The 100,462-nt window shown below is 64.4% G+C and carries 90 protein-coding genes and 8 pseudogenes; 39 read left to right on the forward strand and 59 right to left on the reverse strand.

The genetic code is table 11. The features are described 5' to 3' along the window. Positions 1-35: 35 nt before the first annotated feature. Positions 36-170 (reverse strand): entericidin A/B family lipoprotein, encoded by a 135-nt coding sequence (locus O1Q03_RS20610; protein WP_269505784.1) that lies wholly within the window; start codon positions 168-170, stop codon positions 36-38. A gap of 233 nt (positions 171-403) precedes the next feature. Between O1Q03_RS20610 and O1Q03_RS20615 the strand changes: the two genes are divergently transcribed. After that, entirely contained in the window at positions 404-1,699 is a 1,296-nt protein-coding gene (locus O1Q03_RS20615; RefSeq protein WP_269505785.1) for an aspartate carbamoyltransferase, read from the forward strand. Positions 1,700-1,839: 140 nt separating this feature from the next. Here the strand turns inward: O1Q03_RS20615 and O1Q03_RS20620 are convergent, their stop codons facing one another. Both O1Q03_RS20620 and O1Q03_RS20625 read right to left on the reverse strand, forming a co-directional pair. Then, positions 1,840-2,259, reverse strand: a complete 420-nt coding sequence (locus O1Q03_RS20620; protein WP_269505786.1) for a type II toxin-antitoxin system VapC family toxin — start codon at positions 2,257-2,259, stop codon at positions 1,840-1,842. Continuing rightward, the gene (locus O1Q03_RS20625) at positions 2,256-2,495 is read right to left on the reverse strand and encodes a FitA-like ribbon-helix-helix domain-containing protein (protein ID WP_269505865.1); all 240 of its coding nucleotides are present in this window, start codon (positions 2,493-2,495) and stop codon (positions 2,256-2,258) included. Before O1Q03_RS20625 ends, O1Q03_RS20620 begins: the two co-directional genes overlap by 4 nt. 320 nt (positions 2,496-2,815) lie before the next feature. Here O1Q03_RS20625 and O1Q03_RS20630 point away from each other — a divergent pair, with 320 nt between their 5' ends. From O1Q03_RS20630 to O1Q03_RS20655, 6 genes are all read left to right on the forward strand, one after another. After that, a complete protein-coding gene (locus O1Q03_RS20630) occupies positions 2,816-5,059 on the forward strand; it encodes a TonB-dependent receptor (RefSeq protein ID WP_269505787.1) in 2,244 nt (747 codons plus the stop codon). Positions 5,060-5,062: 3 nt separating this feature from the next. Then, positions 5,063-5,818: a tetratricopeptide repeat protein gene (locus tag O1Q03_RS20635; RefSeq protein WP_269505788.1), complete on the forward strand. Its 756-nt coding sequence runs from the start codon at positions 5,063-5,065 to the stop codon at positions 5,816-5,818. Then, a complete protein-coding gene (locus tag O1Q03_RS20640; RefSeq protein WP_269505789.1) occupies positions 5,815-6,498 on the forward strand; it encodes a Fe2+-dependent dioxygenase in 684 nt (227 codons plus the stop codon). Before O1Q03_RS20635 ends, O1Q03_RS20640 begins: the two co-directional genes overlap by 4 nt. 84 nt (positions 6,499-6,582) lie before the next feature. After that, positions 6,583-6,822, forward strand: a complete 240-nt coding sequence (locus O1Q03_RS20645) for a type II toxin-antitoxin system Phd/YefM family antitoxin (RefSeq protein ID WP_269505790.1) — start codon at positions 6,583-6,585, stop codon at positions 6,820-6,822. Further along, on the forward strand, positions 6,819-7,214 hold the full coding sequence (locus tag O1Q03_RS20650) for a type II toxin-antitoxin system VapC family toxin (protein ID WP_269505866.1): 396 nt from the start codon (positions 6,819-6,821) through the stop codon (positions 7,212-7,214). Before O1Q03_RS20645 ends, O1Q03_RS20650 begins: the two co-directional genes overlap by 4 nt. A gap of 206 nt (positions 7,215-7,420) precedes the next feature. Then, positions 7,421-8,005 carry a nucleotidyltransferase family protein gene (locus O1Q03_RS20655; protein WP_269505791.1) on the forward strand — a complete coding sequence of 195 codons (585 nt, stop codon included), beginning with the start codon at positions 7,421-7,423 and terminating at the stop codon, positions 8,003-8,005. Positions 8,006-8,633: 628 nt separating this feature from the next. On the opposite strand, the gene panE is transcribed toward O1Q03_RS20655, so the two are convergent. Then, positions 8,634-9,572, reverse strand: a complete 939-nt coding sequence (panE, locus tag O1Q03_RS20660) for a 2-dehydropantoate 2-reductase (protein WP_269505792.1) — start codon at positions 9,570-9,572, stop codon at positions 8,634-8,636. 259 nt (positions 9,573-9,831) lie between these two features. Here panE and O1Q03_RS20665 point away from each other — a divergent pair, with 259 nt between their 5' ends. Next, positions 9,832-11,385, forward strand: coding sequence for a methyl-accepting chemotaxis protein (locus tag O1Q03_RS20665; RefSeq protein WP_269505793.1), 1,554 nt, complete (start codon positions 9,832-9,834; stop codon positions 11,383-11,385). Between the two features lie 84 nt (positions 11,386-11,469). Here O1Q03_RS20665 and O1Q03_RS20670 read toward each other — a convergent pair whose 3' ends face one another. The 8 genes and pseudogenes from O1Q03_RS20670 to O1Q03_RS20705 all read right to left on the reverse strand — a co-directional run bounded on the left by O1Q03_RS20670 (position 11,470) and on the right by O1Q03_RS20705 (position 21,941). Beyond that, positions 11,470-11,727, reverse strand: a complete 258-nt coding sequence (locus O1Q03_RS20670) for a PAAR domain-containing protein (protein WP_269505794.1) — start codon at positions 11,725-11,727, stop codon at positions 11,470-11,472. A 73-nt stretch (positions 11,728-11,800) separates the two neighbouring features. After that, positions 11,801-13,143, reverse strand: a pseudogene (locus O1Q03_RS20675) (virulence factor). Between the two features lie 66 nt (positions 13,144-13,209). Then, a pseudogene (locus O1Q03_RS20680) lies at positions 13,210-13,419 on the reverse strand (virulence factor); the annotation flags it as partial. A gap of 53 nt (positions 13,420-13,472) precedes the next feature. Continuing rightward, positions 13,473-14,477, reverse strand: a complete 1,005-nt coding sequence (locus tag O1Q03_RS20685; protein WP_269505795.1) for a hypothetical protein — start codon at positions 14,475-14,477, stop codon at positions 13,473-13,475. A 172-nt stretch (positions 14,478-14,649) separates the two neighbouring features. Continuing rightward, complete coding sequence (locus tag O1Q03_RS20690) at positions 14,650-15,993, reverse strand: virulence factor (RefSeq protein ID WP_269505796.1); 1,344 nt, start codon at positions 15,991-15,993, stop codon at positions 14,650-14,652. A gap of 134 nt (positions 15,994-16,127) precedes the next feature. Then, the gene (locus O1Q03_RS20695; RefSeq protein WP_442865817.1) at positions 16,128-18,305 is read right to left on the reverse strand and encodes a T6SS effector phospholipase Tle3 domain-containing protein; all 2,178 of its coding nucleotides are present in this window, start codon (positions 18,303-18,305) and stop codon (positions 16,128-16,130) included. A gap of 154 nt (positions 18,306-18,459) precedes the next feature. Next, positions 18,460-21,228, reverse strand: coding sequence for a type VI secretion system Vgr family protein (locus O1Q03_RS20700; RefSeq protein WP_269505798.1), 2,769 nt, complete (start codon positions 21,226-21,228; stop codon positions 18,460-18,462). A gap of 35 nt (positions 21,229-21,263) precedes the next feature. Next, on the reverse strand, positions 21,264-21,941 hold the full coding sequence (locus O1Q03_RS20705) for a response regulator transcription factor (protein WP_269505799.1): 678 nt from the start codon (positions 21,939-21,941) through the stop codon (positions 21,264-21,266). Between the two features lie 373 nt (positions 21,942-22,314). Between O1Q03_RS20705 and O1Q03_RS20710 the strand changes: the two genes are divergently transcribed. Next, positions 22,315-22,806 carry a hypothetical protein gene (locus tag O1Q03_RS20710; RefSeq protein WP_269505800.1) on the forward strand — a complete coding sequence of 164 codons (492 nt, stop codon included), beginning with the start codon at positions 22,315-22,317 and terminating at the stop codon, positions 22,804-22,806. A gap of 81 nt (positions 22,807-22,887) precedes the next feature. On the opposite strand, the gene O1Q03_RS20715 is transcribed toward O1Q03_RS20710, so the two are convergent. The 7 genes from O1Q03_RS20715 to O1Q03_RS20745 all read right to left on the reverse strand — a co-directional run bounded on the left by O1Q03_RS20715 (position 22,888) and on the right by O1Q03_RS20745 (position 30,244). Continuing rightward, a complete protein-coding gene (locus O1Q03_RS20715; RefSeq protein ID WP_269505801.1) occupies positions 22,888-24,249 on the reverse strand; it encodes a sigma-54 dependent transcriptional regulator in 1,362 nt (453 codons plus the stop codon). 172 nt (positions 24,250-24,421) lie between these two features. Next, on the reverse strand, positions 24,422-25,006 hold the full coding sequence (locus tag O1Q03_RS20720; protein WP_269505802.1) for a hypothetical protein: 585 nt from the start codon (positions 25,004-25,006) through the stop codon (positions 24,422-24,424). 155 nt (positions 25,007-25,161) lie between these two features. Then, on the reverse strand, positions 25,162-27,009 hold the full coding sequence (locus O1Q03_RS20725) for a chemotaxis protein CheA (RefSeq protein WP_269505803.1): 1,848 nt from the start codon (positions 27,007-27,009) through the stop codon (positions 25,162-25,164). 44 nt (positions 27,010-27,053) lie between these two features. Continuing rightward, entirely contained in the window at positions 27,054-27,326 is a 273-nt protein-coding gene (locus O1Q03_RS20730; protein ID WP_269505804.1) for a hypothetical protein, read from the reverse strand. Positions 27,327-27,399: 73 nt separating this feature from the next. After that, positions 27,400-27,990 (reverse strand): hypothetical protein, encoded by a 591-nt coding sequence (locus O1Q03_RS20735; RefSeq protein ID WP_269505805.1) that lies wholly within the window; start codon positions 27,988-27,990, stop codon positions 27,400-27,402. 110 nt (positions 27,991-28,100) lie between these two features. Next, positions 28,101-28,427 (reverse strand): hypothetical protein, encoded by a 327-nt coding sequence (locus O1Q03_RS20740; protein WP_269505806.1) that lies wholly within the window; start codon positions 28,425-28,427, stop codon positions 28,101-28,103. Positions 28,428-29,878: 1,451 nt separating this feature from the next. Beyond that, positions 29,879-30,244, reverse strand: coding sequence for a hypothetical protein (locus O1Q03_RS20745; protein ID WP_269505807.1), 366 nt, complete (start codon positions 30,242-30,244; stop codon positions 29,879-29,881). A 12-nt stretch (positions 30,245-30,256) separates the two neighbouring features. Between O1Q03_RS20745 and O1Q03_RS20750 the strand changes: the two genes are divergently transcribed. Then, positions 30,257-30,379 carry a hypothetical protein gene (locus tag O1Q03_RS20750; protein WP_269505808.1) on the forward strand — a complete coding sequence of 41 codons (123 nt, stop codon included), beginning with the start codon at positions 30,257-30,259 and terminating at the stop codon, positions 30,377-30,379. A 12-nt stretch (positions 30,380-30,391) separates the two neighbouring features. Here O1Q03_RS20750 and O1Q03_RS20755 read toward each other — a convergent pair whose 3' ends face one another. Then, the gene (locus O1Q03_RS20755) at positions 30,392-31,318 is read right to left on the reverse strand and encodes an AraC family transcriptional regulator (protein WP_269505809.1); all 927 of its coding nucleotides are present in this window, start codon (positions 31,316-31,318) and stop codon (positions 30,392-30,394) included. 181 nt (positions 31,319-31,499) lie between these two features. Between O1Q03_RS20755 and O1Q03_RS20760 the strand changes: the two genes are divergently transcribed. Together O1Q03_RS20760 and O1Q03_RS20765 are read left to right on the forward strand one after the other, a co-directional pair. Beyond that, the gene (locus O1Q03_RS20760; RefSeq protein WP_098551549.1) at positions 31,500-31,961 is read left to right on the forward strand and encodes a (2Fe-2S)-binding protein; all 462 of its coding nucleotides are present in this window, start codon (positions 31,500-31,502) and stop codon (positions 31,959-31,961) included. Between the two features lie 2 nt (positions 31,962-31,963). Continuing rightward, positions 31,964-34,174 (forward strand): xanthine dehydrogenase family protein molybdopterin-binding subunit, encoded by a 2,211-nt coding sequence (locus O1Q03_RS20765; protein ID WP_269505810.1) that lies wholly within the window; start codon positions 31,964-31,966, stop codon positions 34,172-34,174. A gap of 101 nt (positions 34,175-34,275) precedes the next feature. Here O1Q03_RS20765 and O1Q03_RS20770 read toward each other — a convergent pair whose 3' ends face one another. Beyond that, entirely contained in the window at positions 34,276-35,478 is a 1,203-nt protein-coding gene (locus O1Q03_RS20770; protein ID WP_269505811.1) for a Fic family protein, read from the reverse strand. 447 nt (positions 35,479-35,925) lie between these two features. Between O1Q03_RS20770 and O1Q03_RS20775 the strand changes: the two genes are divergently transcribed. Continuing rightward, a complete protein-coding gene (locus O1Q03_RS20775) occupies positions 35,926-36,324 on the forward strand; it encodes a winged helix-turn-helix domain-containing protein (RefSeq protein ID WP_269505812.1) in 399 nt (132 codons plus the stop codon). A 180-nt stretch (positions 36,325-36,504) separates the two neighbouring features. On the opposite strand, the gene asnB is transcribed toward O1Q03_RS20775, so the two are convergent. Further along, positions 36,505-38,472 carry an asparagine synthase (glutamine-hydrolyzing) gene (gene asnB / locus O1Q03_RS20780; RefSeq protein WP_269505813.1) on the reverse strand — a complete coding sequence of 656 codons (1,968 nt, stop codon included), beginning with the start codon at positions 38,470-38,472 and terminating at the stop codon, positions 36,505-36,507. Positions 38,473-38,586: 114 nt separating this feature from the next. Between asnB and O1Q03_RS20785 the strand changes: the two genes are divergently transcribed. Continuing rightward, complete coding sequence (locus O1Q03_RS20785) at positions 38,587-38,838, forward strand: hypothetical protein (RefSeq protein WP_269505814.1); 252 nt, start codon at positions 38,587-38,589, stop codon at positions 38,836-38,838. Between the two features lie 108 nt (positions 38,839-38,946). Here the strand turns inward: O1Q03_RS20785 and O1Q03_RS20790 are convergent, their stop codons facing one another. Then, complete coding sequence (locus O1Q03_RS20790) at positions 38,947-39,780, reverse strand: helix-turn-helix transcriptional regulator (RefSeq protein ID WP_269505815.1); 834 nt, start codon at positions 39,778-39,780, stop codon at positions 38,947-38,949. Between the two features lie 280 nt (positions 39,781-40,060). Between O1Q03_RS20790 and O1Q03_RS20795 the strand changes: the two genes are divergently transcribed. Further along, entirely contained in the window at positions 40,061-40,972 is a 912-nt protein-coding gene (locus O1Q03_RS20795; RefSeq protein ID WP_269505816.1) for a helix-turn-helix transcriptional regulator, read from the forward strand. A 107-nt stretch (positions 40,973-41,079) separates the two neighbouring features. Here the strand turns inward: O1Q03_RS20795 and O1Q03_RS20800 are convergent, their stop codons facing one another. Both O1Q03_RS20800 and O1Q03_RS20805 read right to left on the reverse strand, forming a co-directional pair. Further along, the gene (locus O1Q03_RS20800) at positions 41,080-42,726 is read right to left on the reverse strand and encodes an NRAMP family divalent metal transporter (protein ID WP_269505817.1); all 1,647 of its coding nucleotides are present in this window, start codon (positions 42,724-42,726) and stop codon (positions 41,080-41,082) included. Between the two features lie 114 nt (positions 42,727-42,840). Next, positions 42,841-42,978: a hypothetical protein gene (locus O1Q03_RS20805; protein WP_269505818.1), complete on the reverse strand. Its 138-nt coding sequence runs from the start codon at positions 42,976-42,978 to the stop codon at positions 42,841-42,843. 1,067 nt (positions 42,979-44,045) lie between these two features. Here O1Q03_RS20805 and O1Q03_RS20810 point away from each other — a divergent pair. Both O1Q03_RS20810 and O1Q03_RS20815 read left to right on the forward strand, forming a co-directional pair. Continuing rightward, the gene (locus tag O1Q03_RS20810) at positions 44,046-44,315 is read left to right on the forward strand and encodes a hypothetical protein (protein WP_269505819.1); all 270 of its coding nucleotides are present in this window, start codon (positions 44,046-44,048) and stop codon (positions 44,313-44,315) included. Positions 44,316-44,421: 106 nt separating this feature from the next. After that, positions 44,422-45,921 (forward strand): carbohydrate porin, encoded by a 1,500-nt coding sequence (locus O1Q03_RS20815; RefSeq protein WP_269505820.1) that lies wholly within the window; start codon positions 44,422-44,424, stop codon positions 45,919-45,921. A gap of 110 nt (positions 45,922-46,031) precedes the next feature. Here O1Q03_RS20815 and treA read toward each other — a convergent pair whose 3' ends face one another. Continuing rightward, positions 46,032-47,777, reverse strand: a complete 1,746-nt coding sequence (treA, locus tag O1Q03_RS20820; protein WP_269505821.1) for an alpha,alpha-trehalase TreA — start codon at positions 47,775-47,777, stop codon at positions 46,032-46,034. Between the two features lie 193 nt (positions 47,778-47,970). Next, a complete protein-coding gene (locus tag O1Q03_RS20825; protein ID WP_269505869.1) occupies positions 47,971-48,165 on the reverse strand; it encodes a hypothetical protein in 195 nt (64 codons plus the stop codon). Between O1Q03_RS20825 and O1Q03_RS20830 the strand changes: the two genes are divergently transcribed. From O1Q03_RS20830 to O1Q03_RS20835, 3 genes and pseudogenes are all read left to right on the forward strand, one after another. Next, positions 48,116-49,504 carry an MFS transporter gene (locus tag O1Q03_RS20830; protein WP_269505822.1) on the forward strand — a complete coding sequence of 463 codons (1,389 nt, stop codon included), beginning with the start codon at positions 48,116-48,118 and terminating at the stop codon, positions 49,502-49,504. The genes O1Q03_RS20825 and O1Q03_RS20830 overlap by 50 nt on opposite strands. 78 nt (positions 49,505-49,582) lie before the next feature. Further along, positions 49,583-49,763, forward strand: a pseudogene (locus O1Q03_RS40230) (hypothetical protein); the annotation flags it as partial. A gap of 129 nt (positions 49,764-49,892) precedes the next feature. Further along, positions 49,893-51,104: a winged helix-turn-helix domain-containing protein gene (locus O1Q03_RS20835; protein WP_269505823.1), complete on the forward strand. Its 1,212-nt coding sequence runs from the start codon at positions 49,893-49,895 to the stop codon at positions 51,102-51,104. 72 nt (positions 51,105-51,176) lie between these two features. On the opposite strand, the gene O1Q03_RS20840 is transcribed toward O1Q03_RS20835, so the two are convergent. Together O1Q03_RS20840 and O1Q03_RS20845 are read right to left on the reverse strand one after the other, a co-directional pair. Further along, positions 51,177-51,395, reverse strand: coding sequence for a DUF1653 domain-containing protein (locus O1Q03_RS20840; RefSeq protein ID WP_006751720.1), 219 nt, complete (start codon positions 51,393-51,395; stop codon positions 51,177-51,179). A gap of 65 nt (positions 51,396-51,460) precedes the next feature. Beyond that, positions 51,461-51,904: a GNAT family N-acetyltransferase gene (locus O1Q03_RS20845; RefSeq protein ID WP_269505824.1), complete on the reverse strand. Its 444-nt coding sequence runs from the start codon at positions 51,902-51,904 to the stop codon at positions 51,461-51,463. 152 nt (positions 51,905-52,056) lie between these two features. Here O1Q03_RS20845 and O1Q03_RS20850 point away from each other — a divergent pair. The 4 genes and pseudogenes from O1Q03_RS20850 to O1Q03_RS20870 all read left to right on the forward strand — a co-directional run bounded on the left by O1Q03_RS20850 (position 52,057) and on the right by O1Q03_RS20870 (position 54,437). Continuing rightward, positions 52,057-52,325, forward strand: a pseudogene (locus tag O1Q03_RS20850) (type II toxin-antitoxin system Phd/YefM family antitoxin). After that, positions 52,322-52,588: a Txe/YoeB family addiction module toxin gene (locus O1Q03_RS20855; protein WP_269505825.1), complete on the forward strand. Its 267-nt coding sequence runs from the start codon at positions 52,322-52,324 to the stop codon at positions 52,586-52,588. The pseudogene O1Q03_RS20850 and the gene O1Q03_RS20855 overlap by 4 nt, the downstream one beginning before the upstream one ends. 234 nt (positions 52,589-52,822) lie before the next feature. Next, positions 52,823-53,446, forward strand: coding sequence for an HAD hydrolase-like protein (locus O1Q03_RS20865; RefSeq protein ID WP_269505826.1), 624 nt, complete (start codon positions 52,823-52,825; stop codon positions 53,444-53,446). A 421-nt stretch (positions 53,447-53,867) separates the two neighbouring features. Beyond that, positions 53,868-54,437, forward strand: coding sequence for a DUF4142 domain-containing protein (locus O1Q03_RS20870; protein ID WP_269505827.1), 570 nt, complete (start codon positions 53,868-53,870; stop codon positions 54,435-54,437). Positions 54,438-54,552: 115 nt separating this feature from the next. Here the strand turns inward: O1Q03_RS20870 and O1Q03_RS20875 are convergent, their stop codons facing one another. After that, the gene (locus tag O1Q03_RS20875; protein WP_269505828.1) at positions 54,553-55,152 is read right to left on the reverse strand and encodes a GNAT family N-acetyltransferase; all 600 of its coding nucleotides are present in this window, start codon (positions 55,150-55,152) and stop codon (positions 54,553-54,555) included. 75 nt (positions 55,153-55,227) lie between these two features. Then, on the reverse strand, positions 55,228-56,142 hold the full coding sequence (locus tag O1Q03_RS20880; protein WP_269505829.1) for a LysR family transcriptional regulator: 915 nt from the start codon (positions 56,140-56,142) through the stop codon (positions 55,228-55,230). A gap of 108 nt (positions 56,143-56,250) precedes the next feature. Between O1Q03_RS20880 and lysA the strand changes: the two genes are divergently transcribed. The 7 genes from lysA to O1Q03_RS20915 all read left to right on the forward strand — a co-directional run bounded on the left by lysA (position 56,251) and on the right by O1Q03_RS20915 (position 62,354). After that, positions 56,251-57,489 (forward strand): diaminopimelate decarboxylase, encoded by a 1,239-nt coding sequence (gene lysA / locus O1Q03_RS20885; protein WP_269505830.1) that lies wholly within the window; start codon positions 56,251-56,253, stop codon positions 57,487-57,489. 601 nt (positions 57,490-58,090) lie between these two features. Further along, complete coding sequence (locus O1Q03_RS20890) at positions 58,091-58,891, forward strand: transporter substrate-binding domain-containing protein (protein ID WP_269505831.1); 801 nt, start codon at positions 58,091-58,093, stop codon at positions 58,889-58,891. Positions 58,892-58,959: 68 nt separating this feature from the next. Then, positions 58,960-59,619, forward strand: a complete 660-nt coding sequence (locus O1Q03_RS20895; protein ID WP_269505832.1) for an amino acid ABC transporter permease — start codon at positions 58,960-58,962, stop codon at positions 59,617-59,619. A gap of 46 nt (positions 59,620-59,665) precedes the next feature. Continuing rightward, positions 59,666-60,391, forward strand: a complete 726-nt coding sequence (locus O1Q03_RS20900) for an amino acid ABC transporter ATP-binding protein (RefSeq protein WP_269505867.1) — start codon at positions 59,666-59,668, stop codon at positions 60,389-60,391. 51 nt (positions 60,392-60,442) lie between these two features. After that, positions 60,443-61,630 carry a cystathionine beta-lyase gene (gene metC, locus O1Q03_RS20905; protein WP_269505833.1) on the forward strand — a complete coding sequence of 396 codons (1,188 nt, stop codon included), beginning with the start codon at positions 60,443-60,445 and terminating at the stop codon, positions 61,628-61,630. 83 nt (positions 61,631-61,713) lie between these two features. Then, the gene (locus tag O1Q03_RS20910) at positions 61,714-62,058 is read left to right on the forward strand and encodes a DUF3088 domain-containing protein (RefSeq protein WP_269505834.1); all 345 of its coding nucleotides are present in this window, start codon (positions 61,714-61,716) and stop codon (positions 62,056-62,058) included. 116 nt (positions 62,059-62,174) lie between these two features. Further along, entirely contained in the window at positions 62,175-62,354 is a 180-nt protein-coding gene (locus tag O1Q03_RS20915) for a hypothetical protein (protein WP_269505835.1), read from the forward strand. Between the two features lie 152 nt (positions 62,355-62,506). On the opposite strand, the gene O1Q03_RS20925 is transcribed toward O1Q03_RS20915, so the two are convergent. Further along, positions 62,507-63,394, reverse strand: coding sequence for a DMT family transporter (locus tag O1Q03_RS20925; RefSeq protein ID WP_269505836.1), 888 nt, complete (start codon positions 63,392-63,394; stop codon positions 62,507-62,509). Positions 63,395-63,521: 127 nt separating this feature from the next. On the opposite strand from O1Q03_RS20925, the gene O1Q03_RS20930 reads away from it, so the two are divergent. Next, on the forward strand, positions 63,522-65,003 hold the full coding sequence (locus tag O1Q03_RS20930) for an aminotransferase-like domain-containing protein (protein ID WP_269505837.1): 1,482 nt from the start codon (positions 63,522-63,524) through the stop codon (positions 65,001-65,003). Positions 65,004-65,070: 67 nt separating this feature from the next. Here the strand turns inward: O1Q03_RS20930 and O1Q03_RS20935 are convergent, their stop codons facing one another. The 5 genes from O1Q03_RS20935 to O1Q03_RS20955 form a co-directional block, all read right to left on the reverse strand. Beyond that, complete coding sequence (locus tag O1Q03_RS20935; RefSeq protein WP_269505838.1) at positions 65,071-66,501, reverse strand: purine-cytosine permease family protein; 1,431 nt, start codon at positions 66,499-66,501, stop codon at positions 65,071-65,073. Between the two features lie 144 nt (positions 66,502-66,645). Beyond that, positions 66,646-67,590 carry an electron transfer flavoprotein subunit alpha/FixB family protein gene (locus tag O1Q03_RS20940; RefSeq protein ID WP_269505839.1) on the reverse strand — a complete coding sequence of 315 codons (945 nt, stop codon included), beginning with the start codon at positions 67,588-67,590 and terminating at the stop codon, positions 66,646-66,648. Between the two features lie 16 nt (positions 67,591-67,606). Continuing rightward, complete coding sequence (locus O1Q03_RS20945) at positions 67,607-68,356, reverse strand: electron transfer flavoprotein subunit beta/FixA family protein (protein WP_269505840.1); 750 nt, start codon at positions 68,354-68,356, stop codon at positions 67,607-67,609. A gap of 31 nt (positions 68,357-68,387) precedes the next feature. Further along, positions 68,388-69,527 carry an acyl-CoA dehydrogenase family protein gene (locus tag O1Q03_RS20950; protein ID WP_269505841.1) on the reverse strand — a complete coding sequence of 380 codons (1,140 nt, stop codon included), beginning with the start codon at positions 69,525-69,527 and terminating at the stop codon, positions 68,388-68,390. Further along, positions 69,520-70,794, reverse strand: coding sequence for a CaiB/BaiF CoA transferase family protein (locus O1Q03_RS20955; protein ID WP_269505842.1), 1,275 nt, complete (start codon positions 70,792-70,794; stop codon positions 69,520-69,522). The genes O1Q03_RS20950 and O1Q03_RS20955 overlap by 8 nt, the downstream gene beginning before the upstream one ends. Positions 70,795-70,913: 119 nt before the next feature. Between O1Q03_RS20955 and O1Q03_RS20960 the strand changes: the two genes are divergently transcribed. Beyond that, a complete protein-coding gene (locus O1Q03_RS20960) occupies positions 70,914-71,825 on the forward strand; it encodes a LysR family transcriptional regulator (protein WP_269505868.1) in 912 nt (303 codons plus the stop codon). 97 nt (positions 71,826-71,922) lie between these two features. On the opposite strand, the gene O1Q03_RS20965 is transcribed toward O1Q03_RS20960, so the two are convergent. Together O1Q03_RS20965 and O1Q03_RS20970 are read right to left on the reverse strand one after the other, a co-directional pair. After that, the gene (locus tag O1Q03_RS20965) at positions 71,923-73,356 is read right to left on the reverse strand and encodes a nicotinate phosphoribosyltransferase (RefSeq protein ID WP_269505843.1); all 1,434 of its coding nucleotides are present in this window, start codon (positions 73,354-73,356) and stop codon (positions 71,923-71,925) included. Positions 73,357-73,429: 73 nt separating this feature from the next. Next, positions 73,430-74,470 (reverse strand): bifunctional nicotinamide-nucleotide adenylyltransferase/Nudix hydroxylase, encoded by a 1,041-nt coding sequence (locus O1Q03_RS20970; RefSeq protein WP_269505844.1) that lies wholly within the window; start codon positions 74,468-74,470, stop codon positions 73,430-73,432. Positions 74,471-74,651: 181 nt separating this feature from the next. Between O1Q03_RS20970 and O1Q03_RS20975 the strand changes: the two genes are divergently transcribed. The 3 genes from O1Q03_RS20975 (at position 74,652) to O1Q03_RS20985 (ending at position 76,513) form a co-directional block, all read left to right on the forward strand. Next, entirely contained in the window at positions 74,652-75,104 is a 453-nt protein-coding gene (locus tag O1Q03_RS20975; RefSeq protein ID WP_269505845.1) for a type II toxin-antitoxin system RatA family toxin, read from the forward strand. A 207-nt stretch (positions 75,105-75,311) separates the two neighbouring features. Beyond that, positions 75,312-76,073, forward strand: a complete 762-nt coding sequence (locus tag O1Q03_RS20980) for an N-acetylmuramoyl-L-alanine amidase family protein (protein WP_269505846.1) — start codon at positions 75,312-75,314, stop codon at positions 76,071-76,073. 50 nt (positions 76,074-76,123) lie between these two features. Further along, the gene (locus tag O1Q03_RS20985; protein WP_269505847.1) at positions 76,124-76,513 is read left to right on the forward strand and encodes a lysozyme inhibitor LprI family protein; all 390 of its coding nucleotides are present in this window, start codon (positions 76,124-76,126) and stop codon (positions 76,511-76,513) included. 155 nt (positions 76,514-76,668) lie between these two features. On the opposite strand, the gene O1Q03_RS20990 is transcribed toward O1Q03_RS20985, so the two are convergent. The 3 genes from O1Q03_RS20990 to O1Q03_RS21000 all read right to left on the reverse strand — a co-directional run bounded on the left by O1Q03_RS20990 (position 76,669) and on the right by O1Q03_RS21000 (position 80,036). Then, positions 76,669-78,015: a glutamine synthetase family protein gene (locus O1Q03_RS20990; protein ID WP_269505848.1), complete on the reverse strand. Its 1,347-nt coding sequence runs from the start codon at positions 78,013-78,015 to the stop codon at positions 76,669-76,671. 157 nt (positions 78,016-78,172) lie between these two features. Next, on the reverse strand, positions 78,173-78,730 hold the full coding sequence (locus O1Q03_RS20995; protein ID WP_175716119.1) for a helix-turn-helix domain-containing protein: 558 nt from the start codon (positions 78,728-78,730) through the stop codon (positions 78,173-78,175). Between the two features lie 16 nt (positions 78,731-78,746). Then, positions 78,747-80,036, reverse strand: coding sequence for an NAD(P)/FAD-dependent oxidoreductase (locus O1Q03_RS21000; RefSeq protein WP_269505849.1), 1,290 nt, complete (start codon positions 80,034-80,036; stop codon positions 78,747-78,749). A gap of 102 nt (positions 80,037-80,138) precedes the next feature. On the opposite strand from O1Q03_RS21000, the pseudogene O1Q03_RS21005 reads away from it, so the two are divergent. After that, a pseudogene (locus tag O1Q03_RS21005) lies at positions 80,139-80,854 on the forward strand (tyrosine-type recombinase/integrase); the annotation flags it as partial. Between the two features lie 105 nt (positions 80,855-80,959). Here the strand turns inward: O1Q03_RS21005 and O1Q03_RS21010 are convergent. The 6 genes and pseudogenes from O1Q03_RS21010 to leuC all read right to left on the reverse strand — a co-directional run. Beyond that, positions 80,960-81,227: pseudogene (locus O1Q03_RS21010) on the reverse strand (transposase domain-containing protein); the annotation flags it as partial. Positions 81,228-81,256: 29 nt separating this feature from the next. Beyond that, positions 81,257-81,490 (reverse strand): annotated as a pseudogene (gene tnpB / locus O1Q03_RS21015) (IS66 family insertion sequence element accessory protein TnpB); the annotation flags it as partial. Between the two features lie 109 nt (positions 81,491-81,599). Further along, positions 81,600-81,698: pseudogene (locus O1Q03_RS39995) on the reverse strand (IS66-like element accessory protein TnpA); the annotation flags it as partial. Between the two features lie 109 nt (positions 81,699-81,807). Next, positions 81,808-83,130, reverse strand: a complete 1,323-nt coding sequence (locus O1Q03_RS21020) for a 2-hydroxycarboxylate transporter family protein (protein ID WP_269505850.1) — start codon at positions 83,128-83,130, stop codon at positions 81,808-81,810. Between the two features lie 104 nt (positions 83,131-83,234). Next, positions 83,235-83,870, reverse strand: coding sequence for a 3-isopropylmalate dehydratase small subunit (leuD, locus tag O1Q03_RS21025; protein ID WP_269505851.1), 636 nt, complete (start codon positions 83,868-83,870; stop codon positions 83,235-83,237). Next, positions 83,863-85,275, reverse strand: coding sequence for a 3-isopropylmalate dehydratase large subunit (leuC, locus tag O1Q03_RS21030; protein WP_269505852.1), 1,413 nt, complete (start codon positions 85,273-85,275; stop codon positions 83,863-83,865). The genes leuD and leuC overlap by 8 nt, the downstream gene beginning before the upstream one ends. A 115-nt stretch (positions 85,276-85,390) precedes the next feature. Here leuC and O1Q03_RS21035 point away from each other — a divergent pair, with 115 nt between their 5' ends. Further along, positions 85,391-86,296, forward strand: coding sequence for a LysR family transcriptional regulator (locus tag O1Q03_RS21035; RefSeq protein ID WP_269505853.1), 906 nt, complete (start codon positions 85,391-85,393; stop codon positions 86,294-86,296). Between the two features lie 192 nt (positions 86,297-86,488). Here the strand turns inward: O1Q03_RS21035 and O1Q03_RS21040 are convergent, their stop codons facing one another. From O1Q03_RS21040 to O1Q03_RS21090, 11 genes are all read right to left on the reverse strand, one after another. Beyond that, the gene (locus tag O1Q03_RS21040) at positions 86,489-88,078 is read right to left on the reverse strand and encodes an alpha/beta hydrolase domain-containing protein (RefSeq protein WP_269505854.1); all 1,590 of its coding nucleotides are present in this window, start codon (positions 88,076-88,078) and stop codon (positions 86,489-86,491) included. 540 nt (positions 88,079-88,618) lie between these two features. Continuing rightward, the gene (locus O1Q03_RS21045; protein ID WP_332112546.1) at positions 88,619-89,578 is read right to left on the reverse strand and encodes an SDR family NAD(P)-dependent oxidoreductase; all 960 of its coding nucleotides are present in this window, start codon (positions 89,576-89,578) and stop codon (positions 88,619-88,621) included. Positions 89,579-89,604: 26 nt separating this feature from the next. Further along, positions 89,605-90,555 (reverse strand): choline ABC transporter substrate-binding protein, encoded by a 951-nt coding sequence (locus O1Q03_RS21050; RefSeq protein WP_269505856.1) that lies wholly within the window; start codon positions 90,553-90,555, stop codon positions 89,605-89,607. A 4-nt stretch (positions 90,556-90,559) separates the two neighbouring features. Beyond that, positions 90,560-91,570, reverse strand: coding sequence for a GlxA family transcriptional regulator (locus O1Q03_RS21055; RefSeq protein WP_269505857.1), 1,011 nt, complete (start codon positions 91,568-91,570; stop codon positions 90,560-90,562). A gap of 64 nt (positions 91,571-91,634) precedes the next feature. Continuing rightward, entirely contained in the window at positions 91,635-92,555 is a 921-nt protein-coding gene (locus O1Q03_RS21060; protein WP_269505858.1) for a LysR substrate-binding domain-containing protein, read from the reverse strand. 78 nt (positions 92,556-92,633) lie between these two features. Next, positions 92,634-93,113 carry a thioesterase family protein gene (locus O1Q03_RS21065; RefSeq protein ID WP_269505859.1) on the reverse strand — a complete coding sequence of 160 codons (480 nt, stop codon included), beginning with the start codon at positions 93,111-93,113 and terminating at the stop codon, positions 92,634-92,636. Between the two features lie 67 nt (positions 93,114-93,180). Further along, positions 93,181-94,182 carry a 3-hydroxyacyl-CoA dehydrogenase NAD-binding domain-containing protein gene (locus tag O1Q03_RS21070; protein ID WP_269505860.1) on the reverse strand — a complete coding sequence of 334 codons (1,002 nt, stop codon included), beginning with the start codon at positions 94,180-94,182 and terminating at the stop codon, positions 93,181-93,183. A 67-nt stretch (positions 94,183-94,249) separates the two neighbouring features. Then, complete coding sequence (locus O1Q03_RS21075) at positions 94,250-95,227, reverse strand: PDR/VanB family oxidoreductase (protein ID WP_269505861.1); 978 nt, start codon at positions 95,225-95,227, stop codon at positions 94,250-94,252. A gap of 49 nt (positions 95,228-95,276) precedes the next feature. Continuing rightward, complete coding sequence (locus tag O1Q03_RS21080; RefSeq protein WP_269505862.1) at positions 95,277-96,704, reverse strand: gamma-aminobutyraldehyde dehydrogenase; 1,428 nt, start codon at positions 96,702-96,704, stop codon at positions 95,277-95,279. Between the two features lie 43 nt (positions 96,705-96,747). After that, on the reverse strand, positions 96,748-97,677 hold the full coding sequence (locus O1Q03_RS21085; RefSeq protein WP_175839038.1) for a 3-keto-5-aminohexanoate cleavage protein: 930 nt from the start codon (positions 97,675-97,677) through the stop codon (positions 96,748-96,750). A 45-nt stretch (positions 97,678-97,722) separates the two neighbouring features. Then, positions 97,723-98,865 (reverse strand): aromatic ring-hydroxylating oxygenase subunit alpha, encoded by a 1,143-nt coding sequence (locus O1Q03_RS21090; protein ID WP_269505863.1) that lies wholly within the window; start codon positions 98,863-98,865, stop codon positions 97,723-97,725. Between the two features lie 294 nt (positions 98,866-99,159). Between O1Q03_RS21090 and choX the strand changes: the two genes are divergently transcribed. After that, positions 99,160-100,107 (forward strand): choline ABC transporter substrate-binding protein, encoded by a 948-nt coding sequence (gene choX, locus O1Q03_RS21095; RefSeq protein ID WP_269505864.1) that lies wholly within the window; start codon positions 99,160-99,162, stop codon positions 100,105-100,107. Positions 100,108-100,462 lie beyond the last annotated feature (355 nt).

Here is a 100,462-nt window from a genome sequence, read left to right on the forward strand (position 1 = left end):
GGCCCGGCGCCTTCTGCATTCCGGAACCGGTCGGCTTACTTGGCCTTTTCAGCCGAATCGCTTATCGCGTGGCCACCCTTCGAAATATCCTCACCCATGCCTGCAACGGTATTGCAACCGGCGAGCGCGGCGGTCATCACCAGCAGCATTGCAGCAATCGTACGCGTCATTCTCGTTCTCCTTCGAATCAACAAGCCCGACCGGGCGAAGCGTCTGCGGCGCGGCGCCCTGCGACATGCAGGACACGGGGCCCGACCTGATTATACGGAGACAGCCGCCGCGCGCCAGTCCGCGCCGGCAGGCGTGACACCGCCCCGACAAGCGGTTCGCACAGATTTTCCTTGACTTCGCCGCTCCTCGAACTAATATACGCACCGCGTATATTTTCCACGAGGTGCCGCCGATGACCGTTCCCCAGCAAGCCTTCCTGCGCGACGCGATGCGCCGCCTCAACATGACCCGCGAAGCGTTCGCGAACCGCATCGGCGTGAGCCGCCGTGCGCTGGATACATGGCTGTTGCCCGACGATTCGCAGGAATCGCGCGGCATGCCCGAGATCGTCGAGCGCTTCGTGTCGGAAATCGTCGAGCGCTCGGAACCGGAAGGCGCAAACCATACGCAAAGCGTAGATAAGCAGGGGCTCTCGAAGCATTTCCTGTTCGAAGGCAAGCCGCAGCTGATCTCGGTGGACCAGTTCTCGCGGGATTCGGTCGAGGCACTGTTCCGCGTCGCCGACGTGATGCAGCCGATCGCGCGCCGCCACAAGATTTCGCGCGTGCTCGAAGGCGCCGTGCTCGGCAACCTGTTCTTCGAAGCCAGCACGCGCACGCGCGTGTCGTTCGGCGCCGCGTTCTGCCGGCTCGGCGGCTCGGTGTGCGACACGACCGGCTTCACGTTCTCGTCGATGGCCAAGGGCGAATCGATCTACGACACGAGCCGCGTGATGGCCGGCTACGTCGATGCGCTCGTGATCCGCCATCCGGAGAAGGGCTCGGTGGCCGAGTTCGCCCGCGCGACCAACCTGCCGGTGATCAATGGCGGCGACGGCCCGGGCGAACATCCGAGCCAGGCGCTGCTCGATCTCTATACGATCCAGCGCGAGTTCTCGCGACTCGGCAAGATCGTCGACGGCGCGCATATCGCCCTCGTGGGCGACCTGAAGTACGGCCGCACCGTGCATTCGCTCGTCAAGCTGCTCGCGCTGTACCGCGGGCTGAAGTTCACGCTCGTGTCGCCGCCGACGCTCGAAATGCCGGCCTACATCATCGACCAGATCGCGACGAACGGCCACGTGATCGAGCAGACGAACGACCTCGCGGCCGGGCTGCGCGGCGCGGACGTCGTCTATGCGACGCGGATCCAGAAGGAGCGCTTCACCGACGAGTCGTTCGAAGGCTACACGCCGGATTTCCAGATCAACCAGGCACTCGTCGATTCGGTCTGCAAACCTGACACGCTGATCATGCATCCGCTGCCGCGCGACAGCCGGCCCGGCGCGAACGACCTGTCGGTCGACCTGAACCGCGATCCGCGCCTCGCGATCTTCCGCCAGACCGACAACGGCATCCCGGTGCGCATGGCGATCTTCGCGGTGCTGCTCGGCGTCGAGAACCTCGTCCAGCATTCGATGCGCGACGCAACGTGGCGCCCGCCGGCATACCTCGGGCCCGAGGATGCGGTGTTTCACGGGATCGATTGATCCGCATCCGGTGCTGCGCGGCCGGCCTTGGACTGCTTCAGTTCAAGGGCCGCGCGCCGACGGAACGCCCAACACGCGCCGCCTTGCACGGCGCGTTTTTCATCTTCGCTGGAGGTAACGTGGCGCCGACCCGCTCGGCATCAGCCGGCCCACGGGTCGATCACGCGCAGGCCCGCCGCTTCGAACGGCGCGACGTCGCGCGTGGCCACGATCAGGCCGTTCGCTGCGGCGGTCGCGGCGACGAAGCCATCGGCAGACGCCATCGCATTGCCCGTGGCACGCGCCTTCGCACGGAGGCTTGCATACGCCTGACTGGCCGCATCGTCGAACGGCAGGATCCGGCCGCGAAACAACGGCACGACGCGTTGCTCGATGCTTTGGTGCAGCCAGTCTCGCCTGCGCCCTTCGGGCAACACGGCCACGCCGAATCGCATCTCCGCCAGCGTGATCGCCGCAAGAAACAGTGTCTCGACGTTCTGCGCGTCGAGCCATTCGATCACGGCCGCACTCGGCTCGCGTCGCAGCGGCTCGGAAATGACGTTGGTATCGACCAGGATCATTCGAAGCTCATCGGATCGGTTGGCGCCGTGTCGCGCCGAACCTCGAAATCGATACCGCCAGCCTCCCGCCCGATTTCAGCCAGCAGCGTTCCCAGCCTGGGGCGCCCGCTGGTGCGAACGGCTTGCTCGAGGATATCGCGCACCTCGGCCTCGGTACTGCGGCCATGTTGCGCGGCACGGATTCGAAGCGCGCGGTGCACCTCGTCGGGCAGATTTCGAACGGTGATCACGGGCATGATGCGCCTCACTACATTTGCTTTCAATGCAGTCATATTATCACCTTGCAGTCACTTTGAACGAGTGAAGATGTAGCCACTTTAAGCCGCCCGCCGCGGCTTTCATACTCGGCCATTCGGCCATCTCCCCCGCTCCGCAAGCCTTCGCGCCCTCCGCCACATTCGTCAACAATTTCCTTACAAATGCGAACAAGAACGCTTCTCATTTAACAAGAAATTACATAGAATGCCGCCTGAAACGAAATCGTAATAATTCCGGGCGGCATGCACCTTTTCGTACCGCGCCGTTTCCGGGCCACACAGCGAGGTCGAACCGAACCATGAAGTCACGCCCTGAAGAGCTGAAGCTCGGCAAATTCACCACCCTGTGCAGCGTGCTCGCCGCGAGCCCTGCATTCGCCGACGGCACGCCGTCGCCCGCTCCGGTCAGCACCGAAGGCCATCTCGCGCCGATCGAAGTCCAGGGCAAGGCCGAGCACAGCTACAAGGCCGACTTTTCCGCGTCCGTGAAATTCACCGCGCCGCTCGTCGATACGCCGAAATCGGTCACCGTGATTCCGCAGGCGCTGATCCAGAGCAGCGGCGCGGCCACCCTGACCGAAGCGCTGCGCACCGTGCCCGGCATCACGTTCGGCGCCGGCGAAGGCGGCAACCCGCTCGGCGACCGTCCGTTCATTCGCGGCTACGACACGCAAGGCAGCATGTTCGTCGACGGCATGCGCGACACGGGTGCCACCACGCGCGAGATCTTCAACACCGAACGCGTCGAGATCACCAAGGGTTCCGACGGCGCGTACGGCGGCCGCGGCGGCGCCGGCGGCAGCATCAACCTGATCACGAAGGCGCCGCATCTCGGCACGACCGCCGCCGCCAGCGCGGGCCTCGGCACCGACCGCTATCGGCGCTTCACCGCCGACGGCAACTGGCAGTTCGCCGATCACGCCGCGTTCCGCCTGAACCTGATGAGCCACAACAACGACGTCGCCGGCCGCGACGCCGTCAACAACGAGCGCTGGGGCGTCGCACCGTCGATCGCGTTCGGTCTCGGCACGCCGACGCGCGTGACCGCGAGCTACTACCACCTGTCGACCGACGACATGCCCGACGGCGGCATCCCGTACTTCTACACGACGTCGAACAAGCCGGCGAACGTCGGCACGATCTATCCGGCGCCCGTCGATCGCCACAACTTCTACGGGCTGATCGACCGCGACTTCCGCAAGACCACATCGGACATCAGCACGATCAAGATCGAGCACGACATCACGCCGAACCTCACGGTGCGCAACACCACGCGCTACACGGAATCGACGCAGGACTACATCTGGACGCAGCCGGACGACAGCCAGGGCAACGTGGTGAACGGCAAGGTCTGGCGCCGCAACAACAACCGCGACAGCTCGATCAACAGCCTCGCGAACCTGACCGAGCTGTTCGGCGAATTCCGCACCGGCCCGTTCAAGCACAGCTTCACGACCGGCATCGAGCTGACACGCGAATGGGGCAAGCGCGATTCGTACACGGTCGCGACCGACAAGGGCACGATCTGCCAGAAAGGCATCGGTGCGCCGTCGGGCTACAACTGCACGAGCCTGTGGTCGCCGAATCCGAACGATCCGTGGGCCGGCTCCGTCACGCGCAACAACGACTACGCGCATGCGCGCACCACAACGAAGTCGATCTACGGCTTCGACACGATCGAGATCACGCCGCGCTGGCAGGTGAATGCCGGCGTGCGCGTCGACGACTACTCGACCCGCTTCACCGACACCAAGGCGAACGGCGGCAAGACCTATACGCGCGACGACACGCTCTTCAACTGGCAGGCCGGCCTCGTGTTCAAGCCCGCGCAGAACGGCAGCATCTACGCGTCGTATGCGACGTCGTCGACGCCGGCCGGCATGCTGCTCGGCGAAGGCAGCGAAACGCAGTCGCTCACGCCGGGCCGCGGCGGCGTCGGCCCGAACGCGGATCAGATGTCCCCCGAGAAGAACCGCAGCATCGAGCTCGGCACGAAGTGGAACGTGCTGAACGACAAGCTGTCGCTGACGGCCGCGCTGTTCCAGATCGACACGACGAATGCGCGCGTGACGCTGCCCAACAACCAATACGCAATGGTCGGCAACAAGCGCGTGCAGGGTCTCGAGCTCGGCGTCGCCGGCCAGATCACCAAGCAGTGGCAGGTGTTCGGCGGCTACACGTACATGAAGAGCCAACTGCGCGACAACGGCAAGGACGCCGCGAACGACGGCAACCGCTTCCCGAACACGCCGAAGCACAGCCTGACGATGTGGTCGAACTACGACATCACGCCGAAGTTCACTGTCGGCGGCGGCGCGTTCTACATGTCGGAAGTGTTCGGCGATCCTGCGAACCTGCGCGCCGTGCCGTCGTACTGGCGCTTCGATGCGATGGCGCAGTACCGGATCAACAAGAAGCTCGACCTGCAGCTGAACGTGAACAACCTGTTCAACCGCACGTATTTCGATCAGGCGTATCCGGCGCACTACGCGTCGATCGCACCGGGCCGCTCGGCGTTCGTCACGCTGAACGCGCGCTACTGATCGATGGAAGCCGTCTCGCTGAAGGCACTCGCGTCGGTGTCGCCGCGCGCGTTCGCCGAGATTCTCGCCGGGCCGCCCGAGCGCGCCGCCGCGTGGGTCGCGGCGGCCGCGGACAACGGCATCGTCGACGCTCAGGCCGTCTACGGGCAGTACCTGCTCGACGGGCACGGCGTCGCGCGCGATCCGGCCGCCGCGTTCGGCTGGTTCCGCCATGCGGCGCGGGCCGGCCATCCGATGGCGATGAACATGCTCGGCCGCTGCTACGAGTTCGGCTGGGGCACGGCCGCATCCGCGCCGGTGGCCGTGTACTGGTATCGGCTCGCCGCGCAGGCCGGGCTCGACTGGGGGATGTACAACTATGCGACGGCGCTCGCGCTCGGCAATGGCGTCGACGAGAACCGCGCCGACGCGCTCGCCTGGTTTCGCCGGGCGGCCGCGCTCGGTCATGCGAAATCGATCAACCTGATCGGCGGTTTCTACGAGGACGGCTGGGTCGTACCCGTCGACGCCGATGCCGCGTTCGATCACTATCGTCGCGCGGCCGAGGCCGGCGACTTCCGCGGTCAGTTCAACTATGCGCGGCTGCTCGCCGAGCGCGGGCGCGTCGACGAAGCGCTCGCCTGGCTCGCGCGTGTACCGGCCACCGCGACACCCGCGTTCATCGCAAAGATGCGCGCGTATCTGTTGTCGTCGCCGCTCGACGCTTTTCGTTTGGCGGCCATGCAGCTCGCGCCGCACGCAATGGAATCCGCATCGTGATGCTTCATATCCCCAGCGTACTGACCAAAGCGCAAGTCGCGCAATGCCGCGAATTGCTCGATGCCGCCGACTGGGTCGACGGCAACGCGACGTCCGGCGCGCAGTCGGCGCTCGCGAAACGCAACCGGCAATTGCCGGAAGGTTCGCCGATCGCACGCACCGTCGGCGACGCGATCCAGGATGCGCTTGCCTGCCATCCGCTGTTCTTTTCGGCGGCGCTGCCGCTCAAGGTGTTTCCGCCGTTGTTCAATCGCTATGCAGGCGGCGAGACGTTCGGCACGCATGTGGACAATGCGATCCGGCTGCTGCGCGGCACGGATTTTCGCGTGCGCAGCGACCTGTCGGCGACGCTGTTCCTCGAAGAACCCGATGCGTACGACGGCGGCGAGCTGTGCGTCGAGGATCCGTACGGCGTGCATCGCGCGAAGCTGCCGGCGGGCGATCTCGTGCTGTATCCGGCGTCGAGCCTGCATCACGTGACGCCTGTGACGCGCGGCGAGCGCGTCGCGTCGTTCTTCTGGATTCAAAGCATGGTGCGCGACGATGGAGATCGCACGCTGCTATTTCAGCTCGATACGCAGATTCAGGCGTTGTCCGCGGAGAAAGGCGCGAAAGATCCGATGGTCATCGCGTTGACGGGGATTTATCACAACCTGTTGAGGAAGTGGGCGGATGCGTGAGCGGCGTCCCAGCCCCGACCGATTGCTTGCACCGATCCAGCACCCGGCCTAAAATGACCATCGTCAAATGACCATGCTCATATCATGATGCCGCACGCTCCCGTATCGAAATCCGAATTCAAGGCTCGCGCCCTCGAATACTTCCGTCTCGTCGAAGCGTCGGGCGAAAGCCTGATCGTCACCGACCATGGCAAGCCGACGCTGGAAATCCGGCCATACCGCTCGCGCGAAGCCCAGCCGTTGGACATATTGCGCGGCTCGGTCATGCGCTATGACAATCCTCTCGATCCGATTGCGGAAGATGATTGGGAGGCGTCGCAGTGATCGTGCTGGATACACATGCATTGGTGTGGTGGGTGGCAGGCGACCCTTCGCTCAGCAAGAAAGCGCGAAGCGCGATCGAGCGTGCGCTCGGGGAAGGCACGCTCGCCGCATCCGCGATCTCCGCATGGGAGATTGCCATGCTGGTGCGCAATGACCGCCTCGCGCTGACGATGGACGTCGACGCATGGCTCGCCACCGTCGCGCAAATCGACGGCATTCGCTTCGTGCCCGTCGATGCCGATATCGCCGCGAAGTCGACCGACCTCCCTGGCACCTTCCACAAGGATCCGGCCGACCGGATGATCGTCGCCACCGCGCGGCGGCTCGGTGCGCCGCTCGTCACCCGGGACGAGAAGATCCGCGCCTACGCGCACGTCAAGACGCTCTGGTAATCCACTGATCATCAGGAGCGGCAGCGCAACAGCGCCTGCCCCGGGATTCCGGCCGCGCGGCGATTAGTCTGACCAGGCGAGGCCCGCCTCACCGCCATCCCTGACATTCTTTCCGCCCTGCCGGCCCGCATCGGTAACATCCGGACTTGCCGAGCCCCGCCCGCTCCCGCACAATCGGGCCACCTGCGTCCCTCCCCCCTGCGCCGATGCCCTATGCGTCACTCGCCACCGGCGTCCTGCTCGCCGGCGGCCTCGGTCAACGCTTCGACCCGAGCGGTCTGCAAAGCAAGCTGCTCGCACTGCTCCCCGACGGCACGCCAGTCGCGGTCGCGGCTGCCCGTCATCTCGCGGCCGCCACGGCCGACGTGATCGCCGTCGTGCGCCCTGGCGCCGACAAACTCGCGACTCTGCTGAACGAAGCGGGCTGCCAGGTCGTCTATGCACCCGACACGACGCGCGGGATGGGCGCGAGCCTTGCGGCGGGCGTGCGCACGACGCCGGAAGCCACCGGCTGGCTGGTCGCGCTCGCCGACATGCCGTGGATTGCGGCATCCACGTACGAAGTGCTCACGCGCGCGCTCGATGCCGACGACGCGTCGATCGTCGCCCCCGTGCACCAGGGCGTGCGCGGTCATCCGGTCGGCTTCGCCGCCTGCCACTACGACGCGCTGGCCGCACTCGATGGCGATACGGGCGCCCGCACGCTGTTTGCCAGCGCCCCGGTGAACCTGCTCGACGTCGACGACCCCGGCATCCTGCGCGACGTCGATACGCCGGCGGATCTGCGCTGACGCACAGCCGATTGCACCGTCTCACTGGTCGCCCTGGCCGCAATGTGCATCGCGCGTGCCCGTTCGTCATGCGCGCCGACGCGATACCCGCGAATGCTTGAATTTGCCGGCAATTCGCATGCTGCCGCGAGATTCCCGCTGCAAACGCGCGCCCGATTGCCTATAACGAAGACGAGGCGCGCGCGCCGCGCCACCGCCATCACGCATTGCGCGAGCTCTCCATGGACCACACGACACCGATGCCGGAGCCCCCGGCCGACCCGAATCGCGATCCGGAAGACGACCCATTGTCGCCACCGGCGCCCGGGCATCCCCACGACAATCCGCAGCAACCCGACGGGCCGCCGAGCAAGGATCCGGTTTAACCGGGCGCCCGCGCGCGGCTGCGCCGCCGACATGCTTGCCCCTCTGCGCTGGACGATGATCCGTCGCCGCGGCGACACCGCACGCGCGCCGGCCGCTGCACCGTAGAACCGCGCTCGATCGATCGCCGCGGATGGCCGGCTGACAAGCCACGCACATCGCTCGGCTTGCAGGTAGCGCCCGCAGAATCGCCACGCGCGCATGACGCCATGCGCTGCACAGCCGCATGCCCGGCAATACATCGCGACGAAAGCCGCTTGCACGACTACCCCGCCGCGCGTTCCCGGGCGACGCGCACCTCGTATGTCTTCAGGTGGTTGTACGCGATCCGCAGCAGCGACAGCGCATCCGTCGCCTGCGGATCGCGGCGTGCGAGCAGGTCGCCGATCACGTGATCGGCCTCGACCCGCGCATGGTTCTCGACGTCGCGCAGCATCGACGCGGTCAGCGGCGACGGCGTCAGCACCATCCGCTGCATCCGTTCGATCGCCGCCGGGTCGGACCGGTGCCCGTTGTGCGCGGCGATCGCGCTGCATTCGGCGAGCATCGTCTCGAGCAAACGACGGCCGTCCGGCGCCGCGAGAATGTCGCCGATCGCGCCGCGAAACAGCGACGTACTCGCCGCGAGCGTCGCGAGGAATATCCACTTCTCCCACATGCGCGCGGCGATGTCGTCGCTGAGCGTCGCGTCGAAGCCTGCGCCGCCGAGCACGTCTGCCAGCGCGCGCACGCGTGCCGATTCGCCACCGGCGAGTTCCCCGAACGACAATCCATGCGTGTCGTTCAGATGCACGATCCGCTGCTCGCGATCGAGCGTGGCCGCGATCACGCACAGGCCGCCCAGCACCTGCGCGGCACCGAACCGGTCGCGCAGCACGTCGAGATGGCGCATCCCGTTGAGCATCGGCAGGATCAGCGTCGACGGCCCGACGAACGGCGCGAACGATGCAATCGCATCGTCGAGGCTGTACGCCTTGCAGCTCAGCAGCACGAGGTCGAACGGCGCGGCCGTGTCGGTCGCGCGCACGGTCTGCACGTTCGCAAGCGTCAGGTCGCCGCGCGGGCTGCGAATCAGCAGCCCGTCGCGCGCGAGCGCGGCCGCACGACCGTCGCGCACCAGGAACGTCACGTCGCGCCCCGCCGCCGCGAGCCGGCCGCCGAAATATCCGCCGACCGCGCCGGCCCCTACCACCAGAATTCGCATCGCTGCCTCCTTTCGGTTTCGTTCGGCGTCGCCATCCGCGCTCGGGCCTCCCGGGCGGACGGCGCAGCCGCCATCGTCCGACAGTATAGCGACGCTCATTATGTATATGCATAGATACCCGTACCGCGCTCGGTGGCATGGGCGGCGGCACGGCGTCTAAGGGATTTCCCGTCTACGGCAACGTTCGCTGCGCGCCGTCAAAGACTTATCTCGTCACGCCGTTCCGGCGCGCGCGTTCGACCGACCGACCTCATCCACCATGCGCACACTCTCCCTGAACCAGAAACTTGCTTCGATGATCGTCATCCTGTGGCTTGGCCTGCTCGTGATCGCCGGAATCGGCGCATGGCAGACCCGCGCATCGATGATCACCGACCGCCGCGACCAGCTTGCGACACTGGTGGCGCAGGCCGCGAGCGTCGCCGACCACTACTACAAGCTGTCGCAGCAGAACGCGCTGCCGGAAGCCGATGCGAAGCAGAAGGCGCTCGAGGCGATCGCCGCGATGCGCTACGGCGCCGACGGCTACATCTCGATCAACGACTCGAAGCCGGTGATCGTGATGCATCCGATCAAGACCGACCTCAACGGCAAGGACGTGTCGAATTTCGCGGATCCGAACGGCAAGCACCTGTTCATCGAAATCGTGAAGGCCGGCAACGTGAAAGGCGGCAAGGGTTTCGTCGAATATCTGTGGCCGAAGCCGGGCGCCGACAAGCCGCAGGACAAGACCAGCGCGGTGCAACGCTTCGCGCCGTGGGACTGGTATCTCGTGACGGGCATGTACATGGACGACGTGCGCTCCGCCGTGCTCGCGAGCATCGGCCGCTGGCTCGCGATGACGGCCGTGCTCGGCGCGATCGCGACCGCCGTGATGGTGCTCGTGCTGAAAAGCGTGCGCGCGAGCCTCGGCGGCGAGCTCGAAGTCGCGCTCGACACCGCGCAGCGCATCGCGCAAGGCGACCTGACCGCGCGCGTGAACGTGAAGCACGACGATCACGGCAGCCTGCTGCATGCATTGCACATGATGCAGGGCGGACTGATCGACATGGTGTCGCGCGTACGGATGGGCACCGAGAACATCAACGTCGGCGCGAGCGAGATCGCGTCGGGCAACACGGACCTGTCGCAGCGCACCGAGGAACAGGCGGCCGCGCTCGTGCAGACCGCGTCGAGCATGGATCAGATGACCGCGAACGTGAAGCAGAACGCGGAAAGCGCCGCGCAGGCCGCGACCCTCGCGGACCAGGCCGCGCAAGTCGCGACGCGCGGCAGCGCGGTGGTCGACGATGTCGTGCGCACGATGAACGAAATCACCGATCGCTCGCACAAGATCGGCGACATCATCGGCGTGATCGACGGTATCGCGTTCCAGACCAACATCCTTGCGCTGAACGCGGCCGTCGAGGCAGCGCGTGCGGGCGAACAGGGCCGCGGCTTCGCGGTGGTCGCGGCCGAAGTGCGCTCGCTCGCGCAACGCTCGGCGACGGCTGCGAAAGAAATCAAGACGCTGATCGTGTCGTCGAACGAGACGGTCGAGCACGGCGCGACGCTCGTCACGCATGCTGGCGAGACGATGGCCGAGATCGTGCAGTCGGTGCGGCGGGTCAACGAGATCCTCGACGAGATCAGCCATGCGTCGCGCGAGCAGAGCTCGGGAATCGAACAGGTCAATCGCGCGGTGGGCGAGATGGATCAGGTCACGCAGCAGAACGCGGCGCTCGTCGAGGAAGCCGCCGCCGCCGCGCATTCGCTGCGCGATCAGGCCGAAGCACTGCGGGAAGCCGTCACGCGGTTCGCGTTGCCGGCGTGACGGTGTCGGGCCGGCTACGTTCGGCCCGCATCACACCGCGTGTCGGATCTTGACGATGCAGGGCTCGCGGCTCGATGGGTATGTTCAAACACGTCCGGAATTCAAAAGCGAAGAAGTCAATGCCGCGCCGCAAGACGTCTTGTGCCCATCGAACGCGGCGGCGCGCCCTTCGACGGTGAAATTCGGATCGCCTTCGACGATGGTGCACGTGCCGTGGACCGGACACGAACAGGTGTCGCCGACGCAAGCAACGGCGAGGCCCATCACCTTGCTTGTTGCTGCGCCGGACTCGACTCGGCCGCCGTGGGTGTGGGGATCGCCTACCCGGATGATTCCACGCATGTTTCCTCCTGTGAATGATTGGTGCGGGGTCGCGTTCGCGTTCGCGTGCGGCAGGCCACTGTGCTGGTTTGCGTCACCATGAATAACCCTGCATGCCGTAATCGGTATCGTGTCGGCGTCCCCACCATGGCAGGTAGGCGTTGTTTCCTCCGCGTGCGCGGAACCAGTCCTTGGTTGGATCGATCGGTGTGAGTTTCGATGGCGGCCTGACGACTACCGCGAAGGGGTGCTCGGGGTCGGTCGTGCCGGCGACGAGCGCGTTGCCGCCGAAGTGATTGATCCGGCCGATCGCGAGCGCCACGTTCGTCAATGCGCTGCCGGTGCCCATGTCGCCAAGCAGGCCGGCCGTGTTGAAGGTCTGCTTCATGTAGTCGAATTCCGGAAGGGTTTCGGTCAGCGTTTGCGCGAGGGAGGCAACGCGTGACGACGACGCATCACTGCCCTTGCCTGCGTCGTGAACGATGTACTCGATGTCTGGAACCGAGATGCCGGCGTTGCGGGCTGCTTGGTCGATGGTCGCCTTCCACGCTTGCACGGCGCGGGTGGTGCCGACTTGCCGCGCAATCGCCTGCGTGTCGCCGGTTGCGGCCTTGCCGATCCATGCGAGCGGTTCACGCTCGGTGTTGAAGTCGGACCGGCGAGGAACAGCGCGACAAGGTTCTCGTTGATCTGCGCATCCGTGGGCGGGAAGTTCGGTGCGTCCCAGTTGACTACCCACACGGTCTTGTCGGGGTTCGCCTGCAGGTAGTCCAATGCCCGGTTCAGCGATGTAAAGCCGGCGTTCGCTCCGCCTTGGGCGATTTGCACATCGGGGAGTGTGTCGCGACTCCACATCGTCGAAAAATGCGGGTTCCCGATCGAAAACGCCTTTCGAATCGAGTCACGCAAATAGCTTTGCGATTCGTCCGGTTCAAGTCGATCCGGAATCGCAAGCTCGACGCGAATGCCCGCCAGTTCGCGCCAGCCCTTTTTGTTGACCGGACTCACTGTGTAGAAATACTTTGGATTGGAGGCATAGCGCGACCGAAGAAGCAGCGGTAACTCGGAGATGTACTTACGATAGAAGCCTCTAAACGTTTCCTTGCCTTGGTTGCCATATGCGATACCCGCAACTGATTGCAGGGTAGTGAAAGACTTCGGATCGGTACGAATCATATCGTCATTCTTGTTCGGCGCGGCAAGCCCTTGTGTCCACAATAATTGCCATTCGGTCGGATAGTCCCGGCGTTGCAATGGGTTCAACCAGATCAGGCCAACTACCTGCGCGACGAACGGCTTCGCCTGTTCCTCCCGTGTCCGCGCGGCGTTCGCTGCAGGTTCCTGGGCAGATGCAGCTTGTGCAGACCGCGTCATGGCCGTGACGAACATAAACACCGCAAGCGCGGCCAAGGCACGTAAGACAACAAATCGTTTCATCCAATCTCCTGTTGCTCGACGCGGCGGTCGCGTTTGCTCGCACGCATGCCACCGCGTCTGCTTGCATCACCACGAATAACCCTGCATGCCGTAATCGGTATCGTGTCGGCGTCCCCACCACGGCAGGTAGGCGTTGTTTCCGCCGCGTGCGCGGAGCCAGTCCTTGGTCGGATCGATCGGCGTGAGTTTCGACGGCGGCCTGACGATGACCGCGAAGGGGTGTTCGGGGTCGGTCGTGCCGGCGACGAGTGCGTTGCCGCCGAAGTGATTGATCCGGCGATGGCGAAACGCAGACGATCCGACCCAATAATTATTGGGCAGCATCCCGACTATTGAATTGGCTCGCAATTCTTCCGGTCTTCCTCCGATGGTCCGCGGTGTTGGGCCGCATCCATCCAACCCAGATTGAATTGGGTATAACTGTAATGACATAACAGCGTGGGCTTTCCGGCGACGCTTTTGTCATCGACGGTTAAGGCATCAAGTGTGAGGGGAACAGAAGGAAATATAACATCGGCTAACGCGATTTGATGGGCTCTATACTTGATGTTGTAATTTCCAACCCAATATTCCGCCGCCTTGCCTGATACAACGCGATAGCCGATCGGCGCTGTTTTTGGTGAAACATAATACAAGGCCATCGATTGATGTAGCCGCACATCATCGCCCTCCGAAAACCGAAATAGGTCACTAGGAACAAATAGATCGGTCGGATAATCCTTTCTTTCATAATTCGGCTTCGGTTGTCTGGTAAAAATCCATTGATGTTCGTCATCGTAAACGACCAACTGAATATCTATAGCCACAGGGCTGGCGAGAGAGTTGTAATCTTCAATCTGCCTGTAACGCCGCGCCCCGCCCGGATCGCGATTCCTTTTATCGGCAACAAGGTCATCGGGAATTGCAAACACGATTTCTGGGTAGTTATTGAATGCACCCATGAAACGATATTTGGTGCCAGGTACATAGGCGGAGATTGGGCGGCGCATGGGTAGATTCGTACCGTAGACTCTCCAACTAATCGGAGGTGCATCCAGAAGGGCTTTCCAATCGGGTTTTGTTCCACTCTTCAAGGCGGCCAGAGTTTGCCATTTACAGTCGCTGCTCCGATCGTGGCAATTATTATACAAATAAAGCCTGATGCCCTCGCTTTCCAGCGTCAACCACGGACGTGGTTCAGCCGGAAAGCTATAAATTTTCTCGTAAGATTTCGTTGAAAAATGCGGCACAATCATCGGCGGGCAACCGGCTAGCAACACACTTATCGGCAGCGCGACGATCAATTTTATCTTTTTCAAATATTTGGATTTTAATGTCAGGGGCATGCTATTCATACCATTCCGCTATTTTCATATCGTCATTGTTAATCTGGAATCGTGGTGGTGACGAAAGGACACACCATGAGCGCCACCAAACCGGGCGCGATAGTAAATGGCTGCACTCGATCTCCTGTTACTAGACGCGGCGGTTACGTTCACATGCAGCGCGCCGCCAAGCCGATGTGCATCACCACGAATAACCTTGCGTGCCGTAATCGGTATCGTGCCGACGCCCCCACCACGGCAGGTAGGCGTTGTTGCCGCCGCGCGCGCGGAACCAGTCCTTGTCGGGATCGATCGGCGTGAGCTTCGACGGTGGCCGGACAACGACCGCGACGGGGTGCTCCGGATCGGTCGTGCCGGCGACGAGTGCGTTGCCGCCGAAGTGATTGATCCGGCCGATCGCGAGTGCGACGTTGGTCAATGCGCTGCCGGTTCCCATATCGCCGAGTAGACCCGCCGTGTTGAAGGTCTGCTTCATGTAGTCGAAGTCCGGAAGGGTTTCGGTCAGCGTTTGTGCGAGCGCGGCAACGCGCGACGACGACGCATCACTGCCCTTGCCTGCGTCGTGAACGATGTACTCGATGTTCGGAACCGCGATGCCGGCGTTGCGGGCCGCTTGGTCGATGGTTGCCTTCCACGCTTGCACGGCGCGGGTCGTGCCGACCTGCCGCGCAAACGCCTGCGTGTCGCCGGTCGCGGCCTTGCCGATCCACGCGAGCGGTTCGCGCTCGGTGTTGAAGTTCGGGCCGGCGAGGAACAGCACGACAAGGTTCTCGTTGATCTGCGCATCCGTGGGCGGGAAGTTTGGTGCGTCCCAGTTGATTGCCCACACGGTCTTGTCGGGGTTCGCCTGCAAGTAGTCCAGCGCGTTGTTCAGTGACGTGAAACCGGTGTTCGCACCGCCTTGGGTGAGTCGTACATCGGGGGGCGTGGGGTCGCTCCACATCGTCGGAAAATACGTATTTCCGATTGAAAACGTCTTTCGAATCGAGTCGCTCAAGTAGCTTCGCGAGTCGTCGGGTTCGAGTCGATCCGGAATGGCAAGCTCGACACGAATGCCTGCCAGTTCCCGCCAGTCTTTCTTATTGTCCGGGGCCACCGTGTAGAAGTATTTTGGATTGCCGGAATAGCGCGAGCTCAGCAGCAGAGGAAACTTGAACATGTACTTTTGGTAGAAGCCCTTGAACGTTTCTTCGCCTTCGTTGCCGTATGCGACACCCGCTACAGATTGCAGAGTTGTAAAAGACTTTGGATCGGTGCGCACCATATCGTCATTTTTGTTTGGCGCTGCAAGTCCCTGCGTCCACAGCAATTGCCACTCGGTCGGGTAGTCCATACGTTGTAATGGATTCAACCACATCAGGCCGATCACCTGCGCGACGAACGGCTTCGCCGGTACTTCAGCTGCTCGCGCGATGTTCCCTGCAGGTTCTTGGCCCGGGGCCGCCTGTGCGGGCCGCATCATGGCCGTGGTGAACATGAACACCGCCAGGGCGGACAGGGCAGGCAAGACAACGAATCGTTTCATCCAATCTCCTATTTCCAAGTGTGCCGGATCGGGTTGTTCAACATGTGCCATCAGCGTGGCCATGAGCACGGTGACAAGCATCCATGTCGACACGGCGACAGCTGCACGTCGCGGCCACGTAGCGATCAGCGCCTTCAAATCACACCCCCGACCTTCAAGTAAAAGTCACCTTCACGTTCATTCGTGATCGCGTCGGGAATCGTGCCTTCACCACCCTTGACGTGTACCCATTCGTGCATCGGTAGATCGTTCAATTTCCCGCGCGCGAAATATTCGTAGTACTTCTTGTTCGGATGGCCATTGGGAATTCCTTCCCCCATTCGCCAGTCCGCCTCAATGCGAAGTGATTTGAATTGCTTCTCGGTCAGGTAGCACAGACCCAAAGCAACGTCATACGCAAGCGCCTTTTCGGCGTGTTCTGGATTGGTCATCGTCGTCGAGTGGTTCGTTGGGCTATTGGTCGCACCGCGATCGAGCCAATCCACAATCTGCTTGTCGCGCCATTCCTTGTAGCCTTCGGGCACAGCGCTCTTTCCATCCTCACCAATGACGTGACCTTCGCGATCGAGCCATTCGGTATTCAGAGTGCGACGTGCCTCCATCCGCATCAACGCGCGATCCTCGTAGCGCTGCCCGGCTTCGGTTGCTGCCGTGCCCTGGGCAACGCTGTCCTCGTTCTTCTCCTTGTATTGGTCGTAGGGGTCGTCCGCGCGCTTGTCTACATCGGCCTTGCTCGCGTCACGCCAAGCGGCCGGTGGATCGTTACCTTCGTTGAAGTCGCTTACTGCGTCGCCATCCTTCGTTTCGACGGGTTTACCGAACCGCAATGCTTTCGGCGGGAATGGATCGTCCAGCGCGGGAGCATCCGCTACCACCGTCCAGCCTTTTGGTGGATCAGCGTTCACGCGCAGCATGTTCAATGCCGAACTGATTCCAGTCACGACGAACATGAGCGGTGCAGTTGCCAGCGTCGCCGCTATTCCAAAAACGCTTTCATTCCCTTTGATTGCGCCGATCAGATTGAACTTGGCTGGCGGCGAGGGCGGATACCAGAAGCCTGACTTCGTCCCTTGCTTGCCATGCCGCCAATCGTCTTCCCAATAGCGGTACGGTTTTTGCACACCAACAGGGAGGCCCGATGCGAACACGCGTTGTGTCAGGATGCCAGCGGCGCCGATATCGTCGAGTTCGTGTTTGCTGATGCCTCGCCAACCGATGCCCTGAACCGTCACCGCCGAAATGACCTGATCGTGCGGGCAGCAATACGCTGTGACGCGGCCATACGTCGATCCATTCAAGCCGTGTCGATCGCGATCCTCTTGCGCGGCATAAGACCGGTTGCTCGTCGGCGATACCCGTTTGTTTTTCATGTCTTCATCGACGTTGTCGACCGGCTGCTCGAAGTCTTTTCGAGCACCGATGATCGACAGGAACTTGCCGAAGGTCTTCGTGCGTGCGGCATAGGTCTGCCGCCCCCGATGCCCACTTCCATCTTTCGTCGCGCGTTGCGACCACGTATCCATGAACGTGTCGGATTTGTGCGGGCCGTCTGCATTCGCAAGGCTGTACGGCGCATTCGCCAGCACGTATGCGTCTGCCACGCAGTGCCCCGTCTGTCCCCATGGATCTTCGACGTCGGGGAATGCGTCTCCGAAGAAGGCTGCCGTGAGGCCCACGATGTTCCCTTGGCTATGACATACGACAGTGATCGGTACGTCAGCCTGCATCTGGCGAATCGACTCGATCAGTTTGGCCAAGCGCAACGCCGCGAGCACGCCATACGCACGCGGCGGCGCGCGATACAGCGGCCGGTTGGTCGGGTTGATGCCTTGCACCGTCATCCATCCCATCGTCCGGTCATCAAGACCGCCGTGCCAAAGGTCAGGCAGACTCGAACAACCGTTCGTGAACGGACCACCGCCCCAGTAGTCCTTTTCGTTCAGAAAGATCTTGTCGCCGTATTCCTTCAATTCCGCTGCGGTCGCCCGATAACCCCATCGGAAGTGAATGACAGGCGAAAACGACGGCTCGGGCTTGATGTAGTTGCCGGACCAAAGCTTCGGATTCAAAAACCCATCCGGCGTCACGCTTTCGGTGTACTTCGCCGGCGTCAATTGCCCGGCCTCGATGCCGCGATACATCAATTGATCGTCGAGCCGCCCGATCCGGCGATTAAGGCCTTTGCACAGTCCCTCCTCCGTCGCCTCGAACCATTCGCCCTCCGAATTCACGCCATGCACGAAGATGACGATCCCAGGCAATGGCATTTGCCTGATGCAGATAAGCGGCGTGTTCTTTGCGAACATCGTCATCCCTTCGACACCACCGACGATGATCGGCGGCGGTTCGGGGCGCGGCGCGGGTGCGTCGGACAAATCCGCTTTAGAGCCAGGCTCGTCAGTACGAGCATCTGCTATCGGTTGCGAATCGCGAAATGAATCAGTCATTCAGAACTCCTGCACGTACCTATGATTTTTTCTTGGTGAACTGCACTGCCAGCCTCTCGACCTGATCGCCATCAATCGCCGGCAGCGTACCGGCCGCGTCGGTCGTCGAATTCGGGAGCACCGTGGACGAGTTTTTTACCCGACCGTCGAATCCGGCAGCCGCGTCGCCGTCAGCGGGATGGATCAATTTCGGCACTCGGCCGAGTGTGTCCTCAGAGAATTTCGGCATATCCACCTTCATACTCGCCGGCCCACCCCACGAATGCCCCGCCGACTTCACGGTAAAAGCCCCCGGGCACCCCAACTCGATATCGCCGCCACTCAGCTTCAGATACGCCCCGCCGGACGTCACGAACACGACTTCCTCACTCGCCGCGCCAGTCAGCTTCCCGCCCGCCGCCGTCAATTGAATGTCCTTCGCCGAATCGACTCGCGTATCGTCGTTCTGCGACTGAATCGTCACCTTCCCGTGATTCGCGATCGCCGATACGCCTTCGCTGTGCGCGAACATCGCGACACCGTGACCGGCATGCAGATTGATGCGCTCGCCGCTCGCGACCTGCACGTGCCGCTGCGCGATCTGATCGATGTTCTCGCCCGCATACACGACGTGCGTCTTCGGCGTGACGTTGAGCGACCCCGACTGCGCGCCGAACGCCATCAACGCAGGCGCGTCGTCACCCGCTCCGGCCTGCGCGCCACCAGGCGTCCAGTTTCGAAACGCGTCGGCGAGGCTGTCCTGGCCCGCGGCATCGGCAGGCCGCCCGCCATGCTGGCCGGCATAGTCGCCGAGCGACTTGAAGAGCTCGGTGCATTGATCGAGCAGCCGAATCAATTCGTCGCGATCAAGCTGACCGCCAGCAGCCCGTGCACGCGCATAGGTCGACAGCAAAATGCCGCGAGCCGCGCGCAACGCCGCAGCGGCATCGGTGCGCAGCTCGGCCCCCTCGCCGCGATCGCTTCCGTGCCCACCATCGCGCGGCTGCGTCAGATAGCCGAGATTCAACTGGGTATGCGCGTGTTCGCTCGCCAACTGCGCGGAGATTTGCGACGGGGTATCGTCCAGACGCAGCTGGTTATGACGCCAGCCCTTGATTTCCTTGGTCTTGATACCCGACAGGTAGCGATTGCCGGGCAGCGCGCCGGTATCGCTGAAATTCGCGGGCGGGTTCGCACCGTTGCTCAGCACGCCGATGATGACCAGCCGATCGGGGTCGCCCGATAGACATCCGAGCAGAACTTCCATACCGACCCGCGGCAGGAACAGCGCACCGAACCCGCTGCCCGACAGGCTCGCGCCGACACGAACGGGCGCACTGTCGCCGGCGGAATCGTTCGTCCCGGCGCCTTGCGCGTGCGCATGGTCGGCCGGGTCGAATCCGTGTATGCGCACGCGCACGCGCCCGGCCTCGTCGCAAAACACTTCCTCGCCCTCGGTGCCGACGATCGTGCCGGTCAGCAGGTGGACCGGCGGCACATCGACGTTCGGATCGTACGCGGGCTTGAGCGGCACGCCGCGCCGCACGCACGTGAAGCGGTTCTCGTAGCGCGTGTCGGTGTGCGCCGATCCGTCGGCAGGGGCCGCGGAAGCGGTTTGCGCGAGGTTCAGGCTCGCCGCGAAGAGCCCGCTCACGCGCCCCGTCAACTGCTTCGGCAGGTTGTTCAGGATCTCGTGCCGAACCGACGTGACCACGAACTGACGACGATCGACCGGCTTCATGTCGAGCTCGGGGTCGCCCGTCAGCGTGAACCAGTGACCGACCGGCAGGTCGCGCACGCCGCTGATCCCGTCGTAACGTTCGGCTTCGAACTGGTGTGCGAGCATCCGGTCGCGCGTGATGCGGTCGTGATCGCGCCACGAATCGCCGACGTGCGGAATGTCGATCGCGACGTCGGTCAGCAGGTGCGCGAGGTCGTTCCCGGCTTCGCCCTGGTTGATGCCGGTGACGGCCGTGGAATCGTCTGCACGAGCCGTCTTGTAATCCCACGACGAGCGGCGCACCTTGCCGGACGACAGGCTCTGGCCGTGCGCGAACAGCGTCACGGTGTCGCGTTGCCCGACCGCGGCGTCGCGCGGATGAAGACGCAGCACACCGGTCGGCGCCTCCGTCACGCGATACGGGTCGTCGCAGAATATCAGCGTGTGAATCGGCCGCTCGCCGGCCGGCCCGCGCGCAGCGTCGACCATCCCGGCCTTCGCGAAGACCGTGATGCCTTCCCGGCGCAGCAGACGCCGGATGAAATGCGCGTCGGACTCGTTGACCTGCCGCGTGAGTTCGCGCACCGGATAGCGCTCGACATCCAGTCCCGACAGGTCGAAGTCGAATGCCCGCGCGAGCGCGGAACTGCGCTGCCTCCACTCGTTCATCAGCGTCGCGAGGATTTCCGGCACGCTGCGCGACCGGAACACGCGGGCGTTGGTGCGGCGATCCATCAGCGACAACGCGTCGCACACGTGTAGTTGATAGACGGTCAGCTCGCCGTCGGATTGGCCGGTGCGCACTTCGCGCACGATCGCATTGATCGCGCGCACGCGGCCCCGATCGGTCGTCAGCCGGACCGAAACGGGCAGGCCGAGAAACAGCGTCGGCGACAAATGATCGTGGGTCGACACGCAGGTCAGCGTGCCTTCGATGCCGGACATCAGCCCCTCGCGGATATCAGCGTGGTGAAGCGCCAGCAGATAGCCGACCGCGCGTTGCGCCTGTCCGAAATGAAGGGCGACCGGACGCTGGTTCAAGTCACCGAGACCGGACGCCAGATGCCGGAACGTGGTTGCGATCGACATCGCCATGCCAGGGTCGTGCTTGTTTCCGGCCATGCCTATCGCACCCCGCCCGGCCGGCTCGCCGTCCTGCTGCCGGCGAAGCCAAGCCCCGCGGCCCGCTGGACGAGCTCGATGTCGTTGGTCGCGCCGAGCTTCTTCATCGCGCTGATCTTCTGCGCACTGACCGTCTGCTTGCCCTTGTTCAGCCGCTGCGCGATCATCTTGATCGGAACGCCGGCCAGATACAGGCGAATCACCTCGATCTCGCGCATCGACAACTTCACGGGCTGCCGGTCCTGTTCGGCGAGTGCGTCGACCGCGCGCCGCACGAGCGGCGACAGATAGTATCCGCCGCTGTAGCTGGAATGGATCGCCGTCACGATGTGGCCGACTTCGTCGAACTTGCTGACGAGGCTCGCGCCGCCTTGCGCGAGGATCGAACGGAAGATCACCGGGTTCTCGTTGCCGACCAGCGCGACGATGCCGACGTTCGGGCGCGTGCGCCGCAGCCAGTCGAACAGCGCGAGGCCGTCCATTTGCGCGTCGGCGCCGATCGAATAATCGATCAGCACGATGTCGCATTCGATCGTGCCGAGCGCCACGACGAGTTCGCCCGGAGACCGATAGACGCCCACGAGCTCGATCGCGCACGCGTCGACGGCAATGTGTTCCATGCCCGCCAGCGTCAACGGCCAGTCGTACGCGAAAACGGTGCGAATCCTGAATTTCCCCATGCGCAGTTCCAGAAGGTTCGCCGGGCCGCGCGTCGCGGAATGCAGGCACGCGGCCGGATCGGCGTTGAATCGACGGTCAGGATATTTTTATCCTGAACGTTATTCTATGAAGCGGCGCGCGGTCGGGATATCGGACGGTGTATAAACCGGCCTTCAGAGACGTAATACAAGTTTGATATTTGCGCTGATTCGTTCGTTCTGCGGCAACCGGAGTCGGCCGGATGGCCGACGTTGCGGGCCGCGCGGGCCGCATGGCCGGCCCGCGGGGTAAAATTGCCGCCTTTGCACGCATTCCGGGCGACCGGCCGGCGGCAGCGCGCCGATGGCAGCCGCGCCGCCCCGAGCGCCCGCAGCCCGAACATCCGCTTCTCCCATGACCGAATCCGACCTGCAATCCGACGACACCTCCATCCACGAAGACGGCCTCTGGCGCGACAACGGCTGGACGGCACGCATCATCAAGAACGAAGACGACGACGGCTGGGCCGTCGAGATGATCAAGGACGGCGAGTCCGAGCCCGCGCTGGTCGGCCCGTGGACGATGGGCCGCGACAAGAAGAATCCGAAACCGATGGACGCGAACGCGTTCCGCACGCTCGTGAAGACCGCGACCGAGGTGCTGATGCGCCACGCGCAGCAGCGCCGCGCGATGCTGCACAAGGAAGTGACGGTTCAGGGCGAAGATGGCCAGGAAGTGTCGGTCACGCTCGACATCGTGCCGGACGAGTTCGAGCCGTACGCGGAGCTGAAGGCGTTCGACCCGTACGGCGAGCTGCTGGCCGACGCGAAGGTATCCGCGGGGTTCAAGCTCAACAAGGCCAGTGCCCAGCGCTGGGTCGAATCGGGCTTCGAACGTCCGGCCTGACGCGGGCGCCGGCGGCACGACGCCGCCGGGCCCGCATTGCGCCGCGCCGCCCCGGGGCGCCCCGGGGCGGCGCGGTCGGCATCAGCCGTGCAGGCCGTGCGCGATCATCAGCCGATACAGCGTCGCGCGCGACACGCCCAGCTCCGCGGCAACGTCCGCATGCTGGTGCCGATGGCGCAGCAGCGTTTCCTCGATCTTGCGCCGCTCCGCGTGCCGGCGCGCTTCCGCGAGGGTCGGCGGCTGGCGCGACGTGTACGGGTTCAATTCGAGATCGGCGGCCGAGATCAGCGGCCCGTTCGTCATCACGACCGCGAACCGGATCCGGTTGATCAGCTCGCGCACGTTGCCGGGCCATGCATAGTTGTGGATCGCCTCGATCGCACACGGCATGAAGCCGCGGATCCGGTGCGAGCTGTCGCCGCGATAGCGCCGCAGCACGTGCTCGGCGAGCAGCATGATGTCGCGGCCGCGCGCGCGCAGCGGCGGTTCGTCGATGCGCAGCACGCACAGGCGGTAAAACAGGTCTGCACGAAAACGCCCGTCCTCCATCGCGGCCTCGAGATCGACGTGGGTCGCGGACACGATCCGCACGTCCACCGGAATCGACGCGTGGCCGCCCAGCCGCTCGATCTTGCCTTCCTGCAGGAAGCGCAACAGGCTTGCCTGGCTCTCGAACGGCATGTCGCCGATCTCGTCGAGAAACAACGTGCCGCCGTGCGCGGCCTCGATGCGGCCGATCTTGCGCTGGTGCGCGCCGGTAAATGCGCCGCGCTCGTAACCGAACAGCTCGGCCTGCAGCAGCGTCGGCGGAATCGCCGCGCAATTCACGGCGACGAACGGCGCAGCGGCGCGCGACGACTGCTGATGGATCGCGGCGGCGGTCAGCTCCTTGCCGGTACCGGATTCGCCGGCGATGAAGACGGTCGCCTCGGTGTTGGCGACCTTGCGGATCGTCGCGAACAGGCGGCGCATCGCGTCGCACGCGCCGATCATCGTGCCGCCGGGCGGTGCGGCATCAACGGCCGGGCCGCCTTCGGACAGCTTCATCATCCCGTATGCGTGGCCGACGAGATAACCGATGGTCGCGTCCGCGCTCCCGTGGCGCACGTAGTCGAAACAGCACTGTCGGATCAGGCGCGCAACCGCCGTATCGCGCAGCCCGTCGTCGTCGGTGAGCGCAACCCAGCCGACGCGCGGATCGCGCAGCAGCGTCTCGAGCGCCGCGACGTCGGGCGACGCGAAATCGCCGAAGTCGACGATGCCCGCATGCAGCCGGTTCGCCTTGACGAGATTGAGTGCGTCCGCAACGGTTTTCGCGCGCCATACGTCCCAGCCGCGCGACGCGAGATAGTCGACCAGCGCGGCGGCGGGATGCTGCGACAGATAGATGAGCGGCCGCGACGGCGCCGCGTGGTGGCGCCGGGCCGTCACGAACGGCGGCATGCAGACATCCCGTGCGCCCGCCTCCGGGCCTGACAAGCTGATGGGAGAGCAATAGTTCACGATGGCCTCGCCGCTTGAGGTGGTCCGGCGGACAGCCCGGTGCGCAACGATGCGCGACGGGTCTTCCCGCGCGCTCGCGGCGCTGTCGGCGTGTCCGCCCGATGATGTTTCATCAGCGGCAGAACACGACCCGCTGCGTATAGATTTGCGGTTCCGCGACCGGACCCGCTGGCTGGTTGAGTTCATGGTTGTAGGGCCGGTAGACCTTGCCGTTCACTGTGACGTCCGTCGCACGCGCCGTCTCGATCGTGTTCAGGCCGTTGCGTTGCCAGTCGCTGACACGGGCCGACGCCGAGACGCTCGACTCGCCGGCGATCTTCTGCGTGATCGCGCTGCTGTCGGTCCACGGTTGCGTGCGCATGTCCTCCGCGTGCTGCATCGCGCCGACCGTCTTGCCCGTCGATGCCGGCCCGGCCTGCGCTTCGAACGGCGTGCCGCGACCGTATGGCGGCGATTGCCACGAAGGCGCATGGCCTTCCTCCGGCAGCATGTAGATCACCTGCGGATCGCCGACCATCATCATCGGCATGCATGCCGTGTTGTCCGGGCGGCCGAGCGTCGTCAGCGCCTGCTGCACGCTCGCTGCATTCGCAACCGTCTGCTCGCTCAGGATCACGAAGACCGCAGGGTTCTGGAAAACCAACTGTGCGGCAGCTTGTGTGCCGTACAGCAATAGAGCGACCAAAAAGATCCTCATGATTGAGGCCTCCTTGTACCCTCGACAGGCAAAAAGAGGTGTTGACCTCGGGGATGGGACCAACACCCGTCAAACCTGCAACGCTCGTCGCGCCGCGGGTTTCCGCGGCTCCCGCACGACCGGCGTGCGGTCGCGCGGAAGTCGCACCCGCGTGCTTACGACGACGTGCTCGTCGAGATGACGGTCGGAGCCGGCAAGACAGGAGCGGCCGGGGCAGCCTGCTGGTCGACGGTCGGCGCGAGATCCTTCGCCTGGTCGGTCACGGCCGGCGATTCGACGGCCGGTGCCGGTGCGGCAGCGGATTCGACCGCGGCCGGCGCCTTCGCATCGACAGCCGGCGTGTCGGCAACAGCGGCCGCTGCGGCGGGCTGCGCAGCTTCGGGGGCCGGTGCTTCGGCTGCTGCTTGCGGTGCGGCATCGGCAGCCTTCGCATCGAGCGCGGGTGCGGGCGTTGCAGCAGCGTCGGCCTGCGGTGCGGCGTCGGTCGCGGCCGGGGCGGCTTGCGCGGCATCCTGCGTCTTCCTGTCGACGGCCGGCTGCGCCGCGGCTTGCGCGACGTTGTCGGTCGCGGCCGGTGCCGGTTCCGGAGCCTTGTCGGCCACTGCCGGTGCGGGCTCCGGTGCCTTCTCGGCCACTGCCGGTGCGGGTTCCGGTGCCTCGTCGGCCACTGCCGGTGCGGGTTCCGGTGCCTTGTCGGCGACTGCCGGCGCGGGTTCCGGTGCCTTGTCGGCCACTGCTGGTGCGGGCTCCGGTGCCTTGTCGGCCACTGCCGGTGCGGGTTCCGGTGCCTTGTCGGCCACTGCCGGTGCGGGTTCCGGTGCCTTCTCGGCCACTGCCGGTGCGGGCTCCGGTGCCTTGTCGGCTACCGCCGGTGCGGGCTCCGGTGCCTTGTCGGCCACTGCCGGTGCGGGTTCCGGTGCCTTGGCGGCAACCGCAGGCGCAGGTTCCGCTGCCTTCTCGGCGACGGCCGGCGCGGCGACGATGGCGGCTGCAGGGACCGCGGCCATCGCGGCCGGTGCGACGGCAGGCACTGCCGCCACCGCAGGCGCGACCGCAGGTGCTGCCGCCGCAACCGGCGCGGCGACTGCCGCCGGCACGGCCGCAGCAGCCTGGGACGCCTTCACCGCAGCCGCTTGTACGGCGGCCGGCACTGCGCTGACAGCAGGCGCGGGCATCGGTGCCGGGATCGGCGCGGACTGGACGGCCGTCGTCGCGACCGGGCGCGTCTGCACGGGTGCCGGTGCGGCTGCGTCGAGCGGCGGCAGGCCCATGCGGTTGCGTACCAGCGGGTCGCGATACTTCACGTCGTCGGCGACGGTCGCGTCGGCGGACGGCGCCACGTTCGAGCGCGCCAGCGGCGCGGTCGTGCCCGGGCACAGGTGGCCGGTCGCTTCCACCGCACGCCGGTTCGCATCGCTCTGGCAGAGCAGCGCGAGCGCAACGTCGGTCAACCCCATCGCACGGAATTCACGCGCATCGAGACGGCGCACGCAAGCCTGATCGACGAGCGTCGTGCCGCCGGTCGCGCCGAACCCCGGGAACGACACGCCGACGCTCACCGAGCCCATGCAGGTATCGGACAGCGTGGTCGTGAGGCCGGGTGCCTGGATCGCCGGGTTCGTCTTGATCGTCTGGGTACCCGAATAGTTGACGTTTTCCGACGCCTGGGTGTTGTACGGGCTGGTGCCGGGTGCGCCGGCCGACGCGAGGGTGCTCCCGCCCTGTGGTGTCACGTTCGAACCGCCGCTCGTGCTGGACGGCAACGTCACGTTCACGTTCACGCTCGAATTGCCGCTCCCGCGCACGCCACTGCTGCTGGTCGCATTGCCGCCGGTCGACGTGTTCGTGTTCCTGTTCATGCTCGAGCCGCCGCCCTGGCTGATCGCCGTCGACGAGGTCGACGACTGCGCGCTCGAACTCGAGTCGGCGGTTTGCGCTTGGGCACCGATCGTGGTCATCGCGAACATTGCCGCACATGCCACCTTGATCTTGTTGCTGTTCATTTCATTCTCCGGACGAGGTTTGACCTCCCACCCAGGCAACCGTACTAATTCCCCTGAATTCCTTCAGCTTTGCCTGCTTCCCCGAACTGCTTCCAGCCACTCCCCAGCTGGGACCAAGAGCCGCCCGACATTCCCGCCCATGGCTGAGAGTTCGGTGCCCCGATGGCACTGCCCGACGAAAGCGATTGTTGTTGTGACGGGTTGGTTGTAGGGTTTGACGTCTGCAAAGTCGATTGCACGTCCTCGGCAGCACGGTCAGCGCCATATGCCGTCAGAGACGCGAGCATCAGAGCGGCGGCAATCAGTTTCTGCTTCATGCCAACTCCTTACGGTGACAACAGGTGAGGCAAGAGACCAGCGTCGCTGGGAAACTGGTCCCCCAACACACTGTTACGGACTGCTTGCGGTTGCGCCAGAACTGCCTAGGCTGCCGCCCGATGCGGACGGTGATCCTGCCGGACCGGTACTCCACACGGTGGACGAGTTGAAGTGATTCGAACCCGCAACCGTCCCCGACCCGCCACTGCCGGTCCAGCCTGCAGCGCCGGCGTTGGCATTGCCGTTGTCGTTCGCACCCGTTGCCGTGTAGTGATTTGCGCCGAGTACGATCGTGGCGGTGACACCGCCCGACAGCGCATTTGCGTTCTCGCTGCTCGTGCTGTTCCCGCCGAACGAGCCTGCGGCACCGATACCGCCGCCTGCCGCGAACGCGCCCCCGTTCGTGCCGGAACCGCTGGCCGTCGAAGTCGAGTTGTGGAAGGCGGACGCCGTTCCGGCGGAACCATTGGGTGTGACGGTACTTCCTGAAGTCGCGCCCGCGACCGAATTCGAATTGCTCGTATAGCTGCCGGACCCGATCAATACCGAACCGGACACACCCGTCGCGACGGATTGAGTCTGGTTCACTGTCGAGAGCCCGGCGGCCAGTACGGCCGACGATAGGGCTGTGAGCGCTACAGCTACAAAGACGTTGGCTTTCATAGCAATCCCTTGCTGTGATGAAGTTCAGCAGTCCGGTGCCGGGCCCACCTCAAACCGGCGACGCCCGGCATCCGTACCGCCAGCCAATGACGAACGCTACGCGCCGCGGCTCAATAGTGGTACAACGTCCAGCCGAGCGAGCCGGCAGTCGCGCCGCTGGTGCCGCCAGCTTGCGAGCCGCCGAACCCGTTGCCGCCGACGGTCGACCCTTGATTGTGGGTCGTGTATGAGAGCGAACTGCTGGCACCGTTGCCGGCAGTTGCGGCGGCTGCGCCAAGTGCCGCGCCCGAATCGATCGCCGTGAAGTTGCCGAATCCGGCAACCACGGCCATCGTCGAGCCACCGCTCGTCGAGGTGCTGCTGGATACCGTGCCGCTACCTGCGAACGCTGCACCCGAAACCGCCAGAACTGCTGCTGCAATCAGAAGCTTCTTCATGGTCGACTCCATAACGGCGTGGACGGAATAAGCCGGAAAGGTTGCACGCCTTCAACCCTCCGTCTTGAGCAATCCTCACAAGTAAGGATCACTATCCAATTACGAAGCATCGTTTTTAATTCTCCGCTTCATAATTTTGGTCAAGCCAAGTGTAGTTCTTATTTATTAGTTTTCCGAAGTTTTTTATAGGCGCCTTCGATAATTCCCGCAATACACAGAGATCACCAAAAGACAAAGCATTCGCCGTACCCGGATTAAAGAATTCTCAATACCGGATTATTTTTTCGATATCTCCCCCGCGGCATGCCGACACGTGGCATTCCGTTCAAGCGATCGGAAATACGCGAATATAATTGCCTGCCGCAAATACAGGCCCGCCGACACTATTCGCCTTATTACGGCGACAACGGGGCTGCTTCACAGTCAGATGGCATCGCATCTCCCTGAGCTACCGATAAAGGTGTTCCTGGCAATCCGACCGACGGGCGTTCGAGCTAATGCAGCCCACGCCGGTATTGGCCCGGCGCAATCGAAACGGCCCTGCATGGTCGAAGACGAATCGGCGTCACGCTGTCCGGCATGAACAGCGTGGCCCAACCGGGTGAACTGAATGAAGGCGACTGTCGCGGTCGACCGGCCGTCGCCCAAAGCGACAGGCGCTCCTGCGCGTCCATCGCGCGGAGGCCACGAAACCGGCAAGAAGCGACCCGCGAAGCCGGCACTGCGTCGCGAGCGATACTCCTATCTGTTCGACTACCCCACTGGTGCGCCAAGAACATGCGGATCAAGCTGATGCTGGTGGTCTTCATCGCTGTTTCCCCGACTGCTTATTGACGAGGTGGCCGCCCCACATCTTTTACGTGATGTCGACCGCTCGCCGATGCACCAACTGTCGCAAGCACCATGCCATGCGTTATTCCACCGAACCGTTGCACGCGGCGCACTCCAGCCCTCCCGGAATGCAGCGTCGCAAGTGACTTTTTTTGTTTCAGGAATGTATCGCGACAACCGTCGGGACCCACCCGCGATCATTGAACGCCGCGAAGCAATCCGCCAATAGGCGGACGAATGCGGCGTCCAGCCCCGCCTGGCGCGGGTCTGGGGGCAACTGTTGCAAACTTGAGAAGCGCATCGCCATGCACGTGAGACAGCGCCGGCGCGGCTCGGTCGTGACATGCCCGCGGCGGCCCGTCCGGCGGGCCTGCGCCGTGCGGACGGCGGTAAATCGCAGTGCGCAGCCCGCAGTTCCGGATGCCCGGCGCGACGGGAATCGATACGTTTACATGACGCGTGCTTCGTCAAAACCCGAATGCAATTGATTCATCCGTGAAAATGCCGCCAGATTCATCCGCGTGCGGCAGGTCGAACGCAAGACGAATCCGGCGAAAAGCCAACAGCCGCCATCCCGATCAGGTTTCCGCGATAAACCACCGACGCGTCCGCATAACCATTCATTGCAGTTGCCTTATCAATCTTTCTATTTCCGTTCGGTTCACCACCTTATCTGAAAATTGCCTTTTCGATGATTTTTTATGCCCGACCAATCGGTTCGCATTTTTCATGAACGAAACATTTTTCGAAGCAAGGACCCGCGTAAATCTTCTTGCCGCAAAATCCGCATTCCAACGTTCGATCGACCGCTGAACATCCGTCGCGGCCGTATTTTCCGTGCATTTCGTGTAATCGATCGCTGTCGCAGCGATCAGGTGCGGACGCATCGAACTGCCTCGGCGATTCACGCCTGCAACAAAAATGCGCATGCCGCGACCGTGCGGACGCGACGCCGGGACGACGCGTTCGCCCAGCGTCCCTGGCATGCCGATTGCCTGATGTCCGGCCCACGCGAGCGGCACGTCAACGCGATCGATACGCGCGGCGCGTGGCCGGCGCACGATGTGCGCGACTGGCGGATCGCGCCGTCGTTGCTGCAGACGAGCGTCGTCGCGCAATGAGCTGCCGCGCCGCTACGTGCCGAGCAGCTCCTTGCGGCGCAGGTGCACGACGTCGCGCATCGGCGGCGCGCCGAACAGCCGGCTGTATTCGCGGCTGAACTGCGACGCGCTTTCGTAGCCGACGGTCGCCGCCACCGACCCGACGTCGCCACCCTGGCGCAGCAACAGCCGCCGCGCCTCGTGCAGCCGCAACTGCTTCTGGTACTGCAGCGGGCTCAGCGTGGTCACGTGCTTGAAGTGATGATGGAGCGACGACACGCTCATGTTGACCGCCTGCGCGAGGGTCTCGACGCGCATCGGTTCCGCGTAGTGATCGCGGATCCACTCGATCGCGCGCGCGATCCGGTGCGTCTGGCTGCCCGCGACCGCCATGTGCCGCAGCCGCGTGCCCTGCCCGCTCGTCATCAGCCGATACAGCAACTCCTTTTCGATCAGCGGCGCGATGACCGGAATATCGGCCGGCGTATCGAGCAGACGCACCAGCCGCAACGCGGCATCGAGCAGCGGCGGCGTGAGCTCGCCGACCGCGATGCCCTCGCCTTCGGGGCCGGCATCGGGCTCGGGCAGCCGCATCTCGGCCGCGAGCTCGACGATGCGTTCCAGGTCGAGCGTCAACGTCAGGCACAGGTACGGGGCCGCCGGCGACGCCTGGGTGACGCGCGAGAGAATCGGCAAGTCGATCGACGTGATCAGGCAATGCTGCGCGTCGTATTCGTAGGCCTGGCCGGCGACGATCACGCGCTTCGCGCCCTGCGCGGCGATCACCAGCGCGGCGCGCGACACGCCGCAGCCGAGGTCGACCGGATGCGTATGCCGGTGCAGCATCAGCGCCGGCACGGCGGTCGAGTGCGAGCCGTCCGCAGGCGCGAAACGGCCGATGAGCGACGCCAGTTCGCGCCGCCCGGATTCGCGCGACGCCGCGATATCGGTCATGTCCATGGCGGGTTCCTCGCTTCATTTCCCTGAATCGCGGGAGCATAGCGAAACGCCCGGCGCCGTGCCGGGGATTTGCAGGATTGTTCAATAAATTTGCAGGATTGGGTAGACGCAAAACCGGACGTGTCGCGCACACTCGCGACTAGCCTGGCGCATGCCGGGTTTTCCCCATGGAGACAATACAATGCCCACCACGTTTGTCCTGAACGGCAAGAGCGTGACGCTCGACGCCGATCCGTCGATGCCTGTCCTCTGGGCAATCCGCGAACACGCGGGGCTGACCGGCACGAAGTTCGGCTGCGGCATGGCGCAGTGCGGCGCGTGCACAGTCCATCTCGAAGGCCAGGCCGTGCGCTCGTGCGTGCTGCCGCTCGCCGGCATCGCGGGCAAGCACATCACGACGATCGAAGGGCTGCAGAGCAAGCCCGCGCATGCCGTGCAGGCCGCGTGGGTCAAGCTGCAGGTGCCGCAGTGCGGCTACTGCCAGTCCGGCCAGATCATGTCGGCCACCGCGCTGCTCGAGCAAAACCCGAAACCGACCGACGCGGACATCGATGCCGCGATGAACGGCAACCTCTGCCGCTGTGCGACCTACGCCCGCATCCGGGCCGCGATCCACGACGCGGCCGCGACGCTGGGAGCGTGACCATGACGATCGAACTCGACAATCCCGGTTCGGTGCGGCCGTCGCGTCGCACGTTCCTGAAAGCCGCGGGCGCCGCGGCCGCGGTCAGCCTGACGATCGGCTTCGAATGGGCCGGCCTCGGCCGCCGCGCGCTCGCCGCGACGCCGCCCGCAGCCGACTTCGCGCCGAACGCGTTCCTGCGCATCACGCCCGACGGCGCCGTCACGGTCATCGCGAAGCACGTCGAAATGGGCCAGGGCGCGTACACGGGTATCGCGACGATCGTCGCCGAGGACCTCGACGCCGACTGGTCGAGCGTGCGCGTCGAAAGCGCGCCGGCCGATGCGAAGCGCTATGCGAACCTCGCGTTCGGCACGATGCAGGGCACGGGCGGCAGCTCGGCCATGTCGAACTCGTGGCAGCAACTGCGCGAAGCGGGCGGCAAGGCCCGCGCGATGCTGGTATCGGCTGCCGCCGCGCGCTGGAAGGTGCCGGCGAGCGAGCTCACCACGGCCGGCGGCGTCGTCACGCACGCGAAAAGCGGCAAGACGGCCGCGTACGGCACGCTCGTCGCCGACGCGTCGAAGCTGCCGGTGCCCGACAAGGTCAAGCTGAAACAGCCGGCCGATTTCAAGCTGATCGGCCATCGGATTCCGCGTGTCGACGCAGCGGCGAAATCGAACGGCACCGCGCATTTCACGCTCGATACGACGTTGCCCGGCATGCGCGTCGCGCTGCTGCAGCGTCCACCGCGCTTCGGCGCGACGGTGAAATCGTTCGACGCGACGGCCGCTAAGGCCGTGCCGGGCGTCGTCTCGGTCGTGCAGGTGCCGGGCGGCGTCGCGGTCGTCGCGACGGGCTTCTGGGCCGCGAAACAGGGCCGCGATGCGCTGAAGATCGACTGGGACGAAACGCACGCCGAAAAGCGCAGCTCGGACGAACTCATGCGCGAATATCGGCAACTCGCCGACAAGCCCGGCACGTCGGCGCGCAAGGACGGCGATGCCGATGCGGCGATCGCCGGCGCCGCGCGCAAGGTCAGCGCGACGTACGAATTCCCGTATCTCGCGCACGCGCCGATGGAGCCGCTCGACGCGGTCGTCAAGCTGAGCGCCGACAGTTGCGAAATCTGGGCCGGCGACCAGTTCCAGACCGTCGACCAGGGCAACGCGGCCAAGGCTGCGGGGCTGAAGCCCGTGCAGGTGCGCATCCACACGCTGTACGCGGGCGGCAGCTTCGGCCGGCGCGCGAACGCGTGGTCGGACTACGTGGTCGAGGCCGTGTCGATCGCGAAGGCGCTCGGCGCCGACGGCAAGCCGGTCAAGCTGCAGTGGACGCGCGAGGACGACATCCAGGGCGGCTTCTATCGCCCGATGTACTTCCACAAGCTCGACGCGGGCCTGACCGCGGACGGCCGGCTGGTCGGCTGGCGCCACCGGATCGTCGGCCAGTCGATCCTCGCGGGCACGCCGTTCGAGCCATTCATGGTCAAGAACGGGATCGACGCGACGTCGGTCGAGGGCGCGGCCAACCTGCCGTACGCGGTGCCGAACGTGTCGGTCGAACTCACCACCACCAAGGTCGGCCTGCCGGTGCTGTGGTGGCGCGTGGTCGGCAGTTCGCACACGGCCTACGCGGTCGAGGCGTTCGTCGACGAAGCCGCGCACGCTGCGGGCAAGGATCCGTATGCGTTCCGCCGCGACCTGCTCGCGAACGAGCCGCGCATGCGCGCGGTGCTGGACCTCGCCGCGCAGAAGGCCGGCTGGGATCCGGCCAAGCCGCTGCCGAAGGGCCGCGGGCGCGGCATCGCGGTCGCCGAGGCGTTCAAGAGCTACGTCGCGCAGGTGGCCGAGGTGTCGGTCGACGCCGACGGCAACGTGAAGGTCGAGCGCGTGGTGTGCGCGGTCGACTGCGGGATCGCGATCAACCCTGACATCGTGGCCGCGCAGATGGAAGGCGGGATCGGTTTCGGCCTCGGCGCGGCGCTGCACAGCGCGATCACGCTGAAGGACGGCCAGGTCGAGCAGCGCAACTTCGATGGCTACCACGTGCTGCGGATGGCGGAGATGCCGAAGGTCGAGGTGCACATCGTGCCGTCGGCCGAGGCGCCGACCGGTGTCGGCGAGCCGGGCGTCGCGCCGGTCGGGCCGGCGGTGGCCAACGCGATCTTCGCGGCGACGGGCAAGCGGCATTACGTGCTGCCGTTCGATTCGGCGGGTACCGCGAAGGCTTGATGGCGCGGGAAAAGCGGGCCGCGCGGCGGGGGCGTCGCGCGGCCGGTTTTTGGGTAGCGGACGGGATCAGGCCGCTGTGGGCAACTATGCGCCGCGGGCGCTCACCCTTGTTCAACCTCCGGCCAGAGCCTTGGGAAAAGAAATCGAAGGGCCGCAAGCGGCAATCCAAAGGAGAGATCGCCGCGATGCGAGGGGGACGTCAACAATCCGAAGTCGAGCAGTGATCGAACGATGCGCCGCGCAAGGACGTCGCTTACCCCCAGCATCTGGGCAAATTCCGCGCGGGTTACAGTTCGACGCAATGCGACGAACTCCATGGCCAAGGCCGCCGACTCCGCCTTGACGACCGATTTCTCCGTACCGATCGTCCATGGGTTGAATTCCAGGTACCGCAGCAGATCCAGCATACGCCCTGCCACACCGTCGAACTCGGTCATATGGACCATGAACCCCACCTGATCCTCACAGCAAGCCAGAAAGAATTGAGCGAACTTGACGAGCCCTTCCTGGGATAGATTGCCCCGGCCGTCCAGATCGTTGCGCCGTGTCTGATCGGCTTCGCTCAGCGTGGAGTAATACCTGCCATCCTCGCGCGCCAAGCCGCGAAGCGGCGACCATAGACCGTGGGTGAGATCGGCTGCGCGTAGTCCAAGATGCGAATGCAGACGCGCTACGCGACCGTTGCCATCCATAAACGGGTGCACCCAGGCCAAACGATGATGCGAGCAGGCAATGCCGATCAGCTGGTACTCCTTTGCGCGAATGCGGCCATACCGTGCCGCCCAGGCCTGAAGCAAGGGCTCGATCATTTCCGGCTCCGGCGCCAGATGGCGCCCGACCGTTACCGCCAACTGCCGAAGTTCGCCCGGGACAATAGCCTGTCCGTCACCGGTGACGCGCTCATCGGCAGTGAGACACGAAAAGAAACGCGCGTGAATGGCCCGGATTCGCGCGGGCTCAAACAGCGCGGCGACGGGAAGCGAGCCCCATTCTTCTTCGAGTGCCGTTTCCGTTGCGATATGCGCGACCGCGAATCGCTGCTTCCTGCGCTCGACAATATCGGTCGAATAGTCCCGGTGAAGCGCAGCTTCGATCTTGGCAGGCGTCGTATGCTGCCCTTCGATCTTGTTCGTGTAGTACGAATTCATTGCGCGCAGTTGGGGAACGAGCGCTCTCGCCAATGGGGTGTCCCGCACGGCGAGCAACCGCTGCGAAGAGTCGACAAGTTGCGTCGCCTGTTCAAGGAGCGGATCAAGGACCCGATCCTCGGGAAACAATGGCTCAAAAGTAGCGACTGTCGTCATGCTTCGATGTCGGGTTCAATGTAGGGTTTCAAGTCGGCAATTATAACCACTTAAGCCCATGATTTATATATATTTTCCCCATATCCAAGTCGGGTTCAATGTAGGGTTCCGTGGAGGGTTCCATGGAGGGTTTGTCCACACACCCTTCCCGGCCGCCCCACGGCCCCATGCGCGTAACCGCCCGCCTATTCCCACCACCTGTTCCCACGTTACGCCGCCCGTAACGTCCGTAACGTTCCCGCTTGACGCTACGTAACAATCCTTCAATGCGGCTCCGACCCTTCCATCGCCGCCGCGCCCTCCGTGTTGAAAATTCTTTTAAATTCAACGCGGACAGACCGATGGCGCTGTCGCCGGCGACCGTCGTTGCGTAACAGAACACCCCTGGCCCGGAAGTTGCAGAACGTGTTCCCGCAAACACTCCTTTACGGACATGCGAGGGCCAACATGGATTGCAAATACCTGTACATCGACAACATAAAGATCAACTTCGTGCGCCGCACGATCGAAATCGACAATAAAGTCGTCGACGTAACGCCGCGTGAGTTCGACGTCGTCGAATTCCTGCTCGACAACATGAACAAGATCGTGCCGCGGCAAGCGATCCAGGAAGCCGTCTGGGGGCGGGAGCTCGGCGTGTCGTCGCGCACGCTCGACACCCATATCTCGCGCATCCGCTCGAAGCTGCAGCTCGATTACGACAAGAACCTGCGGATCATCCCGATCTATGCGGTCGGCTATCGGCTGGTGCTGTTCGGTGCGGCCATGACGCACGTCGAACGCCATGATGCGGCGCCGATCCTGCGCGCCGCGCCGCAGCCGGCGATGGCCGCCGACTACGCGTAACACGTAACACGTAGCGCGTAGCGGCCGCCCGCGGCGGTGCCGCTGCGCGCGCCGGCGAGGTTCCCCACCCCGACGTGCCGCACGCCCCGCCGTGCAGTGCATCGCGGCGCGACGCCCGTCGCCGCACCGTGACACGACCCGCCGCCTCCGGGCGGCCGCCGCCCGTGCCGGCGCTGCGCGTCACCCGGCGCGCTGCGCGTCGAGCCACGCCTGGAACATCAGCACCGTCCACAGCGGGTGCTGCCAGTTCATCCGGCCGGTCTGGTGCTGCCGCCACAGCCGCTCGACCGCCTGCGGGTCGAAGAACCCTTCGTCGCGCAGCCGCGACGGCTGCAGCAGCGCGTCGGCCCAATCGCGCAACGCGCCGCGCAGCCAGTGATCGACGGGCGCGCAGAATCCCTGCTTCGGCCGGTCGATCAGCGCCGACGGCACGTACCGGTCCAGCAACCGGCGCAGCAGCACCTTCGGCTGCCCTTCCGGCAAGCGCACGGACGCCGGCAGCCGCCACGCGAATTCGACGACGTGATGATCGAGGAACGGCATGCGCGTCTCGAGACTCACCGCCATCGCCGCGCGATCGACCTTCGCAAGGATGTCGGTCGGCAGGTACGTGAGCGTGTCGATCGCCATCGCCTGTTCGGCGAAGCTCAGATGCGCGGGCCACGCGGACACCGTATCGAGCGGCGTCGGCGGCTCCTGGCCCGCGAGCGCGATGCGCTCCGGATGGTGCACCGACGACATCAGCAGCCGGTACAGGCCGATCCGGCTCTCGGCCGTCATCACGTGGCCGAGCTTGTGCAGCCGGTCGCCGATGCGCGGCGTCGATTCGCGTGCCTCCACACCGCCCCACGCGCCCTGCGCGACCGCCGCAAGCTGGTCCGCGTGATCGGGGCGCAGCGCATGCAGCGCGGCGGCGATCCGCGCGCGCACCGCGGCCGGCACGCGATGCAGCTTGCGCCACAGGCGCGGCGTCAGGAAGTAGCGCGTATAACCGCCGAACAGTTCGTCGCCGCCGTCGCCGGACAGGCTCACCTTCACGTGCCGGCGCGTCAGCTCCGACACGAGGAAGGTCGGGATCTGCGACGCATCGGCGAACGGTTCGTCGTAGATCGCCGGCAGCTTCGGCACGACGCCGAGCGCGTGATCGGCCGTCACGTAGAGTTCGGTGTGCCGCGTGCCGAGATGGCGCGCGACCGCCTTCGCGTAACCGGCCTCGTCGTAGCCGGCCTCGTGAAAACCGATCGTGAACGTGTCGACCGGCTTCGCCGACTGCGCCTGCATCAGCGCGACGATCGCCGACGAATCGACGCCGCCAGACAGGAACGCGCCGAGCGGGACGTCGGCTTCCATCTGCCGCGCAACCGCCTGACGCAGGATCACGTCGAGCTGCCCGACGGCGTCGTCGGCGCTGCCGTCGAACGGCGCCTCGCGTCCCGCTTCGATCGCCTGCTTGAGCGTCCAGTACGCGCGCGCACGCGGCGTGTCGTGCGCATGCTCGAACTGGATGTAGGTGCCCGGCGGCAGCTTGCTGATGCCGCGATAGATCGTATGCGGCGCGGGCACGCTCGACTGGCGCAGATACAGGCACAACGCATCGCGATCGATCGCGCCGTCGAAACCCGGATAGCCGCGCAGCGCCTTGAGCTCCGATGCGAACACCAGCGCGTCGCCGATCCGGCCGTAATAGAGCGGCTTCTCGCCGATCCGGTCGCGGGCGAGCGTGAGCACCCGCGACGCACGATTCCATAGCGCAAACGCGAACATGCCGGTTGCGCGCCGCAGCGTTGCGTCGATGCCCCATGCGGCGATCGCCGCGATCAGTACCTCGCTGTCGGAGTGGCCGCGCCACGCCGGTGCGCGACCCGCGCGCTCGAGTTCCGCGCGCAACTCGCGATGGTTGTAGATTTCGCCGTTGAAGACCATGACGTAACGGCCGCACGCGGAAGCCATCGGCTGCCGGCCGTGCACCGACAGGTCGACGATCGCGAGCCGCCGGTGGCCGAGCGCGATGCCGGCTTCCGGGTCGACCCAGATGCCCTGCCCGTCCGGCCCGCGATGCGCGAGGCTCGTCGTCATCCGCGCGAGCGTGCCGCGCGCTGTCTCCTCATCGAAGGCGACGCTATTCAGAAAGCCGTCGATTCCGCACATTGATTTGTTCGCCTCTGTTGACCTGTTCCGTCACGCGGCGCACGACCTTGCGGCCGACCGTCCGCCTGACGGTCAAGCCATATTACGAAGAAATAAATCAGCAATAATTCATGGGTGAATGCCGGCGAGGACCGTAAAAAAACCGGCGTCAAGCACTACGACGCAGCGCGCAGCCGGCGGCGCGAGTGCGACCGGATCGGCGCGACGCATCGCGGGCTCAACTGGAAAAGCGAACGTGCGTGCCAGCGCGTGCTGCGCGAAGCGCGGCATGTCGTTGCCGAGCGCGTCCGATCGCAGCACGAGCGCAACCGCCACGGCGACCGGCCGCACCGCGATGCCGATGCCCTGCCTGACCGTGCTCGATAGCGAGCGACATCGCGAGATTGCCCGGCACCGCCGCGTTCTCGATCTTCTGCTGCACGCGTTGCTCGCACGACACGACGCGCGGTGGCCGCGTCGCATCCGTCGACGCGTTCAGGACTCCAGACGTCGTGCGGCGAGATACGCGAGTTGCGCGCGGTTCTGCACGTTGAAGAGTTTTTCGAGCGAGCGGATATGGTGACCGACCTTGTGCAGCGACGTGCGCAGCGCGCTGGCGATCTCCTGGTCGGACAGCCCGTGCACGAGGCGCTCGAGCACCTGCTGCTGTTCGTCGCCGAGCGCGAAGCCGCGCATGCGCGCGATGCGCGCCGCGAGGAACGGCAGCGCGACGCGATGCACCGCGAGGCTCACCGACAGCGCACCGCCGATCACGCGATCGTCGATCCATTCGGTGCCCTGCGTTTCCGACGTCACGTTCACCGCGACGCGCAGGTCGAGCCGCGGCGCGGACAAACTGAACATCACGCCGCTGTTCATCGCGTGCGCGCGCAGATGGCCGGCCAGCGCGAGCACCTTGCGATCGCCGCTGCCGTGCGCGGCCACCTCGATCTCGTCGAGCCGCCACGCGACCGGAAAGCCGCTCTGGTGCGCCTGCGCGAAGCGCGGATCGCGCTCGTACAGCATCCCGTCGATATACGGCTGCATGAACGTCGCGGGCGCGAGCTCGCGCAGCAGATGCGCGCACAGAATGCGTCGCCCGATCATCTCGTATGCGCCGTAACCGAGCGTACTGAAACCGATTTGCCGCAAGCGCTCGTGGCATTGAGCGAAATCGACTAAAGCAAGGTCGGATTTACCGGACATCGATTGCCCACCGGTAAAAACGTCGCAATCCACCGGATGATTTTCTTTCGAATAAGCGGCAATGGCCGCGATCTCGGCTTGCGAGAACCACTCGACGCGTGGCGCGTCGTTAGCGTACGTCATGAGGAGCCCACCCTTCCCAATATGTGAACCTGCCCCGTTACGTTCTGGTCTTTTCTTTATGAATTACTTCGGGTCGCTCTATGGGCGCGAATATGAATCTTTCGCCGCGATGAATATTACGGCATATTACGTGCACGCCGGCATTTTTGTACAATGCCCCCGCGTTTCGTCAGGGATGACGATCGGCGCATACCACAACGATGCTCGATCGCACCGCCGCGAACGCCGTACACGATACGGCCGCCGTCAGGCGATGCGCGTCGATTCCGAGGGATGGCTCATGTCCGACATGGCAGTGCATGAAGAAGCGGTCTCCCCCACCTTGTCCCGTTCGCCGCGGCGCGCCGCCGCGTGCCCCGACGCATCGCGCGCGCGCCCGGTGCCGGTCGTCTGGTGCGACGACGTGAAGCGCGGCGACGTCGCGCCACCGAATGCGCCGAAGCTCGGCGTCGCCGACACGCTCGCGCGTGCGCAGAGCACCGCCGAGCGCAGCCGCATCATCGCCAGCCTGCTGCATTTGACGGGCTTCTCGACGTTCGCGTACTTCGCGCTCGAATTCGCGCGCGAGCGCATCGAGAATCTGTATCTTCACGAGGCATTCACGCCCGCCACCTATCGCGGCGACTACGTGCGCCACCACCATCACGACATCGATCCGCGCACGCGCGACGCGCGCGCGTGCAACATGCCGATCGTGTGGGACCTGCAGCAACTGCGCCGCGACCATCGCGAGCGCGAACGCGACGACCGCGCATGCATCGCGCCCGCCGCGTTCGACGGCTTCCTGCAGACGATGCAGGACGACGGCATGTGCAGCGGCATCATGTATTCGATGGCCATACCGGGCACGCGGCTGCATGCGTTCATGAGCTTCACCGCGCCGCGCCGCACGCGCGAATGGATCACGCCCGCGACGATCGAGCAGGCGTTGTCGATCGGGCTGTCGGTGCACAAGTTCGCATCGCCGCAATTGATCGCCGCGGCGCGCGAGCGCGCGGTCAACGGGCTCACGCCGTTCGAGCAGGAACTGCTGCTCGGCATCGCGGAAGGCGCGTCCGACAAGGAGATCGGCCGGCGCCTCGACACCAGCGCGCACAACGTCGACTATCACCTGCGCAAGCTGCGCAAACGCTTCGGCGTCGCGAACCGGATCCAGCTCACGTACTTGACGTCGAAGCTCGAGCTGATCTGACGCGCGTGCATCGCCCGCGTAAACGCACATGCCGGCCTCGCGGGCCGGCATGTACGGGTTGCGGCGCGGTGCCGGGTCCGGCGCCGCTTCCACACAGATGATCGCCGTTACTTCAGCAACATCATCTGCACGACCTTGACGATCACCAGACCGACCGCGATCACCAGATAGCCGCGCAGCACGGTCATCCAGACGCGGGTCGACACCGTCATCTTCTGTGGCTCGAGCGTGTCGAGCGGCGGCATGCGCCACGTATCGCGCAATGTGCGATCGACGCCGGGTTCGACGACACGCTTGTGGCGGCGAATCAGCACCGTCGCCAGATAGCCGACGATGGCCAGCACGCTGCCGCCCACCAGCACGTCGAGGATCGCTTCGCTGCTGATGTCCGGATACATCACCGATGCGGTGAGGATGATCGACAGCATCACGAGCACCCAGATCACCGCGCCCGTGAAGACATTGAGCTTCGTCGAGTTGATCCACGGCCCGAGCACCTGCTTGTCGTTGCAGAGCAGCAGCAGGAACACGGTCGCGCTCGGCAGCAGCACGCCCGCGAGGGTCTGCACCGCTTCGGTCAGCAGGCCGAGCGGGCTGCCCGGAATCAGCACCAGCGCAGCGGCCGCCGCGACGATCCCGAAGTACACGAGATAGAAGCCCTTCGCATCCGACACGCCGCGATGCAGCGAATGACGGATCTTGAACACGTCGCCGATCGCGTAGGCGGTCGACAGCGACACCGCCGCCGCGCCGATGATGCACGCGTCGAGCAGCGCGATCGCGAACAGCGTCGCGCTCGTATGGCCCGCATACTTCTCGAGGCCCGCGATGACGCCGCGCGCGTCGGTGAAGTTGCCGAATTCCGGATGGCCCGAGAACAACTGCGCCGAGAACGCGATCATCGCGACCGCGCCGACCAGCACGAACGCGATGCCGATCCACAGGTCGGCCTTTTCATATTTCATGAAGCGCGGCGTGATGCGCTTGTCGATCACGTAGCTCTGCTGGAAGAACAGTTGCCACGGCGCGACCGTCGTGCCGACGATGCCGATCACGAGAAGCATCACGTCGGACAGCTTCGCGTGCGCGGGCCAGTTCGGCACGAAGAAATCGCGCGACATCTGCGCGACCGGCGGGTGGATCGTCACCAGCACCGGCACGAGCAGCAGGCTCATCAGACACAGCCCGATCGCGAACCGCTCGAAACGCCTGAAGTCGCCGGTACTCACCGCGGCCATCGTCAGCGCGGCGGCCACGCACACGCCGGCCACCTTCGGCAATCCGAAGAAATCCAGCACGAACGTGATGCCGATGAACTCGGTGACGATCGTCAACGCGTTGAGCAGGAACAGGTCGATCACGCTGAATGCGCCCCAGAACTTGCCGAAGCGCTCGAAGATCAGGCGCGCATGGCCGACGCCGGTGACCGCGCCCAGCCGCAGCACCATTTCCTGGTTCACGTACAGCACCGGCACGAGCAGCAGCAGCGTCCACAACAGCGTCGTGCCGTAGTTCTGGCCGGCCTGCGTATAGGTGCCGAATGCGCCGGCATCGTTGTCGCCGACCATCACGATCAAGCCGGGGCCGATGATCGCGAGCAGCGTGCGCAGGCGCGCCCACCACGTGCCACGCGCGGCGGTGTCGTGATGCGCGATCGTGCCGAGCGCACCGCGGATGTCGCCCACATGGGCATCATCCAGCACGGCGCTGCGTTCGGCAGCAATGGGTGCAGAGACGTTGGATGGCGTGGACATGATGAATTCCGTACGGCTAATGGTTATCTGGCAAGCATGCGACCTTGGCATGCACGCGGGCGGCTGCTTGATGGCGGCCACGTGTGCGCATGCCGAGGCGCGCTCGGCGCTGCTTCAGCGGATCAACGATTTCAGGCGGTTCAGCAGACGGGAGAACACCCGCGGGCGGGCGTCGAGCGTCAACATCGCGTCGTAGTGGGGGCGCGATTGCGTGACCTGCGGGAGGTTCGACAGCAGAAGGCCGAAGTTCATGGGCTGGCTCCTGGCGGCGACGGCATGCGTGCCGGCCGCGTGGTGGGCGCGGGGCCAGTCCGGGCCTGAACGTCGTGTCAGGCTAGCGAGCCGGAGTGTCCCTGCGACCCGGGTTCAAAAGGGTCTGTTGGTGCAACGGGCATAAGGGACAACTGTCACTGTCGTTCATGGCGGCTCCTGTGCGGTGTTCCTGCGAACACGGTTACCCGCCGCACGGCGTGCGGGCCGGCATTCGCGGGCCCGGAAACGGGATGCGCGAACGCGGCCGCCTGCCAGGCGGCGGTCAAACCGGACGGCGCATGCGAAAACGCATCACGCTAACCGGCGCGAATCAGGGTGCACGTAGGGAGTTGCTGCGGAGTACTGCTGCGCGCACCGTTTGCCTGGGCGACAAACGGCGGCTTCGATGAGGCGCGGACGTCGGTCGCTCAGGCGGAAATTTCGTTCGAAGATCGACTACTGCAGGCGTCCAAGGCGGCGGCCCCAAGAGTGAAGATGGCGGATTCTATGGACGCCCCGAAAGTGAAGTCAACCCCTCGAAACCCCATTTTCCGAAATAAATTTCGCGCATCGCCGCACTGAAAGATTTACCCGCGAAAACACGTGCCGTAACCTTTCAGCGTGGCGCGTGCGCCACCCGGGCGGCGCGTACGAACAACGGCGTCGCGGTGGGTCGTACCAACCGTCGACACCTCCGGTGCCCGGAACGATCGGCTGCGGCGTCCGCGCCACGCGCGCTGCTTTTTATGCGTTTTTTGCTTGCGCCGCAGCAAAACTCGCGACTACAATCCGCCCCAATTCATCAAGGGAGTCCCTCCGTGGACACATGCTCTAGTTGCAGTTCGATGCCGGTCCAGGCCGGCCAAGCCATCGCGAGATAGCAGCCAGACGCATGTCTTACGCCGCTAGCTCGCATTCGTCGGGTTAGCGCGCTTCCTCCCGGGCCAGCATCGCCGGTTCGCCAGTTGCACGCTCCGTTACGTTCCACCCTCCGATCGCAGGTCGCGTCGTGCGCCCGCGCTCGTTCACGTCGTCCGGCATTCGCCGGACCGGACGGAGGCAGCGTCATGTTCTTTCAATCGTTCGCGGCCAGACTCAAGCGACTCGTCCACGCCGGATGCGACCGCCCGTTCGTTTCGGCCCTCTCGCCGCTCGCCCACGCATTCGGCAACTGGCGCGGCACGGCGCTCGTGCAGCTGCCGGCGGCGCCCCGCCCGCTCGATTGCGCGCTGCTCGGCGCGATGGCCGTCGCCGTCGCGCTCGTCGCGCTGCTCTGCACGAGCGCTTCGCGCGTCGGCTTCGCGCACGTGTGGCGTATCGGCGGCTGGCTGCCGTAAGCGCGTCCGCCACCGGGCGGCCGCGTGTCACGCGCCGTCCGCGCACCGGATCGGCCGACGTTACCCCTTCATCAGTTCAACCAATCAATCAACTCATGGAGTCCACATGAAGATTCGCTTCGAACCCGCACTGCGAACACCGCGCGTCGATGCACTGGCCGCGCTGCTGCTGTCGCTCGCCGCCGTGCCTGCGTTCGCGCAATCGGCAGCCCCGACCGCTGCTGCTGCCGCTACCGCCGAACCGGCCAGCGGCACCAGTGACGCCGCCGCTCCCGCACAGGCCGCCGATGCTGCCGCGCCCGCTCCCACCGGCTTCCGGGAGCGTTCGAACCTGCTCGGCAACATGGGCGGCCTGCGCGACGTGCTCGGCGATCGCGGCGTCACGCTGAACCTGCAGGAAACCAGCGAATACCTGTACAACGCCGCGGGCGGCACCGCACGCGGCGGCGCATACCAGGGCCTCACGCAATTCGGCTTCGACGTCGATACCGAGAAGGCGATCGGGCTGCCGGGCGGCACGTTCAACGTGTCCGGCCTGCAGATCCACGGCACCAACCTCACGCAGCGCTACCTGCAGACGCTGCAGACTGCCACCGGCATCGAGGCGAATTCGACCACGCGCCTGTGGGAGCTCTGGTACCAGCAGGCGTTTCTCGACGGCAAGGCCGACGTGAAGGTCGGCCAGCAGAGCGTCGACCAGGAATTCATGGTGAGCCAGTACGCGGCGACCTTCATGAACGCGACGTTCGGCTGGCCCGTGCTGCCGTCGACCGACCTGCCGGCCGGCGGCCCCGCGTATCCGTTGTCGTCGCTCGGCGTGCGTCTGCGCGTGAAGCCGGCCGATGCGTGGACCGCGATGGTCGGCGTGTTCGACGGCAATCCGGCCGGCCGCGACGACGGCGATGCGCAGGCGCTGAACGCGCACGGCACCAACTTCAACCTGCGCAGCGGTGCGTTCGTGATCGGCGAACTCCAGTACGCGCTGAACACGCCGCCCGCGGATCCGAAGGCGCCGCAGCCGGCCGGCCTGCCCGGTACGTACAAGATCGGCTTCTGGTATCAGTCGCAGCACGCGAACGATTCGCGCTTCGGCAGCGACGGGTTGTCGCTCGCGAATCCGGCGAGCAACGGCATCCCCGCCACGCATCGCGGCAACTACGGGTTCTATGCGGTCGCGGATCAGATGGTGTGGCGGCCGGCGGCCGACAGCCCGCGCTCGGTCGGCGTGTTCGCGCGCGTGATGGGTGCGCCGGGCGATCGCAACGTCGTCGACTTCGCGGCCAATGCGGGCGTCACGCTGAAGGCGCCGTTCGCCGGACGCGACAACGACACGGCCGGCATCGCCGTCGGCTACGCAAAGATCGGCTCGCATGCGCGCGGGCTCGACGGCGACACGGGCACCTACACGACGCCCGGCTATCCGGTGCGCCGCGCAGAGACCGTGATCGAAGCGACCTACCAATATCAGGTCACGCCGTGGTGGCAGTTGCAGGCCGACCTGCAGCACTTCTTCCGGCCGGGAGGCGGCATCCCGAACCCGAACGCGGCCGGCGCGCGCATCGGCGACGAAACGGTGGTCGGCGTGCGCACGACGATCACGTTCTGACGCATCGCGGATCCGACACGGGCCGGACGCCGCTTGCGCGGTGATCCGGCCCGTGTGGGTCCGGGCGCTCGTGCGCCCGGTCCTTGTGCGCTACCGCCCGCTACTGCCCGCTACTGCCCATTGTCGCCGTACAGCTCGAGCAGCTTCAGCGTGACGCCATTGGTCCAGCCGAAGCCATCCTGCAGCGGATATTCGCCGCCACCGCCGCCGCCCTCGCCCGCACCTTCGACCACGTACTTCTCGACGAGCTTGCCTTCGGTCGCATACACGTGCCGCACGTCGGTCAGGAAGCGCGTGCCGATGTCGTTCGCGAGCGCCGGTTCGCCATAGCGGCGCAGCCCTTCGATCGCGATCCACTGCAGCGGCGCCCAGCCGTTCGGTGCGTCCCACTGCTGGCCCGTGTTCTCGGTCGTCGTCGCAAGGCCGCCGGGCTGCAACAGCGTCTTGCGCACTTCGCGCGCGGTCGCCTTCGCGCGCTCGGGCCATGCAACGCCCACGAACAGCGGATACAGCGCGGCGGCCGACACGGCGTCGCGCGGCTTGCGCAGTTGCCAGTCGTAGTCGCCGTAATAGCCGTGACGGTTCCACAGATAGCGATTGATCGCGGCCGCGCGGCGGGCGGCCCGCCCGGAGAAGTCCGCGACGCACGCGACGTCGTGCGATACCGTGCAGCCCTTCACGATCGTGCGCTCGAGATTGAACATCAGGCTGTTCAGGTCGACCGGCACGATCGATGTCGTGCGGATCGTCGCGAGCGTCCTGCCGTCGCCGAACCAGCGCGAGCTGTAGTCCCAGCCGCTTTCGGCACCCGCGCGCAGGTCGCGATACACGTCGTTCGCCGGACGGTTCGGCACGGCCTTCGCGGTCGTGACGTCCTCCAGATACGATTCATCGCGCGGCGTGTCGCTCGCATCCCAGTAGCGGTTCAGCACCGCGCCGTCGGGCATCGCGACCACGTGGCGCGCGGCCTGCCCGCGCGGCGTCGTGGTTTCTCCCTGCATCCAGTACGCGTACTCCTTGCGCAGCGCCGGCAGGTATTTCTGGTAGACCTTGTCGCCTTCGGCCTGCGCGGCGAGCGTGACCATGTACGCGAAGAACGGCGGCTGCGAGCGGCTCGCATAGTACGTGCGGTTGCCGTTCGGGATGTGCCCGACCGTGTCGATCAGATGCGCGAAGTTGTCGAGCATGTCGTCGACGAGATCCTCGCGACCCGACACCTGCAGCCCGAGCATCGTGAAATAGGTGTCCCAGTAGTAGCCCTCGCGGAAGCGGCCGCCCGGCACCACGTACGGCTTCGGCATCGGGATCAGCGAACTGTACGGGGGCACCGTCGCGCTCGTGCGCGTGAGCTGCGGCCATAGCCAATCGATGTGCTGGCGCAGCGTCTGGTTCGCCGGCGGCGTGACGCCGCCCTCGGGCGGCGGCGTGAAGTGCTGGTCGACGAACGCCTTCAGCGAAAAGCCCGGTTGCGATTTTTGTTGCTGATACAACTGCATGATCGTCGCGGGATCGGTATCGGGCGTCGCGTCGACGAAGGTCTTCTGGTCCGGATAGAGCTGGGCCGTCTGCACCGCGACGAACAGGCCGCCGTACAACTGGCTCGGCGGCGGCAGCAGCGCGCCGGAAGCAGCGGTCGTGAACGCCGTCGTGGCGGGCGCTGAAGCCTGCGCGGCCGGTTGCGCGGCGGCCCGGTTCGCGCTGTCGGCCTGTGCGGCGCAACCGGCAACGGCCAGGTACGCGACGGCCATGACGGCTGCCCAGCGCGAGCGCGGCGCGGGCATGAGCGGATGTGAGTCGCGAAGCGAGTCCGGATGCGATGCGGTCGATTCGAACGATGCGGCACGACGTGACGTCATGACGTTCCCCTCCTTTCGATGGTGAGTGGCTCGGCAGGGGTCTCGTTCGCGCGTGCGCTCGTCTCGATGGCCGTCGATCGATGCGCGTGGTTGTATTCCGCAGATAGGGTCGACTGTCGCACGAAACGCGCGGCGCATGCAAGCTTCGCTGCCGTGCCCGCGCGTCGCCGTCATCTGCGTCACAGGCGTCGGGTCACATCCGCACCGCAACGGCAGTCGTCTCTTTCGCCGAACGCCGTAGCAGGAACGACTGTTGCAACATGCAGAACAAGCGTTGTCTCGCGTGACGCACCGACCACATTCTGGGCATAATGGCATCTTTACCGCGCGCCCTGCCCATGTCGCCCGTCTTTCTAGCACCGCTCATCGTTGCCTGTGCGTTGTTCATGGAAAGCGTCGACGCGAACATCATCGTCACCGCACTGCCTGCGATGGCGAGGGACTTCGGGCACAACCCCGTCACGCTGAACATTGCGATCACGGCCTACGTGGTCGGCCTCGGCGTGTTCATCCCGATCTGCGGCTGGCTCGCCGACCGCTTCAGCGCCCGCGCCGTGTTCCGCACCGCGATCGGCATCTTCGTCGCCGGTTCGCTGATGTGCGCGGCGTCCAACTCGCTCGGCGTGCTCACGTTCGCGCGCTTCGTGCAAGGCGTCGGCGGCGCGATGATGGTGCCGGTCGGCCGGATCATCATCTTCCGCGCGGTGCCGCGCTCCGATCTCGTGCGCGCGATGAACTACCTCGCGATTCCCGCGTTGTTCGGGCCCACGGTCGGGCCGCTCGTCGGCGGCTTCATCACGACCTATCTGCACTGGCGGATGATCTTCTTCATCAACGTGCCGATCGGTATCTACGGGATCTACCTCGCGAGCAAGCACATCGCGAACACGCACGAGCCCGATCCCGGGCCGCTCGACTGGTTCGGCTTCCTGCTGTCGGCGAGCGGCGCGGCGCTGCTGCTGATGGGGCTCACGCTGATCGACGGTTCGCTCACGTCGCGCAGCAACGCGATCATGATGTGCGCGGCAGGTACCGCGATGCTCGCGCTCTACGTGCCGTACGCGCGCCGCAAGGCGCGCCCGGTGCTCGACCTCAGCTTCCTGAAGATCCCGACGTACCACGCGAGCGTGGTCGGCGGCTCGCTGTTCCGCATCGGCCTCGGCGCGGTGCCGTTCCTGTTGCCGCTCGCGTTGCAGGAAGGGCTCGGGATGAGCGCGTTCCACTCCGGCCTGATCACGTGCGCGTCCGCGCTCGGCGGCGCGGTGAGCCGCTCGACGGCCACCCATACGCTGCGCCGCTTCGGCTTTCGCACGGTGCTGATCTACAACGCGGCGTTCGCCGGGCTCGCGATCGCCGCGTACGGGCTGTTCCATCCGGGCATGCCGACCTGGGCGATCTGGATGATCGTGCTGGTCGGCGGCATCTTCCCCGCGCTGCAGTTCACCAGCCTGAATTCGATGATCTACGCGGACATCTCGCAGAGCGACGCGGGCCGCGCCACCAGCCTCGGCAGCGTCGTGCAGCAGATGTCGCTCGGGCTCGGCGTGACGGTCGCGGGCCTCGTGCTGCACATCTCGCACTGGTTGCAAGGGCACCAGACGATGGTGTGGTCGGATTTCTGGCCGGCGTTCGTCGTGGTCGGGCTGTGCTCGTTCGCATCGATTCCGATCACGCGGCGGCTGCCGCCCGGCGCCGGCGACGAAGTCGCGCGCGGCAAGCGGCAATAAACGAGCGGGCGGGAAAGCGAACCGGCGGGAAAAAGCTCGGCGGGAAGGTCGGCCGCGAAAGGCCGGCAGCGAAAAACCGGAAAAACAAAAAAATCAGCGGACATCCACTCGGGGCCGGTGCACAGCCGCATGGATGTCCGCTCAGGGCTCCGGGTCTCTCGTTTTGGGGGGTGAGAATCCCGGATTCGCTTCCTGCGTGCCATGGACATATCGTGCGTCGGAAGCGGAATCGTTGCGCGCACATTTCGTCGCGCGATGACTGCACTATAGGGAAACTCGCGCCGCGCATCTGTCAAGCATTGTCAGATGCAACCCGTGCCCGCACCGCACGCGCGTGCCGCTTTCGCGCTAAAGTGGTGCCCGACCGTCACCCTCGACCGCCGTTCCGATGCTTACGCTCTCGCCCGCCGCCGCCCGCGCGCTGCATCTCGCCGCGCAGGGCCTGCTGACTCCGCCGCGCCGCAAGGCGACCAAGGCCGACGTGCTCGACACGATCCGCCGGATGGCGCAGCTGCAGATCGATACCATTCACGTCGTCGCGCGCAGCCCGTATCTCGTGCTGTTCAGCCGCCTCGGCGACTTCCCCCCGCAATGGCTCGACGAACATCTCGCCGACGCGCACCTGTTCGAATACTGGTCGCACGAAGCGTGCTTCCTGCCCGTCGAGCAGTTCGGGCTGATGCGCTACAAGATGCTCGATCCATCGGGGATGGGCTGGAAATACGCGGCCGAATGGCATGAGCAGAACCGCGCCGACATCGAACGGCTGCTCGCGAGGATTCGCGACGAAGGCCCGGTGCGCTCGGCGGACTTCATCCGCGAAGACGGCGCGAAGGGCAACGGCTGGTGGGACCGCAAGCCGGAGAAGAAGCATCTTGAAGTGCTGTTCACGACCGGCGACCTGATGGTGTCCGAGCGCCGCAATTTCCAGCGCGTGTACGACGTGCGCGAGCGCGTGCTGCCCGGCTGGGACGATGCGCGCGACCTGCCGCCGCGCGAAGCGGTGCTGCCCGCGCTGCTCGACTACACGTGTCGTGCGCTCGGCGTCGTGCGGGCGGACTGGGTGGCCGACTACTATCGGCTGCCGCGCCGTTCGTACCGCGCGGAGCTCGAGCGGCTCGCCGACGCGGGCGACCTGATTCCGGTGGAAATCGCCGACTGGAAGGAGCCGGCCTACGTGCATCGCTCGCTCGAAGCGCTGCTGCCTGCCGCCGCGGCCGACACGCTGCGCTCGACGGTCACGACGCTGTTGTCGCCGTTCGATCCGGTGGTGTGGGACCGGCGGCGCGCATCGACGCTGTTCGGATTCGACTACACGATCGAGTGCTATACGCCCGCGCACAAGCGGCGCTACGGCTATTTCTGCCTGCCGGTGCTGCATCGCGGCCGGCTGATCGGGCGCGTCGACGCGAAGGCGCATCGCGTGCTCGGCACGTTCGAGCTGAAGGCGTTCCATGTCGAGCCCGGCGTGCGGTTCGGCAGCGGGCTCGCGGCCGACGTCGCGAAGGCCGTGAAAAAGCTCGCGGCATGGCACGGGACGCCCGCCGTGACAGTCGTGCACGCGCCGCCCGAGCTGGAGAAAGCGCTGACACGCGCGTGATGCCTGCGTCGTTGCGCTGGCTGGCGACGATGCACGCTGCGCTTGCACCTGCCGCCGGTCGGCGGCGGCTGCTCAGTCGCGCAGCTTGCGAAAACGCGGCGTGCCGTCCGGCAGGTTCTCGTTGAACATCGCTTCCGGCCGCACCCACAGCCCGCGCGCATGCGGCCACAGATGCTCGTACACGACGACCGATTCCTCGGTCTCGGAATGACGGGCGACGCCGATGTAGCGATACAGCCCGCCCTTGTAGTGGCGATGCGTGGCGAGCTGTTCGGCTTCCTGTTCGGTCATGATCTGCTTTCCTTCGGCAAAAACGAAAGCGCGTATTGTATGCGCTCGTATGCGCTCGCCGTGCGTCAGCGTTTCGCGTAGATGTCCGGGCGGCGGATCTCCATCAGCCGTTCGGGATGCGCGGACGGCCCGAAACCGACCGGCCGGTACAACGCGTGCGCGTCGGTCGTCATCAGCATGATGCGGCGCAGGCCCTGCACCATCGGCTGTGCAAACACGTGATCGATCAGCGCGCGGCCGTAGCCGTTGCCGCGTTCGGCCGGCAACACGAACACGTCGCACAGGTACGCGAACGTCGCGTGATCGGTGACGAGCCGCGCAAACCCGACGAGCCTGTTACCGACATACGCGCCGAAGCACAACGACCCGTCGATCGCGCGCTCGACGACGTCGCGCGGAATGCCCTGCGACCAGTACGCGTCGCGATGCAGGAAATCGAAGATCGCGTCGATGTCGAGCTCGCGCTTGTCGGTGGAAAATCTCAGCGTGGCGGGTGTGGCTGCGGGCACGTCGGCTCTCCGGTCGGATCGGGGCGAAGCAGCAACGATAGCGCGGCGCGAGGTGGTCGACAAGCGGCACACGATTCGACATGTACGACGATCCGTACAACAATTTCACCGGCGCTATACTTGTGCGGTTTTGAGTACAAGTGAGACAGACCATGCGCACGATCCACTTCTCGGCTGCTCGCGGCAATCTGAAGACGGTCATCGATCAGGTCGTCAACGATGCGGACGTGACGCTCATCACGCGTCGCGACGCGCCAAACGCAGTCATCATGTCGCAGGAATACTATGACAGCCTGATGGAGACGGTCCATCTGCTCCGCTCGCCGGCGAACGTCGCCCATCTCGAACGCTCGATCGCGCAATTGCGCGATTGCGCAAGGGCAAGACGAAAGCGCACAAGCTCGCGGAGGACGATGAATGAGCGTCCGCCGCGAGCTCTTTACTTCCGACGCGCGGGACGACTACGTTTATTGGCAGAGGCAAGACCGCAAGACGCTCAAGCGCATCAACCGGCTCATTCGCGAAGCGCAGCGGACGCCGTTCGAAGGTATCGGCAAACCCGAAGCGCTGAAGGCCAATCTGTCCGGCTTCTGGTCGCGCCGCATCGACGATACGAACCGCCTGGTCTATGAAGCGGACGATCTTCAGATCAGCATCGTGTCGTGCCGTTATCACTACGCGTAGCGCCAACGCCGCGGCCTTCCCCTTCCCCGCTCACGGCGCCGGCAGCGTCCAGTCGGTCTTGCAGTGCAGCCGTCACGCGCTTCGCGGGCGGCATTGCGGTCGGCGCCGTGCATCCGGACGACGCGAAAAAGCTGCTCGACTATGGCGCGTCACCGCACGCACAAACGGTTGTGCACGCAACTTGACTCGATTCGGTCACCGCGTCGCCTGCGCAATCACTTACCGTACCGCTTCATGCCCTACCGACTCATCGCGTTCGACTTCGACGGCACGCTTGCCGATTCGCTCGACTGTTTTCTCGCGGCGTTGACGCAGGCGTCGCGCCTGCACGGCTTTCGCGACGCCACGCCCGAACTTCGCGCCGCGCTGCGCGGGATGTCGGCGCGCGAGATCATCCGTGCGCTCGACGTGCCGATGTGGAAAGTGCCGCGCGTGACGGTCGACATGCGTCGGCTGATGCGGCCGAACATTGCGCAGGTGAAGCTGTTCCCCGGCGTCGACGATACGTTCGATGCGCTCGCCGCGCGCCGAATCCGCATCGCGATCGCGACGTCGAACACCGAGGACATCGTGCGCGACCGGCTCGGGCCGCGCGCGAGCCGCCACGTCGACATCTTCGCGTGCGGCATTTCGCTGTTCGGCAAGGCGCACCGGCTGCGCGCGCTCGTGCGCGAAGCCGGCATGCAGCCTGCCGACGTGCTGTACGTCGGCGACGAAATCCGCGATGCCGATGCGGCCCGCCGCGCGGGCATCGCGTTCCTGGGTGTCGCATGGGGCTACACGGCGCCCGACGCATTGCAGTCGCATTGCGCGACGCCGCTGCTGCCGCGCCTCGACGCGCTGCTCGATCGCGTGTGATCGATGTCTCGCGATTCGCGTGCTCGGTTCGATACGACGTCACGCATGTGGTACGCATACCGGTGCGCATCCGCTGCGCGTGCTACCCGCACGATGATGAAACGCCGATGACACGCGTGCACGCCGCATCCATTTCGAGCACACCGTGCACGCAAAAATTGCCGCCGCGATACGCGCAACAGGTACGCACTACCTGCCGTTCGCGCGTACTTTGATTCGTCTTACCAACCGTTACACAAACCACAGCGCGGTTGCACCTGCTACCCGCACGCTCTCCTAGAATCAGTCGGGCCGCGAAACACTTCGATCGCCACCGCGGCAGAGCGGCGGTCGATTCCGGCCCGGGCGCGCCCGGTCTCTCGCACAGCTGCGGATCACGCGATCCGTCCGTTAATCAGAGCCCCGATCGAAAGGAGGTCCCATGAACCGCTTTCCCACCATCTCGCGCGTTGCATTGTCTGCCGCTGGCCTGCTGCTCGTCGCCGTGACGGCGAACGCGCAATCCGCGCAACCGTCGGCGGCCGCACCGGCTGCCGCGAATGTACGCATCCACGAAGCCGACCAGGCCTTCATCACGGACGGCACGAAGACCGTGTCTACGCAGCACGACGCCGCGCGCATCGCCGATTCGCGCACGTCGGACAGCCAGGTGAAGGCGTTCGCGAAACGCGTGTCGACCGACGATGAGAAGATCATCCAGGCAATGCGCGCAGCGAGCCCGCGCGGCGTCGACGTGCCGGCCAACGATCCCGACACCACCGTGCTGGACAGCATCAAGAACCTGCGCGGCGCGGACTTCGACAAGGCGTATATCGAGCAGGTCGCGCTCGCCGGCGAGCAGAAGACGATCTCGGCGTTCCAGGCCGAAATCGCGTCGGGCCGCGACACGAAGCTGAAGGAAGTCGCACGCCAGTCGCTGCCGATCCTGCAGGCGCACTACGCGGACGCGCAGAAGCTCGCGCAACGTCACCACCTCGCATCGGCGCAGTAACGCGATGCACGGCCGCGCACGGCGCGCGGCACCCTACCTGCCCCATCGTCGCGCCGCCGCCCCCATTCCGGCGGCGCGATGCATGCGGCACCCGACACGCACTACGCACTACACATTACGTCGCGAGCTTCGCCTTCAGCCGCTCGCGCACTTCCGGCCATTCGTCGTCGATGATGCTGAAGCGCACCGAATTGCGCTTGCGGCCGTCGGGCATGATCCGTTCGTGACGCACGATCCCTTCCTGCTTCGCACCGAGCCGCAGAATCGCCGCGCGGGACTTCTCGTTCAGCTCGTCGGTCGTGAACTGCACGCGCACGCAGTGCAGCGTGTCGAACGCATACGCGAGCAGCAGCCATTTCGCTTCGGTATTCGCGCGCGTACGCTGCGCAGATTCGCCGAGCCACGTATGACCGATCTCGAGCTTGCGATGCTGGCGGTCGATCTTCCAGAAACGCGTGCTGCCGATCACGCGGCCCGATGCGCGGTCGACGATCACGAACGGCATCACGGTGCCGCTCGCGCGCCCCTGCAGCGCGGTGTCGATATACGCGTCGACCGTTGCTGCACCCGGCACGACCGTGACCTTCAGGTTCCATAGTTGACCGTCGGCGGCGGCATCCAGCAACGCCTGCCGGTCGGACGCTTCGAGCGGCCGCAGTTCGATGCGCTCGCCGGTGAGCGTCGGTTGCGCGAGGGAAGATGAAGCGTCGGTCATGACAGGTTCCGTTTCCGTGAAAGTGAGGACGAGGATCGCGACGACTGCAGCGAAACGTTCATCATACGGCCGCCGCTAGCCGGGCAGCGCCGCGAGCCGGCGCCGGATCGCTTTCGCTTCGCCGCGCAGCGCGTCGGCGAATGCGTCGACGAGCAGGCTCTTCGGCCGGTGCTCCGGCACGATCACGCTGACGCGGTACGGAAACGAGCGCGTGAGCGGCCGCACATGCAGATCGCGCCCGACGAAATCGAGTGCGGTCAGCGGATTGACGATCGCGGCGCCGAGCCCCTGCCGCACGAACGCGCACACGGACACCGCCGACGGCGTTTCGATCACCGAGCGCGGCGCGACGCCAAGCTGCGCGAACGCCTCGTCGATCATGATCCGGTACGGGTCGTTCAGCGACAGGCTCACGAACGGGCGATCGGCGAGATCCGCGAGATCGATCGCGTCCTGCGCCAGCAGCGGATGACCGTCGGGCAGCACGCACACCTCGTCGACCTCGAGCAGCGGCGTCAGCACGGTGCCGGCCGGCGCGGCGTCGTGCTCGGTCAGCCCGAGATCGTAGCGCTGCGCGGTCAACCATTCCTCGAGCACCGGCGACTCCTGCGTCGCGACCGACACGCTGACGCCCGCATGCGCGTCGTGAAAACGCCGGCACGCCCCGGGCAGGATCGCGTGCGAGAACGCCGGCAGCGCGATCACCGACAACTGTCCGTCACGAAACTCGCGCAGCCGCGCGGCCGTCGCCGCGACGCGCTCGAGCCCCACATAGGCGAGCCGCACGTCGTCGAACAGCGTGAGCGCGGCCATCGTCGGCCGCAGCCGGCCATGCGTGCGCTCGAACAGCGCGAAGCCGACCACCTGCTCCATGCGCGCGAGCTCGCGGCTGATGGTCGGCTGCGACGTGTAGAGCATTTCGGCCGCGCGCGTCGTGCTGCCGGTGACCATCAGCGCGCGGAAAACCTCGATATGCCGGTGTGTGAGCATGGCACCTATATCCAGAGTGAATCGAATGTCGATAAACAGGCATTTTACTGTATAGCCTTTCAGGCGCATCATTCACGCTATCCGTTCATTCGATCCGATTCGTCCGCCATGTCCCTCGATTCCCGCCAGCTCGCGGCGCTCGCGCAGCAATACGGTACCCCGCTGTGGGTGTACGACGCCGACGTCATCCGCGAGCGCATCGCCCAACTGCGCCAGTTCGACGTGATCCGCTATGCGCAGAAGGCGAACTCGAACCTGCATATCCTGAAGCTGATGCGCGAAGAAGGCGCGTGCGTCGATGCCGTGTCGCTCGGCGAGATCGAGCGCAGCCTCGCGGCCGGGTTCAGTCCCGCAGGCGAGCCGGAAGGCGTCGTGTTCACCGCCGACCTGATCGACCGCCCGACGCTCGCGGCCGTGCTCGCGCATGGTGTGACGGTGAACGCCGGTTCGCTCGACATGCTGTCGCGCGTCGGCGAGCACGCGCCCGGCCATCGCGTCTGGCTGCGCGTGAATCCGGGCTTCGGCCACGGCCACAGCAACAAGACCAACACCGGCGGCCCGCAGAGCAAGCACGGGATCTGGATCGACGACGTGCCGCGCGCGATCGAGATCGTGCGCCAGCACGGGCTGAAGCTGGTCGGCATCCACATGCACATCGGCTCGGGCGTCGACTACGGCCACCTGTCGCAGGTGTGCGACGCGATGGTCGATCTCGTCACGTCGCTCGGCCACGACATCGAAGCGATCTCGGCGGGCGGCGGGCTGTCGATTCCGTATCGCGACGGCGAGCCGCGCGTCGACGTCGGCCACTACTTCAGCCAGTGGGACGCCGCGCGCAAGCGGATCGAACGGCATCTCGGCCACGCGGTGCGCATCGAGATCGAACCGGGCCGCTTCCTCGTTGCCGAAGCCGGCACGCTCGTCACCGAAGTGCAGGGCGTGAACCGCCGGCCGAAGCACGACTTCGTGCTGATCGATGCGGGCTTCAACGACCTGATGCGCCCGTCGATGTACGGCAGCTATCACGCGGTGTCCGTGCATGCGCACGACGGCGCGCTGCCCGCCGGCCGGCCGCTCGTCGACATCGCGATCGCCGGGCCGCTGTGCGAATCCGGCGACGTGTTCACGCAGGACGCAGGCGGCGTGGTTACGCACCGCAAGCTCGCGCAGCCGCAGATCGGCGACCTGCTGTTCCTGCACGACGCGGGCGCGTACGGCGCATCGATGTCCTCGAACTACAACAGCCGGCCGCTCGCACCGGAAGTGCTCGTCGATCGCGGCACGCCGCGGCTGATCCGCCGCCGGCAGACGATCAGCGAACTGCTTGCGCTCGAAACGTTCGAGTAACCGCGCCTTCACGCTGCGTTCGACGCCCGTCGAGCGCTCACGGCCACGCTTGCCGCTTCCGGCATGCGTGGCCGTTTTGCTTTTCGCGCGTGCTGCCCGCACAGGGCAACCGCTCACGTGCGCCGTAGCACCGCATGCTGCACACGCCGTGCAACCGCAGCAGATCGCTTGCATCACGTTCCACGCGGAGAGAAAAACATTCCACGGCGCGTGGAAAGTGCGTGCATTTTTGGAAGCACTTTCCTTTTTGACAAAACTAAGATTGCCCTCAGTCGTTCAGCATTTGCGTCGCCGGATACGCATCGACGATGCACCCGGTCTACCTCACTCGCAAGCCGCACGGGCAATCATGAACACGATGCTTGAACTCTTCGTCGCGCACCGGAACCCGTTCGATACGAACGCCGTGCGCTCCGCCTGCGTGCGCGAACGCATGCCGCAACGCATCGCGGCGAACGGCGCGCGTCGCACTCGCCGCCACACTCGCCGCGCCGCATCCGGCCGCGGCGCCTTCGATCCGCTTCCCGCCCACGGCGACGCCGCCCGTCGCCGCGGACACGCACGCCCTCGATTTTTTCCGACAACGACCACGGAGACGACCATGAAACACTTCACCCCGACGCTCAAGCAAGGCCTCGCCGCCGCCCTCCTCTGCGTTGCCGCCACGGCATCGCACGCGGCCGATCTGCTCGACACCGTCAAGCAGGCCGGCGTACTGAAGATCGCGCTCGAAGGCACCTACCCGCCGTTCGACTACCGCAACGCCGACGGGCAGCTCGAAGGATTCGACGTCGACGTCGCGAAGGCGGTCGCGGCCCGGCTCGGCGTGAAGCCGCAGTTCGTGACGACCGAATGGAGCGGGATTCTCGCCGGGCTGCAGGCCGGCAAGTTCGACGTGATCGTGAACCAGGTGGCGATCACGCCGTCGCGCCAGCAGGCACTCGATTTCAGTACGCCGTACGTGTATTCGTCCGCGCAACTGCTGCAACGCCAGAACGACGCGCGTGCATTCAAGTCGCTCGACGAATTGAAGGGCAAGAAAGTCGGCGTGACGATGGGCAGCAACTACGTCGATCTCGTGAAGACCGTGCCCGCGATCGATCTGCAGGTGTATCCGGGCACGCCGGAGAACCTGCGCGACCTCGCGGCGGGCCGCATCGATGCGGCGGTCAACGACCGCCTGATGCTGAGCTACCTGATCAAGAACTCGCACCTGCCGCTGCGCCCCGGCGCCGTGGTCCCGGGCGGCGAAGACCGGATGGGCATCCCGTTCCGCAAGGGCAATCCGAAATTCGCGAAGGCGATCGACGACGCGGTCGCGTCGCTGCAGCAGGACGGCACGCTGAAGAAGATCTCGATGCAGTGGTTCGGCACGGATACCTCGCGGCCGGTCACGCAATAACGCAGCGCTGCAAAGGCCCGCGCGCCCCCGATGCGCGGGCCGGCCGAAACACAATCAGGAGACACGCGATGGAAGCACTCGATCTGATCATTCATACGCTGCCCGTCATGGTGAAGGGCGCGCTGTTCACGCTCAAATTCGCGGTGGCGTCGATGGCGCTCGGCCTCGTCGTCGGGCTCGTGGTCGCCATCATGCGCATCGGCAGCAACCGGCTCGCATCCAGCCTCGCGCAGGGCTACGTGAGCCTGATGCGCGGCACGCCGCTGCTCGTGCAGATGTTCGTCGTCTACTACGGGCTGCCCGATCTCGGCATCACGCTCGACCCGACGACGGCCGGCATCTTCACGTTGACGCTCAATGCCGGCGCGTATCTGTCCGAAAGCATGCGCGGCGCGATCCTCGGCATCGGCCGCGGGCAATGGGCGGCCGCGCACAGCCTCGGCCTCACGCACGTGCAGACGCTGCGCTACATCGTCTGCCCGCAGGCGCTGCGCCTGGCCGTACCGAGCCTCGGCAACACGCTGATCAGCCTGATCAAGGACACGTCGCTCGTGTCGGTGATCACCGTCACCGAATTGCTGCGCTCGACGCAGGAAGTGATCGCCGCGACGTTCCAGCCGCTGCCGCTCTATCTCGCCGCCGCCGCGATCTACTGGGTGCTCAGCACGCTGCTCACGCGCCTGCAGGGCCGTGTCGAAACGCGTCTCTCGTTGCCGTCCGCGCATTGAGCATGCACGCGCCGCCCTCAACATGAACCTCAACCACGGACACAACATGATCACGCTCGACAACGTATCGAAGTGGTATGGCAAGCATCAGGTCCTTTCCGCATGCAGCGCGGCGGTATCGAAAGGTGAAGTGGTCGTCGTGTGCGGGCCGTCGGGCTCCGGCAAGTCGACGCTGATCAAGACGATCAACGGCCTGGAGCCGTTCCAGAAAGGCAGCATCGTCGTCGACGGCATGCGGCTGGGCGACCCGGCCGCGAAACTCGCGCAACTGCGCGCGCGGGTCGGCATGGTGTTCCAGCATTTCGAGCTGTTTCCGCACCTGTCGATCACCGACAACCTGACGCTCGCGCAGATCAAGGTGCTCGGCCGCCGCAAGGACGAGGCGATCGAGAACGCGATGAAGCTGCTCGATCGCGTCGGCCTGAAAGCGCATGCGCACAAATATCCGGGGCAGTTGTCGGGTGGCCAGCAGCAACGTGTCGCGATCGCACGCGCGCTGTCGATGAACCCGGTCGCGATGCTGTTCGACGAACCGACTTCCGCGCTCGATCCCGAGATGATCAACGAAGTGCTCGACGTGATGGTCGAGCTCGCGCGCGACGGGATGACGATGGTGTGCGTCACGCACGAAATGGGCTTCGCGAGAAAGGTCGCGCATCGCGTGATCTTCATGGACCAGGGCGCGGTGGTCGAGGATGCGGCAAGCGATGCGTTCTTCGCCGCGCCGCGCTCCGACCGCGCGCGCGACTTCCTCGACAAGATCCTGCATTGAGCGCACGACGGCCGCACTGCCTCGATTGACCGACTTTCAAAGGACGACATCTTGAACCACCCGCACTCGACCGACACCCTCCTCGCTCACGAAGGCCGCTCGCATGGGCAGCCCGGCTCGCCGGTGAATCCGCCCGTGTATCGCCAGTCGACGCTGCTCTTTCACGGCACCGATGCACTCGACGCGGTGCGCGGCACGCCGCTCGCGTACGGACGGCACGGCAGCCCGACCACGCGCGCGCTCGAAAAGGCGCTCGCGCGTCTCGAAGGCGCACACGCCGCGCTGCTGACGCCGAGCGGACTCAGTGCGATCGCGACCGCGCTGCTCGCGGTGCTCGATCCCGGCGACCATCTGCTGATGGTCGACTCCGCGTACGACCCGACGCGCTCCTTCTGCGACGACACGCTCGCGCGCCTCGGCATCGAGACGACGTACTACGATCCGGCGCTCGGCGCCGGCATCGCGTCGCTGATGCGGCCGAACACGCGCGCCGTATTCGCCGAATCGCCCGGCTCGCTGACCTTCGAAGTGCAGGACATTCCCGCGATCTGCCGCGTCGCACACGCGCACGGCGCGGTCGTGCTGCTCGACAACACGTGGGGCACGCCGCTGAATTTCCGTTCGTTCTCGCATGGTGTCGACGTGTCGATCCACGCCGCGACGAAGTACATCGCCGGCCACTCCGACCTGCTGATGGGCGTGATCCTGACCACCGAGGCGCTCGCGCCGAAAGTCACGCGCTGTTATCGGCAGCTCGGGATGACCGTCAGCGGCGACGACGCGTATCTCGCGCTGCGCGGCCTGCGCACGCTGTCGGTCCGGCTCGAGCGCCACCAGCGCAATGCGCACGTGCTGACCGAATGGCTCGCGCAGCAGCCGGAAGTCGCGCGGATCCTGTATCCGGCGCGGCCGGGCGATGCCGGCCACGCGCTGTGGCAGCGCGACTTCACGGGCGCATGCGGGCTGTTCGGCCTGGTGCTGCATCCGCAGCCCGACGAAGCCGTGCGTGCACTGCTCGACGGGATGACGTGCTTCGGCATGGGCTATAGCTGGGGCGGCTTCGAAAGCCTGATCATCCCGTCGAACCCGTCGCGCCATCGCACCGCGACGCAATGGGCGGCCGCCGGCCCGCTGCTGCGCATTCACGCGGGGCTCGAGCATCCGGACGACATGATCGCCGATCTCGACGCCGGTTTCGCGAGAATGCGCGCCGCCGCGGCCGCATGCGCGGAAGCCTGACATCGGGGCAACGCAGCGCACGTTCGTATCACGACGCATCACGCTTTTTTCAACGTTCGACCACCACTGATAGCGAGGCCATCATGAAAGACACACTGTTCATTCTCCGCCCGGGTTTCTTCAAGGACTCCGAAGGTCCGTTCTACTGCGGCGACTCGGTTGCCGTCGAAGGGCTGCTCAGTTTCTATCCGCAATTGCGCGACGCGGTCGCGGTCGAGTATATCGACGCGCCGCGGCCGCGCCAGCCGATCGTCGCGCTGATCGGCGAGGACAACCAGTCGGCACCCGTGCTCGTGCTCGGCAACGGGCAGACACCGAAGGATGATGCGATCGGCGTTCGCGAGCACAACGGCCGGCGCTTCATCGATTCGCCCGCCGATATCCGGCGATATCTGTCGTCGCAATACGGCGTCGCGCATGTCGCGTAAGCAGGCGGGCGCCTGATGTCGATGGGCGCCAGCGAACGGGCCCGGCGGCAGGCGCGGCCCGTTCGCCATTCCAGTATGTGCGCCCTGCGCTCGGTCAGTCGGACAAGTTGTTACCGATGATCGGCGTCGAGCGCTCCGCCGCCGGCCCCGGGCGTATGAGGTTCAACGCGACGCTGGTTGGTGGCACACCGCTGGCCTGTCGCGACATTCGCGAGCAGCGTGAATTGCCGGCTGCCGTGAACGTGAACGTGAACGTGAACGCGGATGAGAACGCAGCAAGCTCGGCCGATACGTGACGCGCGCGCCACAACGCGGCTTCAGTCCGGTTGCTCACGCCATGCTGACGACGCAATGCATACAGGTAGTTCTTGAAGCGCCTTCCGCGACGTTCGGCGCTCGGTAAATCTGCCTGTTCGACTCGCCGCGTCACGTCACCACCCGCCCCACGTCAGCCCGCGCGCCGCACCGGCGCCACTTTGGAAAAATACTTCGCGCCCGCGACGCAGCCGACGACCACGACCGTCACGGCGAGCATCGACGGCGGCACCGTCTCGTGCAGCAGCCCGGCCGCGAGCAGGAAGCCGAAGAACGGCTGCAGCAACTGCAGTTGGCCGACGCCCGCGATCCCGCCGAGCGCGAGCCCGCGATACCAGAACACGAAGCCGATCAGCATGCTGAACAACGACACGTATGCGAGCCCCCACAGCGCGGCGGCGTCGACGCCGTCGAACGTGGCCGGCCACGTGAACCACGTGAGCGGCAGCATCACCGGCAGCGACAGCACCAGCGCCCACGAGATCACCTGCCAGCCGCCGAGCTGGCGCGACAGGCGCGCGCCTTCCGCGTAACCGAGCCCGCATGCGACGATCGCGGCCAGCATCAGCGCATCGCCGACCACCGACGCACTGCCGCCGTTGCGCAGCGCAAACGCGGCCACCGCGCCGCTGCCGAGCAGCGAGAAGATCCAGAACGGCAGCCTCGGCCGTTCGCCGCCGCGCCACACGCCGAACAGCGCGGTCGCCAGCGGCAGCAGCCCGACGAATACGATCGCGTGCGCGGACGTCACGTGCTTCAACGCAAGCGCGGTCAGCAGCGGAAAACCGACCACGACCCCGAGCGCGACGATGACGAGCGACGCGGTCTCGGCGCGCGTGGGCCGCTTCTGCTTCAGCGCGACGAGCAGCGCGAGGCCGAGCACGCCGGCGATCGTCGCACGCGCAAACGTGAGGAACAGCGGGTCGAGCCCCTGCACCGCGACGCGCGTCGCAGGCAGCGAGCCGCTGAAAATGATCACGCCCAGCAGGCCGCTGAGCCATCCGTCGGTCGTCTTTTGCACGGCAAATCCTGATCGGAACAAGGGGGATGTCCGATGATCCGCCGCCCGCGAAATGCGCGTAAGCTACAGCCCAATACAATTCCGACAAACTGTACTGAACAACTGACCGTACAGTTCGACCTTCGCCATGAGCCAATCCGCCCAGAACCTTGCCCCGCCCGCGGTGTCGCGCACGCGGGTGGAAACCGTGATGGACACGCTGCGCGCGCGGATCGCGAGCCGCGCGCTGATGCCCGGCGCGCGCGTGCCGTCGATCCGGATGATGGCCGACGCGCTGCACGTGTCGAAATCGACCGTCGTCGACGCGTACGAACGGCTCGCCAGCGAAGGCGTGCTCGTCGCGCGGCGCGGCTCCGGCTTCTACGTGTCGGGCCACGCGCCGCCGCTCGCGCTCGCCGAACTCGGGCCGCGCCTCGATCGCGAGCTCGATCCGCTGTGGCTGTCGCGTCAGGCGCTCGAAGCGGCACCCAGCTCGGTGAAGCCCGGCTGCGGCTGGCTGCCGGCGTCGTGGCTGCCCGACGAGAGCCTGCGCCGCGCGCTGCGCGCCGTGTCGCGCGACGAACCCGACGCCCTGACCGACTATGCGACGCCGCTCGGCCTGCCCGCGCTGCGCCAGCAGCTCGCATGGCGCCTCGCGCAGCACGGCATCCATGCGGAGCCCACTCAGATCATGCTGACTGACGGCGGCACGCATGCGCTCGATCTCGTGTGCCGGCTGCTGCTGGAGCCCGGCGACACCGTCGTGCTCGACGATCCGTGCTACTTCAACTTCCAGGCACTGCTGCGCGCGCATCGTGCGCGGATCGTCAGCGTCCCTTACACGCAGCACGGCCCCGATCTCGCGCGCTTCGAACAGGTACTCGTCGAGCATCGGCCGCGCCTCTACATCACGAACGCGGCGCTGCACAACCCGACCGGCGCGACGCTTGCGCCGCCGGTCGCGCATCGGCTGCTGACGCTCGCGGCCGAGCATGGGCTGCTGATCGTCGAGGACGACATCTTCGCGGACTTCGAGAGCACGCCCGCGCCGCGCCTCGCCGCGTTCGACGGGCTGTCGCGCGTCGTGTCGATCGGCAGCTTCTCGAAGACGCTGTCGGCCGCGATCCGCTGCGGCTATGTCGCCGCGCGACCGGAATGGATCGACGCGCTCGTCGACCTGAAGCTCGCGACGTCGTTCGGCAATGCGCAGATCGGCGCGAATGTCGTGCACCGGCTGCTCGTCGACGGCACGTACCGGCGCCATCTCGACAGCCTGCGCGCGCATCTCGCGGACGCGATGGGCGAGACGATCCGGCGGCTCGCGCGCGCCGGGCTCCGGATCTGGACCGAACCGCGCGGCGGCCTGTTCGTATGGGCGGAGTTGCCCGACGGGCTCGACGCCGCGCACGTCGCGCGCCACGCGCTCGATCACGACGTGGTGCTCGCACCGGGGAACGTGTTCAGCGCGGCGCGCACCGCGACGTCGTTCATGCGCTTCAACGTGTCGCGCTGCAAAGGGCCGGCGGTGTTCGATGCGCTTGCGCGGGCGATGGATGCGGCGCGGGCAGCCGCGCACGATCCCGAAACGCCGCCGCCCGGTGCGCGCAGTCGCGTGCGAACCGTGTCCTAGGGCACGTTCCCCTGTTTGGAAAAATTCATTCGAGGGGCTGGCGCGTGATTAGCGTGAACACGCCCTTCTAGTCGGCGTCGCGGGCGGAGTCGGACAGGATCAGGCGGTCCGGCACACTCGCCAGCGCGCCGCGCGACGCGACGTAGTACAGCAGGCCCGGCACGACGATGCCGACGATCCACGACACGTCGACGCCTCCCAACGCATCGACCCACGGCCCGGTGTAAAACCCCGTCGCGACGAACGGCATCTGCACGAGCACGCCGACCGCATAGACCGCGATGCCGACGACGTTCCAGCGGCCGTACCGGCCGTCCGGGTCGAACAATGCCGGCACGTCGTAACGCTCGCGCGTGACGCAGTAATAGTCGACGAGGTTGATCGCGCTCCACGGCGTGAAGAACACCAGCAGAAACAGCAGGAACGACGAGAACGCCTTCAGGAAATCGTGCTGCCCGGCCAGGGCGATCCCGCTCGACGCGGCAACGGTCAGCAGCACGAACGCGATGCGCGTGCGCGGCGAGATCTCGCGCCGTCCGCCGAAGCCTGTCAGGATCGCCGCAACCGACATCACGCTGCCGTACGCGTTGAGCGTCGTGATCGTGAGCTTGCCCAGCGCGATCGTCAAATAGAGCACGGCAGCGATCGCGCCGGTCGCGCCGAGGCCGACGATGAACGCGACCTCGTGCCCGGAGAAGCGGTCGCCGGCGAGCGCGGCGGCAAGCACACCGAAGGTCATCGATACCTGCGCGCCGATCACGGTGCCGCAGAACACCGCGGCAAAGGTCTTGACGGGCGACGTCGCTCTGGGCAGGTAACGGGAATAGTCGGCGACGTACGGTCCGTACGCGATCTGCCACGATGCGGACAACGACACCGCGAGCAGGAACGATGCGGGCGTGAAGTGGCGATTCGCGAGCAACGCGCCGAACGCGTGCCCGTGCAGCAGGCTCGCAAACAGATACAGGAACGCGAGCGTGCCGACGATGCTCGATACGCGGCCCATTGCATGAATCGTCCGGTAGCCGAGACCGGTGAGCAGAACGACGAACGCGGAGAAGATCAGGATCGCGGCGGCATGGCCGACGTGCAGCAATTCGCCGATCGCCTGCCCGGCGAGGACCGTTCCGCCCGCCGAGAATCCGACATACATCACGCAGACCAGTGCGAGCGGCACGATCGCACCGTACACGCCGAATTGCACGCGACTCGATACCATCTGCGGCAGCCCGAGCTGCGGCCCTTGCGCCCCGTGCAGCGCCATCACCGCGCCGCCGAGTATCTGGCCTGCGAGCAAACCAATCAGCGACCAGAACACGTCGCCGCCGAGCACCACCGCCAGCGCGCCGACGACGACTGCCGTGACCTGCAGGTTCGCGCCGAACCACAGGGTAAATTGACTGAACAGGTTGCCGTGGCGCTCGGCATCGGGAATATGGTCGATCGAGCGACGCTCGATCAGCGTCGGATTGGCGACAGGTGTAGCGGTACGTTCCATGCTCGGCTCCTGACCGGTGGAAAACTGCGCTTGGGGGGTTCGCTCGGACCGCGTTATCAGGCTACGGTCCGAGCGTGAATCGCGTGCCGGTCGCGACGACACGGCATGCGGGCAGGATCGATGGATCCTGATGGGTTGCAGCGATCAGAGCGACGCCGTCAGTTGGGGGACGAGTTCGTGCAGATCGCCGACGAGGCCGTAGTCGGCCACGCTGAAGATCGGTGCTTCCGGATCCTTGTTGATCGCGACGATCACCTTCGAATCCTTCATGCCGGCCAGATGCTGGATCGCACCCGAGATGCCCACCGCGATGTACAGCTGCGGCGCGACGATCTTGCCGGTCTGGCCCACTTGATAGTCGTTCGGCACGTAGCCTGCGTCGACTGCCGCGCGCGATGCGCCGAGCGCTGCCGACAGCTTGTCCGCCAGCGGCTCCAGCACCTTCGTGTAGTTTTCGCCGCTGCCCAGACCGCGGCCGCCCGACACGATGATGCTTGCCGACGTCAGCTCCGGACGGTCCAGCTTCGTCACTTCACGGCTCACGAACTGCGACTTGCCTGCGTCCGCTGCCGCTTCGATCTTCTCGACCGACGCGCTGCCGCCTTCCGCTGCAACCGGATCGAAACCTGTTGCGCGCACCGTAATCACCTTGATCGGGTCGCTCGACTGCACCGTCGCGATCGCGTTACCCGCGTAGATCGGACGCTCGAACGTGTCAGCCGAATCCACTGCCGTGATGTCCGAGATCTGCGCAACGTCCAGCTTCGCGGCGATACGCGGCGCGATGTTCTTGCCGTAGGCGGTGGCCGGCGCGAGGATGTGCGAGTAGTCCTTCGCGATGTTCAGCGCGGTCGCTTCGATGTTTTCCGCCAGGCCTGCGGCCAGTTGCGGTGCGTCGGCCAGCAAGACCTTGCCGACACCTGCAATCTTCACTGCCGCATCGGCCGCGGCTTGCGCGTTGTGGCCTGCGACCAGCACGTGGATGTCACCGCCGACGAATTTGCCAACTTCGGCCGCCGCTGCCACTGTGTTCAGCGTCACGGCCTTGATCGACGCGTTGTCGTGTTCTGCAATCACCAGAATCGTCATTTCTTTGCGCTCCCTCTCACAGCACCTTGGCTTCGGCCTTCAGCTTCTCGACCAGCGTCTTCACGTCCGGCACCTTCACGCCGGCCGCGCGCTTCGGCGGCTCGACCACCTTCAGCGTCTTCAGACGCGGCGCGACGTCCACGCCGAGGTCTTCCGGCTTCACCGTTTCCAGCGGCTTCTTCTTCGCCTTCATGATGTTCGGCAGCGTCACGTAGCGCGGCTCGTTCAGACGCAGGTCGGTGGTCACGACTGCGGGCAGTTGAAGCGACAGCGTTTCCGCGCCGCCGTCGACTTCACGCGCAACCGTCAAGCGGCCATCGACGACCGTGACCTTCGACGCGAACGTCGCTTGCGGCAGACCCGCCAGCGCAGCGAGCATCTGGCCCGTCTGGTTCGAATCGTCGTCGATCGCCTGCTTGCCGAGGATCACCAACTGCGGCTGTTCCTTGTCGACCAGCGCCTTCAGGATCTTCGCGACAGCCAGCGGCTCGACGCTGTCGTTCGACTCGACCAGGATCGCGCGATCCGCGCCGATCGCCAGCGCCGTACGCAGCGTTTCCTGCGCTTGCGCCACGCCCACCGACACGGCGATCACTTCCGTTGCAACGCCCGCTTCCTTTAACCGCACCGCTTCTTCAATTGCAATCTCATCGAACGGATTCATCGACATCTTCACGTTCGCGACGTCGACGCCGGACTGGTCGGATTTCACGCCGACCTTCACATTCGCGTCGACCACTCTTTTCACAGCCACCAGTACTTTCACCACGCGTCTCCTTGTTCGATTTCACGTGCCGTCATGCCAGCATCGTGCGTGCAATCACCGTGCGCTGGATCTCCGACGATCCCTCGTAGATCCGCAGAATGCGGGCGTCCCGGACGAGTCGTTCGATCCGCATTTCGCGCGTGAACCCATAGCCGCCGTGAATCTGCAGTGCCGCGTCGGTCACGAACGCAACCATCTCCGACGCGTACAGCTTCGCCATCGACGCCATGTCCGTAAACGGCTCGCCGGCAGCGCGCCGCGCCGCGGCCTGCAGCGTCAGCAGCCATGCGGCTTCGAGCTGCGTCTTCATGTCGGCGAATCGCCATTGCAGCCCCTGCTTGTTCGCCAGTGCCTCGCCGCCAACGTGACGCTGTTTCGCCCAGTCGATCGCGTCGCCCAGCGCGGCTTCAGCAATCCCGAGGCTCGTCGCCGCGACGTCGAGCCGGCTGCTGTCGAGCACCTTCATCGCGGTGCGAAAGCCGCTCCCTTCATCGCCGAGCCGGTTCGATGCCGGCACCATGCAATCGAATGCGACTTCGTGCGCGGGCGCGCCGTGAATGCCCATCAGCCTCTCCGGCGACGACACCGACACGCCGCGCGTATCGCGATCGACAACGAACGCGCTGATGCCGCGCGTCCCGAGCTCGGGCGAGGTTTTCGCATAGACGACGATGAACTGCGCGGCATCGGCGTTCGAGATGAAGTGCTTGACGCCGCGAATCCGGTAGTTGTCGCCGTCGCGCACGGCCTGTGTCGTCATGCCGGCCGGATTGGAGCCGGCCTGCGGCTCGGTCAGCGCAAACGCGCCCAGCTTCGCGCCGCTTGCGGCGTCGGGCAGGTAGCGTGCGCGCAACGCGTCGTCACCGCCGATCAGCACCGAATCCGTTGCCAGGTAGTGCGCGCCGATCATCGACGACGTCGCCGCACACGCGTTCGCGATCTCGGCCAGCGACAGGATGATCGCGGCCGGCGATGCGCCGGCTCCGCCCCAGCGCTCCGGCAGGTTCATCCCCATCACGCCGAGTTCGGCCAGCGCGGGCACGTAACGCGTGGTCGACGTCTCGTCGCGATCGACCTGCGCCGCGTGCGGTGCAAGTTCGGCTTGGGCGAAGCGGCGGATCGCGTCGGCAATTTCGAGGTCGGCATCGCCGACGCCCAGTCGTTTAAGCATCGTTCATCTCCTGATGGATTTCGGTCTGTCGCGACGGTTCGGCAGCGCCGCCGTCGGTCATGTCGGGTGCCGCGTAAATCACGCCGGCCTTCGCCAGTGCGGCGATCGTTGCGTCGTCGAGGCCGAGCACCCGCCCAAGCACCGTGTGCGTGTGTTCGCCGAGTTGCGGTGCGCGGGTGGTGCGGGTGTCGGGATACGCGGAAAATTTCAACGGTTGCGCGGGCAACCGGATCGGCGAGCCGTCGGCCGCGGTGGTATCGACGAGCAGGCGCCGTGTACGCGCCTGCTCGCTTTCGAGCGCTTGACGGATGTTCCGGATCGGCGCGACCGGAATGCCCGCCGCGGCCAGCGCCGCGTTGACCTCGTCGACCGAGCGCATCGCGGCCCACTGCTCGATGTACGCGCGCAACGCCGCTTCGTGTTCACAGCGCAACGTGTCGGACGCGAAACGTGGATCGTCTGCCAGCGCCGGCTGGCCGATCGTGTCGGCAAGCAAGCCGAACAGCTTGTTATTGAGTACCGCGACGACGAAATGGCCATCCGCGGCACGATAGGCGCCGAACGGCGCGGACGTCGGGTGACGATTGCCGACGCGCTGCGGCGCAACGCCAGTGGTCGCGTAACGCGCGACGAGCGCCGCGGTGAGACTCGTCGTCGCATCGAACATCGACACGTCGACGTGCGTGCCCTGTCCGGTGCGATCGCGCGCGACCAGCGCCGCGAGCACGCCCCATGACGCAAAAATCCCGCTGACCACATCGGACACCGAATCGCCGACGAGTGTCGGCTCGCCGTCGGGTGCGCCGGTCGCATCCATCAGCCCGCACATCGCCTGCAGGATGATGTCGTAGGCCGGCCGGCGCGATTCCGGGCCGGTCTGCCCGAATCCGGACACGCTTGCGTACACCAGCGCCGGATTGCGCGCCGACAGCGTCGCGTAACCGATCCCGAGCCGATCGGCCACGCCGGGGCGAAAGTTCTCGACGACGACATCCGCAGCGGCGCACAGCGACTGCGCGAGGGCCTGACCGTCGGACGTCTTCATGTCGATCACGACACTGCGCTTGTTGCGGTTCATCGCGCCGAACAGCCCGCTCTCGCCGTTCGCGAACGGGCCGATCGCCCGGTAGTCGTCGCCCGCGGGCGGCTCGATCTTGATCACATCGGCACCGAGGTCGCCGAGCAACGCCGAACACAGCGGCCCCGCCAGCACCCGGGAAAAATCGATCACACGTATGCCGTCGAGCGGCAGCCTGGACACAGTCACGGCATCTTTCTCCTGAAGGTCGGGCCGAGTCGGCCGATGCAGTGATTCTGTTCGAGCGGGGCAATCAGATAAAATATCGGAATAAATTAACGCCTATAAGATTTTCATATGGGTTCGCCATGGCTCTGTCGCTGAGACTGCTTCGTTATTTCGTCGCCGCCGCCGAATCGGGCAGCACGACCGCCGCCGCGGTCCAGCTCAGCGTGTCGCAACCGTCGATCTCGGTGGCGATCCGCGAGCTCGAGGCGCTGTTCGACGACCCGCTGTTCACGCGGGGCGCGGGCACGCGGATGACGCTCACGCATTTCGGCGAACGCAAGCTCGCCGAGGCGCGCCAGTTGCTGGCGTCGGCGTCCGCATTCGCGACCGACGACATCGGTGACGAGCCGGGCGGCGTCGTCCATATCGGCGTATTCAGCACGATCGCGCCGGTCTATTTGCCACGCTTGCTGGAACTCGCGCAGCAGCGCCATCCGCGCCTCGAAATCCGTTTCGTGGAAGGCGATCTGGCGCAACTCGACCTTGCACTGCACAAGCAGCAGATCGATTTCGCGTTGATGTACGACGTCGGCCTGCCCGAAGACATCGAGCGCGAGTGCCTCGCTGAATTGCGGCCCTATGCGCTCGTACCGGCCGGGTCCGCGCTCGCGAAACGCAAGCGCGCGATTTCGCTGCGCGATCTCGCCGCGTATCCGGTGATCCTGATCGACCTGCCGCACAGCCGCGACTTCCTGATGGCGCCGTTCTGGCAATGCGGCTTGTCGCCGAACGTCCGCTATCGCGTGGTCTCGATCGAACTGGTCCGGGCAATGGTCGCGAGCGGGCTCGGCGTGTCGCTGCTGATCACGCAAAGCCCGGCGGTCACGCGCTCGCCGCTCGTCGTCGAATGTGCGATTCGGGAATCGACCGTGATCCAGCCGCTGGTGATCGCACGTCTGGCGCGTGCGGCACGCACGCGTGCGTCGGAAATCGCCGCGAGTTGTGTGCGCGACGCAGTCGCCGATGCGATGCGTACACGAACCGGGCCTTGAAACAACGGACTACCCGCAGTGCGCGGTGTACCGCGTGCACGACGCGCACCGGCGTCGCCGGAGTGACGTGCGCTGGCGCATCACTCCGACGCGTGTGTCAGCGTTCGCCCGCGTGCGCCCTCGCCCGCACCTCGGCGAACGTCGTATCGACCAGCATCCGCCCCGTGTCGAATACCGTTTCGAGCGCATCGTCCCACTCGCCCTCCAGTGCGCGGTCGTCCCACGCGACCGGCAGCACCACGGTCCGGTACTCGCCCGTCCGGCAATTGCGCAGCAACGTGAGCCGGCCCTTCCTCGAGCGCTTGCCCTGATCGGTGACCGGATCCTTGCGCACGTCGTGCCACACGCCGCCGCGCCGGATCGCCGAGCACTTCATCGCGAAGCGCTGCGTGTCGCGATTCACCTGCTGCAGCAGCGCGCCCCCCATCCCGAACACGACGTTGCCGGCCGCATAGCCCGCCTCGTCGAGCGCGGCGAGGATCGCTTCGATCGACTGCTCGTCAGCACCATCGCCCTGAATCACCCGCACGCGATCGAGTACGCGCCGCCCCTTGCCGTTCACGGTCGAACCGAACGATGCGTCGAGCGCGCGCACCGTCTGCAGCACGATCGTTACCGGATCGCCCGAATCGGGACGCACGACGAGCGTCGCGCCCGAGTCGATCACCGCCTGACGCAGCGGACCGCCCCACATTTCCAGCGCGGCGAACAGATCATAGGAGTCCGATACGACCGACACGATCGCACCGGGCAATCCGAAGCGGTCGATCATGTTGCGGTACGCGTCGGCCTCGCCGTCGCGCCCCCACGACGTGATCGTGCTGTGCTCGGCCGCCGGCACCGAATACGCGGCCATCGGCTCGCGATAGAAGCGGTTCGCGGCCAGCACGCCGAGCACCGTATCCGAGCCCATGAAGCTCACGAGGTGCGCCGCGCCGCCGATCGCGGCCGATTCCGCGCTCGACACGCCGCGCGCGCCGAAGTCGTGCAGCTTGTACGGCAACTGCGCGAGATCGTCGTCGGTCTTCTCGAGAAAGCGGCGGATCGTCTGGCGCAGATGCCAGCTGAGCGTCGCGACCGTCACCGGATACCACACGCGCAGCAGCATCGTCTCGAGATACGACGCGAGCCAGAACACCTTCGGATCGTCGCACTCGACGGTCATCAGCACGTTGTGCACCGGAACGATCGAGCCCTCCGGCACCGCGCGAATCCTGACCGGCAGATAGCCGTCGTAGCGCTCGATGATGTAGCGCCATCCTGCTTCGTTGAACGGCTCGCCGTGCACCGCGAAGAAATCGCGCGCGTCGTCGATCATCGCGTGCGTGATGGGCGTGCACAGATACTCCTTCAGCAGCATCTGCAGGCCGAAGAACAGCGTGCGGTCGTAACGACCGCCGCGCGATTCGACGTACGAGAACATCGCCTCCGCGTCGGGCGGGTATTGCAGGAAGTGGGAAGCCTTGTACGAATCCGTGTTGAGAATCGGATTGGCGAGAACCGCGGCAAAGCCGCCGGGAACGTTCTGCATGGCTAGAGCTCCTCTAGGCCGTTGAAATGCCGCCGCGTCTGTCGCAGCGGACCGGTGCCGGGGAATCAGCGGATCACAGCTTCCCCAGGAAGTGATACGCGATCTCGAAGTGATCCTCGAACATCACGTTGCGCATCTGCGCGAATTCGTTGAGCGGCACCCAGCGCGCCTTGTCTGCGTCGTCGCTGCCCTTCACGCGCGGCAGCTCGCCGGTCGGGAAATTGAACAGGCACGCGTGCGTGATCGTGCGGCCGCGCAACGAGCGCGCCGGATGATCGAACACCTGGCGATCCTTGATCGAGCCGCGCAGCACGGGCTCCGGCAGCTTCACGCCCGTCTCCTCGCGCAGCTCGCGAATGCATGCCGCATCGAGCCGCTCGTCCTGGTTCACGAAGCCGCCCGGCAGCGCCCACAGGCCGCGGCCCGGTTCGCTGCGCCGGCGCACGAGCAGGATATGACCGGAGTGCACGACCACGGCGTCGACCGTCACGAACGTGACCGGATACGGCGCGGCCGACCACGCCTTGCGATACGCGGCGATGAATTCGGCCTCGGCCTTCAGTTGTGCGAAAGCCGGCTGCGTGCGAAAGCGTTCGAGCCAGCCGAACACGGGTTCCGGCACGGCCCACTGCACGAAGCTGTTGGTGCGTTCGGCGAAATACTGGCCGCGGATTTCGGTGGCGGAAATGTCTTCGGTCGCATCGACGTCGACGAACTCCCATTGCGGGAACATCCGCAGGTAATAGGACGTGGCGTCCTTCTCGTGCCCGATCAACCCGACCTTGCGTTGCGAGACGTCGCCGAGGGCAGCGGCCACGGCGTCCTGCACCCAGCGCACCCAGTCGCCGTCGTTGTACGTCGAATCCTGCACGGGCGCGATCGTCACGCGCTCGCGCTCGGCTGGATCGAGCAGCGAAACCAGCATCTGGCAGCGCTCGTCGAACGAAAACGGATCCTTGATGGTGCGGGGCTTGTCGGTCGATCCGATCAGCACGCACACGCGCTCGGCCCGGCTCAATGCCGACTTCAGCACATTCAGGTGACCACGATGCGGAGGCTGGAAACGACCGATGAAAACGAGCGCGTCGAAGCGCCGGTTCTGTTGCGTACTCATGAGGCTCCCTCAAGAGATTGAAACGCTTCGGGTCTTTCCCGAAGGCATGGATTCGATGCTAGGGGAATTCCCGAAGAACGTCAATCGAATCGCTGCTCGACTTGACGATGTCTGAACAAGTGCGCGGCGCAGGCGCGTTACACTCGATTTCATCCCAATCCGCAACGGTTCGCCCGCCATCATGAGGATCTCAGTCAGCCGGATCATCGGCGTCGATCGCAGACGCCTCTTCACGTGGTCGCAGGACTACGCGCGGCGGCTCGTCTGGGACAGCTTCCTCTCCGATGCCTATCTGCTCGACGGAATGACGGCCGACGTCGGCGTCGACGCGTTCTGCCGCACCCAGTCAGGCACGACGATGGTGTCGCGCTACATCTCGTACCGTCCGCCGCAGGTCGCGGCCATCGAAATGGTCGACGGGCCGAAGGTGCTCGAACGCTTCAGCGGCAGCTGGAATTTCACCGAACGCTCGACCGGCTCGACGGAAGTGAAGTTCACGTATCACTTCCGCGCGCAACCGGCGTTTCTGCGCTGGCTGCTCGAACCGCTGATCGGCGCGTTCTATCTCGTGCAGACGCGCCGGCGTCTCGACTCGTTCAAGCGCTGGGCCGAAGCCGAAGCGCTGCCGCACTGATCGTCGATCGCGCCGAGGTGATCCGGACCGCGGCTCGTATCGAACTTGCTGCGCGGCGGGATGCCGCCCGAAGAAGTGGTACATGGGCCCCGTTTCGTCATTGCCACGCGGCTGCCACCCGCTATAATCGCGCGACATTCCGACTGCATTGAGCAGGCCGACGGCGCCGCACCATACGACGCGCCATAGCCCTCCTCGACGACAACAATGACAAATCGAACCCTCCGACGCATACGTCCGCTCGTGCGTGCCGCCGCGCGCGTGCTCGCGTGCGTGCCGCTGCTCGGCGCGCCGCTGGCACTGCATGCGGCCGGCAACGCAAGCGCCGACGCTCAGCCCGCATCGGGCCGCTACATCGTCGTCGATACCGGCCATACGCCGACCCATCCGGGCGCCACCGGCGCGAGCGGCCGCGTCGAATACCGCTACAACCTCGACCTGTCCGCCGCCGTCGCCGACAAGCTCGCCGCGCACGGCGACCGCGTGCTGCGCACGTCCGCCGACGGCCGCGAGATCGCGCTCGACCAGCGCTCGACGCAGGCGCCCGACGCGAACCTGTTCGTGTCGATCCATCACGATTCGATGCAGCAGCAGTTCATCGACGCGGGCAGGCAACGCGAATTCCGCGGGTTCGCGGTGTTCGTATCCGAGCGCAATCCGCATTACGCGGAAAGCCTGCGTTGCGCGAAAGCGATCGCCGAACGGCTGGTCGCGGCCGGCGAACGGCCGTCGCTCTACCACGCGCAGCCGATCAAGGGCGAGAACCGCCCGCTCGTCGATCCGCAACTCGGCATCCATCGCTTCGACGATCTCGTCGTGCTGCGTACCGCACCGATTCCCGCCGTGCTGGTCGAGGCCGGCGTGATCGTCAATCCCGACGAGGAAAAGCGGCTCGCGCAGCGCGACACGATCCAGCGTCTGGCCACCGCGATCGCGGGCGGGATCGACGCGTGCACGGCACGCCGATAACCGACGACGTCGGCCGTTTCAACGGTTTTCACCCACCGAGGAGCATCACCATGAAAAAGAAGAATCTGCTCGTATCCTGCGCGCTGCTCGCGCTTGCCGTTCCGTTCGCCGCACACGCGGCCGGCTGTGCGAAGCCGCACAGCGCGTTCGATCAGGTGTATTGCAGCAGCACGCAATTTTCCCAGACCGACCGCGACCTCAACGACGAGTACGGCCGCCTGCGCAAGCAACTGAGCGGCGACCAGCAAGCGGCGCTCAAGGCCGGCCAGCTCGCATGGCTGAAGCAGCGCGATGCGCAATGCAGCGAGACGCGCAACAACGGCTATCTCGTCGATCTGCAGTGCGCGACCGACATGACGCAATCGCGGCTGTCGTTCCTGCGCGAACGCGAGCGCGAGTGCTCGAGCACCGGTTGCGTAACGTCGAAGCTCGGGGAATAACGGCACGGCAGGTGTGGTGTCGCGCAGCGTCGTACGACACCGCACCTGCATGCACGCCGGATTCTGCGCGTCGAGCGCTCGACATCAAGACGTTCGAACTCGCCGGCACGTCGATCGACGAAGTGCGCTACTGGCGCACACGCTCATAGCGGCTTTCACAGAAACCACCGATACTCGCGCGCGCCGATCTCGTTGCGGAAATCCAGCTCCTCCTGCCGCTTGTTCTCGCAATACACCATCACGAATTCGCTGCCGAGCCCGTCGCGCACGGCCGCGTGATCCTGCATCGCCGCGACGGCCGACAGCATCTCCTTCGGGAAATCGATCCCGCTGCCGCGATCGTCGTTGAGCGGTGCGATCGGCTCCTTCCGCGCGTCGAGCCCATGCTCCATGCCGGCGAGGATCGCCGCGAGCACCAGGTACGGATTCGCATCCGCGCTCGCGAGCCGATGCTCGATCCGCAGGTTGCGCGCATCCGACTCCGGAATCCGGATGCATGCGTCGCGATCCTCGAAGCCCCAGCTTGCGCGGCTCGCCGCGTTCACCATCGATCCATAGCGCCGGAATGCATTGTGATTCGGCGCGAACACCGGCATGCAGTGCGGCAGCAGCGCGAGGCAGCCGGCCACCGCATGCCGCAACGGCTGCTGCCCGTCGGCGGCTAGCAGGTTGCGGCCGGCTTCGTCGTACAGGCTCACGTGCACGTGCATCCCGCTGCCCGGTGCGTGCAGATACGGCTTGCCCATGAAGCTCGCGCGATAGCCGTGCTGCAACGCGACGCCGCGCGTGCTGCGGCAGAACAGCGCCGACCAGTCGGCCGCGCGCAACGCGTCGTCGGTGTGGCCGAAGTTGATCTCGAACTGGCCGGGGCCGAGCTCGGCCGTGATCACCGTCGCGTCGACGCCCTGCTCGCACGCGGCCTCGACCATCTCGTGCAGCACGTCGGAAAAGCGCGACAGGCGCTCGATGTGCATGTTCGGCTGGTCGTCGCGATCGTCGCTCAAGCGGTCGCGCGCATACTGCGGCATCCCGTCCTCGAGTTGCGCGGCGAACAGGTAGAACTCCAGCTCGAACGCGACGACCGGCCGGATCCCGCGCGCCGCGAACCGCCGCAGCACGCGCGCGAGCACTTCGCGCGGCTCGAACTCGATCGGCGCATCCGTGCCATCGGAGCTGATCAGCATCTGCGCAAGCGGCTGCCGCTCCCAGCGCACCGGCTTCAGCGTGCCCGGAATCAGCCGGCGCGGCGCGTCGGGGTCGCCGTCGTTGAAGCAGTAATCGCCGATCTTGTAGAGGCCGCCCTGCGTGCCGAGCAGCACGCAGTTCTGCGGCAGCTTCAGCAGCGAGCCCGCCGCGACCTTCTCGAGCGCATCGATCGGATAGCGCTTGCCGTAGAAGTGTCCGGGCAGGTCGAGACAGATCAGATCGACATAACGGATCTCGGGATGCGCGTGCCGGAAGGCGCGCACTTCATCGACCAGCACGTTAACGACGTCAGTCATGTCTCATCCTTTCCTGGTTCTGTATGGCGGTGCCGCCTTGCGACGACGGCGACCCGGATTCATCGGCATGCGTCACTGCCCCATGCGCGATGTCGATCAGTACTGCAAACCTGTACGCCGGCAGGGCAGCGGCCCGTCGGGCCGCGTTGCCGACACCTCAGGTAAACACCCAGATCACGCGCGTCGGCGCATCGCTCAGGTTCGCGTAACGAAACCGCTTGTGCGCGGGCAGCTGGAACGCGTCGTTCGGGCCGAGCGTGACGGGTGTGTCGTCGCCGTCGATCCAGATCGTCAGTTCTCCTTCGAGCACGAAGCCGCCCTGCTCGTCGCTGTCGTCGACCGGCCGCTCGCCGCTGCTCGCGCCCGGCGCCAGATGGCTTTCGAGGATCGAGAAGCGCGAGCGCATGTTCGGCGACACGAGGATATCGGTGATGCCGGCCGCGTAATACACGGTGCGCCGCTCGTCGGGACGCGTGACCCACGGCACGCTGCGCGGCTTGCTGAGGCTGTAGAAGTATGTGGTCGGCACGCCGAGCGCCTCGCCGATCGCGGTGAGATCGGCCACCGTCGGGCGCGACAACCCGCGCTCGACCTGCGACAGAAACCCGACCGAGCGGCCGATCCGTTCGGCGAGATCGTTGAGCGTGACCTTGCGATGCTTGCGCAGGTCGCGGATCAGGATCGCCAGACTTTCTATTTCTTCCTGTTCGTTCATGTTGGAATCCGGTGCGTCAGACGGTATCGCGCAAACGGTACCAGGCCTTGCCGATCGCTTCCAGCGGTGCGGCGAGGCGGTCGCCGCCAGGGAAGCGCCGGTTGCGAATGCGCTGGTACTGCGCGAGCAGGCGATCGTCGCCGAGCACGGCGTCGGCGACCGCGCGCGCACCGGCGAGCGTCGGCAGCACGCCGTGCCCCGAAAAGCCCTGCAGCCAAAAGCGCTGGCCGCGGCGGCCGATATCCGGCGTGCGCCGCATGCTGATGTCGATGTGGCCGCCCCACACGTAATCGAGCGGCACGCCGCTCAGTTGCGGGAATACGCGTTCGAGATGCGGGCGCGTCGCCGCCGCGATGTCGGCCGGTATGCCGCCGAGATAGGTGCAGCCGCCGCCGAACAGCAGCCGGTTGTCGGGGCTCAGGCGGAAGTAGTCGGGCACGAACTGGTTGTCGATCACGCAGCTGTTCTGCGGCAGCAGCGAGCGCGCGACGTCCGGCGCAAGCGGTTCGGTCGCGACCTGGTACGTGCCGACCGGCAGCAGCCGGCGCGACAGTTCGGGGTCGAGCCGATCGACGTATGCGTTGCACGCCAGCACGAGCACGTCGGCGCGTACTTCGCCGTGTGCGGTGCGCGCGACATGGCCGCCAGCCGTCTCGCGACAGTCGAGCACGCGGCTCTGTTCGAAGATGCGGCCGCCCGCGCGTTCGATCGTCTGCGCGAGGCCGAGCGCGAGCTTGAGCGGATTCAGGTGCCCGGCCTCGGGATCGTAGAGCGCGGCAAGATACCGCGCGCTGCCGATCCATTCGCGCATCTCGCGCTGCTCGATCACGCGCAGCCGGTCGTAGCCCCAGCGCTCGGCCGCCTCGTCGCGGGCCTGCGCGAGCATCGCCACGCGGCGCGGCCGTACCGCCGCCCACAGGCTGCCGGGCCGGTAGTCGATGTCGAAGCCGTGTCGCGCGGGCAGCTCGCGCACTTCGGCCGCGGCCCAGCGCATGCTGTCCCACAGCACGCGCGCGCCGTCGCGGCCGAGCGAATCCTCGAGCGGCTGCATGTCGCACGACCAGCCGAGCAGCGCCTGCCCGCCGTTGCGGCCCGACGCCGCCCACGCGACGCGGCTCGCTTCCAGCACGACGACGCGCTTGCCCGCGAGCGCGACGCGCAATGCCGTATGCAGCCCGCTGAACCCCGCGCCGACGACCAGCACGTCGGCGTCGATGCGTTCATCCAGCGCGGGACGATGCGGAATCGGCGCCGGGTAGGTGGCGGCGTAGTAGCTTGCGACGTGACGGTCGGACTGCACGAACATGCGGGCTCCCGTGAAATTTTAGCCGGTTAATTTCATGAAAAATTAGCACGGCAATTTCACGAGAGCAAGGGGGATGACGGATGGCGTGGTCGAGTCCGACGAACTGACGATACCGGGCGGTCGTTGACCGGCCGCGAGCGGAAAATCGTGCGAGCCGCGGCCGACCACCTCGAGCGCGCCGGCTGGACCACACCGGCTGCCGAGCGGCTGCGCTTTGTGCTGGACTTCGGCTACGCGACTGGCCTGCGTGCGCAGGAACTGGTGGCGGCGACGCTGGGTGACATCACGGCCGACACCCGCGGCATGTGGTGGCTCGAGGTGACCGGCAAGGGGGCAAAACCCGGGCGCGTGGCGCTCCCGCCGCTTGCGCGCGATGCGCTGCGGCGCACGCTGAAGGCGCGGGCCTGCCGGTCTGGCGTGCCCGCTGGCAGCCGGCCACCCCGTTGGTGGCGGCGCTGGATGCGGAGCAGCGCGCACGACGCGACGCTGGCACCGGCATCAGTTCAACGCGGTTGCGGCAGGTGTTGGGTGAGTTTTTTCGGGAGGTCTCGGAACGCGTCAACACGCGCCATCCGGCGCTCGCCGAGAAGTTGCGGCACGCCAGCCCCCACTGGCTGCGTCATACGCACGCCACCCATGCACTGGACGCCGGCGTGGAACTGGTTGTCGTGCGTGACAACTTGCGCCACGCGTCGGTGGCAACGACGTCGACCTATCTCCATGGGGAAGGGGCGAAACGTGCGCGCCAAGTCGGCGCAGCCTTCCGGTGTCCGCCGCACCGATCGCGTCGCCAGTACCTTCCCCGCACTGTCCGGTAGCCGACCGCTCAATACTTCCAAGTACCGCGGCGCCACACGCGTGCGCACCGCCTGACTTTCCTTGATGCCGGTCAGGTAATACCCGAGCTGATGGAAATCGATGGGAGCAGGGCCTTCGTCGGCCTCGAACTCTTCCAGTCGCCACTCGAGCTGCTCGATCTGACGGTCGAGCTTCTCTGAACTCCGGCCGAACCGCATGCGGTGCAGTTTCGCGATCAGCAGATTCAGATGCTCGATCTTGGCCTTGGGCGGTGGCGTTCGCCGCCCTGTGCGATTCGACCACATCTTCCACATGCCCGATGCGTGCATCGCGCTCAAGCAGCATGGCCTTGAGCGCTTCGACGTCGTCCGGATAGGCGTTTGCCGTGGTCATGCCGACGGTCTACGCGGCGGCCGACAGGTTTACAACGCCGATGTCGGCTCCGTCGTGCGGAGTGCTTGCCGCCAGTCGATACCTTCGAGCAGCATCGACAGTTGCGCCTGGCTCAGGCACACCACGCCACCGTCTGCCCGTGGCCAGACGAACCGGCCGCGTTCCAGGCGCTTCATCAGAAGGCACATGCCGTCGCCGCTCCACCACAGCACTTTGACCAGATCGCCACGCCTGTCGCGGAACACGAACAGTGGCCGCTGAACGGGTCTTGCTCCAGTACCGTTTGGACCTTGGCGGCCACGCTGTTGAAACCCGAGCGCATCTCGGTCACGCCCGAGGCCAGCCTGATCTTTGTGCGGCTCGGTAGGCCGATCATGCTGTCGGTCCCGACGTGCCGCGCAACATGCGGAGCACCAGCAGTAACGTGCGCTCGTTGGGTGAGCCTTGGATGCGCACGCGAGTGTTGCCCACTCAATACTTCAACCAGTCTACCTTTGCTGCGTCGAGATACGGCGCCTTATCGTCGTCGCTATTCCGGATTTGGGTCGTTTTGGTCGAAACCAAAAGATCAGAATTGCTTTCAATGCAACCACTTCATCATGATTGTCGCGAACACGACCATAGCGGCGCCGCCAATTCGAGTGGAAATTTGTGCGAATGGCATCAATCCCATTCTGTTCGACGACGACAAAATAGCCACATCGCCGGTGCCACCGAGTCCGCTATGGCATGCAGTAATAATCGCTGACTCAACCGGGTACATCTTCAGCCACGCACCAACGAAGAAGCCCGAGACCACCATCGATACGACGATCGACGCACAAATCACGAAATATCCCGGAGAGAAGGCGTTCACGAGTTTGTCCCACGACACGAACAAAGTTCCGAGCCCAACCAGGACACCGAAGGTCAGGTTGGTCGACATGAACTTGTACATCTGATAAGCACCGACTTCCATCGACTCCGGGATCGTACGGCAAACCTTCAATACCGCCGCGGCGACAATCATCAGAACTGGGCCCGGGATACCAGTCAACGGTGCCAGCAATCCGCCGAGAATGAACAACGTGCACGAAAGGAGCAAACCGAATCCCATCAGCCGCAAGTCCAACGCCGGCTCGGACCTTTGCGCCTTGAGCAATTCGACATCTTCGCCCGTCCTGACCAGCATGCCGTCGCCGCTGAAACTACGATGCCGTTCACCAAAACGTTTCAGGAGGCCACTAGAGAGGATTGCAACGACGTTTCCAATCAGTGCCGCCGGCACCATCATCGCGACGAGGTGACCCTGCTCAGCGCCCGTGATTTCTGAATACCCGATCGACAGCGGAAGAATTCCCTCTCCGATTCCTCCCCCGAGAATCGGCATTACGATGTAAAAGAACGTGTGGTTTGCATCGTATCCCAAAGCGAGTCCCACGATTACACCGGCTGCGATAGCGGACACCGTTCCGATCAGCAACGGAACGAACATCTTAAGGAAGCCTTGGATCAGGATCTTGCGATTCATCCCAAGAATACTTCCCGCGACAAGGCTTGCGATATAGAGATACTGAAGATTCGTAGTCTTCATGGTCGTCGTGATCGCTTTGAGCGTCGCGTCGTCCATCAGCTTATAGCCGAGTAACGCGGATGGGACAAACAAACACAGGATCGCAGGACCGCCAATATGTTTGAATAACGGAATCCGCCCCCCGACCTCGCCGAGCAATAGCCCGGACAGCATGAGTACCGCGAAACCTCCGATCATGTCGTTTGGCAGTCGCTTTGTTAGCGCCGCCAGAATCGTGATAATCGCTATCGCAGCAAACATGGGCAGTGGCATTCCCCCAATCTTGACTTTTGTCAGCGACGACGCCCATTTAGACTCGGCCATGCTCGTATGTGACGACGAAGTTTCCATCTCTTGTCTCCCGTTTCATGTCTCGGATTTTTGCCGGGGCAGGAAATTTGACCTGCCCGAACTAATTCCGTATGGATCTCTAGATCTCTAGCGTCCCGCCTCGATCAGCCTCTCTGCTGCTTCGGTAAGTCGATCTTCATCCATCGATGGTCCTTGTAGTGCCTCTTCTCAAACTCATGTATGGATTCCGATTCACTCAGTGTCACCCCGATCATGTCGAGACCCTCGACAAACATGCGCTTTTGTCTCGCAGGAAGATCGAAAGAGTATTCGTGTCCATCCGTTGTCCTCACAACTTGGTCGATGACATCGATCGTCAGCGTACTTCCCTCAGGATCTTCTACCTGCGTAACCAAAGCAGCGACCACATCAGCGTCGAGCTGAACAAGCAGTAACCGGTTATTCAGTGCGTTGAAATAGAAGATCTCTCCAAAGCTCGGAGCAATCACTGCCTCTACACCAGCTTGCTGAAGTCCCCAGACCGCATGTTCCCGACTGGAACCACAACCGAAGTTCGGCCCGGCGACTAGAATGCGAGCCCCCTGATACTCCGGACGATTCAGCACGAAATCCGCGCGCGGCGACCCGTCCGCCTCATGACGGAGATCGTAGAAAACCCCGCGAGCAAGACCGGACTTATCGATGCCGAGCAGGAACTGCTTCGGCATGATCTGATCGGTATCGAGATTGTTCAAAGGTAAGGGCGCCCCAATACCCACTACTGATTGATGCTTAGACATGCTCCAACTCCTTGCGAACATCCACGATACGGCCCATCACCGCGGCCGCAGCTGCCATCGCGGGGCTCATCAGATGGGTTCGCGCCCCCCTGCCCTGACGCCCCTCGAAATTGCGGTTGGTGGTCGAAGCGCAGCGTTGACCCGGTTGAAGGATGTCGTCATTCATGGCTAAACACATCGAGCAACCCGGCTGACGCCATTCGAATCCTGCGTCGATCAATGTCTGTGCGATTCCCTCTCGCTCGGCCTGCTCACGAACAAGCCCTGAGCCAGGTACGACCATCGCACGTACGGAGGCTGCAACCTTGCGCCCTCGCACAATACCTGCGACAACTCGCAGGTCTTCGATCCGTGCATTGGTACATGAGCCGATGAACACGTGATCGACTGCAAGATCAGCAATCGGCTGTCCGGCATCCAGTCCCATATAATCAAGAGCCTTTGATGCATTGCTGCGATCAAGCGGATCATTGGAGAGCAAGGGAATGCGATCTGTGACGGCAATCGCCTGATCGGGGCTCGTACCCCATGTCACAAACGGTGCAACATCACTTGCGTCGAACCAATGCTCGGCATCGAAGACGGCGTCTGCATCCGACTTCAACTGCCTCCACTGTTCAACCGCCTCACTGATCTCGAGCGACGACAGGTCCTTGATACGTGAAGATACGTACTCGACCGTCGTATCGTCGGTGGCGATAAGCGCACCTCGAGCCCCAGCTTCAACGGTCATGTTGCAGAGAGTCATGCGGGCCTCTGCGCTCAGCGCGTCAATGGCGGATCCACAGTACTCGACCACAAAGCCGCGAGCGCCCTGCGCGCCGATCTTCGAGATGATGTACAGGACAAGATCCTTCGATGTTGTGCCGTCAGGAAGTACACCTTTCACCTGGATGCGCATGTCCTGAGCCACGCGATAAATAAGCGTCTGCGTGGCAAGGACGTGCTCGACCTCCGAGGTGCCGATCCCAAAGCCGAGCGCGCCGAGCGCACCGTACGTCGTCGTATGGCTGTCGCCGCACAACACCACCATCCCGGGACGAATGAGCCCGATTTCGGGCGCGACCACATGTTCGATGCCTTGTTCGCGATCCTGTACGTCAAACAGATGAATTCCGTGCTTCTGACAATTGCGCGTGAAGTTCGCAGCCTGGTTGGCTGCCGCATTGATGAGAATCGTGCGTTTGTTGACGGGAACCGCGTGTGTCGGAATAACGTGGTCGACAATGCCCATCTGCTTTTCCGGGCAACGCACCGGAAGATTCTTTTCGTCCAGCCCAGCAAACGCTTGGGGACTCGTGTACTCGTTCATGATGTGCAGGTCGGCATATAGCGCGACGTGCTGCTGATCGACTCTGAAGACCGTGTGATCGCGCACGATCTTCTGGTAAAGCGTCTGCCCCATCGTTCCTCCAGGTTCCGATAACCGCCCAGTCGTGGGCGTTTCCCCGAAGTGTAATTTGACTGCATGGACATTAAAATCGATCGCGTCTTAACCCATTTTTAAACCAGACTTAAAGATGGATCCGATCGCAGACCTCGACTTCTTTGCACGACTCGTCACACAGGGCAGCCTCTCAGCGCTCGCGCGAGATCTCGGCGTGACTCCGCCCGCCATCAGTGCCCGCCTAAATCAGCTTGAACGTCGCCTTGGCGTCAAGCTCCTGAACCGGACCACCCGCCGTTTAGCCATCACGCACGAAGGCGAAATCTATCTCACGACGGGGACCAAACTGCTTGAACAGGTACAGGAACTTGAACGCACGGTATCAAGCAGCCGCGACCTACCACAGGGACTATTGAAGGTCAACGCGACGTTCGGTTTTGGTCGCCGCCACATCGCTCCAGCGCTGTCCGAGTTCCGGCACCTTTATCCCGAGGTGGATGTTCAGCTCGAACTCACCGATCGCCCTATGAATCTTGCCGAACTGGCATATGACGTCGGCATAAGGTTCGGCGAACTCCCCGATCAGCGGGTAGTCGGAAGAAAGCTGGCGACGAATCGGCGCCTCGTGTGCGCTTCGCCTGCTTACCTGAGCAAAGGTGAAGTGCCAGAGGAGCCTGGCGATCTCCGCACGCACGATTGCATCGTTTTGCGTGAAAACGATACAGCGTATGGGACGTGGCACTTCACAAAGGGCAAACGTCATGAACTCGTCAAGGTGCATGGCGCGATGAGCAGCAATGACGGCGAAGTGACGCTGCGTTGGGCAATCGACGGACACGGCATACTTGTACGTTCAGAATGGGACGCGCAGCCGTATATCAACGCCGGAACACTTGTGACGGTATTGCAAGATTGGTCGCTGCCGGCGGCCGACATCTATGCAACTTATCCGGAGCGGCTAAATCTGTCGGCCAAGGTAAGGGTCTTTGTCGACTTTCTCAGTGGCTACTTTGAGCGCCTGGAGAACCGCCCGGCTTGAGTCGATTCGTGGCCACTTACGTTCATGAAAGCAAGTACCTGGAGCGAGAATAGTGCAGGCGACTGCGACAACGCTACCTGAATGGACGGGTACCGCAGTCTCGCAAAAGCAAGGTGCGAAGAGCTCCATACACCTTACTTTCGCGCCCCTGGACGGCGAATCAAGCGCCGCCCAGTAACGCGGCACTGATCGTTAATTGTTGAGGAGCTGCATCTCGAATACCTGATCCTTCAAGACCTCAGCATCGACATCGAGAATCATTCGACTGCTGACAAGCGCATCGATACCGGCGTCGAACTTGCTGAGGAACGTCGCACTGTTACCGTATAGATTCGTCAGTTGAGCTACCGAAAACGGAATCTTGTAATTTCGCGTAAATTGACTACTACCGGTATATTCTGGATTATTGTACGAATGCGGAACCCATGTCGCATACGGAACATCAACCCATGGATTACGGATCCCGCCGACCGTATTACCATACGCATCCTCTTGGTACTCAATATGCTCTGACCCATGCATCGCCTGGTAAGTTATGCGCGGCAGATCCTTCGGCGGCGCAATTCCATTATTTATCCAATTCTCGAGATTGACCAGCGCTGCGTGATAGAACGCCCACCCGGGGAAATCGTTAGTACTAGGCGTAAAAGTAATGTCCGACAGCAACGCCGGCGTGGGCGTCACACCAATTTTCGCAACCTGCCCCCATCCCGGACTATAAATATTCATCCAGATCGAATTATGTGGCATGCCAGCAATCTCATATAACCTGTACTGATCGCCCGGTGCATCACTGTCGGCCCGACGCGAGGAGGGCGGCGGATTGTCCGCGGGGCCCATCATATTTGCGAAATCCGCCGAGCTTGCGATTCGAATAGTCGGGACAATGCCGCGGGAGGCAAAACTGTACGGTGCGCTGGCAGAACCATTGATGGGAAAATAGTTTGGCCCGATCGTTTGCAGAATTCCATCGAACATCGGTTTACCGTCTTCCTTTCGGGCCAGCGGCAACACGGCGTTAAGGTAAGTGTTGAGCATCACACTCGACTGTGACACGCCAACCGCAATAACCGTCTTTACCTTTCCGTTCAAAGGATTAGTCGATGCATTGCTCCTGACCCAAGCTGCCGCCTGACTTAGCATGTCCCAATACAATCCATTCTCCATGCTCGTCGGTGCAGACGGACTCGCCCAGTTCAAAGGACCGTAGCGCACCGGGTCATATTGTTTCAACTTCGCAATTGACCCCGATTGGCTTGCCATTTCAATAAATGCGTCGCCGTTACGAATCACTTGCTTGTGTGCTGTACTCCAAAAGTTCGGCTTATCGTATCCCGAAGTAGGATTGCCGACTTCGACAAGCACGTTTCCGCTGAAACGACTCATATCGGCGGGACGCGTCACAATAAACTGCGTCACGTAAGGCACGTTCGCGGTCTTTACAACCGCGGAACTCTTCGTGTCCGGCCAATCATAAATGTTCGCCGCTCCGCTGATGAAGTACTCCTCCTCCACGTATCCTTCGTCGGAGAGATAAATCGGAGTCAATTTCTTGTCGTTGGCGTTCCACGGAATTGATGTGGCCGTTCGCGGAATCAACTGTGCAGTCGGAATGGGTACCGTCTGTTGATTAGTAGCGGTTTGTTGACTCGATTGAGGGTTGGAATCGCTACCACATCCTCCCAACCCAAGAAGTACAAAAATACAACTGGCCAAGAGCCCCCTGGACGCAGCGATCGTCACACTGGTCAAACCACCACGCTGAAAATTTTCAGCCTTCATCGTCTCCCCCAAGTTTATCTTGAATGACATGAAAGAATAGTTAATCAAAGGAAATCGCATCAATAGCAGGAAAGACGACTCCCCGCGCGACTCGCAATTGCAACCCAGAAAAAAGTTGCATCATCGAGCGCTCGTCTTGGATCGTATACAGATACCTATACGCCGCCTAGCTTGGTGCAACTGCACCTGATATTAAATTGTTGTTAACAATGTGCCTCACGGCGCAATGTGGCCTTCCGTACACGCCATGGTGTAGCGCCGGCGTCAACTTTGACATCTGCGACGAAGGAATCGGTGCACCGCAATCTTCACAGGACGCAACGATTGACGGCACGTGACGACGTCATTCTTCGCGGAAGCGGATCGGAATTCTCTGCCAGGAAGAGTCTTTCGACTCTGAAGATCGGTAGCGGGGGGCTGAATTGAAATGTTTTTTAATACCACAAATTCGCACCGAGATCGCCGACAAATCCTGGCCATCTCAATTTTAATTTAACTCTCGATATTTCATTAATTATCCAAATAATCTTCTTACGCCATTTAAAATATGCGAGGTTGGAGTGGCGACGCAGCAGTCAAACCACCGTCCACCACGAAGCATTGACCGGTTACGAAATCTGCGTCGCCCGAAGCTAGCCACGCGACTGCCTTCGCAACATCGCATGGCACACCGAAGCGCCCGACAGGATGGCGAGCGCGCGCATCCGCTCGAGCTTGCTGAGGGTCATCCGCCTTCTCGAACGCTGCCTCAAGCATTCCTGTCGTGATCCATCCTGGGCACACAGTATTGCAGCGAATTTTCGGGCCGTGGTCTACAGCGATCGAACGCGTCAGCCCGTGAACAAACGCTTTTGTCGCGTTGTAGACAGCCATCGACCGATCGGCATGAAGTCCAGATATCGAACCGATGTTTAAAATCGCACCGCCCGTCGACTGCATAATCGGTATGGATGCCCGGCACATGTTGAAGATACCCTTGACGTTGGTGTCTAAGAGGCAATTCCAATCTGCGTCAGTGGTCTCGACGATGGTCTTCTCAATTTGAATGCCCGCGTTGTTCACTAGAACCGAAGGCGCCCCAAAGTGCTCGCACGTGCTTTTCAATATCCGCTTGACGTCTTCCGTCGACGACACATCGGCCCGAATCCATCTCACGGATCTGGCCAACTGCTCCGGGCGCAGTCCACGGCCACATGCGACCACTTGTGCTCCGCGATCCACGAACTCGTCAACGATCGCACGACGGATTCCGCGGCCCCCGCCAGTGACGATTACTATATCTCGACTCATTACTCCAAGCCCTCGATGTGAGTGCATGCGTGTCGGGGCACTCTCCGTGTACACGGGAAATTGATGATCAACCGGGATCCCGGTCTTTTCCGACACCCGAAAGGCGTCGGACATGTACCTTGATGATCGCCGCGGTTCACGAAGGCACGTTGCCGGCGCTTCAACGCAGCGCATAAATCCTGGCAACGCGCCCCGTGAGTTCATAATCATCCAGGCAAACGCATCCGAAACGCAGCTTAACGCGAACCGAGGTACGCCTTCACTGCCGGCAGCGCTGGTTTCCCGTCGATCGTCGTTACTCCTGCCAACCAGCTGTCGAGAACCGACGGGTTCTTCTTCAGCCACTCGGCAGCGACCTTGTTCGGATCCTGCCTGTCCATGATTGGGATCATCAGGTGGTTTTCGATATCCGTCGTAAACTTCAGATTCGACGCGAACTTCGCGACGTTCGGGCATCGCGCTTCATAATCGGGCGGCTCCACCGTATAGACGCGCGCCTCGCCATAATTGGGACCAAAAACGTCGTCACCGCCCGACAAATAGTTGATCTTGTACTGGGCATTCATCGGATGGGGTTCCCACGCGAGGAAAACGATCCACTGCTTCTCCCGCACCGCACGATTCAGTTCGACCAGCATGCCAGCCTCGCTCGACTCGACCAGCTTGAACTTGCCGATGCCGTCCTTGTTGGTCTTGATCATCTTGTCGATCAACTGATTGCCGTCGTTTCCCGGCTCGATGCCGTAGATCCGGTTCTGTAGTTTGTCGGCATACTTCGGCAGATCCGCGAAGGTCCGCAGCCCGGCCTGGTACACGTAGTCGGGCACCGCGAGCGTGAACTTGGCGCCCCGCAGGTTGGGGTCGGGTAACACCTTCACTGAGCCGCCTTTCACAAACGGCCCGATGATCGGGTCCATCGACGGCGACCAATACCCGAGGAAGAGATCGATTTGCTTGCTCTTTATCCCTGCAAACGTGATTGGCACCGACGCAATCGTTTTCGACGGCGCGTATCCGAGCGCCGACAAAACAGTGGATGCAATCCCGGTCGTCGCCGCGATGTCGGTCCAGCCAACGTCGGCCATACGGACGTTCTTGCAGGTCTCCGGTTCTGCGGCGCTTGAGTGGCCGCTTGTGATCGACAGGAGCAACGCAGCCGCCAATCCAGCCAAACTGATGCGATTCATGAAACTACCCCCTTGGTTGTGTCGTTGCAATGGCCGGAATCGAGTCGCCCTCAAAGAATGGCTCACCCGCTCGGCGTTCGTGGCTTGGCGCGTGGCCAAAGAATGATCGAAACGCGCGACTGAAATGCGTGGAGCTCTGAAAACCGCATCTTTTCGTGACGCTCGCGATCGGTAAATTCGAATAGCGAATCAACTTTCTTGCTGCCCTCAATCGAATGCCAATGTAATATTCGTAAGGAGTGGTATTCAGGGACTCCCTGAATACTCTCTGCAGGTGACGCATCGAAACGCCAACGAGACGCGCCAGATCGGGAACAGTGAGCGGTTCGTCGATGTTTGCCTCCATCAGGCGGACTGTCTCGACCAATTCGTGACGTGAAAAACCGACACGCGACGCAACCGGTATCGGCTGAGGATCAGACACCTCCCTCACACAGTCCACCGAGAATTGCTCGGAAATGTTCCGTGCCATCACCTTGCCCTGATCCTGCGTAATCAGGTGCAACATCATGTCGAGCGGGGCCGTTCCACCGGTACATGTGATCCGGTCACGATCCATCGCGAAGAGCTCGTCGACGAAGCGCACGTCGGGAAACTCGGAATGCAGTTCGGAAAGCACTTCCCAGTGAATCGCGCAACGGTAACCATCAAGCAGACCGCTTGCCATCAGCGCGTATGCACCGGTACACAGACCGCCAAGCGCGACACCGCGCTCCGCGAGCGCCTGAAGTAGGGTTATCACTTGGCCATCGACTGCATCGCGAACGTCCCATCCGCCACACACGAACACCACGTCCGGCAGCGATTGGCTCATATCCAGTACACGAGACGGCCCTGCTGCGATTCCGTTGCTCGCGACTACTGGCCGCTCGTCGACCGAATAGATAGACCATTGATAGAGTTCCGCCTCGCGCAGCTGATTCGCCATTCGCAGTGCCTCTATCGCACTCGTCAATGCGATCATCGAATATTTCGACAATGTGAGGAATCCGAATGTCTTAAATGGCTCACCCATATCCCGATCCTTTTGTGCAAGAGTATTCGAGTAAGGTCGTTAGTCCGTGATGGCGTTCATCGGGTCACCGATCGCGCTTTCCACCCTCGCATTGCGCGACGACCCAATCGCAGAACACTTTTGCTTCCGGTGTCAGCATGCGATCGCTTGGATGCAGCAGGTAAAAGCCGCGCCCGGTGCGCACCGACGTCTCGACCGGTCGTACGAGCACGCCGGACGCCAGCATGTCGTCCGCAAGGTAGCGCCAACCCATCGCGACGCCCTGTCCGCCCATCGCCGCTTGCAGAACGGCCGGGTAGTTGTTGATGTAAAGATCCTGCCGCTGCTCACCCAGCACGATGTCGTTGTGCCCGAACCAGGTGCCCCAGTCCATCCAGTCCCAATGCCGCGTCTCCAGATGGATCAGCGTGGCGCGCAGCAAATCCTCGGTGCACGTGGTTGACCCAAGTCGAGCCAGATACGCAGGCGCACAGACGGGAAAGATCTCTTCCTCGAGCAGGAAGCGCGCGTTGCACGCCTGCCAGTAGCCATCGCCGAACTGAATCGCGAGGTCCGCGCCCTTGCGGATCTGCTTCGTATCCTCGTCGGATGCATCGACGTGAATGATGATTTCGGGATGCTCGGCACGGAACTTCGGCAGGCGTGGTATCAGCCAGTGCGACGCGAATGCGAGATCGGTCGACACGGTGACCGTCGACGATCCGGCCTGCACTCTCAGGTCGTACGCCGCTGCGGACAGCAATCCGAATGCAGCATTCACCGTACGCTGAAACTTCCTGCCGGCGTCGGTGAGCGCGACGGACTTGTGCGAACGCACGAACAACGCGCAGCCGAGCGTTTCCTCAAGCAATCGGACCTGCCTGCTCACTGCACTCTGCGTCACGCACAGCTCGTCGGCGGCACTCGTGAAGCTCTCGTGCCGCGCCGCCGCCTCGAAGGCGGCAAGGTACGACAGCGGCGGAAGATGCTTGGTACGGTTGCTCATCTCGATTCCGATACTTCTGTTTCAGGACTGACGCTGGACGCGCCACGGCGAACTTCGCCGTTTGGCGATGCGATCGATTCAACGATCGCGCCGCAATGCGATGCCCTGCCCCGCGGACGCAGGCCAGGCTTCATTGCGCCGTGAAGCGTGGAGCGCATCGATCACTTCGAGCGTCGCGGCCCGGAACGCGCAACTGCGGCGCGCTGCCATGTCCACGTGAAGCAGCAGCGCTTCCATCGTAGCAAAGCGATGTGTCCGCGCCGGATCCTGCATGCTCAGGAAAACCCGCAATTTCCTGCTGTCGTACTCCAGCACGCTCGCGGTGACGGCAAGCGGCTCGCCGGCCCGCAGCTCCTTCAGGTAATGCACGACGGTCTGCAACGTATAGATCGACACGTTCTCGCGCGACCTGAAGGCCGCATCGATCCCGAGATGATCCATCAAGCCGTCGATCGAATCGCTGAACACTCGCACGTAGCAGGCGTCGTTCATGTGCCCGTTGTAGTCGATCCATTCGTCCAATACCGTCCCTTCGTAGACGACGGGTTCTTCGCTCATTCGGTTCCACCCTTCGCGATATCTCGCACCATGCCGGGCGTCCGGCGCCCGGTACCTTCCTGTCGACTCACCGGGCCGCGACTTTCCGGTTCCCAACCACATCGAGCGCGCGCGACGGATGCTCGGCCGCGTTGATCGCCCGGTTCGCTTCGACGATCTTCCGGTCGCGCTCGGCCGCCAGTTCGTGGAAGCTGCGGTCGTCCTCTTCCAAATGGATGCCCTCGACGAGAATCCGGATCGTCTCCGCGTCGAGCTTCGGGTTGCCGAGATCGTCCCACCAGCGATGGAACGAAGGCGCGAACCGTTCGCAGAACACGCCAATGCCATGCCCGCCGCTGCCGAGGTTGAACAGCATGTGCGGGCCCATCACCGACCAGCGCAGGCCGGGGCCCGCATGCACAGCCTTATCGACATCCTCGACGGTCGCCACACCCTCGACCACGAGATGGATCGCTTCGCGCCACAGCGCCGCCTGCAACCGGTTAGCGACGTGTCCGGGCACTTCCTTGTTCACGCGAATCGTCGTCTTGCCGCACGCAGTATAGAAATCTTCCGCCAGTTCGATCACGCCGGGTTCGGTCCGGTCGTTGGCGAGGAGTTCGACGAGCGGGATCAGGTGCGGGGGATTGAACGGGTGGCCGAGGATGAAGCGGCCCGGATTCCGCCAGCCGTTCTGCATTTCCTTCACGAGCAGGCCCGACGCGCTGGAGCAGACGATCGCACGCGGGTCGAGATGACGCTCGATCCGGCCGTAAAGGTCGTGCTTGATCTCGATGCGCTCCGGCACGCTTTCCTGGACGAACTGCGCGCGCGCGACGGCTTCCTCCGGCGTGCGCAGGAAGCGAACACGGTCCGGGTTGCCGCGTTCGGCGAGCCCGAGACGCTCGAGGCTCGGCCATGCGTGGCGCACGTAGTCGCGCACGAACGCCTCGACGTCCGGCGACGGGTCGTACACGTCGACTTCCAGCCCCGACGCGAGAAACAGCGCCGTCCAGCTCGCGCCGATCGTGCCGGCCCCGAGAATGCCGACGACGTCGATGCCGTGCGGAATGTCATGCTTGTCGCTCATTGCTCTCCACCATCCTGAATAGAAATACCGTTTGCCGGGTGCGGGTCACGCCGGCCATCCCGGCCGGTCAAAGGTCCAGCACGAGCCGGGGCGATTTCGATCGCGAGCAGCAGACCGCGATCACGTCGTTCGCGCACTTCTCGTCGTCGGTCAGTATGTGATCGCGATGCTCCGGCACGCCATCGACCACATCGGTCAGGCACGCGCCGCAGATCCCTTGTTCGCATACCGTATCGACGCGGAAGCCCGCGTGCTTCAACACCTGAAGAATGCTCTGGTCGGCCGGCACGTCGAGCTCGACGCCGGCGCGCTGCAGCACGACGCGAAACGCCGTGTTCTCCGCGCCTGCCGGCGTTGCCGCCGAGAAGCGCTCGAAATGAACCGCGCCGTCCGGCCAGTGCGCGGCTGCCCGTTCGACGGCGTTCATCAGGCCGCCGGGCCCGCAGCAATACACGTGACGCCCGGCCACCGCGTCGGCCAGCAGCGCCTTCACGTCGAGACCGTTGCGCGGATCGCCGCCGTCGAACCACAGGTTCACGCGATCGCGGAACGCCACCGTGTCGCGCAACAGCGCGACGAACGCAGCATCGCTTTCGTGACGCGCGCAGTAGTGCAATTCAAACGGCGTGCCGCACCGATGCAAGTGGTACGCCATCGACAGGATCGGCGTGATGCCGATGCCGCCCGCGATCAACAACGACGAGGTCGCCTCGGCCGCCATCGGAAAATGGTTGTACGGCCCACTGACGTGCAACGAGTCGCCGGGCGCCACTTCGTCATGCATGAATCGCGAGCCGCCGCGGCTCGTCGGGTCCTTCAGCACGGCGATCCGGTAGCTGTCGCGCACGCCGGGCGCGTCGTACAGCGAGTACTGTCGCGTGATGCCGTTGCCCAGATGCACGGCCACATGCGCGCCCGGCTCGTACGCCGGCAACTCGCCGTGGTCTTCGCGTGCAAGCTCATAGCTGCGGATGCCGTTCGCCACGTCGGCGATCGACCGCACGATCAGCGGCTGGCGCTCCAGTGTTCCAGTTTGATGTTGCATCGTGATTTCCTCTGGATGATCGATATCCGCTGTCCGAATCCCGGTCCGTCTATGCGTGTGCGATCTGCACGTGACGGACGGTCGTGTAGTTCTCGAGCGCGTAGACCGACATGTCGCTGCCATACCCGGAAGCCTTCATGCCGCCGTGTGGCATCTCGGCCGTCGCGATGCCGTGCGCATTCACCCACGTCATTCCGCACCGCAGGCGCGCCGCGATCTTCATCGCGTTGCCGACATCGCCGGTCCAGACCGACGACGCCAGGCCGTACTTGCTGTCGTTCGCGAGCCGGATCGCCTGCTCCACCCCGCTGAAGCGCGTGACGGAAACGACAGGCCCGAACACCTCGTTCTGCACGATTTCGTCATCCTGCCGTGCATGCGCGACGATCGTCGGTGCGTAGAAGAAGCCGGCGCCGTCGACCGCTCGGCCGCCGGTGACGATTTCCGTGTGATGCAATTCACGCGCACGATCGACGAAGCCCGCGACATGCCGGCGATGCCGTTCGGAAATGATCGGCCCCATCTCGGTCGCGGGATCGTTCGGGCCGCCAAGCCGGATCGACGACACGCGGTTTGCGAGATCTGCGACGAACCGGTCGTACACTGCGTCTTCGACGTAGAGTCGGCACGGCTGCGCACAGTCCTGCCCCGCATTGAAGAACGACCCGGCGCGAATCCCTGCGACCACGGCATCGAGATCGGCGTCGTTGAAGACGAGCACCGGCGCCTTTCCGCCGAGCTCCATGTGCGTATGCATCAGGTGCCGAGACGACGCCTCGAGGATCCGGCTGGCCGTCGCCGGCCCGCCGGTGAGCGACACGAGATCGAGTTGCGGATTGTCGATCAGCGCGTTGCCGGTCGTCGCGCCGCGCCCGACGACGACGTTCACGACACCCTTCGGAAAGATGGCCGTCGCCAGCTCCGCGACGCGCAACGTCGTCAGCGGCGTGAGTTCGGACGGCTTCAGGACCACTGTGCAACCGGCGGCCAGCGCGGGCGCCAGCTTCCACGCGGCCATCATCAGCGGGTAGTTCCATGGTGCGATCGAGCCGACGACACCAACCGCATCGCGGCGGATCATCGACGTGAAGCCCGCCACGTACTCGCCCGCGTTCGAGCCCGACACGCAGCGCGCCGCGCCCGCCATGAACCGGATGACGTCGACGGTCAGCGGCAGTTCGTCGGCTTTCACGGAATACAGCGGCTTGCCGCAGTTCAATGCTTCGAGCGCGGCGAACTCGTCCGCGTGTGCCTCGATTGCATCCGCCAACGCGAGCAGGCGGGACGCGCGCGTAGCCGGCGGCGTCGCGGACCACGCGGGGAACGCGGCGGCCGCCGCCGCGACGGCTGCGTCCACTTGCTCGCTCGTCGCCTCGGCGATGTGCGTGATGACGTCGCCGGTCGCCGGGTTCACGACCGGAAGCGGTTCTCCGTCGCCGTTGACCAGTTCGCCGTGGATCAGGTTCTTCGTTTGCATGACTGCTCGACCTCGTGAATGTTCACCGATAGTGCCGGCTCGATCAGAACCCGACCTGATCTTTACCCTTCAGCCCCAGACGCGCCCGCGCCTCGGCCGGCGTCGCGACGGTGAAGCCGAGCTCCTCCACGATGCGCCGGATCTTCTTCACCTGATCGGCGTTCGACGCGGCCAGTTGTCCGCGATCGATGTACAGGTTGTCCTCGAGCCCCACGCGCACGTTGCCGCCCATGACAGCCGACTGCGTCGCGAACTTCATCTGGTTGCGCCCGGCCGCCAGCACCGACCATTCGAACCCGTCGCCGAACAGGCGCTGCGCGATGCTGTGCAGATGGCTCAGGTTGTCGGTGTCCGCGCCCATACCGCCGAGGATCCCGAAGATCATCTGGATGAAAAACGGCGGCTTCAGCAGCCCCTTATCGACGAAGTACGCGAGGTTGTACAGATGCCCGAGGTCGTAGCACTCGAACTCGAAGCGCGTGCCGTGCGTTTCGCCGAGTTCGCGCAGTGTGTACTCGATGTCCTTGAACGTGTTCTTGAACACGAAGTCGCGCGTCATGTCGAGGAACGCCGGTTCCCAGTCGTGCTTCCATGTGTCGTGCTTCTGCAGCATCGGGAAGATGCCGAAGTTCAGCGACCCGCAGTTCAGTGACGCCATCTCCGGCTTCGCGACGAGCGCCGCCTCGAGGCGCTGCTCGAGCGTCATGCCGAGGCCGCCGCCCGTCGACACGTTGATGATCGCGTCGCTGTTCGCCTTGATGACCGGCAGAAACTTCATGAACACCTTCGGATCGGGCGTGGGCCGCCCCGTCTCCGGATCGCGCGCATGCAGATGGATGATCGATGCGCCGGCCTCCGCGGCGGCGATCGATTCGGCGGCGATCTGCGCGGGCGTGATCGGCAGGTGCGGCGACATCGTCGGCGTATGGATGCCGCCCGTCACCGCGCAAGTGATGATGATGCTGTTCGACATGTCAGGTCTCTCGTGAATGCGGAAGGTTCGATCGGTGTGCGGGCGTCACTTCAGCGCGGTCTGGTATGCCTGCAGCACGAGGCCGTGAAAGTGGTGCAGCGCGTGCTCACTCATCCCCGAATGCTGCGGGTCGTTCACGATTCGGCCGCTTTCGAATGCCGGCGTCGACATCCCGCGCTGCACGCTTTCGACGAGGTCGATGTCCTCCTGCTGCAGCACGTCGCGAACATAGTTGATCGCTTCGATTTCCTGAGGCGTAGGCTCCGACGATTCGAAGTAGAAGTCGTAGGTCTCGATCGTGCGATCAGGCGCCACCGGGATGATATTCAGCACCAGGAAGTTCGCGCGCCCCGGATAGCGCAGCAGGCACGTGTTGGGCCAGACCCACCACACCGCGTGGTCGTCACATGTTGCGCCTTCGACGCTGTATGCCGTGTTCTCGGCGTTGCCGCCCTTCGCCATGTGGCTCGAATAGATCCCGTGCGTCGTGACCTTGTAGGTGTCGAACTGGAGCAGGCTGACGAAATCCTTGTGCGCCGTCGGGCAGTGATAGCACTCGAGGAAGTTGTCGACCACGTTCTTCCAGTTCGATTTGATGTCAAACTGCAACCGGCGCGCAAAGGTGAGCTCGCCGACATCCGGCGCGAACCGGTCGATCTCCGCCTTCAGGTCGCCGCTTTGCGATGCGAGCGACGCGGCAGCCGGATCCATGTTGATGTAGACGAAGCCGCAGAATTCCTCGACCTGCACCTGCGACAGGCAGACCTCTTCCTTCCTAAAGTCGACCAGCGTCTCGGTCATCGGCGCATTGCGAAGCCCGCCGTCGAGGTTGTAGCTCCATGCGTGGTACGGGCACGTGATGACCCGGGTCTTGCCTTCGCCGGTCAGCAGGTGATGCGCGCGGTGCTTGCAGACGTTGTAGAACGCTCGCAGTTGTCCGCTGCGATCGCGCACGATCGCGATGCTCCTGCCCGCGACATCGGCGACGAAGTACGCACCGGGTTCGCGCACCTTCTCGACGTGACAGACCCACTGCCAGCTGCGATGGAAGACGGCCTGCATTTCGGCATCGAAATACTTCGCGTCCGTATAGCATTTCGCGTTGAGGGTGGACGATGCCGCGACGTCGTGCATCTTGAACCCTTGACCGGCGAGGTCGATATCCGTTTGCGCAAGGCATTCGCTCATGAAGCGCTCCTGAAAGGTTGAACTGGCAATTCAAGCGGGAGAGAACTGCTTTGATGCGAATCTACGCACCGTCGCATGGCGTCGCAAACGAGGAAATAAAAGCCAAATGGGCCGAAAAAACTGGGGCAACCGGAGCGGGTGCGCGACGCCCCGCATCCTGGCCGGTTCCGCTAGCTTGATGTCGCAATTCACCGGTCGCCGCCCGACGCAAGCCGCTAGGATCGGGTAATCCATCGGCTGCAATATCCGCACAACACGGCCGATTCTCGTTAGCGCTAGAACGGGGGTTCAGGCATGAGACTCAAGAACGTCTTTGTATCCGGGATGCTGGCACTCGCATTCGCGCTGCCCACCGCCGCATCCGCCGGCGACGACGCAACTTGCCGCGACGTCAGGCTCTCGAACATCGGTTGGACCGACATCACGGTGACGACGGCGGTCGCGTCGCTACTCTTCAAGAGCCTCGGTTATCGGCCGGCCACGACGATCTCGTCCGTGCCGATTTCGTTTGCAGGACTCAAGAGCAAGCAGATCGACGTGTCACTCGGCTATTGGTGGCCGATACAGGAAAGGCAGATCCAGCCGTTTCTCGACGCAAATGCGTTCGTCAAGCTCGAGCCGCCGAACCTGTCCGGCGCGAAGGAAACGCTGGCCACCGTCGACTATGCGTTTCAGGGCGGACTTCAGTCGTTCGACGACATCGCGAAGCACCGGGCCGAGCTCGACGGCAAGATCTACGGAATCGAGCCCGGCAGCAGCGCGAACGCGACGATCCAGAAGATGATCGATACGAATCAACACGGGCTTCACGGTTTCAAACTGATCGAATCGAGCGAAGCCGGAATGCTGGTGACGGTGCAACGCGCGCTGCGCGACAAGAAATGGGTTGTCTTCATCGGCTGGGCGCCGCATCCGATGAACATTCAGGTTCCCATCAAATATCTCGCCGGCGGCGACGCGGCGTTCGGCCCGAATTATGGGGAAGCGCGGGTCTTTACGCTGACCGCGACCGGATATGCACAACGCTGCCCGAATGCTGGGCGGCTTGTGTCGAACCTGCGGTTCTCGACCGACATGGAAAATCAGCTCATGCTCGACGTCATGAACAAGGTACGGCCCGAGGACGCGGCAAAGGCATATATCCATAAGCACCCGAGCGTTCTAGATGGTTGGCTCAACGGGGTCGCGAGCTTCGATGGCAAGAACGGAGTGGCCACGGTGAAGACCGCGCTCGGCCTTTAGGCGGAAAGCACCGAGACGCCCCTATCGTCGGCAACGCGCATCTGCAAGATAAGAGGCAACCCATGGCAACGAGCATGAAGGCGTTTCTCACCCATTTCGCCAGGCAACTCGCTCGCCTCGCAGCGCTTGGTGCGAGGCATCCATTAGAGCACTGGTGCGCGATGGTGGCCGACGAACGGAGAAAGGAGCTTTAGCCACCCATTGCCGTCAGGTCACCGTCACTCCAGGCTACTAGGAAGCGCTAGGGGATTTCAGCGATCGGTTCGACATGGCAGCCGAGGTCGGCCAGGCGCTTGAGCAGCCGATTGATGGTTTTCTGTGCATCGTGGTGGTCAAAGTAGTGTGCGCCGAGATC

It is taken from the genome of Burkholderia sp. IMCC1007, assembly GCF_027257875.1.
Lineage (GTDB): Bacteria > Pseudomonadota > Gammaproteobacteria > Burkholderiales > Burkholderiaceae > Burkholderia.

Excerpts from the sequence above, each read along its gene's own strand:
- O1Q03_RS20755 (WP_269505809.1), bottom strand. The coding sequence starts at position 31,318 with ATGGACATGACCGATATCGCGGCGTCGCGCGAATCCGGGCGGCGCGAA.
- O1Q03_RS21040 (WP_269505854.1), bottom strand. The coding sequence starts at position 88,078 with ATGAAGGCTGAAAATTTTCAGCGTGGTGGTTTGACCAGTGTGACGATC.
- O1Q03_RS21070 (WP_269505860.1), bottom strand. The coding sequence starts at position 94,182 with ATGAGCGACAAGCATGACATTCCGCACGGCATCGACGTCGTCGGCATT.
- O1Q03_RS20865 (WP_269505826.1), top strand. The coding sequence starts at position 52,823 with ATGCCCTACCGACTCATCGCGTTCGACTTCGACGGCACGCTTGCCGAT.
- O1Q03_RS20840 (WP_006751720.1), bottom strand. The coding sequence starts at position 51,395 with ATGACCGAACAGGAAGCCGAACAGCTCGCCACGCATCGCCACTACAAG.
- O1Q03_RS20790 (WP_269505815.1), bottom strand. The coding sequence starts at position 39,780 with ATGACGTACGCTAACGACGCGCCACGCGTCGAGTGGTTCTCGCAAGCC.
- O1Q03_RS20725 (WP_269505803.1), bottom strand. The coding sequence starts at position 27,009 with ATGAACAGCAACAAGATCAAGGTGGCATGTGCGGCAATGTTCGCGATG.
- O1Q03_RS20620 (WP_269505786.1), bottom strand. The coding sequence starts at position 2,259 with ATGATCCTGGTCGATACCAACGTCATTTCCGAGCCGCTGCGACGCGAG.
- O1Q03_RS20685 (WP_269505795.1), bottom strand. The coding sequence starts at position 14,477 with ATGAATAGCATGCCCCTGACATTAAAATCCAAATATTTGAAAAAGATA.
- O1Q03_RS20735 (WP_269505805.1), bottom strand. The coding sequence starts at position 27,990 with ATGAAAGCCAACGTCTTTGTAGCTGTAGCGCTCACAGCCCTATCGTCG.
- O1Q03_RS20930 (WP_269505837.1), top strand. The coding sequence starts at position 63,522 with ATGAGCCAATCCGCCCAGAACCTTGCCCCGCCCGCGGTGTCGCGCACG.
- O1Q03_RS20965 (WP_269505843.1), bottom strand. The coding sequence starts at position 73,356 with ATGCAGAACGTTCCCGGCGGCTTTGCCGCGGTTCTCGCCAATCCGATT.
- O1Q03_RS20895 (WP_269505832.1), top strand. The coding sequence starts at position 58,960 with ATGGAAGCACTCGATCTGATCATTCATACGCTGCCCGTCATGGTGAAG.
- O1Q03_RS20700 (WP_269505798.1), bottom strand. The coding sequence starts at position 21,228 with ATGTCGATCGCAACCACGTTCCGGCATCTGGCGTCCGGTCTCGGTGAC.
- O1Q03_RS20655 (WP_269505791.1), top strand. The coding sequence starts at position 7,421 with ATGCCCTATGCGTCACTCGCCACCGGCGTCCTGCTCGCCGGCGGCCTC.
- O1Q03_RS21080 (WP_269505862.1), bottom strand. The coding sequence starts at position 96,704 with ATGCAAACGAAGAACCTGATCCACGGCGAACTGGTCAACGGCGACGGA.
- O1Q03_RS21090 (WP_269505863.1), bottom strand. The coding sequence starts at position 98,865 with ATGAGCGAATGCCTTGCGCAAACGGATATCGACCTCGCCGGTCAAGGG.
- O1Q03_RS20825 (WP_269505869.1), bottom strand. The coding sequence starts at position 48,165 with ATGAACAACGCACAGGCAACGATGAGCGGTGCTAGAAAGACGGGCGAC.
- choX (WP_269505864.1), top strand. The coding sequence starts at position 99,160 with ATGAGACTCAAGAACGTCTTTGTATCCGGGATGCTGGCACTCGCATTC.
- O1Q03_RS20875 (WP_269505828.1), bottom strand. The coding sequence starts at position 55,152 with ATGACCGACGCTTCATCTTCCCTCGCGCAACCGACGCTCACCGGCGAG.
- O1Q03_RS20980 (WP_269505846.1), top strand. The coding sequence starts at position 75,312 with ATGACAAATCGAACCCTCCGACGCATACGTCCGCTCGTGCGTGCCGCC.
- O1Q03_RS20715 (WP_269505801.1), bottom strand. The coding sequence starts at position 24,249 with ATGCCGCCGTTCGTGACGGCCCGGCGCCACCACGCGGCGCCGTCGCGG.
- O1Q03_RS21075 (WP_269505861.1), bottom strand. The coding sequence starts at position 95,227 with ATGCAACATCAAACTGGAACACTGGAGCGCCAGCCGCTGATCGTGCGG.
- O1Q03_RS20740 (WP_269505806.1), bottom strand. The coding sequence starts at position 28,427 with ATGAAGAAGCTTCTGATTGCAGCAGCAGTTCTGGCGGTTTCGGGTGCA.
- O1Q03_RS20810 (WP_269505819.1), top strand. The coding sequence starts at position 44,046 with ATGTTCTTTCAATCGTTCGCGGCCAGACTCAAGCGACTCGTCCACGCC.
- O1Q03_RS20990 (WP_269505848.1), bottom strand. The coding sequence starts at position 78,015 with ATGACTGACGTCGTTAACGTGCTGGTCGATGAAGTGCGCGCCTTCCGG.
- O1Q03_RS20975 (WP_269505845.1), top strand. The coding sequence starts at position 74,652 with ATGAGGATCTCAGTCAGCCGGATCATCGGCGTCGATCGCAGACGCCTC.
- O1Q03_RS20870 (WP_269505827.1), top strand. The coding sequence starts at position 53,868 with ATGAACCGCTTTCCCACCATCTCGCGCGTTGCATTGTCTGCCGCTGGC.
- leuD (WP_269505851.1), bottom strand. The coding sequence starts at position 83,870 with ATGTCTAAGCATCAATCAGTAGTGGGTATTGGGGCGCCCTTACCTTTG.
- O1Q03_RS20705 (WP_269505799.1), bottom strand. The coding sequence starts at position 21,941 with ATGGGGAAATTCAGGATTCGCACCGTTTTCGCGTACGACTGGCCGTTG.
- O1Q03_RS20665 (WP_269505793.1), top strand. The coding sequence starts at position 9,832 with ATGCGCACACTCTCCCTGAACCAGAAACTTGCTTCGATGATCGTCATC.
- O1Q03_RS20615 (WP_269505785.1), top strand. The coding sequence starts at position 404 with ATGACCGTTCCCCAGCAAGCCTTCCTGCGCGACGCGATGCGCCGCCTC.
- O1Q03_RS20985 (WP_269505847.1), top strand. The coding sequence starts at position 76,124 with ATGAAAAAGAAGAATCTGCTCGTATCCTGCGCGCTGCTCGCGCTTGCC.
- O1Q03_RS21050 (WP_269505856.1), bottom strand. The coding sequence starts at position 90,555 with ATGAATCGCATCAGTTTGGCTGGATTGGCGGCTGCGTTGCTCCTGTCG.
- O1Q03_RS20625 (WP_269505865.1), bottom strand. The coding sequence starts at position 2,495 with ATGCCCGTGATCACCGTTCGAAATCTGCCCGACGAGGTGCACCGCGCG.
- O1Q03_RS20635 (WP_269505788.1), top strand. The coding sequence starts at position 5,063 with ATGGAAGCCGTCTCGCTGAAGGCACTCGCGTCGGTGTCGCCGCGCGCG.
- O1Q03_RS20775 (WP_269505812.1), top strand. The coding sequence starts at position 35,926 with ATGGATTGCAAATACCTGTACATCGACAACATAAAGATCAACTTCGTG.
- treA (WP_269505821.1), bottom strand. The coding sequence starts at position 47,777 with ATGACGTCACGTCGTGCCGCATCGTTCGAATCGACCGCATCGCATCCG.
- O1Q03_RS20960 (WP_269505868.1), top strand. The coding sequence starts at position 70,914 with ATGGCTCTGTCGCTGAGACTGCTTCGTTATTTCGTCGCCGCCGCCGAA.
- O1Q03_RS21060 (WP_269505858.1), bottom strand. The coding sequence starts at position 92,555 with ATGAGCAACCGTACCAAGCATCTTCCGCCGCTGTCGTACCTTGCCGCC.
- O1Q03_RS21065 (WP_269505859.1), bottom strand. The coding sequence starts at position 93,113 with ATGAGCGAAGAACCCGTCGTCTACGAAGGGACGGTATTGGACGAATGG.
- O1Q03_RS20835 (WP_269505823.1), top strand. The coding sequence starts at position 49,893 with ATGCTTACGCTCTCGCCCGCCGCCGCCCGCGCGCTGCATCTCGCCGCG.
- O1Q03_RS20830 (WP_269505822.1), top strand. The coding sequence starts at position 48,116 with ATGTCGCCCGTCTTTCTAGCACCGCTCATCGTTGCCTGTGCGTTGTTC.
- O1Q03_RS20970 (WP_269505844.1), bottom strand. The coding sequence starts at position 74,470 with ATGAGTACGCAACAGAACCGGCGCTTCGACGCGCTCGTTTTCATCGGT.
- O1Q03_RS20880 (WP_269505829.1), bottom strand. The coding sequence starts at position 56,142 with ATGCTCACACACCGGCATATCGAGGTTTTCCGCGCGCTGATGGTCACC.
- O1Q03_RS20910 (WP_269505834.1), top strand. The coding sequence starts at position 61,714 with ATGAAAGACACACTGTTCATTCTCCGCCCGGGTTTCTTCAAGGACTCC.
- O1Q03_RS21055 (WP_269505857.1), bottom strand. The coding sequence starts at position 91,570 with ATGGGTGAGCCATTTAAGACATTCGGATTCCTCACATTGTCGAAATAT.
- leuC (WP_269505852.1), bottom strand. The coding sequence starts at position 85,275 with ATGGGGCAGACGCTTTACCAGAAGATCGTGCGCGATCACACGGTCTTC.
- O1Q03_RS20995 (WP_175716119.1), bottom strand. The coding sequence starts at position 78,730 with ATGAACGAACAGGAAGAAATAGAAAGTCTGGCGATCCTGATCCGCGAC.
- O1Q03_RS21085 (WP_175839038.1), bottom strand. The coding sequence starts at position 97,677 with ATGTCGAACAGCATCATCATCACTTGCGCGGTGACGGGCGGCATCCAT.
- O1Q03_RS20795 (WP_269505816.1), top strand. The coding sequence starts at position 40,061 with ATGTCCGACATGGCAGTGCATGAAGAAGCGGTCTCCCCCACCTTGTCC.
- lysA (WP_269505830.1), top strand. The coding sequence starts at position 56,251 with ATGTCCCTCGATTCCCGCCAGCTCGCGGCGCTCGCGCAGCAATACGGT.
- O1Q03_RS21035 (WP_269505853.1), top strand. The coding sequence starts at position 85,391 with ATGGATCCGATCGCAGACCTCGACTTCTTTGCACGACTCGTCACACAG.
- O1Q03_RS20935 (WP_269505838.1), bottom strand. The coding sequence starts at position 66,501 with ATGGAACGTACCGCTACACCTGTCGCCAATCCGACGCTGATCGAGCGT.
- O1Q03_RS20730 (WP_269505804.1), bottom strand. The coding sequence starts at position 27,326 with ATGAAGCAGAAACTGATTGCCGCCGCTCTGATGCTCGCGTCTCTGACG.
- asnB (WP_269505813.1), bottom strand. The coding sequence starts at position 38,472 with ATGTGCGGAATCGACGGCTTTCTGAATAGCGTCGCCTTCGATGAGGAG.
- O1Q03_RS20720 (WP_269505802.1), bottom strand. The coding sequence starts at position 25,006 with ATGAGGATCTTTTTGGTCGCTCTATTGCTGTACGGCACACAAGCTGCC.
- O1Q03_RS21020 (WP_269505850.1), bottom strand. The coding sequence starts at position 83,130 with ATGGAAACTTCGTCGTCACATACGAGCATGGCCGAGTCTAAATGGGCG.
- O1Q03_RS20900 (WP_269505867.1), top strand. The coding sequence starts at position 59,666 with ATGATCACGCTCGACAACGTATCGAAGTGGTATGGCAAGCATCAGGTC.
- O1Q03_RS20710 (WP_269505800.1), top strand. The coding sequence starts at position 22,315 with ATGACCGAATCCGACCTGCAATCCGACGACACCTCCATCCACGAAGAC.
- O1Q03_RS21045 (WP_332112546.1), bottom strand. The coding sequence starts at position 89,578 with ATGATTATGAACTCACGGGGCGCGTTGCCAGGATTTATGCGCTGCGTT.
- O1Q03_RS20770 (WP_269505811.1), bottom strand. The coding sequence starts at position 35,478 with ATGACGACAGTCGCTACTTTTGAGCCATTGTTTCCCGAGGATCGGGTC.
- O1Q03_RS20890 (WP_269505831.1), top strand. The coding sequence starts at position 58,091 with ATGAAACACTTCACCCCGACGCTCAAGCAAGGCCTCGCCGCCGCCCTC.
- panE (WP_269505792.1), bottom strand. The coding sequence starts at position 9,572 with ATGCGAATTCTGGTGGTAGGGGCCGGCGCGGTCGGCGGATATTTCGGC.
- O1Q03_RS20750 (WP_269505808.1), top strand. The coding sequence starts at position 30,257 with ATGTCCGGCCCACGCGAGCGGCACGTCAACGCGATCGATACGCGCGGC.
- O1Q03_RS20815 (WP_269505820.1), top strand. The coding sequence starts at position 44,422 with ATGAAGATTCGCTTCGAACCCGCACTGCGAACACCGCGCGTCGATGCA.
- O1Q03_RS20745 (WP_269505807.1), bottom strand. The coding sequence starts at position 30,244 with ATGCCAGGGACGCTGGGCGAACGCGTCGTCCCGGCGTCGCGTCCGCAC.
- O1Q03_RS20760 (WP_098551549.1), top strand. The coding sequence starts at position 31,500 with ATGCCCACCACGTTTGTCCTGAACGGCAAGAGCGTGACGCTCGACGCC.
- O1Q03_RS20670 (WP_269505794.1), bottom strand. The coding sequence starts at position 11,727 with ATGCGTGGAATCATCCGGGTAGGCGATCCCCACACCCACGGCGGCCGA.
- O1Q03_RS20950 (WP_269505841.1), bottom strand. The coding sequence starts at position 69,527 with ATGCTTAAACGACTGGGCGTCGGCGATGCCGACCTCGAAATTGCCGAC.
- O1Q03_RS20800 (WP_269505817.1), bottom strand. The coding sequence starts at position 42,726 with ATGTCCACGCCATCCAACGTCTCTGCACCCATTGCTGCCGAACGCAGC.
- O1Q03_RS20765 (WP_269505810.1), top strand. The coding sequence starts at position 31,964 with ATGACGATCGAACTCGACAATCCCGGTTCGGTGCGGCCGTCGCGTCGC.
- O1Q03_RS20915 (WP_269505835.1), top strand. The coding sequence starts at position 62,175 with ATGATCGGCGTCGAGCGCTCCGCCGCCGGCCCCGGGCGTATGAGGTTC.
- O1Q03_RS20940 (WP_269505839.1), bottom strand. The coding sequence starts at position 67,590 with ATGACGATTCTGGTGATTGCAGAACACGACAACGCGTCGATCAAGGCC.
- O1Q03_RS20855 (WP_269505825.1), top strand. The coding sequence starts at position 52,322 with ATGAGCGTCCGCCGCGAGCTCTTTACTTCCGACGCGCGGGACGACTAC.
- O1Q03_RS20630 (WP_269505787.1), top strand. The coding sequence starts at position 2,816 with ATGAAGTCACGCCCTGAAGAGCTGAAGCTCGGCAAATTCACCACCCTG.
- O1Q03_RS20695 (WP_442865817.1), bottom strand. The coding sequence starts at position 18,305 with ATGACGATGTTCGCAAAGAACACGCCGCTTATCTGCATCAGGCAAATG.
- O1Q03_RS20805 (WP_269505818.1), bottom strand. The coding sequence starts at position 42,978 with ATGAACTTCGGCCTTCTGCTGTCGAACCTCCCGCAGGTCACGCAATCG.
- O1Q03_RS20690 (WP_269505796.1), bottom strand. The coding sequence starts at position 15,993 with ATGAAACGATTCGTTGTCTTGCCTGCCCTGTCCGCCCTGGCGGTGTTC.
- O1Q03_RS21000 (WP_269505849.1), bottom strand. The coding sequence starts at position 80,036 with ATGTTCGTGCAGTCCGACCGTCACGTCGCAAGCTACTACGCCGCCACC.
- O1Q03_RS20645 (WP_269505790.1), top strand. The coding sequence starts at position 6,583 with ATGATGCCGCACGCTCCCGTATCGAAATCCGAATTCAAGGCTCGCGCC.
- O1Q03_RS20610 (WP_269505784.1), bottom strand. The coding sequence starts at position 170 with ATGACGCGTACGATTGCTGCAATGCTGCTGGTGATGACCGCCGCGCTC.